The 97,619-nt window shown below is 51.6% G+C and carries 95 protein-coding genes, 1 tRNA gene and 1 pseudogene (1 of these 97 cut by a window edge); 48 read left to right on the top strand and 49 right to left on the bottom strand.

Annotation, left to right across the window (positions count from 1 at the left end):
• Positions 1–138: 138 nt before the first annotated feature.
• On the top strand, positions 139–993 hold the full coding sequence (locus tag ACFSSA_RS10735; RefSeq protein WP_386820447.1) for a carbon-nitrogen hydrolase: 855 nt from the start codon (positions 139–141) through the stop codon (positions 991–993).
• 5 nt (positions 994–998) lie between these two features.
• On the opposite strand, the gene ACFSSA_RS10730 is transcribed toward ACFSSA_RS10735, so the two are convergent.
• Both ACFSSA_RS10730 and ACFSSA_RS10725 read right to left on the bottom strand, forming a co-directional pair.
• Positions 999–2,408, bottom strand: a complete 1,410-nt coding sequence (locus ACFSSA_RS10730; protein ID WP_386820446.1) for a TonB-dependent receptor — start codon at positions 2,406–2,408, stop codon at positions 999–1,001.
• Positions 2,409–2,515: 107 nt separating this feature from the next.
• Positions 2,516–3,541, bottom strand: coding sequence for a ThuA domain-containing protein (locus tag ACFSSA_RS10725; RefSeq protein ID WP_386820445.1), 1,026 nt, complete (start codon positions 3,539–3,541; stop codon positions 2,516–2,518).
• 139 nt (positions 3,542–3,680) lie between these two features.
• On the opposite strand from ACFSSA_RS10725, the gene ACFSSA_RS10720 reads away from it, so the two are divergent.
• The 4 genes from ACFSSA_RS10720 to ACFSSA_RS10705 all read left to right on the top strand — a co-directional run bounded on the left by ACFSSA_RS10720 (position 3,681) and on the right by ACFSSA_RS10705 (position 6,854).
• The gene (locus ACFSSA_RS10720; protein ID WP_386820444.1) at positions 3,681–4,454 is read left to right on the top strand and encodes a protein-disulfide reductase DsbD domain-containing protein; all 774 of its coding nucleotides are present in this window, start codon (positions 3,681–3,683) and stop codon (positions 4,452–4,454) included.
• 91 nt (positions 4,455–4,545) lie between these two features.
• On the top strand, positions 4,546–5,598 hold the full coding sequence (locus ACFSSA_RS10715) for a peptidase M42 (RefSeq protein WP_386820443.1): 1,053 nt from the start codon (positions 4,546–4,548) through the stop codon (positions 5,596–5,598).
• A gap of 78 nt (positions 5,599–5,676) precedes the next feature.
• A complete protein-coding gene (locus tag ACFSSA_RS10710; protein ID WP_386820442.1) occupies positions 5,677–6,273 on the top strand; it encodes a redoxin domain-containing protein in 597 nt (198 codons plus the stop codon).
• Between the two features lie 137 nt (positions 6,274–6,410).
• Complete coding sequence (locus ACFSSA_RS10705) at positions 6,411–6,854, top strand: hypothetical protein (RefSeq protein WP_386820441.1); 444 nt, start codon at positions 6,411–6,413, stop codon at positions 6,852–6,854.
• Between the two features lie 8 nt (positions 6,855–6,862).
• On the opposite strand, the gene ACFSSA_RS10700 is transcribed toward ACFSSA_RS10705, so the two are convergent.
• Both ACFSSA_RS10700 and ACFSSA_RS10695 read right to left on the bottom strand, forming a co-directional pair.
• Entirely contained in the window at positions 6,863–7,693 is an 831-nt protein-coding gene (locus ACFSSA_RS10700; protein ID WP_386820440.1) for a CvfB family protein, read from the bottom strand.
• A gap of 12 nt (positions 7,694–7,705) precedes the next feature.
• Positions 7,706–9,673, bottom strand: a complete 1,968-nt coding sequence (locus ACFSSA_RS10695; RefSeq protein WP_386820439.1) for a DNA gyrase/topoisomerase IV subunit A — start codon at positions 9,671–9,673, stop codon at positions 7,706–7,708.
• Positions 9,674–9,791: 118 nt separating this feature from the next.
• Between ACFSSA_RS10695 and ACFSSA_RS10690 the strand changes: the two genes are divergently transcribed.
• On the top strand, positions 9,792–11,198 hold the full coding sequence (locus ACFSSA_RS10690) for an alkaline phosphatase (protein ID WP_386820438.1): 1,407 nt from the start codon (positions 9,792–9,794) through the stop codon (positions 11,196–11,198).
• Positions 11,199–11,273: 75 nt separating this feature from the next.
• Here ACFSSA_RS10690 and ACFSSA_RS10685 read toward each other — a convergent pair whose 3' ends face one another.
• Positions 11,274–12,179: a hypothetical protein gene (locus ACFSSA_RS10685; RefSeq protein ID WP_386820437.1), complete on the bottom strand. Its 906-nt coding sequence runs from the start codon at positions 12,177–12,179 to the stop codon at positions 11,274–11,276.
• Between the two features lie 242 nt (positions 12,180–12,421).
• Between ACFSSA_RS10685 and ACFSSA_RS10680 the strand changes: the two genes are divergently transcribed.
• The 4 genes from ACFSSA_RS10680 (at position 12,422) to ACFSSA_RS10665 (ending at position 18,631) form a co-directional block, all read left to right on the top strand.
• On the top strand, positions 12,422–14,260 hold the full coding sequence (locus tag ACFSSA_RS10680) for a phosphoenolpyruvate carboxykinase (GTP) (protein ID WP_386820436.1): 1,839 nt from the start codon (positions 12,422–12,424) through the stop codon (positions 14,258–14,260).
• 149 nt (positions 14,261–14,409) lie between these two features.
• The gene (locus ACFSSA_RS10675) at positions 14,410–16,251 is read left to right on the top strand and encodes a GreA/GreB family elongation factor (RefSeq protein ID WP_386820435.1); all 1,842 of its coding nucleotides are present in this window, start codon (positions 14,410–14,412) and stop codon (positions 16,249–16,251) included.
• A 48-nt stretch (positions 16,252–16,299) separates the two neighbouring features.
• Positions 16,300–17,598, top strand: a complete 1,299-nt coding sequence (eno, locus tag ACFSSA_RS10670) for a phosphopyruvate hydratase (RefSeq protein ID WP_386820434.1) — start codon at positions 16,300–16,302, stop codon at positions 17,596–17,598.
• 220 nt (positions 17,599–17,818) lie between these two features.
• Positions 17,819–18,631, top strand: a complete 813-nt coding sequence (locus ACFSSA_RS10665) for a PEP-CTERM sorting domain-containing protein (protein ID WP_386820433.1) — start codon at positions 17,819–17,821, stop codon at positions 18,629–18,631.
• A gap of 137 nt (positions 18,632–18,768) precedes the next feature.
• Here the strand turns inward: ACFSSA_RS10665 and ACFSSA_RS10660 are convergent, their stop codons facing one another.
• A complete protein-coding gene (locus ACFSSA_RS10660) occupies positions 18,769–19,347 on the bottom strand; it encodes a hypothetical protein (RefSeq protein WP_386820432.1) in 579 nt (192 codons plus the stop codon).
• Positions 19,348–19,465: 118 nt separating this feature from the next.
• Positions 19,466–20,191, bottom strand: a complete 726-nt coding sequence (locus ACFSSA_RS10655) for a TlyA family RNA methyltransferase (protein WP_386820431.1) — start codon at positions 20,189–20,191, stop codon at positions 19,466–19,468.
• A 166-nt stretch (positions 20,192–20,357) separates the two neighbouring features.
• Here ACFSSA_RS10655 and ACFSSA_RS10650 point away from each other — a divergent pair, with 166 nt between their 5' ends.
• The 5 genes from ACFSSA_RS10650 to nuoK are packed head-to-tail and all read left to right on the top strand — an operon-like array spanning position 20,358 to position 25,010.
• On the top strand, positions 20,358–22,115 hold the full coding sequence (locus ACFSSA_RS10650; RefSeq protein WP_386820430.1) for an NADH-quinone oxidoreductase subunit G: 1,758 nt from the start codon (positions 20,358–20,360) through the stop codon (positions 22,113–22,115).
• A 53-nt stretch (positions 22,116–22,168) separates the two neighbouring features.
• Positions 22,169–23,428, top strand: coding sequence for a complex I subunit 1/NuoH family protein (locus ACFSSA_RS10645; protein WP_386820429.1), 1,260 nt, complete (start codon positions 22,169–22,171; stop codon positions 23,426–23,428).
• A 50-nt stretch (positions 23,429–23,478) separates the two neighbouring features.
• On the top strand, positions 23,479–24,045 hold the full coding sequence (locus ACFSSA_RS10640; protein ID WP_386820428.1) for a 4Fe-4S binding protein: 567 nt from the start codon (positions 23,479–23,481) through the stop codon (positions 24,043–24,045).
• A gap of 41 nt (positions 24,046–24,086) precedes the next feature.
• Positions 24,087–24,656: an NADH-quinone oxidoreductase subunit J family protein gene (locus ACFSSA_RS10635; protein ID WP_386820427.1), complete on the top strand. Its 570-nt coding sequence runs from the start codon at positions 24,087–24,089 to the stop codon at positions 24,654–24,656.
• A gap of 36 nt (positions 24,657–24,692) precedes the next feature.
• Positions 24,693–25,010, top strand: a complete 318-nt coding sequence (gene nuoK / locus ACFSSA_RS10630) for an NADH-quinone oxidoreductase subunit NuoK (protein ID WP_386820426.1) — start codon at positions 24,693–24,695, stop codon at positions 25,008–25,010.
• Between the two features lie 95 nt (positions 25,011–25,105).
• Here the strand turns inward: nuoK and ACFSSA_RS10625 are convergent, their stop codons facing one another.
• From ACFSSA_RS10625 to ACFSSA_RS10615, 3 genes are read right to left on the bottom strand one after another with little or no spacing between them, the layout of a single operon-like run.
• Positions 25,106–26,458, bottom strand: coding sequence for a sigma-54-dependent transcriptional regulator (locus ACFSSA_RS10625; RefSeq protein ID WP_386820425.1), 1,353 nt, complete (start codon positions 26,456–26,458; stop codon positions 25,106–25,108).
• 1 nt (position 26,459) lies between these two features.
• Positions 26,460–27,533, bottom strand: a complete 1,074-nt coding sequence (locus ACFSSA_RS10620; RefSeq protein WP_386820424.1) for a hybrid sensor histidine kinase/response regulator — start codon at positions 27,531–27,533, stop codon at positions 26,460–26,462.
• Between the two features lie 42 nt (positions 27,534–27,575).
• Entirely contained in the window at positions 27,576–29,732 is a 2,157-nt protein-coding gene (locus tag ACFSSA_RS10615; RefSeq protein ID WP_386820423.1) for an ATP-binding protein, read from the bottom strand.
• A gap of 171 nt (positions 29,733–29,903) precedes the next feature.
• Between ACFSSA_RS10615 and ACFSSA_RS10610 the strand changes: the two genes are divergently transcribed.
• From ACFSSA_RS10610 to ACFSSA_RS10575, 8 genes are all read left to right on the top strand, one after another.
• Positions 29,904–30,440: a DUF892 family protein gene (locus tag ACFSSA_RS10610; protein WP_386820422.1), complete on the top strand. Its 537-nt coding sequence runs from the start codon at positions 29,904–29,906 to the stop codon at positions 30,438–30,440.
• A gap of 29 nt (positions 30,441–30,469) precedes the next feature.
• The gene (locus tag ACFSSA_RS10605) at positions 30,470–30,652 is read left to right on the top strand and encodes a CsbD family protein (RefSeq protein ID WP_386820421.1); all 183 of its coding nucleotides are present in this window, start codon (positions 30,470–30,472) and stop codon (positions 30,650–30,652) included.
• A gap of 32 nt (positions 30,653–30,684) precedes the next feature.
• Positions 30,685–30,843, top strand: coding sequence for a DUF1328 domain-containing protein (locus tag ACFSSA_RS10600; RefSeq protein WP_386820420.1), 159 nt, complete (start codon positions 30,685–30,687; stop codon positions 30,841–30,843).
• Positions 30,844–30,971: 128 nt separating this feature from the next.
• Positions 30,972–32,684 carry a single-stranded-DNA-specific exonuclease RecJ gene (gene recJ / locus ACFSSA_RS10595; protein WP_386820419.1) on the top strand — a complete coding sequence of 571 codons (1,713 nt, stop codon included), beginning with the start codon at positions 30,972–30,974 and terminating at the stop codon, positions 32,682–32,684.
• 60 nt (positions 32,685–32,744) lie between these two features.
• The gene (locus ACFSSA_RS10590) at positions 32,745–33,233 is read left to right on the top strand and encodes a Dps family protein (RefSeq protein WP_386820418.1); all 489 of its coding nucleotides are present in this window, start codon (positions 32,745–32,747) and stop codon (positions 33,231–33,233) included.
• Between the two features lie 136 nt (positions 33,234–33,369).
• Positions 33,370–34,251: a YicC/YloC family endoribonuclease gene (locus tag ACFSSA_RS10585; protein ID WP_386820417.1), complete on the top strand. Its 882-nt coding sequence runs from the start codon at positions 33,370–33,372 to the stop codon at positions 34,249–34,251.
• A gap of 2 nt (positions 34,252–34,253) precedes the next feature.
• Positions 34,254–34,949 (top strand): RadC family protein, encoded by a 696-nt coding sequence (gene radC / locus ACFSSA_RS10580; protein ID WP_386820416.1) that lies wholly within the window; start codon positions 34,254–34,256, stop codon positions 34,947–34,949.
• A 47-nt stretch (positions 34,950–34,996) separates the two neighbouring features.
• Complete coding sequence (locus ACFSSA_RS10575; RefSeq protein ID WP_386820415.1) at positions 34,997–37,432, top strand: hypothetical protein; 2,436 nt, start codon at positions 34,997–34,999, stop codon at positions 37,430–37,432.
• A gap of 11 nt (positions 37,433–37,443) precedes the next feature.
• Here ACFSSA_RS10575 and ACFSSA_RS10570 read toward each other — a convergent pair whose 3' ends face one another.
• Positions 37,444–38,046 (bottom strand): MBL fold metallo-hydrolase, encoded by a 603-nt coding sequence (locus ACFSSA_RS10570; RefSeq protein WP_386820414.1) that lies wholly within the window; start codon positions 38,044–38,046, stop codon positions 37,444–37,446.
• Positions 38,047–38,133: 87 nt separating this feature from the next.
• Here ACFSSA_RS10570 and ACFSSA_RS10565 point away from each other — a divergent pair, with 87 nt between their 5' ends.
• The 4 genes from ACFSSA_RS10565 to ACFSSA_RS10550 are packed head-to-tail and all read left to right on the top strand — an operon-like array spanning position 38,134 to position 41,592.
• Positions 38,134–38,760 (top strand): class I SAM-dependent methyltransferase, encoded by a 627-nt coding sequence (locus ACFSSA_RS10565; protein WP_386820413.1) that lies wholly within the window; start codon positions 38,134–38,136, stop codon positions 38,758–38,760.
• Positions 38,757–39,770: an NAD(P)/FAD-dependent oxidoreductase gene (locus ACFSSA_RS10560; RefSeq protein ID WP_386820412.1), complete on the top strand. Its 1,014-nt coding sequence runs from the start codon at positions 38,757–38,759 to the stop codon at positions 39,768–39,770. Before ACFSSA_RS10565 ends, ACFSSA_RS10560 begins: the two co-directional genes overlap by 4 nt.
• Before the next feature lie 37 nt (positions 39,771–39,807).
• Complete coding sequence (locus ACFSSA_RS10555; RefSeq protein ID WP_386820411.1) at positions 39,808–40,836, top strand: type III polyketide synthase; 1,029 nt, start codon at positions 39,808–39,810, stop codon at positions 40,834–40,836.
• Positions 40,837–40,848: 12 nt separating this feature from the next.
• A complete protein-coding gene (locus tag ACFSSA_RS10550) occupies positions 40,849–41,592 on the top strand; it encodes a YqjF family protein (RefSeq protein ID WP_386820410.1) in 744 nt (247 codons plus the stop codon).
• A 3-nt stretch (positions 41,593–41,595) separates the two neighbouring features.
• Here ACFSSA_RS10550 and hisH read toward each other — a convergent pair whose 3' ends face one another.
• Genes hisH through ACFSSA_RS10530 form a run of 4 tightly spaced genes read right to left on the bottom strand, consistent with a single transcriptional unit; the run spans position 41,596 to position 46,103 of the window.
• Positions 41,596–42,210 carry an imidazole glycerol phosphate synthase subunit HisH gene (gene hisH / locus ACFSSA_RS10545; protein ID WP_386820409.1) on the bottom strand — a complete coding sequence of 205 codons (615 nt, stop codon included), beginning with the start codon at positions 42,208–42,210 and terminating at the stop codon, positions 41,596–41,598.
• Positions 42,207–42,797, bottom strand: coding sequence for an imidazoleglycerol-phosphate dehydratase HisB (gene hisB, locus ACFSSA_RS10540; RefSeq protein WP_386820408.1), 591 nt, complete (start codon positions 42,795–42,797; stop codon positions 42,207–42,209). The genes hisH and hisB overlap by 4 nt, the downstream gene beginning before the upstream one ends.
• 24 nt (positions 42,798–42,821) lie before the next feature.
• Entirely contained in the window at positions 42,822–43,886 is a 1,065-nt protein-coding gene (locus ACFSSA_RS10535; RefSeq protein ID WP_386820407.1) for a PTPDL family protein, read from the bottom strand.
• A 48-nt stretch (positions 43,887–43,934) separates the two neighbouring features.
• Complete coding sequence (locus tag ACFSSA_RS10530; RefSeq protein WP_386820406.1) at positions 43,935–46,103, bottom strand: DUF255 domain-containing protein; 2,169 nt, start codon at positions 46,101–46,103, stop codon at positions 43,935–43,937.
• 125 nt (positions 46,104–46,228) lie between these two features.
• Between ACFSSA_RS10530 and ACFSSA_RS10525 the strand changes: the two genes are divergently transcribed.
• From ACFSSA_RS10525 to ACFSSA_RS10510, 4 genes are all read left to right on the top strand, one after another.
• Positions 46,229–47,023: a ParA family protein gene (locus ACFSSA_RS10525; protein ID WP_386820405.1), complete on the top strand. Its 795-nt coding sequence runs from the start codon at positions 46,229–46,231 to the stop codon at positions 47,021–47,023.
• Positions 47,023–47,682 (top strand): hypothetical protein, encoded by a 660-nt coding sequence (locus tag ACFSSA_RS10520; protein WP_386820404.1) that lies wholly within the window; start codon positions 47,023–47,025, stop codon positions 47,680–47,682. Before ACFSSA_RS10525 ends, ACFSSA_RS10520 begins: the two co-directional genes overlap by 1 nt.
• A 63-nt stretch (positions 47,683–47,745) precedes the next feature.
• Positions 47,746–48,657 carry an RluA family pseudouridine synthase gene (locus ACFSSA_RS10515; protein ID WP_386820403.1) on the top strand — a complete coding sequence of 304 codons (912 nt, stop codon included), beginning with the start codon at positions 47,746–47,748 and terminating at the stop codon, positions 48,655–48,657.
• Between the two features lie 122 nt (positions 48,658–48,779).
• Positions 48,780–49,013 (top strand): hypothetical protein, encoded by a 234-nt coding sequence (locus ACFSSA_RS10510; protein WP_386820402.1) that lies wholly within the window; start codon positions 48,780–48,782, stop codon positions 49,011–49,013.
• 3 nt (positions 49,014–49,016) lie between these two features.
• Here the strand turns inward: ACFSSA_RS10510 and murI are convergent, their stop codons facing one another.
• The 3 genes from murI to ACFSSA_RS10495 form a co-directional block, all read right to left on the bottom strand.
• The gene (murI, locus tag ACFSSA_RS10505; RefSeq protein ID WP_386820401.1) at positions 49,017–49,919 is read right to left on the bottom strand and encodes a glutamate racemase; all 903 of its coding nucleotides are present in this window, start codon (positions 49,917–49,919) and stop codon (positions 49,017–49,019) included.
• A 36-nt stretch (positions 49,920–49,955) separates the two neighbouring features.
• Positions 49,956–50,573, bottom strand: coding sequence for a LysE family translocator (locus tag ACFSSA_RS10500; RefSeq protein ID WP_386820400.1), 618 nt, complete (start codon positions 50,571–50,573; stop codon positions 49,956–49,958).
• Positions 50,574–50,743: 170 nt separating this feature from the next.
• Positions 50,744–50,829, bottom strand: a tRNA-Tyr gene (locus ACFSSA_RS10495).
• 154 nt (positions 50,830–50,983) lie between these two features.
• On the opposite strand from ACFSSA_RS10495, the gene ACFSSA_RS10490 reads away from it, so the two are divergent.
• Positions 50,984–52,834 carry a carbon starvation CstA family protein gene (locus ACFSSA_RS10490; RefSeq protein WP_386820399.1) on the top strand — a complete coding sequence of 617 codons (1,851 nt, stop codon included), beginning with the start codon at positions 50,984–50,986 and terminating at the stop codon, positions 52,832–52,834.
• 1 nt (position 52,835) lies between these two features.
• On the opposite strand, the gene ACFSSA_RS10485 is transcribed toward ACFSSA_RS10490, so the two are convergent.
• The 3 genes from ACFSSA_RS10485 to ACFSSA_RS10475 all read right to left on the bottom strand — a co-directional run bounded on the left by ACFSSA_RS10485 (position 52,836) and on the right by ACFSSA_RS10475 (position 56,845).
• Positions 52,836–54,176: a tetratricopeptide repeat protein gene (locus ACFSSA_RS10485; protein WP_386820398.1), complete on the bottom strand. Its 1,341-nt coding sequence runs from the start codon at positions 54,174–54,176 to the stop codon at positions 52,836–52,838.
• Between the two features lie 66 nt (positions 54,177–54,242).
• Complete coding sequence (locus ACFSSA_RS10480; protein WP_386820397.1) at positions 54,243–54,914, bottom strand: response regulator transcription factor; 672 nt, start codon at positions 54,912–54,914, stop codon at positions 54,243–54,245.
• On the bottom strand, positions 54,911–56,845 hold the full coding sequence (locus tag ACFSSA_RS10475) for a sensor histidine kinase (RefSeq protein WP_386820396.1): 1,935 nt from the start codon (positions 56,843–56,845) through the stop codon (positions 54,911–54,913). Before ACFSSA_RS10475 ends, ACFSSA_RS10480 begins: the two co-directional genes overlap by 4 nt.
• Before the next feature lie 523 nt (positions 56,846–57,368).
• Here ACFSSA_RS10475 and ACFSSA_RS10470 point away from each other — a divergent pair.
• Entirely contained in the window at positions 57,369–57,791 is a 423-nt protein-coding gene (locus ACFSSA_RS10470) for an RNA recognition motif domain-containing protein (protein WP_386820395.1), read from the top strand.
• Positions 57,792–57,867: 76 nt separating this feature from the next.
• Here ACFSSA_RS10470 and ACFSSA_RS10465 read toward each other — a convergent pair whose 3' ends face one another.
• Positions 57,868–58,032 carry a DUF4250 domain-containing protein gene (locus ACFSSA_RS10465; RefSeq protein WP_386820394.1) on the bottom strand — a complete coding sequence of 55 codons (165 nt, stop codon included), beginning with the start codon at positions 58,030–58,032 and terminating at the stop codon, positions 57,868–57,870.
• Positions 58,033–58,147: 115 nt separating this feature from the next.
• On the opposite strand from ACFSSA_RS10465, the gene ACFSSA_RS10460 reads away from it, so the two are divergent.
• From ACFSSA_RS10460 to ACFSSA_RS10450, 3 genes are all read left to right on the top strand, one after another.
• Positions 58,148–58,528 carry a hypothetical protein gene (locus tag ACFSSA_RS10460; RefSeq protein ID WP_386820393.1) on the top strand — a complete coding sequence of 127 codons (381 nt, stop codon included), beginning with the start codon at positions 58,148–58,150 and terminating at the stop codon, positions 58,526–58,528.
• A 79-nt stretch (positions 58,529–58,607) separates the two neighbouring features.
• On the top strand, positions 58,608–59,522 hold the full coding sequence (locus ACFSSA_RS10455) for a DUF6268 family outer membrane beta-barrel protein (protein ID WP_386820392.1): 915 nt from the start codon (positions 58,608–58,610) through the stop codon (positions 59,520–59,522).
• 138 nt (positions 59,523–59,660) lie between these two features.
• Positions 59,661–60,533, top strand: coding sequence for a cation diffusion facilitator family transporter (locus tag ACFSSA_RS10450; protein WP_386820391.1), 873 nt, complete (start codon positions 59,661–59,663; stop codon positions 60,531–60,533).
• Positions 60,534–60,573: 40 nt separating this feature from the next.
• Here the strand turns inward: ACFSSA_RS10450 and ACFSSA_RS10445 are convergent, their stop codons facing one another.
• The 3 genes from ACFSSA_RS10445 to fdhD all read right to left on the bottom strand — a co-directional run bounded on the left by ACFSSA_RS10445 (position 60,574) and on the right by fdhD (position 62,425).
• A complete protein-coding gene (locus ACFSSA_RS10445) occupies positions 60,574–60,903 on the bottom strand; it encodes a hypothetical protein (protein ID WP_386820390.1) in 330 nt (109 codons plus the stop codon).
• A gap of 4 nt (positions 60,904–60,907) precedes the next feature.
• On the bottom strand, positions 60,908–61,537 hold the full coding sequence (locus ACFSSA_RS10440) for a hypothetical protein (RefSeq protein ID WP_386820389.1): 630 nt from the start codon (positions 61,535–61,537) through the stop codon (positions 60,908–60,910).
• A gap of 114 nt (positions 61,538–61,651) precedes the next feature.
• Entirely contained in the window at positions 61,652–62,425 is a 774-nt protein-coding gene (fdhD, locus tag ACFSSA_RS10435) for a formate dehydrogenase accessory sulfurtransferase FdhD (protein WP_386820388.1), read from the bottom strand.
• An 86-nt stretch (positions 62,426–62,511) separates the two neighbouring features.
• Between fdhD and ACFSSA_RS10430 the strand changes: the two genes are divergently transcribed.
• The 7 genes from ACFSSA_RS10430 to ACFSSA_RS10400 all read left to right on the top strand — a co-directional run bounded on the left by ACFSSA_RS10430 (position 62,512) and on the right by ACFSSA_RS10400 (position 69,331).
• Positions 62,512–63,654: a redoxin domain-containing protein gene (locus ACFSSA_RS10430; RefSeq protein ID WP_386820387.1), complete on the top strand. Its 1,143-nt coding sequence runs from the start codon at positions 62,512–62,514 to the stop codon at positions 63,652–63,654.
• 125 nt (positions 63,655–63,779) lie between these two features.
• Positions 63,780–64,148 carry a zinc ribbon domain-containing protein gene (locus ACFSSA_RS10425; protein ID WP_386820386.1) on the top strand — a complete coding sequence of 123 codons (369 nt, stop codon included), beginning with the start codon at positions 63,780–63,782 and terminating at the stop codon, positions 64,146–64,148.
• 52 nt (positions 64,149–64,200) lie between these two features.
• Positions 64,201–65,616: a glycoside hydrolase family 10-like protein gene (locus ACFSSA_RS10420; RefSeq protein WP_386820385.1), complete on the top strand. Its 1,416-nt coding sequence runs from the start codon at positions 64,201–64,203 to the stop codon at positions 65,614–65,616.
• Positions 65,617–65,633: 17 nt separating this feature from the next.
• On the top strand, positions 65,634–66,326 hold the full coding sequence (locus ACFSSA_RS10415; protein ID WP_386820384.1) for a 3-keto-disaccharide hydrolase: 693 nt from the start codon (positions 65,634–65,636) through the stop codon (positions 66,324–66,326).
• Positions 66,327–66,640: 314 nt separating this feature from the next.
• A complete protein-coding gene (locus tag ACFSSA_RS10410) occupies positions 66,641–67,699 on the top strand; it encodes a ribonuclease D (protein WP_386820383.1) in 1,059 nt (352 codons plus the stop codon).
• A 109-nt stretch (positions 67,700–67,808) separates the two neighbouring features.
• A complete protein-coding gene (gene metX, locus ACFSSA_RS10405) occupies positions 67,809–68,951 on the top strand; it encodes a homoserine O-acetyltransferase MetX (RefSeq protein WP_386820382.1) in 1,143 nt (380 codons plus the stop codon).
• Complete coding sequence (locus ACFSSA_RS10400; RefSeq protein ID WP_386820381.1) at positions 68,948–69,331, top strand: hypothetical protein; 384 nt, start codon at positions 68,948–68,950, stop codon at positions 69,329–69,331. The genes metX and ACFSSA_RS10400 overlap by 4 nt, the downstream gene beginning before the upstream one ends.
• Positions 69,332–69,336: 5 nt before the next feature.
• Here ACFSSA_RS10400 and ACFSSA_RS10395 read toward each other — a convergent pair whose 3' ends face one another.
• Positions 69,337–70,725, bottom strand: coding sequence for a glycoside hydrolase family 75 protein (locus ACFSSA_RS10395; protein ID WP_386820380.1), 1,389 nt, complete (start codon positions 70,723–70,725; stop codon positions 69,337–69,339).
• 211 nt (positions 70,726–70,936) lie between these two features.
• On the opposite strand from ACFSSA_RS10395, the gene ACFSSA_RS10390 reads away from it, so the two are divergent.
• The 3 genes from ACFSSA_RS10390 to ACFSSA_RS10380 are packed head-to-tail and all read left to right on the top strand — an operon-like array spanning position 70,937 to position 74,844.
• Complete coding sequence (locus ACFSSA_RS10390; RefSeq protein WP_386820379.1) at positions 70,937–73,033, top strand: glycosyltransferase; 2,097 nt, start codon at positions 70,937–70,939, stop codon at positions 73,031–73,033.
• A gap of 11 nt (positions 73,034–73,044) precedes the next feature.
• On the top strand, positions 73,045–74,034 hold the full coding sequence (gene queA, locus ACFSSA_RS10385; protein WP_386820378.1) for a tRNA preQ1(34) S-adenosylmethionine ribosyltransferase-isomerase QueA: 990 nt from the start codon (positions 73,045–73,047) through the stop codon (positions 74,032–74,034).
• A gap of 51 nt (positions 74,035–74,085) precedes the next feature.
• Entirely contained in the window at positions 74,086–74,844 is a 759-nt protein-coding gene (locus ACFSSA_RS10380) for an exodeoxyribonuclease III (protein WP_386820377.1), read from the top strand.
• On the opposite strand, the gene ACFSSA_RS10375 is transcribed toward ACFSSA_RS10380, so the two are convergent.
• The 4 genes from ACFSSA_RS10375 to tatC are packed head-to-tail and all read right to left on the bottom strand — an operon-like array spanning position 74,831 to position 78,819.
• Positions 74,831–75,727, bottom strand: a complete 897-nt coding sequence (locus tag ACFSSA_RS10375) for a metal ABC transporter substrate-binding protein (RefSeq protein WP_386820376.1) — start codon at positions 75,725–75,727, stop codon at positions 74,831–74,833. The genes ACFSSA_RS10380 and ACFSSA_RS10375 overlap by 14 nt on opposite strands.
• A gap of 45 nt (positions 75,728–75,772) precedes the next feature.
• Positions 75,773–76,546 (bottom strand): MBL fold metallo-hydrolase, encoded by a 774-nt coding sequence (locus ACFSSA_RS10370; RefSeq protein WP_386820375.1) that lies wholly within the window; start codon positions 76,544–76,546, stop codon positions 75,773–75,775.
• A 1-nt stretch (position 76,547) separates the two neighbouring features.
• Positions 76,548–77,408 carry a hypothetical protein gene (locus tag ACFSSA_RS10365; protein WP_386820374.1) on the bottom strand — a complete coding sequence of 287 codons (861 nt, stop codon included), beginning with the start codon at positions 77,406–77,408 and terminating at the stop codon, positions 76,548–76,550.
• Positions 77,398–78,819, bottom strand: a complete 1,422-nt coding sequence (gene tatC, locus ACFSSA_RS10360; RefSeq protein ID WP_386820373.1) for a twin-arginine translocase subunit TatC — start codon at positions 78,817–78,819, stop codon at positions 77,398–77,400. The genes ACFSSA_RS10365 and tatC overlap by 11 nt, the downstream gene beginning before the upstream one ends.
• 184 nt (positions 78,820–79,003) lie before the next feature.
• Between tatC and ACFSSA_RS10355 the strand changes: the two genes are divergently transcribed.
• The gene (locus ACFSSA_RS10355) at positions 79,004–79,462 is read left to right on the top strand and encodes a hypothetical protein (RefSeq protein ID WP_386820372.1); all 459 of its coding nucleotides are present in this window, start codon (positions 79,004–79,006) and stop codon (positions 79,460–79,462) included.
• Between the two features lie 65 nt (positions 79,463–79,527).
• Here ACFSSA_RS10355 and ACFSSA_RS10350 read toward each other — a convergent pair whose 3' ends face one another.
• From ACFSSA_RS10350 to ACFSSA_RS10285, 14 genes and pseudogenes are all read right to left on the bottom strand, one after another.
• Complete coding sequence (locus ACFSSA_RS10350; RefSeq protein WP_386820371.1) at positions 79,528–79,833, bottom strand: gamma-butyrobetaine hydroxylase-like domain-containing protein; 306 nt, start codon at positions 79,831–79,833, stop codon at positions 79,528–79,530.
• A gap of 5 nt (positions 79,834–79,838) precedes the next feature.
• Entirely contained in the window at positions 79,839–80,546 is a 708-nt protein-coding gene (locus tag ACFSSA_RS10345) for a YggS family pyridoxal phosphate-dependent enzyme (RefSeq protein ID WP_386820370.1), read from the bottom strand.
• Complete coding sequence (locus ACFSSA_RS10340; protein ID WP_386820369.1) at positions 80,546–82,801, bottom strand: carboxy terminal-processing peptidase; 2,256 nt, start codon at positions 82,799–82,801, stop codon at positions 80,546–80,548. Before ACFSSA_RS10340 ends, ACFSSA_RS10345 begins: the two co-directional genes overlap by 1 nt.
• Before the next feature lie 113 nt (positions 82,802–82,914).
• Positions 82,915–83,355, bottom strand: coding sequence for a type II secretion system protein (locus ACFSSA_RS10335; protein WP_386820368.1), 441 nt, complete (start codon positions 83,353–83,355; stop codon positions 82,915–82,917).
• Between the two features lie 95 nt (positions 83,356–83,450).
• Positions 83,451–85,379 carry a hypothetical protein gene (locus ACFSSA_RS10330; RefSeq protein WP_386820367.1) on the bottom strand — a complete coding sequence of 643 codons (1,929 nt, stop codon included), beginning with the start codon at positions 85,377–85,379 and terminating at the stop codon, positions 83,451–83,453.
• 40 nt (positions 85,380–85,419) lie between these two features.
• Complete coding sequence (locus ACFSSA_RS10325; RefSeq protein WP_386820366.1) at positions 85,420–86,454, bottom strand: M23 family metallopeptidase; 1,035 nt, start codon at positions 86,452–86,454, stop codon at positions 85,420–85,422.
• Between the two features lie 5 nt (positions 86,455–86,459).
• A complete protein-coding gene (locus ACFSSA_RS10320) occupies positions 86,460–86,942 on the bottom strand; it encodes a hypothetical protein (RefSeq protein WP_386820365.1) in 483 nt (160 codons plus the stop codon).
• A 58-nt stretch (positions 86,943–87,000) separates the two neighbouring features.
• Positions 87,001–87,285 carry a helix-turn-helix transcriptional regulator gene (locus ACFSSA_RS10315; RefSeq protein WP_386820364.1) on the bottom strand — a complete coding sequence of 95 codons (285 nt, stop codon included), beginning with the start codon at positions 87,283–87,285 and terminating at the stop codon, positions 87,001–87,003.
• A gap of 180 nt (positions 87,286–87,465) precedes the next feature.
• Positions 87,466–87,750: a hypothetical protein gene (locus tag ACFSSA_RS10310; protein ID WP_386820450.1), complete on the bottom strand. Its 285-nt coding sequence runs from the start codon at positions 87,748–87,750 to the stop codon at positions 87,466–87,468.
• Positions 87,751–87,774: 24 nt separating this feature from the next.
• Positions 87,775–88,122, bottom strand: a pseudogene (locus tag ACFSSA_RS10305) (BlaI/MecI/CopY family transcriptional regulator); the annotation flags it as partial.
• Between the two features lie 147 nt (positions 88,123–88,269).
• Complete coding sequence (locus ACFSSA_RS10300) at positions 88,270–89,229, bottom strand: TlpA family protein disulfide reductase (RefSeq protein WP_386820363.1); 960 nt, start codon at positions 89,227–89,229, stop codon at positions 88,270–88,272.
• Positions 89,230–89,233: 4 nt separating this feature from the next.
• Complete coding sequence (locus ACFSSA_RS10295; protein WP_386820362.1) at positions 89,234–89,629, bottom strand: LysM peptidoglycan-binding domain-containing protein; 396 nt, start codon at positions 89,627–89,629, stop codon at positions 89,234–89,236.
• Between the two features lie 82 nt (positions 89,630–89,711).
• Positions 89,712–90,515, bottom strand: a complete 804-nt coding sequence (locus ACFSSA_RS10290; protein WP_386820361.1) for a TatD family hydrolase — start codon at positions 90,513–90,515, stop codon at positions 89,712–89,714.
• Positions 90,516–90,517: 2 nt separating this feature from the next.
• The gene (locus ACFSSA_RS10285; RefSeq protein ID WP_386820360.1) at positions 90,518–91,162 is read right to left on the bottom strand and encodes a phosphoribosylanthranilate isomerase; all 645 of its coding nucleotides are present in this window, start codon (positions 91,160–91,162) and stop codon (positions 90,518–90,520) included.
• 154 nt (positions 91,163–91,316) lie between these two features.
• Between ACFSSA_RS10285 and ACFSSA_RS10280 the strand changes: the two genes are divergently transcribed.
• Positions 91,317–92,603 carry an aminopeptidase P N-terminal domain-containing protein gene (locus ACFSSA_RS10280; RefSeq protein WP_386820359.1) on the top strand — a complete coding sequence of 429 codons (1,287 nt, stop codon included), beginning with the start codon at positions 91,317–91,319 and terminating at the stop codon, positions 92,601–92,603.
• Positions 92,604–92,613: 10 nt separating this feature from the next.
• Here the strand turns inward: ACFSSA_RS10280 and ACFSSA_RS10275 are convergent, their stop codons facing one another.
• The 5 genes in view from ACFSSA_RS10275 to ACFSSA_RS10255 are tightly spaced (at most 37 nt apart) and all read right to left on the bottom strand, a layout consistent with a single transcriptional unit that may run on beyond the window.
• The gene (locus ACFSSA_RS10275; protein ID WP_386820358.1) at positions 92,614–93,606 is read right to left on the bottom strand and encodes a Kelch repeat-containing protein; all 993 of its coding nucleotides are present in this window, start codon (positions 93,604–93,606) and stop codon (positions 92,614–92,616) included.
• On the bottom strand, positions 93,603–94,898 hold the full coding sequence (locus tag ACFSSA_RS10270; protein ID WP_386820357.1) for a four-carbon acid sugar kinase family protein: 1,296 nt from the start codon (positions 94,896–94,898) through the stop codon (positions 93,603–93,605). Before ACFSSA_RS10270 ends, ACFSSA_RS10275 begins: the two co-directional genes overlap by 4 nt.
• A 32-nt stretch (positions 94,899–94,930) precedes the next feature.
• Entirely contained in the window at positions 94,931–95,647 is a 717-nt protein-coding gene (locus ACFSSA_RS10265) for a VOC family protein (protein WP_386820356.1), read from the bottom strand.
• A gap of 9 nt (positions 95,648–95,656) precedes the next feature.
• Positions 95,657–96,670, bottom strand: coding sequence for a Gfo/Idh/MocA family protein (locus tag ACFSSA_RS10260; protein WP_386820355.1), 1,014 nt, complete (start codon positions 96,668–96,670; stop codon positions 95,657–95,659).
• Positions 96,671–96,707: 37 nt separating this feature from the next.
• Positions 96,708–97,619, bottom strand: partial view of an MFS transporter gene (locus ACFSSA_RS10255; RefSeq protein ID WP_386820354.1) — the 3' portion only. Its footprint extends 351 nt past the window's final position; only the last 912 of its 1,263 coding nucleotides appear in the window; the start codon falls outside the window, past its right edge — the gene reads right to left on this strand; the stop codon is at positions 96,708–96,710.

Below are 97,619 nucleotides of genomic sequence, written 5' to 3'. Positions count from 1 at the left end.
AAATACTCTCCACACCGCTCCGCTTCACACCCGTCACCCGCTCAATACTATAAACATAGTAGAATACTGATAATTCCGTTTGGCCGCTCTTGATTTATCGCTAAATGGATACATGATAACGGATAACTAGCTTAAATCATGCCACGCATTGCCCTCCTCCAATCAAAGACATTTCCAACCAAGGAAGAAGCTTTCGATCACCACGAAACACTGATACGTGCGGCTGCCGAAGGCGGAGCACAGATCATTGTCACCCAAGAACTCTTCCTGACCCCTTACTTCTGCACTGTTCAGGATGTAAATCGTTTCGATCTGGCGGATGTGTTACCGGGACCGGTCACCGATCGTCTTGGACGAATCGCCAGGGAACTTGGAGTCGTTCTAGTTTCTTCGCTATTCGAGCATCGCGGGCCTGGCCTTTATCATAATACTGCATCTATTCATGACGCGGACGGCAGTTTACTAGGGCTTTATCGCAAGGCCCATATCCCACAAGACCCCGGTTTTGAAGAGAAATTCTATTTCACACCCGGTGACAGCGGTTGGCCGGTTTGGGATACCGCATTCGGAAAAATCGGAGTCCTGATTTGCTGGGATCAATGGTATCCAGAAGCAGCCAGGCTCATGGCACTCGGAGGCGCTGAATTGTTGATCTACCCGACTGCAATCGGATGGCTTCCCGAAGAAAAAGAAGAGCTAGGAATTGCCCAGCATTGCGCCTGGGAATCAGTGCAACGTGGACATGCGGTAGCGAATGGTTGCTACCTGGCTGCAGTTAACCGCGCGGGAACTCATGATGGCACGGAATTTTGGGGACAATCCTTTGTTGCCAACCCATACGGAGAACTTGTGGCAAAGGCCTCTGTCGAAAACGAAGAGATCCTTTACCACGATGTGAATTTCAAAATGGTGGAAGATTTTAGGCGGATATGGCCGTTTTTCCGGGATCGACGAATTGACGCCTATGAGGGGCTGAGCACCCGTTGGCGTTGATCCGCTCAGCTGGGAGTGTAGCCAAAGAAGCAGCGTTTCTTGATCAGATCCGCGACCTCTTTCGGAACCATACTTTCCCAGCTGTTATCGCCTTCACCGATCTTGTTGAGGACATCTCTGGAGAAGATACTCAGAACATCGGGATTATGATTATCCAGATCCACGAAGCTTCCGCGATCCGCAAGATAACCATAGAGCTTCGAAAGCTCGGGAGCAACCTGCATCGAGTCCTTGGTGATCGTATTTCCCGTTTTTGCCTCCCGCAATGGATAGACGAAAAGCTTGAGGTTATGCTTAAATAGCCTTCCGAAGCTTTCCAAGATTCCGCCGGGAAGCGAGGTGTAATACTTCTCCTCGAACAATTCGATCAGCGACGGGACACCCATGACGATGCCAATCCTCTCTTTAGTCCGCCAAGACAGGTAAGCGGCGAGCCTATAGTATTCAAAGTAATCGGAAATCAGCACCGTCATCCCGCAAGCGGCCAATAAATCAGCTCTTGCGAGGAAATCCCGCCGATCGACGTCCTTCCCACCGGCGAGCAAATTTCGCATGGTGAGCTCGAAAATAGGTAGAACTTCTTTATCACGGACCGAGTCGTCTTCCTTGAATTTTTTCAAAGCACACTCCAGCATGTCAAAATTCACATGAGTCGGGGGCCGGAAACTTCCCCGTTCAACCAAGACGGCTTTCTTGTAAAGCGCCTCAGATGGCTGAAGCACCTCCCCATTTGCGCCGAACATAGCGGCACCACTTAGACCGAGCTGAACAAGCTTCAGGGCAATAAGACGATTATCGACCGCACGGAACTCAATTCCGCGGAACTCGATCATATCGATCTCCACACGCCCGGTTGTCAGTTTGTCCAATAGACTTTCCACCAGACTTTCAGGCTCGTGATGAAGGAAAAATCCACCAAAGAGCAGGTTCACCCCGACAATTCCCAGAGCCTCCTGCTGCAAGGAAGCTTCCGCATCCAGCATCCGGACGTGAATCATAATCTGGCTAGGCTCATCATGCGGGCGGGATTGGAACTTCAGCCCCATCCAGCCATGACATTCATTGCCACCTTTGAATGACCTAGCGACGACGGTATCAGCGAAAGCAAAAAAAGCGGTGCTGTCTCCACGCTGTGCACTCAATCGCTCCACATTGAGCCCGAACTCCCGGTCCAGCATCGCCTGACAGCGCGAGCGGGACACATATCGGTCACCACTACCGTAAATTGCATCGCTCACGGTCATGTCGTAGGCAGACATGCTTTTTGCGACAGTTCCCGCGGCTCCCCCAACACGGAAAAACCAGCGAACGACTTCCTGGCCGGCACCGATCTCGGCAAAAGTGCCATACCATCGGGGGTCCAAATTGATTTTAAGTGCTTTTTGGTGGGTGTCTAAATCTAATTCCTTCTGCATGATAAAGTCGCGATCGCTGGAGACTCCTAGCCGAAATCCCGCATACAAGGCATAAAAAAAGTGACGGAAGTGTGTCACCTCCGTCACTTCGAGTAGAACGACTCCGACTATTTTGCGAAATCCCCGGCCTTTTTTCCTTTCTGGAAATCACCGAAACCATACTTGCTGCCCTGGAATTCGCCGACGATATCGACATTGGCCTTCGCCGGCACTTCCATCCCAAGCCCGTCGAAAACCCCATTGACGACGAGCCTACGCAGCCCTTCATTTTGCAAATCCGTTGCAGCTCCCATTGTGGTCGTCAGCACTTTATTTGTTGTTCCAGCTTCATTCTTCACCTCGCGGGTCCAAGCGACCGGCATGGCAGGCTCATTGACCTTCTGCTTCCCGCCAGCCTTGAGTTTTTTCTCATAATCCGCGGGTTCACTGTTTGGCTCCATACTTTTAAGCACTACCCCACGGAGTAATACCGTTGCATCTTCCGGTGGGGCTGCCTCGTAAACATCGGAGTCCCCGAAAACATCAACAACACCATTCAATACCGGATTCTTCTCTTGTCCTTTCTCGACGACTCCTCTCGTTGCCTCCAACTTGTGTTTTCCCCAGTGACTAACCCAGGTTTCACCTAGGACCTTTCTACCAAATCCCCCGCTTTCGTGATTCCAGGACCATTCCGCCCATGGACTGTCTTTCGGAAAATTGAAAATATGTGTGCTGGTTCTCAGCGCGACGATCGGTATGCCACGATTCACCGTAGCATTGAACTTCTTCATCGTCTCATCGTCCCAGTTTCTGAATCGCAGCAGCATCACGAGCGCATCAGCAGAGTCCAGACTTTCACTCATCGCCAAGCTATCCGTGGCTGTAGGATCGATGGTGCCATCCTCCGAAACCGAAAAAAGAACTGTCGTATCAAATCCATGATGTTCGGTAAGGATCCTCGCCAACATCGGCATTGATTCCTCGGACCGATATTCCTCATCCCCCGCAAGAAGCACAACCTGCTTTCCTTTGCCCGGGCCTTCTCCACCGGTGAACTTCAAGATGCCATCGCCGGCTTCCATTTTTACCTCGGCTTGGGAAATACCCACAGCCATGCCAAATGCAGCTCCAATATAAAAACAATTCTTCATAAGATAATATTCATACTCGACTGTGTGATAGAATCACTCAAGAAAATTGCTCTCAGCGCATTCCAGGCAATTAATTTCCCAAGTAGTATTGCCGATTGTCGATTTGCGTTTCTCTTTAAGCTATCCAAAAGTGATCCATATGAAATCGGTCATTATCGCAGCAGCCTCATTCGTCGCCGTAGCCAGCGCAGCGGACGATTCATCCCATGCATCCGCCGTATGGATCGGCGAAAGTCAAACCATCTCCCGAGGGGAGCCACTCAGAACAGTCATCAAAATGCGAGTGGATGAAGGCTGGCACACTTATTGGAGCAATCCGGGGGAAGGTGGTCTTCCTCTTTCCATCAAAGCGGAATTGCCCGAAGGTTGGACGCTTGGGGAAATCCAATATCCTGCCCCCATCCGTTTTATGACCGGTGAACTACCCGGTTTCGGGTATGAGGGGGAAATACTTTTTCCTCTCGTCATACATCCGCCCGCAGACACGGAAGGCGAGGTTCCGGAATTTTCCGCAAGCCTGTCCTGGCTCACCTGCAATGATGAAACCTGCCTCCCCGGCAAGGCAGAACTTGCCCTCCCCGGTGAAGTGGACTCCAAGCTCGTCGCCAAAGCTTTCACCGCACTGCCCCAACCGCTGGAAGGAGCAAAGCTATCCGTGACCGAGCGGGATGAAAAAATTCTCTTCGAGCTATCCATACCCTCCGATACCGGCTTTTCTCCTGTCGACCACGAGGTATTTCCGCTCACCCGCAATGTCATCGATCCAGCCTCCAAACCGAGCTTCGAGAAGAACACCCGTGGGATCTGGAAGGCTTCCGCTCCAAAGAGTGAGTATTTTTCCGGCAAACTGGATCAGATCGTTCTAATTCTGAAATCGCCTAATCAGGGAGCTTTCCAGATTGAATCGAAATGAAACACCGCGATTCGCGGCATTTACGTAAAACAGCGCAACAGACATTTTGCTCTCACACATCGATCGCGGATTTTGCTAAGAAGCAAATCACATGTATCCCTCTCCCACAGCAGATCTCTCCGGCTTTCTAATTACGCTCAGACATTTGATTCGAGAGCCCGCTGTAGTCGGCGCGGAAGATTCATTTTTCCGCGTGCTAAGACGTGAGCTAGAGGAATTGGACATTTCAGTGGAAAGGCACAGCGGGATTCTCGTGGCACGCGGGAACAATCCGGATGGTGTAATCCTATCCGCCCATATCGATAGAAACGGCCTCGTCTGCACCGGGCCAAATGAATTCCAATATGCAGCGTTCATTGCGGCAAACCGGAGCGAGTTGACGGGTGATTCCATTTCCGAGCAAATGGTCGCCACCATAGCCGATCGCTTTACCGGGCAGCGTGTCCAAGCTCATCTGCCCTATACCGGCACTTACATAGGCCAGAGTGTTATTACCTCCGGCTACCTGTGTCCCAAGCGCTTGAACCTCATCTTCGAGGTGGAAGGGCTCGATCATCTGGAGCCGGGCACGCCGATCTCGTTCCTTGATCGTCTGAAACTCACCAATACCCATATTTCCGCCCAGCTGGACAACGTTCTGAGCGTCGCACTTATCATTTACCTCTACCGCATCGGCTTTCAGGGCACAGCGCTTTTCACCGCGCAAGAGGAAGCAGGGAGAAGCTGGCGTTATGCGCTCGAGTGGCTACGGAGAGAATCGATTACCACCCACCGCCTGTTGGTTCTGGATACCAGTCCCTACCCCACGCTCGAAGAAGCGGCCGCACAGGACCTCGTCCTCCGTAGAAAAGATGCCACATGCACTTTTGACCCCAAATTTACGGATGAAATCGCGCACCGCTGCGATGAATTGGGGATCAAATACAGCTACAAGGATGAATGGATCGAGGAAAGGAACCAACATAAGGAAAAAGCATCATCTTTGGGACGCACGGAACTTGGCCGTCTCGCCTATGCTTCGGATGGTGAAATCAACGGCACTACCTTGCAAATTCCGACCACCGGCTACCACACCGCAGAAGAAACAGCCTCCTTGTCTTCCGTTCAGGCAGCTATTGGTCTGCTTTGCACATTTATCCGATGATTTTTGTGTTTTTTGAGATAAATTCCGGCCTTCGGGACGCTCATCTCACGTCCTTGAATCAATAATCCAAAATCAATCATGAAATCCTTGATCACAGCCACATTAGTCGGAGCATTTGCTATCGCCACTTCCTTTGCCGCAGAAATTGGCAAAGCAGCACCAGCATTCACTGCTGACAACGTTAAAGGAGAGAAAGTAAGCCTTTCCGACTACAAAGATAAAGTTGTCGTTCTAGAATGGGTGAATTTTGACTGCCCGTTTGTCAAAAAGCACTACTCCAGCAAAAATATGCAAAAGCTGCAGGCAGACTACACCGGTAAGGATGTTGTCTGGCTCACGGTGAACTCTTCGGCAGAAGGAAAACAAGGTTACCTCGAGGCCTCCAAGCTTGATGAAAAAGTAAATGAGGAGGGCAGCAAGGCCACTGAAGTTCTGCTCGATACCGACGGCACCATTGGCAAGGCATATGGTGCCAAAGTGACGCCTCACATGATGATCATCGGAAAAGATGGCAAACTCGCCTACTCCGGCGCAATCGATTCCAAGCCATCGACCGACGCGGCTGATATCGACTCCGCCGAAAAGCTCTTTGCCAACGCGCTCGACTCCGTAATCAGCGGCACCGAAGTCGTGAACGCCAAGAACGAGCCATACGGCTGCGGAGTGAAATACTAAATCATCCGTATCACTCCGGGGTATGTTTTGTGCCGCTGTCCGATTGGGCAGCGGCTTTTCTTTGCGTATCTCTGAAATCTTCTTTCAATGATGCGCATTAGCCTAGGCAAATGCCCGGCAGCCGCCAGACTGTGCTCATGTTCAGCACCAAACAGCTTTCCGAAGAGCAAATCGCCACCATCAAATCCTGGGCGGCAGCCGGGGCAAGGCTTCCTGATATCCAGCTGAAAATGCACGAGGAAATGAACCTTCCCATTACCTACATGGACACCCGCTTCGTGATTTTGGATCTTGGCATTGAGCTAGCTAAAGATGACGTGGCTGTTGAAGTGCCGGATGATCTCGCGCAGGAGGAATCTCACACGGGTGGCGTGCAGGTCACGATGGACGATATGCCGCTTTCCGGGATGATCGTCAGTGGCAAAGCTGTCTTCAGCGATGGCGAACGCGCCATCTGGACGATTGATCAAAACGGTCAGCCGGGGCTTGAGCCGGAAACTGCGGCTTATGATCCAACGGAGGAAGACATCGTGGAGTTTCAGAAGCAGCTAAGAGCCCTGATTCAGTCGCTCAGAGAGTAAGCTTTCGCTCAGTTGAGCCGGATACCAGCATCTGTGAGAGTCACCAGGCGTTTTTTCAACAAAGCTCCGACAGTTTGCTTGAAGGTCCGTTTCGAAACTCCTAGCTCCGCGTAAATCTCCTCAGCCGGACTTTTATCACTGATTGCCCAGTAGCCGCCGCGTGCTACAAGCTCTCCCATGATCTGTTTTTCAAGATCATCCACACGCTCCCGACCCGGAGGATGCAAGGTTAGATCAAGCTTCCCATCTCCGCGGACGGCCGCAATGTAGCCCTTGAGTTTTTCTCCTAGAGCGAGTTCCTGGAAAACCTCGTTTGCAAAAATCAGACCCGTGTGGGCATTGTTCACGATCGCCTTATAGCCCATGGGAGTTTTGCCATAGACAATAAGATCGACTGCTTCCCCGCTTTCATAGATCGCCGGAGTAATATCTATATGGCGCGCGATTCGTGTCGTGGCCATCAGGCGGCGGCTGGATTCATCGAGAAGAATTTTCACCAAATAGCTTTTACCGGTTTCCATCCGCATTTTCTGCTCCCGGAAGGGCACGAGAAGATCTTTTGGCAAGCCCCATTCGAGGAATGCGCCCACTTCTGTCAGTGCGATACATTTGAGCTTCGCAAACTCCCCGGGCATGGCACGCGGCTGTTTCAGAGTAGCTACCAATCTATCTTCGGAATCCAGATAAATGAAGACATCAAGCGTAGTCCCCAGCAGCCATTCCTTTGGCATCTCACGTCTTGGGAGGAGGATCTCCCCTAAATTTTCAGCATCAAGAAAAAGGCCGACCGGCTTTTCCCGGAGGATAGTGAGAGAGGCTCTTTGGCCGATTTCGATCATGATTTATGGATACTACGGGGTGTAATCCTTGGGGGCGATAAGGATTTTTTCGACCGGGTGCTTGGTCACGATATTGCCTTGGCTGCCACGTCCTTTGATTCCGAATTCCGCAAAATGCAGGGGTCTCACCAGATTCCGGATCCGCAACGCGGATTTCAGATGAACGAGCAACATTTGCGCCGAGCTCTCTTCATTGGTGCTATGCCATTTGAAATATAGCACTTTGCTCCCGCGGGTTCCCTTGGTGAGATCATAGTCCTTGTCCCGGGTGATCCCTCCGACAGTGAAACGCTTCGCCATGATGTTCCCATCCTTACCATCACGGTAAATCATGGAGTAGATGATATCTTCATCCTTGCGGAAAACCGCGACTCGAAGGGGACGCGGTCCCACGAAGAATTTATCGGCTACTTTGGTCACCCTCATTTTTCCATCCGCGGTGAAAATGATAATGTCATCAAGCATCGAGCATTTCTCCAATGCTTCTTCCTTTTTCAATGAGGTCCCCGCGAAGCCGTTTTTCGCATCCAGATACAATGTCTCCGTAGCAGCGACCACCTGGGTGCGATCCACCCGCTCGAAAGATGAGATTTCCGTCATCCGCTGCCGCTCCTTGCCATACTTCTTCCCGAGGTTCTCATACCAGCGAATGGTATATCGGGTAAGATTTCGGAGGTTTTTCTCTGTCTCCGCGATGTCCTTCTCGATTCCCCGGATTTCCTCATCAGCTTTGAAGGAGTTGAATTTTGAGATCCGCTTGATCCGGATTTCTGTCAGGCGGATAAGATCTTCTTCCGTCACCTCTCGTTTGAGAAGCTTTTTGAACGGCTCCAGGCCGTCATCGATTGCTTTGAGCACAGCCTCCCAGGTTTCCGCTTCTTCGATATCCCGGTAGATGCGATTCTCGATGAAGATTTTTTCAAGAGACGAAAAATGCCATTTGTCGCCGAGCTCGTGCAGCCGGATCTCGAGCTCCATTTTCAAAAGGCCCCGCGTCAAATCCGTCGTTTGCCGCAAGATATCGCTCACTCCAAGGAAGGCGGGCTTTCCGTCCAGGATCACTCCGGAATTCGGTGAAATGCTCAGCTCGCAATCCGTAAACGCATAAAGGGCATCCCGGGAATTTTCCGGATCCACACCGCTTGGCAGATACACGAGGATATCCGCATGTGCTGCAGTGTTATCCTCAATTTTCTGGATCTTGATTTTATTTTTATCTGCCGCGCTGACAATGGAATCCATCAATCCACCGGTAGTTGTGCCAAAAGGTATCTCCGTAATACGTAAAATTCCTTTTTTCTCGATATCGATACGCGCCCGGACCCGCACCTTTCCGCCCCGGATGCCATCCCGGTATTCGCTCGCGTCCATGATACCACCGGTGGGAAAATCGGGAAGAAGCTCAAAAGGCTCATTGCGCAAATACGCAACAGCGGCGCTGACCAGCTCGTTGAAATTGTGAGGAAGGATCTTACAGGCCAAACCCACGGCAATTCCCTCCACTCCCTGAGCCAGAAGCAAGGGAAACTTCATTGGCAAAGTCATCGGCTCCTGGTTCCGTCCATCATAGGATGGCAGCCATTTGGTGGTTTTCGGGTTGAATGCCACCTCGAGGGCGAACTTTGTCAACCTCGCCTCAATATAACGAGGTGCCGCCGCGCCATCTCCCGTAAGCGTGTTGCCCCAGTTCCCCTGGGTATCGATCAATAAATCCTTCTGCCCTAGCTGGACCATCGCATCACCGATCGACTGATCCCCGTGAGGATGGTATTTCATCGTGTTTCCCACGACATTTGCCACCTTGTTGTAACGCCCGTCGTCCAATTCACGCAGAGAATGCAAAATCCGTCGTTGGACCGGCTTGAGCCCATCATGCAGGTGCGGGACGGCACGCTCGAGAATTACGTAACTCGCGTAGTCTAAAAAGTAATCGGAATACATCGCTCCAAGTGAGGCGTGCTGGTCCGGATCGTGTGTCATGGTGAAGTGTGCTAGTTTACACGGCCAGCCCGTGCAAGCCTTCCGTGCGGAGAATGTCATTTCTCGCCGTTGTTTTCCAACGGCTTGCCAGACGTGGAGCACCTGATAGCGTCGCCGCATGAGTGACTCGAGAATGGGCAGACGCGATTGGATGAAACTCGGCGGACTAGGCGGTGCGGCAGCCATGCTCGCGAGCTGCTCCCAGCAGAAAAAGACTCCGGGCGCCGCAGGCGAGGTCAACGGCATAATTTTTATGGTTGCGGACGGAATGAGCCACGGAGTTCTCACTATGGCTGAAAATTTCTCCAAAATCGTTCACCAGAGAGAAACCCGCTGGTGGCAGCTTATCGCGGACTCTTCCGCCGTCCGTGGCTTGATGGAAACAAGCTCTGCCAACTCTTTTGTGACGGATTCCGCTGCGGCATCATCCGCATGGGGCGGCGGATCGAAGGTGAACAACCGCTCGATCAACGTTCGTCCGGATGGAACAGAGGCCGAGCCAATCCTCCGCTTCCTGAAACAACGCGGGAGGCGCACCGGTCTGGTCACCACGGCGACGATCACCCATGCCACACCGGCAGGATTCGGCGCTGTAAGTGAAAAACGCGATGACGAGCACCTCATCGCCCCCCAATATGCTGGTGTTGTGGATATTTTGCTAGGTGGAGGCAGGCGTTTTTTCGATCCTGGAAAGCGCATTGATTCCCGTGACGCACGATCCGTTTTCATTAAGAATGGCTACGAGTACATCGAAGATCGCGAAACACTATTGAAAAGCAAAAGCCGTAAAGTTCTCGGACTTTTCAGCGATGGTCACCTCCCATTTGAAGTAGACAGGCTCAACGACGCGGCACTCGGGCAAACAACCCCAAGCCTTTCCGAGATGTCTGAGTTCGCCCTCAATGATTTTTTATACGGAAACGAAAAGTTCCTGCTGCAGATCGAAGGAGGAAGAGTCGACCACGGAGCACATTCCAATGACGCGGCCGGCCTGCTCTGGGATCAATTGGCTTTCGACGATGCTCTAGCCAAGGTCTTGGAAATGATCGATGGACGCGATGACATCCTCGTCGTTGTCACCAGTGATCACGGTAACGCAAACCCCGGGCTCAATGGCACCGGAAAAGAATACGGAAACTCTAATGACGCCTTCAAAGGCATCACACGCATGACTTCATCCTACGAGAGAATGCTAGGGGAATGGAACCAAGCAAAAGAGGTTTCACCCGAATTCCTTACCGATCTGGTCCAACGGAAACTCGCCTTCAAACTCAAGCCGGAGGAAGCTGCGGCACTCTTCGCAAGCCTCACTGAAAAGCCCTTCATAGAATGGAGCAACCAACTCCACAACGCACATGGGCTGCTCGGCCAGTTTGCCGGAAACCACACAGGAATCGGCTGGACAGGCACGTCACATACTTCCGATCCAACGATGATTTCGGCAATCGGTCCACAGGCGGAGCGATTTTCTGGAATCGTTCCGAACCACGAGGTGCATCGCCATTTCGTTGAGCTGCTAGGCTAAAAAAAATCCTGCCAGGGAGAACCCCCGGCAGGGACGCGAAAAAGATTTTCCTTCGTGGAAGAGCCGCCGGGGAACTTAGCGACGGCGGCGCAGCAGCAATGTCATCCCAATCATGGAAATGATCGCAACACTGGGCTCCGGAACAGTCGGGTTGTTCGGATTATCTACAAATGAGTTATCGGAAAGCCCGAAGAATTTCACATCAGCTTCACCATTGTTATCGATTCTGAACCCGTAGACCGCCTGCTCCGCGGCTGCGGAACCTTCAAAGAACTTGCCGATGCTTGCCACGGAGAAACCGAAGGCCTGGCTGGCCTGATAGCTCTCAGCCGCATAACCGGAATTCCAATCATAGGCTTGATAGGCCCCCTTTGTCGCAGGCCCGCCGAAGCGTAGGGTATTAGCACCGGCGATCACATCTCCGTTGGCATCCAGAGGAACGATTGTGAAAAAGGTATTTCCATAACGCTCGGAAACTAAAACGAAATCATTTGCCTCGAAACCTTTCGCGAAATGGAGGTCAAAGTCAGCTGTCGAGCTACCCGGAAGATTACTCACTCCATCGTAGAATGCGTAATTAAGGAGATCGGTGTCCTGCGTGACTCCTGCAAGCGATGTCGCATACGCGCTGATGTCTGAAGTCGTGGTCACAGTCCCATTATCGAACACCCCCACTCCACCGGCTTGGGAGGTCAGGTTCAGATTTGTGACAGTAGCTCCCAGTGAGTTGAAAGAATCAAGAGTCTTGGTAACACCTCCGTCGTTCACGACCACGGATTTCAGGTAAACCGAGCCATCACGGTTAACTGCCACACCAGAGGCTTCGGAGGTTTGGGAGACATCGATGCCATCGACAACGTAGTTCACGCTGTTGATCGGCACATTGTTGGTTCCAGGGAGAATATCGACAAAGTTCTGGGCACCGAGTGGATGCACAAGAACAAGCGACGACATCGCCGCAAGAAAATATTGCGTTTTCATGTGTATTGGGGGGAGTTGGGGGGAAGTCTGAATACGGAAACCCTGAAGGACCACCGCATCGACCTCCTTAGAAAAGACCCGCTTCTACCTTTTCGCAACCACTTTATGACTACGTAAAAACGTAGGTAAGGCTGTGCGTCGCAGCGATCCGGCCACCAATCTTGCTTGAGTTTGCGCATATCCTCTCTTTGGAACGCCTGATCTTGCAGCTACGAATGACTTCGGCTTAGATATAGGTAGATATGAAAATTCAAGGAACATCCTATCAGGCTTTACAATCATGGATCGAGGAGATGACCGAGCTATGCTCCCCGGAATCGGTAAGATGGTGCGATGGCTCCCAGACGGAATGGGATGAACTCACCCAGCTACTTTGTGAGCAGGGAACATTCACCCCCTTGAACCCGGAAAAACGTCCGAACTCTTTCCTCGCCCGTTCCGAGGCGTCCGATGTGGCCCGAGTCGAAGAAAAAACCTTCATTTGCACCAAACGTCCCGATGAGGCGGGCCCCACCAATAAATGGGCGGATCCCACGGAAATGAGAGAGCTTCTTCTGACGAAGTTTTCGGGCTCCATGGCCGGGCGCACCATGTATGTCATCCCCTTCTGCATGGGGCCACTCGAATCACCGCTAGCTAAGATTGGCATTCAGGTTACCGACAGCCCATACGTTGTAGTGAACACAAGAATCATGGCACATATGGGGAGTCACATTCTGAAACGCCTGGAGGATGAAACCTCGGGTGTGCTTCCGAAGAAACGCGATGGCCACGCACAATTCATCAAATGCCTCCATTCCGTGGGAGCTCCTCTGTCCCCCGGCGAAAATGATGTCCCATGGCCCTGTAATGATGAGAAATATATTACTCATTTCGTCGATACCCGGGAGATCATGTCATATGGCTCCGGTTATGGAGGTAATGCGCTTCTTGGCAAAAAATGCCTCGCGCTCCGCATCGCATCCAATATTGCCCGCGAGCACCGCTGGATGGCGGAACACATGCTCATTTTGGGCCTCCATGCTCCCGATGGCTCCACCACATACGTCACAGCCGCATTCCCCTCCGCTTGCGGAAAAACAAATCTGGCAATGCTTGTCCCCCCGAAAACCTACGCGGACAAAGGTTGGAAGACCTCGATCGTGGGCGATGACATCGCGTGGCTATGGCCGCATAATGATGGCAAACTCCATGCGATAAATCCGGAAACCGGTTTTTTCGGAGTTGCTCCGGGGACCTGCTGGGAGACGAATTCCATAGCAATGGAATCAATGCGGGAAAATACCATCTTCACAAATGTCGCACTTACGGATGACGGCGATGTCTGGTGGGAAGGCCTCACCGCAGAGCCGCCGGCACATCTCATCGACTGGACGGGAAAGGACTGGACTCCAGATTGCGGGCGTCCCGCCGCACACGCGAACTCACGCTTCACCGCTCCTGCGGCCCAATGCCCTACGATCGATCCCAACTGGCAGAGCCCGGAGGGCGTTCCCATCGATGGTGTCATCTTCGGTGGCCGCCGTGCTACTACCATGCCTCTAGTCTATCAGGCATTCAACTGGGGCCATGGAGTCTACGTGGGAGCGACGATGGGATCTGAGATGACAGCCGCAGCTGCCGGCACCATCGGTAAAGTCCGGCGCGATCCTATGGCCATGCTCCCTTTCTGCGGCTACAACATGGGAGCCTACTTCGGCCACTGGCTTGAAATGCAGCGTTATCTAACGCATCTTCCCCGCTTTTTCCACGTGAATTGGTTCCGCAAGACCGAAGATGGGAAATTCATGTGGCCCGGCTTCAGCGAGAACATCCGCGTCCTAGAATGGATCGTAAAACGTTGCCAGGGTGGAGCTGCCGGACATGAAACACAAATCGGATGGATTCCTGACTACGAGAATTTCAATATCGAAGGTCTGGAGAATTTCACCAGGGAAGACTTCGAAAAAGTGATGAGATTTGATCGGCGGGAATGGCGCACGGAGCTTGTCTCGCAAGGAGAACTTTTCATTGATCTATACGACCATTTACCAAAAGAACTCGTTTTCCAACGGGAGCTACTTGCGGCAAGGCTCGTCTGAATCCTCGGGCGCGAAAAAGTGCCCGGCCAGTGAGCGAAAAGGCTAGCGCCGCCCTCCTCGTCGTGTAGTCTAGACGTGAAAAAATCACTAAAAACCGATTTATCACCGGAAGGCTTGCGTTTCCTCATCCGAGTTTCCAAGCTGTGTCCATGCATCCTGATGTCGAGAAATTGGTAGAGGCCGGTAAAATACCAGCGCCTGTCGGAGAACGTCTTTCACAACTCGCACCCGGGAATTTCTGCCTGCACAAATCATTTGGTGCCGGGAAAGTGATTGATTGGGATTTTGCGACAAAAAAAATCGTCGTAGACTTTGAAAAATCCAGCGGACAGGAAATGGATCTCCAGTTCGCCATGCAGAAAACAGAGTGGCTTCCTCAGGACGACTTCCGCGCCGTAAAAATCGAGCAAATCGAAGAGCTCCGCAAACTCGCGAAAACGGATTCTGTAGCACTTGTCATCCACATCTTGGAAAGCCATGGCGGCTCCATCACCGGCGAAGCCATCGAAGCACTCGTGAGCGGTGCGGTCATCCCGACCAAAGAATACAAAAAATGGTGGGATGCGACCAAGAAGGCGGTCAAAGAAAGCCGAAAGGCCGTAGTGCCCACCAAGCGCACGGAAGCTATCGTCTTGCGCGATACCGATATCACCCCCGCCCAGGCTCTATTGGCAGATTTCGAAGCTTCGAAAGATATCAAAGGAATGATCAAAGCGCTGGAAGCAATCGCTGCGGACATCGGTGCCTTCGATGAAGACTCGGAAGCCCTCAAACAACTTCTCACGGATATTGATGACGGGGCGAAGAAAGCTGCCCGTGTGCAACTGGGACATGCCATGCAACTCATCGCCGCACGGGATGAAGTCATCGGCAGCAACAAAGCCCTCGAGCTGGATCCCAGCGCCGTCCGCCTCAGCGATCTCATTGCCGGTTCCGATCTCAGCCGCATTGCCGAAGAGTTGGTCGCTCTCCCTTCAACCCGCCAACGGGCGGTCTATGAAGCATTCGAAACGGCTTTTGGTCCGGAATGGATTGAAAAGATCGTTACCGTTTTTGACCAGGTCGGTGCCCGCGGAGTCACAGAAATTGCCCGTATCCTCTCCGAAAACGGGGGAATGCCAGTTCTCATGGAGCACCTCTCCTCCGCCCTCGCACGCCGGGCACTCGGCCCAGATGCATTGATCTGGGTTTGCCGCGAGCGCAAAGGGTCGGCTGAAGAAATCTTTGGTGCGGACGTGGGAGCATCCATCCTCAACCTGCTTGAAAATGACCACCTTTCGGACGGTCCGCGCAAGACGTCGCGTCTTCAGACACTCCTCAATGACGACAAGGCTCTACTTTCGGACCTCGTCAATGGTATGGATCTCAACGAAGCGAAAAACTTTGCGCGCCGGATGCTTGATTGTCCTGTCTTCGGCGACCTTGAGAAAAAGTCCCTGATGGCCCGCATCATCAAAGTTCGCCCGGAAACGGTGGAACTTGTCTCCGGACAAAACGCGGCAAAACGTGAGGAACCTCTTCTCGTCTCATGGGAATCCCTGGAGAAGAAGAAACAGGAGCTGGAAGAACTTATCCGCGTAAAAATCCCGCAAAACCTTCAGGATGTTAAAATTGCCCGCTCTTACGGCGACCTCCGCGAAAACTTTGAATACAAATCCGCCAAGGATATGGAAAAATTCCTGGCACACCGGCGTGCGGCCCTGGAGCGTGAAATCGCTCTCGCCAGAGGCACTGATTTCAAAGGAGCCGATACGCAAACTGTGAATATCGGCACCGTTGTGGTTCTCGCCGACGAGGATGGCAAAGAACAAACCATCACAGTTCTCGGCGCATGGGATTCCACTCCGGAAAGGAAGGAAGTATCCTACCTCTCGGATGTTGGCAAAGCGCTCATGGGACTGTCCGTTGGAGACGATGCCAAAGTCCGCAATGTCGAGTCCGAGCAAATGCAAACATTGACCATCAAGTCCATCTCCGCTTATCACGCCTAAGGAAACCTCTCTTAGGAAAACTTTCCAAACTTACACAAATAATACATCATGGATCTTACCACTATTGTAGAAATCCGGGGCCGCGAGGTCATCGACTCACGCGGCAACCCAACTGTTGAGGTTGACGTCCACCTTGAAGGCGGCGCGATCGGCCGTGCCGCGGTTCCATCCGGCGCATCCACCGGCGAGCATGAAGCCCACGAGCTTCGTGATGGCGACAAGTCCCGTTACCTTGGCAAAGGCGTTCTCAAAGCCGTTGAGGCAGTCAACGAAACCATCGCTCCCGAGCTACTCGGTTTCGACGCGACGGAACAAGCATCCATCGATGCGACAATGATCGAACTCGACGGCACTGCGAACAAAAAGAAACTGGGAGCAAACGCGGTTCTCGGCGTTTCCCTTGCCGTTGCCAAAGCAGCTTCCGCTCAACTCGGCACCCCACTTTACAAGTATCTTGGCGGACCAAACGCCAAAGTGCTTCCGGTTCCAATGATGAATATCATCAACGGCGGCTCCCACTCGGATGCTCCGATCGACTTCCAGGAGTTCATGATCGTCCCGATCGGTGCCCCGACTTTCCGCGAGTCTGTCCGTTATGGTGCTGAAGTATTCCACGCACTTAAGAGTGTTCTTCATGGCCGTGGACTTTCCACAGCTGTGGGCGACGAAGGTGGTTTTGCTCCCAAGCTCGACTCCGCGGAAGATGCTCTCGGCGTCATCTGCCAAGCGATCGAAAAGGCAGGCTACAAAGTGGGCGAGGATATCTCCATTGCTCTTGATGTGGCATCTTCCGAGTTCTTCAACAAGGAGAAGGGCAAATACATCTTCCACAAATCCGATAACTCGGAGAAATCAGCCGAAGAGCTCGTTGCCTTCTATGCAGATCTCCAGAAGCGCTTCCCGATCATCTCCATCGAAGACGGTTGCGACGAGAATGACTGGGATGGCTGGAAAATCCTTACCGATACCATGGGTAAAAACACCCAACTTGTCGGTGATGACCTTTTCGTAACCAACTCCAAGTTCCTACAGAAAGGCATCGATCTCGGCGTTGCAAACTCCATCCTCGTGAAAGTAAACCAGATCGGTTCCCTCACAGAAACCTTCGATGCTGTGGAACTCGCCAAGGAAAATGCCTATACGGCGGTTCTTTCCCACCGTTCCGGCGAAACCGAAGATAGCACGATTGCTGATCTGGCGGTTGCTACAAACTGCGGACAAATCAAAACCGGCTCCATGTCCCGCTCCGACAGGATTGCAAAATACAACCAGCTCCTCCGCATCGAAGAGGAGCTCGGTGAGGACGCCATCTACGGCGTCAGCAAACTCAAAGTTCTCAAGAAGTAATCGAACTTCGAGACAACGACTTCCCAAAAGGCTCCGGTTTGAAACCGGGGCCTTTTTTGTGGACTTCACCCAAGCACAACACCTTCAAACTCACTGATTCTGAGCGAACTATGGGCCAGAAAGCAAAAAGAGATCTAAAGTGAATAATTCTGAAAAATAAATGCAGGAAGGACGGAATGCATACATTTATCATGCAGCCACAATCCATGTGGTTTAAAACATGAAACCAAGAAACCTAATTCGTAGCCTTGCAGCGATTGCAACTGCCTCATCTGCACAAGCGGCAATCTACTCGACCTCATTCGATACCCCGGTTTATACGGCCGGGAAGTTGTCGGGCAAAGATGGCTGGCTTAGCCAGGACCAATGGACGGTAGATGGCATGGGAAATACCACCACGCTCAGTGGTGCCTACATCCGTGCACAGAACACCACAATTAAAAGTGCAAACACCGTTGGCACGACGGATACCGTCAAGTCGACATTTGTATTCGGCGCTAGCACAAACCTAATTACCAACGTCCCGAATGGCAACGAGCTGATGTATGTTCTGGGCCTTACAGAACAGATTACCGCACCTGCGCCAGCGCTTGCAATCTCAGGTGGGCTTGCCTACGAAGACGATAGCCTACCCAATAAAACGCTTGTTCTGCGGGGTATCGGAACTGATGTGGTGATCGGGGATGCCAATACCTTCCTATCATCTACATGGACTCTGACACTGGCTGCTACCAAGATTAGCGCGTCAGAATACTCGGTGATTCTATCGGCAACCTCTTCCGCATCCGCAGGAACCATTTACTCCACGGCGGCAACGACAGTTACTCCTGCTTCTGGTTTTGCGAGCGCGACATCTACCACCGGAGCAATGCAGGCCCTACCATCTGCAGGAACTACCGGGAGCGATGGATCGACGCTTGGCCAGGTGTCCGGAGTCACAGTGCGTGACTATTCATTTGAAACAGTTCCAGAACCAGGGAGCACTCTCATGATTGCTCTCGGAAGCCTTCTTTTCCTACGCCGCAGACGCTAGAGGAAAGGTTACTATCGTTCTACATCCACCATTCTCCGCAAAACGGGGAATGGTTTTTTTTATCCGTATATTCAGGGACATAAAAAAAGCCAACGGACGAACCGTTGGCTTTGAAACTAATTCGAATTAGCCAGGAATTAAGCAAGTGTGCCTTCTTCTTTCTCCTCGGCACCTTTTTTGCATTTGTCGCAATCTTTGCCAGCCATCAGAGTGCCTTCTTCTTTTTCAGCTTTGTGCTTTTTGCACTTTTCGCATTTCTCGCCGTCTTTGCAATCCTTGCACTTCTCACCTTTACCGCACTTGCCGCAATGAGCGAGGGCATCGGTAGTTGTGGATACAAGCACAGTGGATTCAGCCTTTTCTTTATCGCACTTGCCGCCTTTTTCGCATTTACCGGCTTCAGCTACGAGGGTGGACTCGCCTTTTTCCTTGTCGCATTTGCCGCCTTTTTCGCATTTGTCGGCTTCAGCCACGAGGGTGGACTCGCTTTTTTCCTTGTCGCACTTGCCGCCTTTTTCGCATTTGCCGGCTTCAGCTACGAGGGTGGACTCGCCTTTTTCCTTGTCGCACTTGCCGCCTTTGTCACATTTGCCGGCTTCAGCCACGAGGGTGGACTCATCTTTTTCTTTGTCGCACTTACCCTTTTCGCATTTTTCAGCGAAGACAAGCGGGCTGGTAAACATGGTGGCACAGAATGCTGTAAGTAGTAATTTCATTGGTTGGTTGGTTTTGTTTGTTGGTTCGTAGAGATCAGGGGCTCAGTATCTCAGCGGGATCCTACTACATAAATAGAGCCGCACGAGCGATTTTTATTCTGTATTATTTCAATTATTTTCAACCGATCCACGCCAGAAATTCCTGATTTCCGTCCATACCCGCAATCTGAGCGGGTATCACTCCCCGCCATTCGCGCCCGTTTTCCTCGGAGAAGGCCCGGATCTTTTCAACGGCCCGTTCTCTCAATTCTTCTTCGCGCACAATCCCGCCTTTGCCGACATCCTCGCGCCTTAGTTCGAATTGGGGCTTGATCAGGCAAACAACGGATCCGTTCGGTTCCAGCACGCTAAAAACCGCCGGAAGTACTTTGGTCAGCGAGATGAAAGACAAATCCATTACCGCCAAGCGAACCTTCTCACCCAGATCTTTCTCCTCCAATCCTCTTGCATTGAATTTTTCCCGGGAAATCACCCGTGGATCGTTCCTCAGCTTCCATACCAACTGGTTTGTTCCCACGTCAATGGCGTGAACCTTTGCAGCTCCCCGCTGTAGCAGACAGTCGGTAAAACCTCCGGTGGAAGCGCCAACATCAAGACACGTCCAACCGGAAACATCGATCCCGAAATGGATCAACGCACCTTCCAGCTTCAAGCCTCCACGGCCCACAAACCTCGGTTTTTCCTTAATTTCCACGACGGCATCTTCGCCGAAACGCTCCGCGGGTTTATCCACCACACGGCCATCCACCTTCACCTCGCCCGCCAGAACCAGCCTTTTTCCCTGCTCTCTGGAATCACACATTCCTCGTAAAACCAGCAGCGCATCCAATCGATCTTTTCTCACACAGACTTTCTAGACATCCTCGTCTCCCGTTTCAACCTCCGCCATGCTGATTTTGCGGTTCACGCACTTTGTGAAAAATTTCACAAAGCACACTTGCCGCCCAGCGATTAGATCGACATATTCCGCGCAGGCCGAATGGCTTATCATTTTTTTTCATTTTCCAGTCATGAGCGATACCCCTACGGCCTCCGCAGAACTCAAACTACCTAAAGACATTGCCGCCGAAAAAGGCATGGTGAACGTGCAAATCGATGGCAAGTGGTATCAATTCCCGCGAGGCACCCGCATGATCGAGGCATGCCGCCAAGTGAAGGTCGACGTTCCCTATTATTGCTATCATCCCAAGCTTTCCGTTCCGGGAAACTGCCGGATGTGCCTTGTGCAGATGGGTATGCCTCCACGGCCGATGCCGGGCCAAGAACCTACCTATGACGAGGATGGCTATCAACCGATCGGCTGGATGCCGCGTCCGGCGATTTCCTGCGCCAATACTGTTGCAGAAAACATGGGGATTCGCACAACCGGTGAGCTGGTCCAGAAATGCCGGGAGGGCGTGATGGAGTTCCTTCTCATCAACCACCCTCTCGACTGCCCGATTTGCGATCAAGCCGGAGAATGCCGCCTGCAGGAACAATCCGTTGGGTATGGCCGTGGCGTATCGCGCTTTGTCGACATGAAGGTGAAAAAGCCGAAAAATGTCGATATCGGTCCCCGCATTCGTCTGGATGATGAGCGCTGTATCATGTGCTCCCGCTGTATTCGGTTTATGGACGAAGTGGCCGGAGATCCGGTCCTGGGCTTCACTCAGCGAGGCACCCACACCACTTTGACGGTTCATCCAAACCGGAGGTTGGATTCCAATTATTCCCTCAATACCGCTGATATCTGCCCAGTCGGAGCCCTCACTTCCAATGACTTCCGTTTCCAAATGCGGGTTTGGTTCCTGAAGGAAACCCCGTCCATCGATGTCAATTGCGGCACAGGCACCAACATCGTCATCCACACTCGGGGCAATACCATTCATCGCATCACTCCCCGTCAGAATGATGAGGTGAACTCCGCATGGATGCCGGATTCGCATCGCCTGAATTTCCACTACATCGATAGCGATGCCCGGTTGACCGAGCCCATGATGAAAAGCAACGGTGCCCATGCCGTTACCTCATGGCCCGATGCGCTTACGGCTACCGCTGCACGTTTAAAAGGAATTCCCGCCGACCAGGTTGCCATCATTGGCTCCGGACGCATGACCAATGAGGAGCTCGTCCTACTGAAAGCGCTACGCGAAACCCTGGGCACTCCACATCTTTCACTTGTCGCCCGCAAGGGTGAGCCTGATGGTCTGCTTATCGCGGCAGATAGAAACCCGAATACGACCGGAGCAAAGCTGATTCTTGATACCATTGATCCTTATGATGCTCTCTCGTCCATTCGTTCCGGCGTCCAGGGTGGCCAAATCAAAGCATTGCTGGTATTTGGCGAAGATTTGATCACTGATGCAGGCTTCTCCGCGGCAGATCTCGCAAATCTTGATTTCCTTCTTCAGACCTCACTTCTTGCCAACCCGACCGCCAACCAGGCGGATGTCGTTCTTCCCGGGGCAGCGTTCTCTGAAAAGCGCGGGTCGATGGTTAACTTGACCGGGCGCCTCCAGCGTCTCAATCGAGCGGTAGAGCCACCATTCCAAACCAGAGACGATTGGGAAATCCTCCGGGATCTGATCTCTGAAATCTCCGGCCAGCAGGCGGAAATCCATCTCATCGAAGATGTTTTCAGACGTCTTTCTGAAAATGTCTCCGCCTTCGAAGGAATGACGCTTTCCAAGATCGGTGATCTGGGCACGGTGATCACTGAAACCAATTATAAAATTGCGCTTCTTGAAAATGAGCGCGCACGCAAGGCAGCCGGAACCATCAACGGATAGGAAATTTCCTACTTCACCCTCTGCTACCGAATCACTTTCCACTTCTTCAGAAAATGCCAGAACTAGCCATCAATCTCGCGATCATCATCACCAAGATCGTCGCTTTCACTTTCATGGTCGTCCTCCCGCTCGTGCCGCTTTCGGTATACTTCGAGCGCCGCTTTTCAGCGATTATCCAAGACCGGGTTGGCCCCAACCGGGTCGGTATCCCACTGACATTGTTCGGAGCTAAAAAGGATTTTCATCTCTTCGGGTTGGTCCAGCCGATTGCGGATGGGTTGAAGCTTTTCCTCAAAGAAGATTTCACCCCGGATCACGTGAGAAAAGCCTTCTACTGGCTGGCGCCCGCTTTAACAGTCGTCCCCGCTCTCATTACGGTCTGCGTGGTCCCATTCGGACCCGATGTCACTCTATTCGGCCGCACGGAAAAACTGGTGATTGCGGATATCGATATCGGGCCCTTGTTTGTTTTCGCGATCTCTTCTTTGACGGTGTATGGGATTACCCTCGCCGGCTGGTCATCCAACTCCAAATTCCCCTTCATTGGTGGGGTCCGCTCGACCGCGCAGATGATTTCCTACGAGATTTGCCTGGGACTCTCCATCGTTCCTGTTCTGCTTTTTTACGGAGATTTGAATCTTAACAATATTGTTCAAGCCCAGGCAGACAACGGATGGCTGTTGCTCCCCTTCTGGACGAATGGTGAACTATCGCTGCCCTCTCTTCAGACAGCTCTTTTCTGGATCCCGGCATTCATTGCCTTTGTTATCTTCACGGTCTCCATCTTTGCCGAAACTAACCGTATGCCCTTCGACCTTCCTGAGTGCGAGACCGAGCTTGTAGGTGGCTACCACACGGAGTATTCCTCCATGAAATTCGCGCTCTTTTTTATGGGTGAATACGCAGCGATGGTTATCGGCTCGGCGCTGATCATCACATTGTTCCTTGGCGGCTGGTCCGCCGGTTTCACTTTGGATAAGCATATCGCCGGGTTCTCTATCGGTGATTTCCAGATCGGTGGATTTATCCACGTTGGGATCTTCCTTACCAAACTCCTCGCCTTCATCCTATTCTTCATTCTGGTTCGCTGGACAGTTCCACGCTTCCGGTATGATCAGCTCATGAAGCTCGGTTGGGTGATCTTCTTCGAGGCAGCTCTTATCAACGTGTTTCTGGCAGCTTTGATCATCGCGGCGCCTGAACTAACTGCCACAATTCTTGTCATCGGGCTGCTCTTGCTCGCAGTGGTGACTGCGGCGGTTATCTGGGTAGCCAAAGTCTCGGAGCCAGCGGCAAAAATCCTCCGCGCTTAATCTTCTATTTCCCTCGGTTTTTCACTAACTGACCAATTTCCCTTTTCCCAATGCCTACTATCAAGCTCACCCGTCCGAAACTCGACGCCGGCGAAAAAATTTATTTCGGTGCGTTATTCAAAGGCTTTTTCCTGACGATGACCCACGCAATCAAATCGTTGCGCGGGAAATCGCCGGGTTCAAAATCCCTTAAATCCTCCGGGCTGGGTGTCACCATGCAGTTTCCGGAGCAACGCTGGGATGACCAAATGCCGGAATACTACCGCGGTGCTCCTACTCTCGTTACAGACGAACAAGGGCGCGAACGCTGCGTCTCCTGTCAGCTCTGCGAGTTTATATGCCCTCCAAAGGCGATCAAGATCACTCCTTCGGAAATTCCCGCGGATGACAAGTGGTCAAAGGTCGAAAAACGTCCCTTGGAGTTCGATATCGACATGATTCGCTGTATTTACTGCGGAATGTGCGAGGAAGTTTGTCCGGAGCAAGCAATTTTCCTGCGTAAAGACTATCTCATCACAGGCACCTCGCGTGCGGCAATGGTCCACAACAAAGAGAAACTCTACGAAATCGGCGGAACCCGGGTTGGTCTCGTCAACAAATGGAACGAACTCAAATAGACAGCCATTCTAAATCTCCCGAATTTCTAAAATCATCTTCCATGCCCTCCTATCTCTTTTGGCTATTTTCCACAATCATGCTCATCGGAGCATGTGCCGTCATCGCATTTCGCAATCCGGTTTCCAGCGCCCTTGCGATGGTCACCAGTTTTGTCGGCCTTGCAGCGTTATTCGTCGGACTGTCCGCATTCTTCGTGGGTGTCATCCAGATTCTCGTTTATTCGGGAGCGGTGATGGTCCTGTTCCTCTTCATCATTATGCTGCTGGATCTCAAAGATGAGCAAAAGCGGGCACAAAGCTACGCTCCACTGGCAGCCGGGCTAGTTTTGGTCGGTGCTTTTTTCATTCAGCTCGTCGGAGTCCTTTCACACAAGCTACCAAATCAAAAGGCACCTTCCCTCGACCAGGAAACGCTTTCCGCAGCTGCAGTCGGATACGAGCAAAGCAGCCCGAAGATCGCTGAAGCGCTCAATAGCGGACAGCTTCCCGACATCCACCTGATCGGTAACACACTCTTTACCCAATACAATCTTCCCCTGCAAATACTCGGCGTTCTTCTTCTCGTCTCGACTGTGGGAGTTGTTGTCCTTTCGAAGCGTCAAACCAACTGATTCCCTACCGGAATATTTCTTTGATATCTGAATCCTATGCCTGCTCTTAACGACTACCTTCTCGTCTCCGGCCTGCTATTCTCCATCGGCCTTGCCGGAGTGGTGCTCCGTCGAAACATTATTATCGTTTTCATGTGCCTGGAGCTCATGCTCAGCGCTGCAAACCTTTCGCTCGTCGCCTTTTCCCGTCACAACACAGTAAACGGTCTGCCTGATTACGATGGTCAGATGCTGGTCTTTTTCGTCATCACGGTGGCCGCGGCTGAAGTTGCTGTTGGCCTGGCAATCATTGTAGCGCTTTATCGCGCACGACAGACCATACATACCGACGAGCTGGTATCGCTCAAAGGATAACCGCGTTGACACCGGGATTAGCGCTCCAAGGCGTCAATAATGATTAACAAAAAGGCTGGGATGATTCATCACCCAGCCTTTTTCATGTCACAAAGTTACTTCAATCCAAGCCGTTTTCGTTTCCGATAGAGGGTGGCCTCATTGATTCCCAGAATCTCCGCAGCACGTGAAAGCGTCGAAGTCGTCTCCAGGACCTTCAGCATGTGGGACTCTTCTATTTCCTCCATTGAGAATTCCCCTCCGATCCAGGGGCCATCGCCATCCGCCGTATTGCTTACGGAGATTCCTGCGTTCATGGCAGGAAGGTCACCGGTATCAATGTTCGGGCCCTGGGCAAGGATCACTGCCCGTTCGATCGCGTTTCTCATTTCCCGCAAGTTCCCCGGCCATGGGTAACGCATCACAGCTTCCTTAGCCGAAGGAGAGAATTCTCTCACCTCTTTCCGGTATTGTTTGGCAAAAAACGTCAAATACTGTTCGGCGAAATGGAGTAGGTCCTCACGTCTGTCGCGCAGTGACGGAAGCGCCACCGAGATCACATTCAAGCGGAAATATAGATCCTCCCGGAACTCGCCGTTCTTCACTTCGTCGGCTAGATCGCGATTCGTCGCGGCAATAATCCGGACATCTGCCTTATAGGTTTTGGTATCCCCTACCCGCTCATATTCCCATTCCTGGAGTAATCTGAGAAGCTTCGGCTGGAGTTCCTTCGGGAGTTCCCCAATTTCATCGAGAAACAGGGTGCCGCCATCCGCCGCGTGGACCTTGCCCCTTGTATCACGCAGTGCGCCGGTAAACGCTCCTTTGACGTGCCCGAAGAGTTCACTTTCCAATAATTCCTTGCTGAGAGCCGGACAGTTCACGGTTACGAACGGCTTGTTCTTTCTCGTGCTACGGGCATGGATTTCCTTGGCAATCATGCTCTTCCCCGTTCCGCTTTCACCCAAGAGCAATATCGACGCCGTCGAGCCCGCTGCTCGGAAAAGGACATCCAACGCATCCCTCACCACAGGGGATTTTGATTCGTAAGTGCCCTGTGGCTGATGAGTGGCGACCTCTTCCTTGAGTTCTTCTACTTTGACCTCAAGCTGCCGATGACGCTTCACCCGCTGTAGAATCATCGCAAATTGCTCGCGGGAGAACGGTTTTTCCAGAAAATCCAATGCACCCAGCTGGGTGGCTTTAACCGCGTCCGGAATGGAGCCCATACCGGTTATCATGATAACGGAAACCTTCGGGTAGCGTTCCTTGATCTTTGCTAAAACATCCAGGCCGTTTTCACCCCGCAAATAAAGGTCAAGAAGGACCACATCGAAAGTGGATAGCTTCAGTGCCTCCATCGCCAACGTCGAATCCTCCGCGCCTTCCGCATAGTGATCGCAATCTTCTATCAACTGCACCGCCGCATCGCGGATTGCCTCATCGTCATCAATTACCAATATGTCCATCTCAGTCTGCTATTTTAAATTCTAAAAGGAATCTAGCACCCTTTTCACCGGGTTCATCATCCGCGAGACGAATCCGTCCCCCCATTGCCAATACGAGTGATTTCACAATAAACAAGCCCAAGCCTGTGCTTGGCTCTCCTCCACTGGGTCGGGCGCTCAGGCGCGAGTAGCGCTCAAACATCCTAGTTCGATCCTCGGGTGTGAATCCCGGGCCGTTATCCACGACTTCGATCAGTGCCATCCCACTATCTCCCAGGGAAGTGCTGATGCATACCTCGGATCGCATGGGGCAGAATTTAATCGCATTTTCGATCAAGTTGCCGATCACCTGGCGGCCGGCGTTTGAATCCATCAGCACTTTACCAACGCCTTCCCCCTTCGCCCGTTTGATTTTTGTTCCTTTTACCAGTGCACTGGGTTCCACCTCGGCGATGCAACTGGAAATCAACTCCTCAAGGTCCACGGGACGCACTTCGAGCGATTGTCTGCGTGCGCCCTGATTGGCCAAGAATGATTTCAGGAAGCCCATCATCCGGTCACTCGATTCCCACATATTCCGGATAAGCTTCAGTGAACGCTCGGGAAGAGCTGCGGATTCCTTACGCTCAAGAAGCAGCTTGGCGCTCATCAGAACACCGCTGAGCTGGTTTTTGAAATCGTGCGCCATCACCCGCAGTAGCTCATCTTTGTCCGCTGCCAGAAGCGCCAGATCATCACGGGTTTGTTTCAAAAGAAGATGTGTCCGCACCCGGCTTATCAGCTCCGCTTGGTTGAAAGGTTTGGAAATATAATCCACGCCCCCACTCTCGAGAGCCTCAACAACAAGACTTTTATCGTCCGCCGCAGAGAGGAAAATCACAGGAATCTCGTTCCACTTTTCGTTCTGTTTCAGCCTGCGGCAAATTTCAATTCCGTTCATGTCGGGTAAAACGACATCAAGCAGAATCAAATCAGGCACGCGGCTGGCCATCCTCTCAAAGACCTGGGTGGCGTTAAGCGCGGGCATCAGATCATAGCCATGGGGCCCGAGAACTCCTGCGATGATACGAAGATTTTCCTCGTGATCATCCACCATTAGAATTGTGTTTTTTCGATGTAATTGCTGTCCCGGCATAATTTATTCGTCTTCCTCCAAAACACTCAGTTCTTCCACCAGGCTCGGGAATCCCGCGAGCTCTGTTTCCATTCGCGTGAACGAGTAGCTTGCAGCTGCTTCATTGAGCTTCCCCGCATATTCTGCCAGAGACTGGGCATCTTCCGAGTCCGCCAAGACAGATAATTGCTGGGCAAATTCCACCACCTCGGAAACGATCATCCTTCCACGGATTTCCACCCATTCATTTTCCAGCAAGACCTGAAGCTTCTTCATCAACGAGCTGCTGACCTTGCTCACCGGATGAGGCATGCTATCCAGTTTTTCCGAGCGGACTTCCAGAAACATGGAAAGTGTCTCAAACAATTCATTCCGGGAAAATGGCTTTCTCAATGAGGTATCAAACGCACTGCTTGCAGCCATACGTTCGCTCTCTCCAGGCAAACTGCCAGCGGTGATCGCGATAATCGGGAGGTTTCCCAGATTTTCCATTTCCTTGATTCTTGCCGCTGCCGTCGGGCCGTCCATAACTGGCATCCGCAGATCCATCAGCACGACATTCGGCTTCTCGGCCTCGATTTTTTCCAAGGCTTCCTGCCCGTTCTTTGCGGTAATGACGACATGGGAGCTACCGCGGAAGATCTCGCGAATCAGCTCAAGATTTGTTTCGTGATCGTCCACAGCCAGGATGACCGCCCGCTCCAATTCATCGAAGTCTACCTCGTTAACCAGCTCGAGACTTTCCCTCGCCACGCGCGAGCTCATCGCACAATCGGGAAGGGAAATATGGAACGTGGAGCCCTCATCCAGACCGGTCTTCACACGAATTTGTCCGCCCATAAGCTCAACGAAACGCTTAACGATACTGAGCCCAAGCCCCGTTCCCTGGGTATTTGCCTTGCTCGTGCCTGAGGTTTGGAAAAAGGCCTCGAAAATGTGATCAACCTCCTCCTTCGCCATTCCTTTCCCTGTATCCTGGACCTTGATATCGATATTCCATTTATTTGAATCCGAGGTGGATCGCTCCGATGTTATCGATACCTGCACACTTCCCTCTTCGGTAAACTTCACCGCATTTCCTATGAGATTCATCAGCACCTGCCGGAGCCTTGCAGCATCAAGTAGAAGGGATTTCGGCAAATTTTCGTCATACGAAACGATCAGACGTATGCCTTTCGCCATACAGGTCTCCTGAAAAAGCCGTTCCATAAAGCCCAGAAGATCGCGTATATCCGTGGGCTCCGGGGAAAGCTTCATACGCCCGGCTTCCAGCTTCGAAAGATCCAGGATGTCATTGATGAGGACGACGAGCGCATTACCGCCTTCCAGAATGGATTTCACATAGCGCTTCGCCGCATCACCGAGTTCCTCTTGCTGGGCCAGTTGCCCGAACCCGATGATAGCATTTAGCGGAGTGCGGATCTCATGACTCATCATCGCGAGGAAGACATCTTTCTGCCGTTTGGATTCCTCCGCGCGCAGCATGCTGATGGCGTAGCGCTCAGAGCGTTTCATTTCCCTCAGGACCCGCCTTAGGAGAAATAGCGAGATGCCACCCATACCGAGAGCCAGGAGCCCCATTGCCATCGAAGTTGCCAGGCCTGCCTGGAAATCCTTTTCCGTAGTTTCTCTCCGGCTGCGGGCTTTTGCACTAAGGGAATCCATATGGTCCACGACCAGCTGCTTCACATGTGCCATGGCGACGCGATGAGCGCCTTCGGAAAACATTGTCCGTGCCTCATCATAGCCTTCCTGTTGCCGCACAAAAACGGATTTGATCGCGAGCTGGATCAGCTCTTCCGATGCTTTTCGTAGCTCCTCGATGTGGGTAATTCCTCCCTCATCCTGCTTTTCCACTTCGATCAACCGGACCCATTCTTCAGTGAACTTGTTCCGGGCTTCATCGAAAACTTCCAGGTCATTCGGGTTGCCACTAATCAGATAGCCCCTATCGCCGAGCTCGATATCCTGGAGGACGGTCAGGACTACCGAAGTCTGCGCCATCCGCTCCATGACAAGCGATTGCTGGTGAGAGCTTTCCTGGAGCCGTTCCCACGTCACACCATTGAGAACCAGGCAGCCGCACATCAGAATGGCAGCACACGCGAGTGTTAGCATGAGCCGTCTGACATCCCTCCGGCGGCCATCCCCGTCTCTATATACCTCCTTTTCTCCTTTCATGCGCGATGCCCAACTTCTCATTCATGAACTTGCATATTGCAACGAGAACTTAGCGATCATGAGCGAAAAACGACACCCATCAAACATTAAACTACTTATTTTCAGCAAGTTACGACACTGAAAAACTTAGTGGCATTCATTCAGCTAATAAAATGCCTGAACTCCACGATTATGAATACCCAAACTCCAAATCAAAAGGAATCTTTCACCCTCAGGCACCTGCTCCAAGAGCAGAGCCGGGATCTATACGATGCGGAGAAAGCCTACTCTGAATTTTTAGGCCGTATGATCCGTGTCGCGAATGACGAGCGTCTGAAGGAAGAGATGGAGCTGATTGCTACCAACGTGATGGAGAATATTTCCGATCTGGAGGAAATCTGCGCAATGCTTGAGATTTCTCCCGCAGGCATCAAATGCGAAGCCATGGCGGGTCTGTTGCGCGAGGCAAAGGAAACTACCTCCGAATATGAGTCCGGCTCCGTTTGTGACGCGGCGTTGATTGCAAATGCACAACGCATCGCCCACTACGAAATTGCCGGCTGCGGGACGGCTCATGCTTTCGCCTCGAAGCTAAATCTCGCCCAAGTGGCGTCACTTTTCTCCGATATCACCAGCCGTGCCGGTGCTGCCGACCGGGCTCTCACCAAAATCGCCAAAGGCTCATGGATGAGTGATGGCGTGAACCACTTTGCCGTATTCGGCAACTAGAACTCTCAACCTAACAACAACCGAAATATATGAACCAATTACAGATCAAAGGCGGATGGGACCAAGCCAAAGGCCGCCTCAAACAGAACTACGCTGAACTCACCGATGACGACCTCCTCTATGCAGAGGGGAAAGAAAATGAACTCATCGGAAAGCTGAAAACCAAACTCGGCAAATCAGAAGAAGAAATCAGAAAAATCATCGAAGGTTAAACACCAACAAAAACAACCAACCACCCAAAGTCATGTTACACTACGCACTTATCTTCCTGGTCGTCGCCATCATTGCAGCGATCCTCGGTTTCACCGGGATTGCTGGCACGGCAGCATGGATCGCACAAATATTATTTGTAGTATTCCTGATTCTCGCGGCGATTTCCTTCTTCACCGGACGGAAACCTTAGAGCCCGGAAATCTTAAAATCTTTTAAAAAAAATGCGCGACGCTCTGTTGCGCATTTTTCGTATCTGATCCTGGAATATTTTCCGCTCTTGTATCGAGGGCACATACAGTGCAGCTTATTCCGATACGTATGCGTGCAATGGCTTTCCGATGGATTCCGCGTGGCGAGCCCTTTTACCCGAACGGTGGGGATCGCACGAAGACCGATAATGACTTTCCCGAAATCCTCAAACATCTCATCCATCAAAGAGGAATCGCCGAGAATGAGATCGAAGCTTTTTTGAACCCGAAGCTTCGGGATTTGAAAGACCCATTCCTAATTCCGGGCATGGATGCTGCGGTTGCCCGCTTGCTTGAAGCCATTGATGAAAAGCAGAAGGTCTGCATTTACGGAGACTACGATGTTGATGGTATTTCTTCCATAACTTTGATGTGTAAAATCCTTCATGCCTATGGATTAAAACCAGAGACATTCATTCCCCGGCGCAGTCCCGAAGGCTACGGATTAAGCCTTGCCGCCATTCACAGATGTATCGAGGAAACCGGAAAGCCGGATCTGTTGGTCACTGTGGATTGCGGAACAGTCTCTGTGGGAGAAGTCGCCTATTTGAAGGCTCAAGGTGTGGATGTCGTCATTGTAGACCATCATGAGCCTAATTTGGATGTTCAGCCAGACTGTGTCGCCCTCGTCAACCCCAAGTGCGGAGATGATTTCACTTACCTATGCGCCGCAGGTGTCGTTTTCAAACTGGGACATGCGCTCATGAAAACCCGGAAGACGGAACTTGATCTGAAGGAGCTTCTTGATCTTGTCGCCGTCGCAACTATTGCGGACATCGTTCCTCTTGTCGGCGAGAACCGCCTACTTGTAAGACACGGTTTGAGGCACCTGTCCTCCACGCTCAATCCGGGCCTCCGCGCATTGCAGGAGGTGACTGGAATGAATGGCCACGTGACTTCCACGGATGTGGGGTTCCGCATCGGTCCCCGGATCAATGCGGCTGGTAGAATGGACTGTCCGGAGGATGCTTTAGAGACACTGATTACTGACTGCCGCCGCTCGGCCGGTGAGTTGGCAAAGAAGCTCGATGATTATAACCGCGAACGACAGGCCCACGAGAACCTGATCCGCAAAGAAGCCCTCGAACAACTTTCGGAAAATTTCGATCCGGCAGTGGATCCTGTCATTGTGATAGGCTCCCGCACGTGGCACCACGGCGTGGTCGGCATCGTGGCATCCCGCCTGATGCGGCAATATTACAAACCTACGTTCGTGATCGCTATCGACGACGAAGGCGTTGGCAAAGGATCCGGGCGCAGCATCGAAGGGATATCCCTGGTCGAAGCTATTCGTGCCTGCGAGGATCAGTTGCTGGCAGGCGGCGGGCACGCGATGGCCGCGGGTCTATCGATACGAGAGGAGTCTCTGGAGGGTTTTCGAAAAATGTTTGGCGAGTATGTTCTTGCCAACTCCTCGGAAGAGGATCGGAAGCCCAGATTGGTTTACGATGCTGAAATCAACTTCTCCCAGCTTTCTCTGGACTTTTTAGCCAGCTATGAGCTCTTGCATCCTTTTGGAAACAGCAATCCGCAACCCGTGTTTGTGGCGCGTGAGGTTGGGCTCAGCCGTCCTCCGTTCCACATGAAAAACAATCACCTCCGGCTGATGCTCCGCCAAGGATATCATGAGCAGGATGCGGTCTTCTTCGGGGGTGGCGAGCATGAATTGCCCAATCCTCCATGGGATATCGCATTCACGATTGACCGGAACACCTTCCGGGGGAAAACCACTCTGCAGATCATGATTCAGGATGTGGCGCCCAGCCGTCAAAGCCCTGAATAAATACGAAAAATCTAGCTTCGCCGGTTGCTATATCCGGAGGCCGTGCAAACTTGCTGAATTATGAAAACAGCCACACCTCCCGCTTCTACCTCACATGTAAAAAAGTCTGATCCTGTCGCCGAATCTCTCGCCACCTTACTGGCGGATACCTACGCCTTGATGGGTCAGGTCCATGTCGCCCACTGGAATGTTGAGGGGCCGAATTTTTATTCTCTGCACCTCGCATTCGAAGAGCAGTACAAGGAACTTTTCAAAGCCGTTGACGAACTTGCCGAGCGACTTCGTGCGCTGGGCTTTTATGCTCCGGGCGGCTTGAAAACTCTCGCCTCCATGTCCTCCATCAAGGAAGCCAAAATTGAAGAAACCCCGGCGGAAAATCACGTCGCGCATTTGATCGCCGGCCACGAAGCAGTCGTGAAAAGTGCGGAGAAAGCGAGAGAGATCGCGGGAGAACATGATGATAATGAGACGGAAGACCTCGTAATTGGACGCGTCAAAACGCACCAAAAAGCGCTTTGGATGCTCCGTTCCGTGACCAAGGCAGCGTGATTCCACCGAGAGTTTTCCGCTGGAATATTTTATTTAAAAAAGCGTCCCCATCGTTCTGGCGGGGACGCTTTTTCCATTGCTCCGGTCGCAACCACTCGGGAATCGACAACACTGCTTCCGCTCTTTTGAATCAGCCATGCAATCAATGACCGGCTTCGGCCGCGGAACCCATACCACAGATCAATGGCTGGCCAGCGTGGAAGCAGCCTCTATCAACCGGAAGCAGATGGAAATTATCGCGAATTTACCGCGATCCCTGCAATCTCTGGAAACGAGGGTTCGCCAGGCAGTTCTCCCCCATGTTTCCCGCGGACGTGTTCAGCTCAGTATACGGGTGGAAAAACCCGATGGCGAAGCCGCGACCCAAATTAGAATCAATCCCGCCTTGGCACGTTCCTTTGAATCGGCATTTTCCGATATCTCGCACATTATCGGGCGACCTTTGACCCCGACAGCGGCGGATTTTATGCGCCAGCCGGGAATGATGGAAATAGGCACGAGTGAAGAAATTGATCCAGAAAGCGCGTGGGAAGCTATTTCCCCGGCATTGGATCAAGCGGTGCGAAATCTCAATGAAATGCGCGCTTCAGAAGGAAAACACCTCCAGGAAGATTTTCTTGCCCGACTGGGCCAGCTGATGGCTTTCACCCGGACGCTTGCTGATTCGGCTCCGTTCCGACCGCTAAGACAGCGGGAAATCATGTTAAAGCGTCTCAATGACCTAAACCTTCCTTTGGAGATGGATGACGAGCGCTTGGTCAAGGAGTTGGCAATTTTCGCCGATCGGTGCGATATCTCTGAGGAGCTGACCCGTTTGCAATCTCACTTCGCAAAATTCCAAGATTACGTTCATTCGGACGAGCCTGCGGGGAGATCTCTGGACTTTTTATGCCAGGAACTATTCCGCGAGTTCAACACCATTGGCTCGAAGGCAAACGACGCAAATATTGCCCAAACCGTGGTGGAAGCTAAAACCGAACTGGAAAAGATCCGCGAACAAGTCCAGAATATCGAGTAGCTATGCCACTTTTGAACGATGCCGCCGATTCCGATCTTCCTCGTGAAAAGATCTACAAATACGGTGCGGAGGCGCTCAGCAATGCCGAGCTAATGGCGATCTTCCTAAGCTCGGGCATCGTTGGCAGAAATGTGATCGAAGTCGCGGGTGATCTCTTAAAAAAATACGGCGGCCTGCAGGAATTGGGTCGGCTCCCCGTCGCGGAGTATATGAATAACAAAGGCATTGGTCTGGCCAAGGCCTGCAAGCTAGCCGCAGCTTTCGAGCTTGGCAGTAGGCTTAAGAAGGAAACCCGCCAGGCAATTCCGTTGAACTCACCGGAGCTAATCTATGATCATTTTTCCCATCAAATGGGCAATCTGCCCCACGAAAGTGCGCTTGTAGTCACGGTAGACACCCGCTTGATGCATACCAGCACCACGACGATTTCATCCGGATCAGTGAATGAAACGAGCGCTCACCCGCGTGAAATTCTCCGGCCGGTGATCACCCGGAATGCGTATGCTTTCATCTTGATCCACAATCATCCTTCTGGAGATCCCAGCCCGAGCCGCGCCGATCACAGGATCACCCAGAATCTTCTCGAAGCGGCGAGGATCATGCAGATCCGGTTCCTTGATCACGTGATTATGGGTCGTCCAGCGGCAGGCAGAGCACCTTACTTTTCGTTTCGTTCATCAGGAACCATCTCCGACTAATCATCTTCATGCTGCATCTCCGCATAGTCCGAAATCTCAGAACCATTATGTGGCTCATTCTTGTGGCAATGATTCCATTGTCCATAGGCGGGCTTTATTGGGCGAATAAAACAGGCCTTCCCGAAGATTGGCGGAAGGCCTTGGAACAAGAAATCTCCAAGCACGGAGCTCATGTGGAAATCGGATCACTCACCTACATTCCTCTGCAGGGTTTTGTCGCCACAGATGTTAGCGTTTTCGCAGAAGCGGAACGTCTTCATGAAATTTCAAAATTGGAGCGGGTCCAGCTCGCCTTGGATTACGCGAACCTGGCCGGGGGACAGTTCCGTATACGTAAAATCCAGATGAAAAACGCAAGGCTCGCACTGCCAGTGGATCCCAAGAACCCGGCTGGCGAGTCTCTGCATTTCAGCAACATCTATGGCACGATTTTTATGCCAAGCGAGCGCTTGATCGAGGTGCGGAACGCGATCGGACAGGTGGGTGGTATTGATGTTACCCTCAGCGCCAGACTACTGGGAAAAGCACGGAAAAAAGGCGGTCCCGAAGAGGAAAAAAACGAAGGCCGGCGCCGCGAAATGATCGCAAACATCATCAATGAGATGCAGCACTGGAACTTCGATGGAGACCTGCCGCCACGGGTCCATGTGGATATCGAGGGCGAGCTCTCGGATAAGACCACATTGCGCGCCGCATTCCGGGTGGACGCTCCTTCGATCGAAAAAAAGCAATACCGCCTGAAAAATTTTACCGCCCGCGGAAAGCTGGCAAACCATCTACTCACCCTTGGCTCTTTTTCAGCGGAAGATGCCCGTGGGACCATCACTGGAAGTGCCGATTATCAGCTACTCACCCGGGACGGAAGGTTTGATATGGAATCTTCCATTGATATCCCGCGGCTCTTGAAATCATGGCTGGCCACTCCACTCAATGTCGATCTACTCAGCGGTGGAAAACAACAGTTGCGCTTTGCCGGTGATTTCAATCTATCCGATCTCAAAGCTCCGATTGTCCATCTCACGGGCCACGCCTTGTGTGAATCCATCATGTTCCGCGGGGTGGTGTTTGATTCTGTCGATACCTGGTTTTCCTGGCAAAACGGCGATCTCTTTCTCCGGGATCTTGTTCTCAACCGTCCTGACGGCAAGGCGGAGGGCAAAGTCTTGATCGAGAAGAATCTGGTGCGTCTCCAGCTGCATTCCACCCTTCCCGCGCCGCTTTACAAACCCTTTTTCACGGGACAACCGTTGGAAAAAGTGATCGGTGACTTCACAGAGAACGCCGATCCCCTGACGGAAATTTTCCTGGAAGGTTCCTTTGATGCAAACAACCGCCACTCATGGGCATACAGCGGCCATGGAGTGGTCAAAAATCTCTCGTATCGCGGAGTTCCTGTCAAACAAGCGAATTGCTCTTTCATTCTCAATCACTACGAGCTCGATTTCTATGATGGCAGCGTAACCTTTGACTACACCGATTACCCTTTGCGCAAAGCCTACAACGGACCCGCGTCCTCGACCGCATCGGTAGGGCGTATCCGCTATGACGCGAAGGATAAATCCGTAGGGGTGGAAAAAGTTGTGGGAGATATCTGGGCGGCTCCGTTGGTCAGGTTCTTCGCACCATCCATCGCAGATGATCTGGAACAGTATCGCTTCCATCAGCCACCTTCGCTAAGCGGATCCGGCAAGGTGGATGTCACCCCTGCGGGGCGCACTGATTTAACGGTAAAATTTAGCACAAAAGGACAGGCGGATTACAAATTTCTCGGGGAAGTCATCACACTCGGCGCCCCAAAAGCCACGGTAAAAATCGAAGGTGGCGACGTGCATATTTCGAATCTGGGCGCGGCGGCCTTCGGAGGAGACATCGCGGGAGACTTCCATCATGGGCCGGTATCGAAACTAAGTGGCGAGCTTAGCTGGTCCAAGCTTTCCATGCCTGCGCTTTCATCGACCTATGGCTTTGAACTAAAAGGAGGTGGAGAGGTAACAGGAAGGATCGATTTCTCAATGTTCGGCGGGGATGTTTCTACGATGGATGGGGAAGGTCTCATAGCTATGGAGAAAGCGGAGCTGTTTTCCGTGCCGGTTTTCGGGCCACTCTCGAACGTAATTTCAAAAGTAGTCGATGACAGACGGGCAGGCTTCGAGCGTGCGAAATCCGCATTCTGCACCTTTGATATCAGGAAAGGGATTTTGAGAACCCGGGACTTTCAGACGGCTACCAGCTCGGTCACCTTCGCCGGTGACGGTGCCGTCGATCTAAGCGAACAGACCATCGATTTCACAATTCGCCTCAATGCGCGCGGATTATTGGGATTGATCACGCTGCCACTGCGCCCGTTCTATGGGCTTTTCCAATTTCGCGGATCCGGACCTATCAAGAACACTACTTGGGAAAATGTTCATTTCACGTCTCCGCCGGACGAGCAGAATCAGATTCTCCTCGCACCGCCCAAAGCGAAAGTGGTGGGAGAATGATTGGTGCTACCTCAACGTAGATATCCATTGCTCACCCGTTCATGACCTATCGTCGTTTCCGGGCCGTGGCCTGAGAAAACCTTCGTTTCATCCGGCAAGGTGAGCAATTCCCGGCTGATCCCGGAGAGAAGCACCTCGAAATCCCCCCCGGGGAGGTCGCAACGTCCTACGGAACCGGCAAAAAGAGCGTCTCCGGCGAAAACGATACCTTCCGATTCCACGTAAAACGTGATGCTATCCAGCGAATGCCCGGGGACGTGCGCCACCTTCGTTTTGACTCCGAACAATTCGCGCTCTCCCTCCGGGACCAACTCATCAATCGTAAAATCGGAAACCTCCGGCAACCCCCAACTTGATCCATAGGATTCCAAGGTGAGTTCTTTTGAATACGGCGCCCAGGCGTGGATTTTCACTCCCTTTTTCTGTAATTCGGAAACGTCCTCCACGTGATCATAATGCTGGTGGGTCAGATACAAGTGATCCAGCCTGATACCCTTGGAGTCCAGCCATGCTGAAACACCTGCAGGTGCATCCACCAGAAAATTACCTCCGACTGTCTCTACCAGATAACCGTTGGTCTGGACGATGCCACCTGTGTATTTCGAAATTTTCATAACTCATTTATCTTACAAACCGCTTTCATTTGCAAACCACGACTTCCCGTCTTTCGTAATTCTTCACCGTCTCCCTTTTGTCACCTTATGCGCAAGCTAACACCCGAACTTCTGGATACCCTGCCGCACGACGATCCCGGGGCTATATGTTCCCGCCGGGATCTGGTCCGTATCAATCGCTTCATGGGGAATGATTCCTGGATACTCCGGCACCTTCCGCAGTCACCCACCTCCATCACTGAAATTGGAGCAGGAGACGGGCACTTGCTGAAAATAATCTCCCGGGAATTCCCGGAAACGCCAATAAGAGCCTACGATCTGGCACCGCGTCCGGTCGGGTTTCCCGAAAAAATCGAGTGGGTGCAAGGCGATCTGTTTAAGCAGCCGCCAGCACCCAAGGGCGGTGTATTGATCGCGAACCTTTTCCTTCACCATTTCCACCCGGAGCAACTGACCGAGCTGGGTCATTGGCTGGAGAATTTTGATACCATCCTTATCAACGAGCCCCTACGCTCAAAGCTACCATTGATGATGGGAAAGCTCGCCCACCCCTTTATCCACCCCATCACCAGGCATGATATGCATGTCAGCATCGAAGCCGGTTTTGTGCCCAATGAGCTCGCCAGCCAGCTTCATCTGGATGGAAAAGGATTTATCATTAAAGAAACTTCCACGTGGCGCGGATCAATCCGCGTGATAGCTTCCAGAGCTTGAGAAAAACGATCACGATCATTGGAGGCGGCCTCACCGGTTTGTCCTTGGCTATCGCGCTCCGGCGCAGGGAGGTCCCAGTGATCCTTCATGAAGCCGCCAGCTATCCCCGTCACCGGGTTTGTGGAGAATTCATTTCCGGTGTCAGCGCTGAGACCCTCGAAAACCTCGGAATCTCCGGGCAATTCTCAGACTGCCTGCATCACACCAGCATTGCCTGGTATTCTAAAAACGAGCTGCTTAGAAGGAACAGCCTACCGGCTCCCGCGATAGCGATTTCCCGTTATCTGCTTGATGATCGACTACAAAAACTAGCCGTTGCGCTCGGCGTAGAGCTTCATCAGAAATCCCGGCAGAGGATCGACCCTGGGAAATCCGGCGTCGTCTGGTCCGCCGGACGCAAACCCGCCCGAGGAGAATGGATCGGATTAAAAGCCCATCTCCGCGGAATCGAAAATCACTCCGCGGAGAAAGCGCATTTGGAAATGCACAGTGGCCCACAAGGCTACCTGGGAATCACTCCTGTCGAAAATGGATGGAGCAATGTCTGCGGACTTTTCCGGTTGGATAAAACCATCCCCGGAAAGCGAGAATCATTAATTCCCGCTTATCTCCGGAGAAACGGAAATACGGTTCTCGCATCCGCAATAGAAGATGCCGAGTGGAAGCCGGCATCGTTTAATGCGGTAGCTGGTTTTCAACTAGGGTTGCAAGCTCCCCTCGCCGGCCTTCTCTCATTGGGAGATTCACACGCGATCATCCCACCCTTTACCGGCAATGGAATGACGATGGCCTTCCAATCCGCGGAAATTGCCACTCCTCACCTCATTTCCTACGCAGATAGTAATAGCACCTGGGAAGAGACTTGCTCTTCTATCAACTCCGCACTTTCCGATCACTTCCGGAAGCGTCTGACAGCCTCTCGGATGATCCATCCGCTCCTGTTCCAACCCTTCTCCAAATGGCTTCTGAGACATACTCCGATACAGCCAGTTCTCGCGCTGATCCGCTAAATTCAATTTTTCCCAGCTATCTCCCATAGAAATCATCATGTATCTGTCCTCACTGGCAACGGCCAATCCCACACATTCATTCTCTCAAAGAGAAACCTGGAAATCGCTGCAATTGCACCCGGATGCCGGGGCATTGAAGGGCAGGTCATGGAACCTTCTTGAGAAGATCCTCACGAACACCAGTTCGGGGATAGAATCCCGTCAATTTTCGTCGCCGGATCTGACTTCAATCTTCCACCAAAACGCACAGGAACTGAACCGGTCCTTTGAAATCCATTCGCCCGATCTTGCCTGCTCTGCGCTTCAGGAAGCATTGCTCAAAGCCAATGTGAATGCGGATGAAATCGACGCACTCATTTTGTGCACCTGCACGGGTTATCTATGCCCTGGTCCGTCCAGTTACGTGGCGGAAAAAATCGGATTGAGGACGGATGCCTATTTGCTCGATCTTGTCGGCCTGGGCTGCGGGGCGGCGATTCCCACACTGCGCGCGGCAGAAGGATATCTCGCTGCGAATCCCTCGCACAAAGTTGCCATGATCGCCGTGGAGATCTCGTCGGCAGCCTTTTACATTGATGATGATCCAGGCGTTCTGATCTCACTGTGTCTATTTGGTGACGGCGCTGCAGCAGCGATCCTAACCGGGGAGAAAACCGATGAACATCAGTGGAAATTCCACGATTTCGATACCTGCCACATTCCGGAAAATCGTGAAAAAATTCGGTTTACCAATGCCGGAGGAAAACTGAAAAATCAACTCCACCGCTCGGTGCCGGGGTTGGCCGCAGGAGCAGTAAATTCGCTTTTTGAAAAACGCGTGTTTCATCCCCAGCAAATTCTTGCCCATTCCGGAGGACGCGATGTGATCGAAGCGATCGAAACAGCTATCCCCGGCTATCACCTCCTGGAAACGCGGGAAATTCTCCGCCGCCATGGCAATATGTCCAGCCCATCCGTTTTATTCGCCCTAGCCGAGCGTTTGGGTTCCCATCCGGAGGATAACCAGTTGTGGCTGACTGCATTCGGCGCAGGCTTTGCAGCCCATTCATGCCACATAAGCAGATAGCTCTTTTCCGTAATGCAGCTTCCCTCCCAAGAACAACGCCTGGCATCATGCTTGCGCCCCGCTGGCAGACCGGTGATGAAACAGTGCTGGGCTGGGTTGGGCTTCTTCCATTGGTCCATCGAGCCCGAGATCATTGCCGGCCGGCTTCCAAAGAACCTCTGGCTCGATACGTTCGACGGGAAGGGATGGATCGGCATCGTTCCGTTCTTCATGCAACGCATCCGCCCTGCTTTTTGTCCCCCACTGCCTTGGCTGTCCTGGTTTCACGAATTGAACGTGCGGACGTATGTCTACGATGAAAATGGACGCCCCGGTGTTTGGTTTTTCTCCCTGGATTGCAATCAACCCATTGCCGTCGAGCTCGCACGGAAGGCCTTTCATTTGCCATACGAGCATGCGAAAATGTCATCTCAGACTCACGACGGGCGAATCAATTACCACAGCCATCGCAGATCATCATCCCTACCGGGAGCGGATTTCGACTATCCCCTTGCCCAAGATCCGAGGCCTGCGGCTCCCGGCACTCTGGAGTGGTTTTTAGTAGAGCGCTATGCGCTATATTCGACAGATTCCCATGGAAGACTATTCAGTGGGCGTGTGCATCATCGGCCATATCGGATCGAGCCAATGCAGAACGCGGAATACTCTCGTATTCCTTTTCAACTAAATGGGTTTCCGTCACCTCTCGGGACACCCCAATCAATGCTCGCGGCTGCTCCGGTGGACGTCAGTGTCTTCCCGTTGAAGCCTGTGTGAAAATCAGAGTCCTAGAAAATTCTTGAGGAGGGTCAAACCAGCATCCTGACTTTTCTCCGGATGGAACTGACAGGCCAGAACCTTTCCTTTTTCCACTGACGCCGCGAATTTTTCTCCTGCATAATCCGTCTCCGCGACGGCCCACTCCGGATCCGTAACGACCGGGAAATAGGAATGAACAAAATAAAAATAAGGTTCTTCCCCGAGACCTTTCCAATATCCTTGCCCGGCATCCGGAGGGGTAGCCCCATTCCAGCCCATCTGAGGGATTTTCTTACCTTCTGCCTCAGAAAAACGACTGCAGCGTCCTTTGACGATTCCAAGCCCAGGCACCTCCGGAGCTTCATCACTACCGTCGAAAAGAATCTGATAACCCACACAAATGCCGAAGTAAGGCTTTCCCGCGGCGATCCAATCTCTGAGTGCCGAAACCAGATTCCGTTTTTGCAATTGACGTATGACATCGCCGAACTCGCCCTGTCCGGGCAAGATCACGTGAGTCACATCTGCTAATTCCTCCGGAGTGTTGATGATTTTCGGATCCACACCGATGGCATGGAGCGCGTTTGCCACACTGCGGAGATTGCCCCCGCCATAATCCACTAAACCTACGTTCACAGAGCCTCCTTGGTGCTGGGAATTCCTTTGACTCGCGCATCTTTTTCACAAGCTTCGCGCAGAGCTCGCGCCAAGCCTTTGAAAATTGCTTCGGCAATATGATGCCCATCCCGACCGTAGAGTAATTCCACGTGAATGTTGGCGCGTAGGTTACTTGCTAGCGCGCGGCAGAATTCCTCGACCAAGGTAAACGGCATGTTCGGGGCATCGGGAGTGCCAACCGGGGCGCGGAATTCCAAATGGGGACGATTGCTCAGATCCACCACGACGCGAACGAGCGTTTCATCCATTGGCAGATACACGGAACCATAGCGGCGGATTCCTTCTTTCGTGCCGAGGGCCTCCTTCATGCACTCACCAATCACGATGCCAGTGTCTTCGATGGTGTGGTGGGAATCCACCTCAATGTCTCCATCGACTCTTGCATACAGATCAAACAGGCCGTGCTTTGTGAACAAAGTCAGCATGTGGTCAAAAAACGGGATTCCCGTTTTGACATCCGAGTTTCCAGAACCATCGAGATCAATCGAGAGATCAATCTTGGTTTCCGCCGTTTTCCTACTGCGTTTGGATATTCTACCGCTCATTTTTAATTAAATTTCACTACCGGACTATTTGGCAGGCAGATTTGCACGCTCTTGAAGTTTTTCGAGATACGGAGCGGGAATCTTATAGCTTTTTGCCGCCGACAATGCGGCTTTCTTTTCCTCCTCGGTTCCGGATTCAAGCTGACCCCATACCTCGCGATACGCTTCCGCCACTGGCTTCTCCAGTTCCTTCTGATTCTTAGCCGAGCTCAATCTACGGGTTTCCGTCTCCACCTGGCGGCGGGCTTCGGTAAGGGATTCCTTATGAAATGCGTCCGGCGTGACCCAGCTTCCACGATTGGCCTTTTCCTTCTCATATCTTGCTTGGATTTTAGCCATCTGATCGTCGAGCGCACGCTGGGTATTAGCGCGGTCCTCACCGGACATCCGGTCCAATCCGGTCTTACGCTTTTCCAAACGGCTGTCCAAGCTGGCAAGGTTTGCGTCCAAGCTGGCACCATACGCTTTGAGAACCTGCTGGATTTTGGCAACCAGTTCGTCCCGATTCTCAGCGTCATTGAAAACGGAATCGTATTCGCTGAACAGGCGCAAAGCACTTAGGAAGTCCCGCCGCGCGATCGTTTCTTCGATATTCCTCTCAGCGATGCGGGCATCGAATTCGTAGGCGTTTTCAGCATATTCGTCTCCGCTGATCAATTTGTCCCCGAATTTGATTCCGCCGTTTTCCACGACGGCAAGCTCCTCTTTCAATTTCGTGAGCATCTTCTTGGCCTCATATACATTGCCGCTTTTCGGATACTCGCTCACGAAACCTTCCAGGTCCCGGATACGCTGCTGATATCCCTCCACATTGAGGAAGTCAGGGGTCGGGACATAATCCGCAAGCTTTTCAAAAGCTTTTTCGTCCGCCTTGTCCTTACTGACAAACTTCACCTCGGACTTCGGGATGATCTTCTCATCCTTGATGGTGGCGGTCACGTTCACTTCCACCACATAGTTATCTCCTTCATCCCGGAGAACCCGGCCTTCCAGCCTATCTCCGTTTTTGAGGACAATCGTGTCGGCAAACAGGATCTGCGAGCAGGAGAGGAAGGTAGCAAGGATAAATGGGCTTACAGAAATTTTCATGGGATTTTTACTTCGTTGTATTGTCACAGGTAGAAACCACCATTTTTATCAATTACGCAAGGCGCGAGAAGAAATATCCGCTGCGTTTTTTATTCTTTTAACGTTTTTCTGAGGATTTATCAGGAGAACTTCGTCCGCTTCCATTTGATCTTCCAATAAAGCCAGAGCCATATCCCTACGGACAGCTGTTAGAGAGGTGCGACTGATTGCATTCCTCATCTCATCAGAAATCTCCTCACCATAGACAATCACCGGACTGTGCTCCCGGATGATGGCTCCTCGGATAATGCCTATATATAAGTTCGGAAAAGCTGTGGATTCAGTGGGAAGGCTGCTTGCCAGACTGGCAAAAGATTCCAGCATAGGCCTCCCAAGCGCTTGCATGCGCGATTCCGCGATGGAAAGCAGTTCTTTTGTCGATTCGTTGAGAATAAGTAATTTATCAGAAATCGGCAGCTTCAAAATATCGGCTGCCGGAGGGCATTCGCGGAGATAGTCGCCAGTAGAAAAAATTTCGCCAGTGGTGGTAGCCAAATCATCGGCAAGGAGGAGGAGCTCTTCATCCAGTGTGATTCCAGCGACATCGAGGACCGCTTGCATGGCCAGCGCATAGAGATACGCCCGACCGGCGACCAAGCTTTTTTTGTGGCCTCCGGCAAAGAGCTGAAGCTCCGGCCCGATGAAAAATCTTTCCTGGACTCTGCGGAGCAATTCCACAGCTTTTTGTCTGTATTGATCATCACCTGTCGCGCGGTAAAAGGCGGCATAAACTTGGACGATGTTCAGGCTGGCCTCGCAGTTGGCATCAGTCGCATCAATGATCTTACCGGTTCGCAGTTGCCTGGCTTTCAGCAATTTATCGCGGACGATCTCCATTTCATTTGTCACAGAAGTGTCGTCCCATCCACTTTCTGCGGCCAATTCCCCGATCGTTTTCCGGAGCCCGATCGTATTTTGTCTGAAGTATTTCCGCTCGGGATCCACATCCGCCGGGATATTCCCCATTTCCTTCATCCCACTGGCGGAGACCCAAAGTCTCTGCTCTTCCGGATCAAGCAATTCGCTGATTTCGCTCATTCTCCAGAGCCAATTCTCCGAATGAATATTGCGGGCGGCACCAAGACAAAAGAGACCGTCATGCGTTTCATACTCTTTTTCCATGAAAAGCAGAGCTGCGGAGGCCTTGGCCAGAACGCGTTTATCCCCGCTAGCTTCATAAACATTCAACAATGCACAGACAGCTTGGGCTTGTGTCGCACTATTCCGGTTGAAAAATGGCAGCTCCCATCCTGTGCCACGTTTTGAGCTGAAAATTCCCCCGTCGAGAGGATCGAACATCGGGCTAACCAGGAGATCTTCAACCAACATTCCGAGCACGGATTCGGATTTCTCTCTAATATCGGAAGGTATCGAATCCGTGCTGACGACGGTTGCCAAAAGGTTTAGCACACCGGATGGGAAGTTTCTGCCAATTCCATCAAAGGATCGCGAACCAGCATCATAGAGTGAAGTAAGTTGCCGCAATGCTTTGAGTGAATCTTCCGCTGGAGCTTCACTGCACTTTTGAGATGCTACCTCCTTCTCCATCCGTTCGCGCCGGAGAGCGTGGGAGAGTCTGCTATTTTCCGTGATGTATTGCGGATCTTCGGTCCACATCTTATCGATCATGTTATGACTTCGATAAAATTTTTCGCTGAAACTTTTCGACGCATCGCCATAGGCTGGAAACCACGCCAGAGGATCCCCGTCCGGAGAAAACCACACCATCAAAGGAAAACTGATATTGATCTTTGTCTCACTGCAGAGTTCCACAGCCAGGACTGCCATTTCTCGCGTAGCGGAGACGTCTATTAGTATCGGCTGGTAATCGTTGTTGAATATTTTCACCAAATCCGGCGCGTCGTCGATATCCCTCAGAACCCAGTCATAATCAGGACATTTCGGAGAAATCAGCATGGCCAGGATCAATTTTCCTGAGGAGCGCGCTTCATCCAAAGAGGCTTTTGTCCATGGCTGCCAAAAAACCGGAGAGGTCCCAGCTTGTCGATAAACATCTCCCGGGAGATTTACCATCCGGTTCGTGCGGAAATCCATACCCAGCTTCCCGGCCGCCTCCTTCCGGACTCCGTCTCCGGCTTTCTCTTTCCTCCCATCACATCCCACAATCGACGTGAGCGCCATCGCAATCAGGCCGAAATACACCTTGCTTCCAATCATTCAGATAACCTCCCTTAACACTGACTTCTTATCGAGGAAAATCCAGCTGCTGCCAAGATGGAAGAAAAGACTTCCGAAATGGAGTGGCACAGCTAACCTCCGCCAACAAATCTTTTCTCTCAAGCGTGATCAGCATCGCAATCTCCAGCCAAAAAGGCGGTGTGGGTAAAACCACACTCTCCATCAACCTTGCCCACGCGTTCGCTCGCGCGGGCTATAACACCCTGCTCGTAGATGCGGATCCCCAGGGCTCGGTAGGCCTGTCCCTCACGCGCCAATCCAGATTGCTCTCCGGCTTCTATGATTTTCTCGCAGATCCCGGTATTCCAATGGACCGTCTTGTCGTCCCCACCCGTCTGGAAACCTTTTCATTGGTGGCTGCCGGTCAGGCAAGTGACTACGAAGCCGGGAATGGCTCTTCAGGCTCCCACCTCGCCCGTGTCCGCGCGTTTCTCAGAAATGTGGCAGCCCGCCGATTCGATGTCTGTCTGATTGATACCGCCGCCGGGCTGTTTGGGGTTACCAACGACATCATCGCATCCGCTGACGCATTGATCATCCCTCAGCAAGCAGAACCTCTGGGCATTCGTTCGGTTCCCAAGCTCCTGGAAGGACTGAACCGACTTCGGATCATCAATCCGCGGCTCAATGTCCTGGGAGTATGCCTCACAATGCTCCAGCAGAATTTGGCGGAAAGCACGGAGGCTGCAAATGCATTGCGCCAGTTGCTCCCCGCGGAAATGCTCTTCAATACCCCGATCTTGCGCGATGAAGTCTACGTCCGCGCCAGCGCAAAAGGCTTACCCGTCGGTATTCTGGAAGAAGGAAAAGGAGCAGAAATCATTTTCGATTCCCTACGCGCCGAAATCCAGGCCAAGCTCAAGAAATCCAGGCAAAACTCATCGTTTCAATCACACTGATGGACCCGATCAATCCATGGCTTGACCCCTCAGAAGTCCGGCATTTGGCGGAGCAGCTCCTACGCCCTGTAGCTCCTGCCAGGCTGACGGCGGCGGATCCCGGCTTCGATGCCGACTTCATTGGTTTTATCAAACCGGAAGCCGCAGTGGCTCGGGACCAGGAAAGCCCGCCCTCGCTACGGGATACAGAGGTTGAAGAGGAGAAGTCCGAAGCTGAGGCTTCGCCGCCCGCCAGTGCGCCACCCGCCTCTGATCGCACGGAATCAAGCCAGGAGAAATCACCCCAGCCTGGAGCACCGGCACCTTTACCGGCTGCGCCATCACAATCCCGCTTCCTGGAACGCATCCGAATTTTCCGCGATTGGCTGGCAAAAAACTTTTCCGCCCGAGATATCTTCATTCTGGATCGGGACGGCAAAGTCATTTTTGATGAAAGTGGTCACGGCCGCCTTCACTTTATGGCGCGGAATCTCGCGCTTGCTTCCCGCGGTTCAGGGAACATCCATGTAAAAATCGGTCCGGCGTCCATTCTGGAAGTCATTCCCTGCGAGACCCCCTACGGCAGAATCGTTCTGGGCAGCCTCGTCCCGGAATCCCTACCGCCCAGCCACGTGCAAACAATCACGGAAGTTCTGCTTCAGACCGCATCTCCAACCTAAAAAATCCTTCCGTCCCATAGGCTCATATATTTCATCTGATCTTCGAGCCTCGTTCCCTCCAACATGCATATCCACGTTTCCGAAAAGCACGACCGGCTCGATGCTTTCCTAGCTTCCCACCTCTCGGAACTATCACGCTCCCGCATCCAGACATTAATCCGGGAGCAATACATCCTCCTCAATGAAAAGCCCGCAAAACCGCGGGACACTATTAAAGCAGGAGATCAGATTTCCATCGCAATCCCCGAGGCGGTTCCTGCCCAGGCACAGCCGCAGGATATTCCGCTGAATATTATCTATGAGGATGAACACATTCTGGTATTGAACAAAGACCATGGTGTCGTGGTCCATCCCGCTCCCGGCAATCCCGATGGGACCCTTGTCAACGCCCTACTCCATCACTGCAAAGGGCAACTCTCCAGAATCGGCGGCGTCGAGCGCCCAGGGATCGTTCACCGCCTTGATAAGGATACCTCAGGTTGCCTCGTCGTCGCCAAGACAGATCCCGCACACCAGGGCCTCGTGACACAATTTTCCGAGCGGTCCACCATGGAAAAACTCTACCTCGCAGTCACCCATGGCTTACCAAAACCGGAGAAAGACACCATTTTCACCCATATTGGCCGCCATCCGGTCAACCGACAAAAGATGGCAGTGGTAAATCCTCCGGGAGGAAAAACCGCAATCACGGACTACGAAATTCTATACAAGGACATCGCTACTCAAACCGCCTTGGTTCTTTGCCATCTGCATACTGGCCGCACCCACCAGATCCGTGTCCACCTTCATCACAAAGGCACATCAATTCTCGGCGATCCTATCTACGGAAAAAAACATTCGCTTCCGACTCCACGCCTTCTGCTCCATGCGTGGAAACTCTCCTTCGATCATCCGGTCTCAGCGGAAAAAATGAGTTTCATGTCTCCCCCGCCAATCGATTTCCAGCCATGGCTCGAGAACGCCTCGATATCCTGAAAATCTTTCCGCAAAATTTTCAAAAGAAATCTCTATCTAACACCATCTGAATCAACTTATTATCAGTCGCTTACAAAAAAGAACCCATTTCTGATTGGAAGCTTCTCCCCCTTTGTTGAATCATGAAAGCTCCCCTGCTCTCTCCAGTCATTTTGGCATGTTTGCTAAATTTGGGTGGCCATGCTTTTGCTGAAAAGCAAAATTGCCCGATCATCCTTCCCGAACCAGACGAGCTGGCGCCCGCGAAAATTGCGGAGCCCCGGATCGATCCGGATATCTTCACAAACATCCCGGAGCCCTCTGCCGCTTTACTTGGCACGCTCGGTGCATTTTTACTACTGCGCCGCAGAAAATAGAGATCATCCGGATATCGGAATCTCTCCCAAAACCGCTCTACGCACTCTGCCGGGTGCACGGCTCAAGAATCGACGGGCCAGGTCCTCAAACTGTTCGGATAGGTCCGTCAGATAGATTTCCAAGTCACCTTCTTCATTTCTCTCACTGAGCAACTCCATATCGATCAGCATCTTCTGCAGGTGCTCCGCACACGTCGTCGCAGAATCCACCAACCTCACCTCTGTCGGCAGGATCTCCTTCAAAACGGGCACAAGCAACGGGTAATGGGTGCATGCCAGCATCAACGTATCAATCCCTTTTGCCATCAAAGGCTCCAGGTATTTTGACAAAATTTCTTTCGTCACAGATTCTGTAATCCATCCTTCTTCAATCAGTGGTACAAGCAAGGGAGTTGCCACACCATGAATCATCAAGCCGGTTTTCCTCGTAGCCAGTGCATGTTGATAGGCATGGGAGCCAATCGTGCCCCGTGTGGCAATAATTCCCACCCTCTCGGCTTCCCCATCCGCCAATGCAGCTTCCACACCAGGCTCTATAACGCCCAGAATAGGAACACGATACTTCTGCTGAAGCATCGGCAAGGCGTGCGCCGTTGCGGTGTTACAGGCCACCACAATCGCCTTCACCCCTTTTCCAAGTAGAAAGCCTACATCTTCATCGGAGAATTGCCGGATCGTCTCGGGACTTTTTGAGCCGTATGGTAACCGGGCAGTATCGCCCAAGTAGATTACGTTCTCTCTGGGCAATAGATCCTGCACGGCCCGAACGACCGTTAGACCACCCACTCCAGAATCAAAAAATCCCAACGCTGCTTCCTTCACGCCGCAGATTCTTTCGATCCAGCCGCTTTCATCAATCACCAAAACCAGCGAAAATACGGCTTTCAGGATTCGTCTTTCGACCACTTCTTTTCGGAAACCCTAGTATCCCCACGCAAGTAGCTATACTTTTGCAATTAGATACACGCCTGTCCCCACCATGATGGTTCCGGAGGCGATACGCGAATACTTTTGGGCTCTTCTATTTTGGAACCGGGAAACGATCCGACTTGCAGCAAATGCATAGAACATCTTCACACCACCCACAGTCAGAATCGTTACCGAAAATATCCAAAATATTGCGGTTCCCGTAAGCTGATTCATATCGACAAATATCGGGAAAAGACTGGCGTAAAATAAAATCGCCTTCGCATCTCCCAGGGTCAAAAACAGTCCGGCTAGGAAGCTTGTGAGTAATCTCGGTCCGGCGGAATCCTCTCGTTTCAATACAATCTTTCCTTTCGTAAGTAGCAGCCCGGCCCCGAGCCAAATCAGATAGAATCCGCCAATGTATCGGATAATGGCAAAGAATGCTCCCATGGTTTCAGCCAATACGTTCATTCCGAGCATGGCCAAAGCTACGAAGACAAGATCCCCCAGAACAATACCGAAGGCTACGGCGGCACCATTTCCCACTCCCAAAGAGGCCGACCTTGTAATGACCAGAGCAACACTAGCGCTCGGTAAAGCCGCTAGAGCCAGCATCACCACAGCCAACGTGATTATCGCAAGAAAAGTCATATTTCAATCCGACTGAATCGCTTTCGAAGCCTCTCGTTTTTTTGGAAGACATCAAGAGATCTTTCGAAAAGGGAAATTCTTTGCTCGTGATATCATGAGCAAAAAAAAGCGCTGTAACCAACCTATTGAAGATTACAGCGCTTTCCGGTCGATTAAGACCATCAAAATGATGGTGGGCAGGGCTGGATTCGAACCAGCGTACACTTTCGTGAGCAGATTTACAGTCTGCCGCCTTTAACCACTCGACCACCTACCCGGTGCCGCTTGTGCGGGCCGAGATTCTTGTCTGAGAGATCAATTTTTGGCAAGTAAAAAACGACAAAAAGCTGAATTAAAATTTGCAGGCCTCCTGCGGCGCAAACGAGAATATGCTTCTCATAACTGCGTCAGTCAGTTTTTCTCTTCGTCTCATGCAAACCCTATTGATCGCAATTGGCTCATTCGTCGCCTACTTGATCGCTTACCATACCTACGGGCGCTGGCTCTCGACGAAACTCTTCAAGCTGGATTCAAAAGCGATTGTGCCCTCTGTATCGGAAAACGACGGGACAGATTTTGTTCCCACGCCAAAATCGGTGGTTTTCGGACACCACTTCACATCGATAGCAGGCACAGGACCGATAGTCGGACCAGCCTTGGCGGTAATGTGGGGCTGGCTGCCAGCTTTACTGTGGGTAATTTTCGGCTCAATTTTCATAGGTGCGGTTCATGATTTGGGATCACTGGTGGTTTCCTTACGGAACAAAGGTCAAACCGTTGGAGATATAGCCGGCCGTGTGGTTCATCCGCGTGCACGTTTGCTTTTTCTAGCGATCCTCTTTTTAGCTCTGACGATGGTTCTGGCGATCTTCGGACTGGTGATCGCTAGGGTATTCACTGCATTTCCCTCGTCCATTTTCCCATGCCTTTTTCAAATCCCTTTGGCAATGGTCATTGGAGCCTTTCTTCACAAGAAGGGAGCAAAGTTACTCATTCCATCGCTCATTTCCTTAACTCTGATGTATCTCAGTGTTTTCTACGGAGACACGGGGTTTCTCCATTCCGTAAACTTGTGGTTCAGCCAATGGCCGCTGATTGGCTGGGTGATATTCCTTTTATTATATTCCTATGCTGCTTCCGTAATGCCTGTCTGGCTCCTACTGCAGCCTCGTGACTTCATCAATTCCCTGCAATTGCTCACTGCACTAGGATTGCTGGTGGCCGGCTTGGTGGTGGCGGCATTGGTCGGGGTGCCAATTCCGGATGGCCGCGCCCAGCTGGAGATCGTCGCTCCCGTGGTGGACACCGGCCATCTGTCATCGCTTCCTATGATGTTCCCGTTTCTGTTCATCACCATCGCCTGCGGAGCTATATCGGGTTTTCACTGTCTCGTCTCCTCGGGAACGACTTCCAAACAGCTGTCGTGTGAAACCGACGCCCAGAGTGTTGGCTACGGGTCCATGCTCGCCGAAGGTTTTCTTGCCGTAATCGTAATTCTTGCCTGTGTGGCGGGGATCGGACTAGGAGTAAAAAGTCCGGATGGAGAGACTTTAACGGGCTTGGCAGCTTGGAACTCACGCTACGCAACTTGGGCGGCTGCGGAAAAAGGTGCTCTTGGCGCCTTTGTTCAGGGTGGATCGAACTTTATTACCTCCTTGGGAATTTCCGCTGGAGCGGCCACAGCATTGGTCGGAGTTTTAGTCGCTTCCTTCGCTGCCACCACAATGGATACGGCGTGCCGTCTCCAGCGTTATGTCATCCAGGAAGTCGCCGCTACTTTAGTAAAACACAAACCGGAAACGGCTCCCCACCCGCATGTCGGATTAACCCTGAATCCGCTGACGTGGCTTTCCAACCGTCATGGCGCGACACTTTTCGCCATCTTTGTCGCGTTTATTTTGGCGATTGCACCGCGAAAAGGGATTCCCTGGACATGGAGCACTGCCGGAGAAGGAGGCCTGATCCTCTGGCCCCTATTCGGAGCGATCAATCAACTATTGGGAGGGCTCGCATTCATTGTAATCCTGTTCTGGATGCGAAGAAGAAATATGCGCCTCTGGTTCGTGGCTGTTCCCGCAATCTTTATGCTAATACTTCCTGCCTGGGCATTAAGCTATCAGCTTTTCTTCCAAGCTTTGGGCAAAACACAATCGTGGATAGGCGAAGGAGATTGGTTTCTTGGTGGGTTTGGAATCATCACGCTTCTCATCGAGATCTGGATGATTGTCGAAGCCGTCCGCGTATGGCCAAAAGTGCGGGGTGAGCTAGAACGCCAGATTTAGTCTAGTCTTTTTCCAAAGCCGTAGCTCGTTTGATCAATGCCCGGGCTGCGGCTTCGTTCCGCCCCTCGGTCAGCCAGATCTCGGCTAAAGCGCGCAATGCCCCGGCCGTTTCCTTACGTGCGGATTTAGGAAATGTGCGGATCGCTTCTTTCAACTTTTCCTCTGCCTGCCGTGTCTCTCCCATTTCCATCAAGCGTTTGGCAGCTTCCAACACATATACGGGATCGGACTGATCGATATCGCCGGCAAGAGCCTCGACCTGCCGAAAAAGACGATCCGCATCAGCTTTCGTCTCCGGATCGTTCAAGGTTGCAATGGCCAGTTTCGTCAACAAGCGGATGTCCTTTTCGTGATCAAATACCGCCTTCTCAAGCAAGAGTCGCGCAGAGCGGTAATCACTACCCTCGATAAATTCCTCGGATAGTTCCAAGAACTCCTCCGGACTTCCCCCGCGGAGCTTCAGCAACTCCGCCGAATGATATCTGCTTAAATCCAGCTCATTTTGTTGCCTGAAGTGCTTTGCCAAGACCTGGTGTGCCAGGGTTTTCTTGGGATGAACGGACAATACCCCGTTCAGGACTTCTACTGCTTCTCGATCGTTTCCTGCTTCCAACAACAAAATCCCCAATCTTATTTTGAGATCCAGCGATGAGGGAACCGAAGCGACATGCTTCTGTAGGACAGAGATTGCCAAATCGAGTCGTCCAATGCTCCTGAAATGATCACTTGCCGCACGCGCAACCTCCGCCCACTCGGGATTGGAATCGAGTGCTTTTTCAAAGCATTTATTGATCCGATCAGCGGCACGAGCATCACGGCTATCATAAAGGCTTTTCGTCGTGGTTATATAGAACCGGGTAGCTTCAGGGCTTTCTGTGTTCAACTGCTCCAGAAGAATTCTGGCCTCATCATCATTCTCATGTTCCCGGGCCAGACGAACGAGCCTTTCCAACACAACATAGTCACCTGGCAGTTTCTTCAGCAACTTCGTGTAGACTTCCTTTTGAAGGGTCGTGTCGGCGCTCTCGCCCCGGCTAATACCACCGAGGAAATCACCGTATTCCATCTGAATGGCATAATCCTCCGGAAAAGCATTGATCATTTCCCGATAGATTTTTTTGGCGGCTATCTTATCGCCACTCGAAAGATGTCGCTGAATTTCGATTCTGGCGAGGGGCAGTGAGGTCGGCTCCTGACGATAGGCCTCATGGAGATGCTCTGAGGCTTTCTCCTGGTTCCCCCTATGTTTTTCCAAAGCTCCCAGCGTGAAGCTCAGCAGACTATCCGCAGCCAATGGAGTGGTGAGGGCAGCTCCCAGGACTATCAGGAACTCATATCGCATCCGGACTCCAGGTCTGTATGTATTGCCACCGATCAATCCAACCGCATATCGCATAGCTGCATTTCACTAAACGATCCCTTGCCTGAGCGCTTTGGACACAGCCTCAGTCTGTGAACGGACATGTAACTTCCGGTAAACGGATCGCAGGTGCATATCCACCGTGTGAGCCGAGATGGAAAGCTCATCGGCAATCTCCTTTTTCGTGAAACCTTTTACCAATGATTTCAAAACCTCTTCTTCCCGCGCGGTCAGCGGCTCAAACTCTTCAACCGGACCGTGTTTTGAAAAGCCTGTAAGAATCATCGTAGCGATGGCACTGCTCAAAGCAGCAGCACCGTGGATCACCTCCTGGATGCCATGGATAATCTCATCAGGATCCGCCGTTTTCAAAAGATACCCGGAAGCTCCATTGCAGATAGCCCGGTAAACACGTTCCCGGTCATCAAACGAAGATAAAATGAGCACCTTGAGATCTGGTAGCTCCTTACGGACTTTCACCAAGACTTCCAAGCCATCCATACGGGGGAGCCCCAGATCCAGAAGCAAAACATCCGGGCAATCTGTCGTATAACGCAGCTTTTCAAAAAACTCGTCAGGTGAAGAAAAATGATAGGAACACTCCATATTCTCCTCACCATCGATGAGTCTTCGCAGCTGTTTTGCAAAGATCTGATGATCTTCCAATATCCAGATTTTCGATAAAACCGGCTTGTCTGGTAGAGTTGATTCCGTAGTCATTTTATAGCTGGGGCTGCGATCAACAGCGATCTTTTCACAGTTAATAGTATTCTGGTGCCAATGTCGCGCTCCGATTTCACATCTAATTGTCCTTCCAGGACTCTTGCACGCTCATCTAGCTTTGCAATCAACTTGGGGATATCCTTCTGGTTCTCTTGCAAGGTCGGTAGCCCCCGGCCATTGTCAATGATTTCCATCGCAAGCTTATCGCCAATATCCCAGAGCTTGATAGATACCTCGCTGGCTTTCGAGTGTTTCAAAATGTTATGAATCGCTTCTTTGTAGAATAGAAAGAGATGTCGTTTAGCGTCCAAGGAAAGCTTAGCAGTCGTCTTGGATGACTCACAATCAATGGTGTAATTTACTTCCCGCAAAAGTCTCGTCGCCGTCTCCCGCATGCGGGCTACCAAATCGCCAATGGAGTCCTGCTGTCGTTCCAACAGCCACACAATATCGCGCATGGCCAATGAGCTCTCCCTAGCGATTGACTCCACTTCATCAAGATCTTCCCCCACTTCTTCCGGTCCGTGTAGCCGGACAAGGTCTTTTTTGGCAGTCCGCGCAATCAACGAGATGCTTCCCAGGTTACTGCCGATGTCATCGTGCAAATCCGATGCGATTCTTTTACGGAGCTGATCCATCTGGTTCCGGGAAATCAAACGCCGTCTTTCCACGATGAAAACCGGGATCAAAAAAGTAAGGCCTAACATCATCGCAGAGCCCCAGGTGGCATTCAGTTCACTTTCCGATGCCATCTGGGTGCGCATTGGATCCAACGCTTGGATCTCGCGTTCCACCCGCCATCGATCATGAAGTTGATTCAACCAGATACCCACGGGCAGTATTTGCCGGGCACTAGCATACCCGTTGGTTAACGAACCGATAGTCGACTGAACTCCACCCGCATCCCGGATCACGGGTTTTGACTCTGAAATATTTTGCTGATCGGACCAAATCTCTATCTCAGCAAGACCGTAAAGGAATTTATCGCCAAGATTTCTGGGCCTTTTCCCCAAGATCCGGAGCTCTCTGGCATTCCGGCCATTCAGCGGAAAAATCAGAGGGGTCGGCTGGTTGCTCTCCGGCACGGGATTTTCCCATTGTGCAACGGTTTCGAAATCGTCTCCTTCCCCGGAACGAATCTGGATTTCCATCTTTTCCGGGAGGAGTTCCGCCTCCAGCACTTCCCTCACTTCCAAGGGATAGAGGATAACCGTATCCAGATCACAGGTTTCGCCAAGATCCACAGTCCACGAAATTTCACCTTCCTGAGAACCCGTTGTGATCAGATCCCCCTTTTCGCTCTCTTTCGCCCACTCGCCGCCCTCCCAGACTCCTAATGGCATCCGGCCATCGGTAATCGCGTCCGGATACCAGATATTTTCGACATTCAGAGCGCCTACCACAGATACTTTTTTGCCGAAGGAGACAGGGTAACCATTTGAAATGACTACTATTTCCGATAGTCCGAAAATTTCGCTTTTACCTCGCGGGTGCCCCTGATTCACCGTTAACCGGACATAGCGGGCCATGGCTTCCTGACCATTGAACTTGATCGGCTTACCTCCCGTTTCAGGAAAATATCGATCCATTGAGCTATAAAGAACCCGATGCTCCGAAAAGTCTTCCACCTCGGAAAACTCGATCGTGAAGCACTTCGGAAGAATACTTTTTAGCTTTTCGGAATTTGAAAGCAACGGAACCAAGAACAGCGATTCGATTGGATATGACTTTCCCAGATCGATCGTCAGCATCGGATCCGGGTCATCTGGAGCAAGTTTGGCACCTCTGGCTCCAAGCGCACTTTTCATGTCGTGCTTTTCGTGAACCGCCAAAGTCATCAACTGCTGATTCAAAAAGTCTACCCGCTCTTCAACCTTGACCAGACGCGGATTCAACAAACGTGCCACACGCCCGATCGGATTGGGCATGGCAGATTCGGCATGTAAATCCGAAGCAGACGACACACCTAGACAAATCCCTACTGCCAGTGCAGCGAGACCTGATCGATTGTCGGCTCTTAACACGCCCATCATAGATGGCGCTAGAATGCCAAAGACCCTAGAACTATCAAGTTGATTTAACTATTTTTTCAAAAACATTCATGTCACTTGGTTCCATCCATTCTACCACTATAAAAATGAGAGCTTATCATGCCTCCCGACACGGATAGGAAGTCGATTGAGAGGACTCACCCAATCATTCTGATCCGGTATTTTGGTCGTCTCAGATGTCAGGCTTGTGCGCAATTGATCCGGGATATCTTCCTACAATCCTATAACTTTATGTATGTTTCATCATTAACGAAATTTTATTCTTGCTAAACGACACGTTCTTGAGCCTGATACTGGTTCGATCGAATTAAGAAATGATTTGCTCGCTCTTTGTTTGATCTGTGACGCCAGGATCGGAGGAATTGTTTTAAGAAAATTTGGCGTCGATAGAATAGATATAATGGACATTTACGTGGGCAACCTGCCCTACTCCGCCACAGAAGAAGAAGTTGGCGATCTCTTCGCAGAATACGGCCCAGTCGAACGGGTCAAAATCATCACCGATCGTGATACCGGCCAATCAAAAGGATTCGCATTCGTAACACTCGGTGATCAAAGCCAATTAAATGCTGCGATCGAAGCGCTCAACGAGTTTGATTTCCAAGGTCGTGCACTTCGCGTAAATGCCTCGGAGCCACGTGAAGCACGTCCTAGCGGCGGCGGTGGATACGGCGGCGGCGGTGGTGGCGGCAACCGCGGTGGATACGGCGGCGGTGGTGGTGGTGGCGGCAACCGCGGTGGCGGTGGCGGCGGCTACAAAGGTGGTGGTAACCGTGGTGGCGGCGGCGGTGGCCGTGGCGGCCGCGATAACGATCGCTGGTAATACTGCCGCTGGAATACTTTCAGCACATTTTCTACGCCCAGTTCTTCCTCGGAGGATCTGGGCGTTTTTTTGTCAGTTAGCGGAACTGTTTCTGCTCTGACCGGTAATGGTAGCCAGCGGTTTCCAATTTTTTAATCAACTCCATCTGATCAATGTCATAGGTTTTCGCAAAATCCTCCAACGATTCCGAATGGTTTCTCAGTTCCGTGTTTACCAGCCCCACCAGGAGATGGGGATCCATCCGATTCCAGTTTGAAAAATTCATACCGGACTTTGAACAAAGCTTCCCTACCCGGACAAGTGCCATTGCGTGATTTTCGATTGGCCATTGGGCATTGATGCGGAATGATAGGCTTATGATCAGAATGAAAAAATACGCGCTCTTGATGATTTCCTTCTTCAGCCTGGCTTCCTGTGCTGGGACATTTCCTGCAGTGGGCGTTCTAGCACCCCGGGATCTCGCAGGATATGAAATGGACGCTAGCGGCCTGAAGGGCTCCTACCATTACCGATTCTTCCCGGATGGCACCTATCGTAGTGAACAGGAACTTCCCTCAGGAGAGAAAAAAACGGCTGCACCCGGCACCTGGTCATGGAAGCGCAGCTCTACATCGGATGCGACTCTGGTTCTCGACGACAAATTGGAAATCACCTTGGAGTTCACAACACGAAATCATGCAAATGCCACCATTCCCGATAGTGATCGTCTATACCCGGTCGAGTTTACAGCTCCTTGATTGCGCCTCATCTGTAAATATTTCATCTAATTTACTTCCATTTTCTTGATTACAGAAAATTGCGTCGTATTACTGTTGGATGCCTTCGAAAATCATCCCGCTTGCAATTGGTTCCAGCCTCCTAGTTTCCTCAATCACATGGGGACAATATGCCGACTCCCGGCCTGAGTTGGATCAATTCAACCTACCCGAATTTGACGTTGCCCAGCTTTCCTACCTCAAAACCGGAGGTATGGATATTGATGGGACAAATGGTGACCTGGAGGTAAGCGAGCTTTACCTGCGGAGTCTGTTGTCTAGCCCGGTGGAGATTTTTGATGGGCTGACATTCATTCCGATGTTCACCTATTCCCTGACATCCCTGGATTTTTCCAATACTCCAGGTTTTCCGATTCAGGATGAGGACCTCCATTCAATCGCACTGCATGGCTTCCTTTATAAGGAATTTCAAAACAGCAAATGGTTTGGCTTGGGATGGGGCAGATCAGAATTTGCTTCCGATTTCCAGGATGTCAGCGGCGACGCTCTTACCTTTGACGTAGCTGCCGGTGTCGGTTACCGCTTTAGCGATACCTTCAGCCTTTCATTTGGAGTTGTCGCCACCGATCTGAACGGCGACGAGTCCATCTACCCTGGCTTGAATTTTGACTGGGTCGTCTCCGACTGTTTACAGGTCGGTCTTTATGGACCGGATTTTCTTGCCACCTATAAAGTGAACGAAGCATGGAATCTCAGCCTGCGGGCTTCCACGATGGGCGGAAGCTGGAATGTCGATGATCAGTTTGGCAATTCCCGCACAATCGATTTAGACTCCTACAATGTAGGCCTCTACACCGAACACAATCTTGCAGGTGAGTTATGGCTAAGTGCAGGCGTCGGCTTCACGTTCGCGAACGAAATTGAAATTCGCGATAACGATGGAGGCTCCGGCTTCAGCAGGGATACCGATGGTGCACCGTTCGCTGAAATTGCCTTGGGATTGCGTAAATGGTGAGTTTTTAATTGGCTCACGAGCACCAAACTTCCTACCGCTAACGGCCCCTCTAACCAAGGGTGCCGTTTTTGTTTTTCCACTTAATTCCCCAATCTCCATATTTCAACTGTGGCAGAGTATTTACAACAAAAGAGGGTGATGAATCTTTCCCTGGGTGTTGCAGTTCTCCTGCTTGTAGGAAAAGCAACTGCCGCATTCTTAACGGGCTCTTCGGTAATTTATTCTGACGCGGCTGAATCTGTAGTTCACATCTTTGCAGTATCCTTCGCGGCATGGGCGCTTCGTCTCTCCCACAAGCCCGCGGATGAAACCCACCACTTTGGACACGACAAAATATCTTTTATTTCCGCCGGGTTTGAAGGCTCGATGATTTCCGCAGCAGCCGTGCTGATTATCTATGAGGCGATAAAGCAATTCTTTTTTGGCGTAGAACTGGCAAATCTCGGTTTCGGGCTAGTAATCACGGGCATCGCGGCGGGAGTGAATTTGCTACTCGGTCTCTCCCTAGTCCGGGTGGGTAAGAGAACCAACTCTTCCTTACTCTCAGCCAATGGGATGCATGTTCTCACCGATGTCTGGTCCAGCGTCGCAGTCATCCTGGCATTATTGTTGATCAAAGCCACCCAGTGGCCATGGTGGGATCCTATTTTCGCGATCATGGCAGCTCTCAATATCCTTCGGATGGGCCTGAAACTTATCCGTGCCAGTCTTGGAGGGCTTCTTGACGAAGCGGATCCAAGGGTCGAGCAACAAGTGCGTGATTTATTGGATGAAGAGATGACCGCCCGTGACCTCGCCTACCACAACTTCCGCCACAGACATTCCGGTCGTTGCCATTGGATCGAGTTCCATCTGGTTTTTCCCAATGATATGACTGTGGACAGAGCGCACGATGAGGCTACGGAAATCGAAGCGAACGTAGCTAGCCTGATAGAGCCCCACGGTAGAGTCATCACCCATCTGGAGCCCCGCTCTGCGGAACGCCGGATTGAGGACTGGGAAAAGCCTTAATTCTGGCGATTCCCGATTGCGATTCTTGGAGGATCGGTCTTCAAGAAATCATGATCTTGTAGGCCCACATCAGCATCAGGAGCGTGGCTGCGAGCAAAAGAATCATCATTGCCAAGCTATGACGTTGGGTCCGTAACACGTTTTCTATCTGTCCACGACTCACATTTTCTTCGAACTGTTTGAGCTGCTGGCGCTCCCGGATTTCCGCCATCGGAGGCATCGTCGCCTCCCTATCTTTTTTTTCGCGAGCCAACTGGGCTGGCAGCTTCACATACTGCTTGTGCGCCTCGGCAAGCTTTTGCTCGCGCGCTCTCAGTTCGAGCAGCTCGAGGTCTTCTTCAAATAAGTTTCCCTGCTTAAGTTTGGCCATGATATTATTTGATTAGATAGGCAATCAAAGCCAAGCCACCCAATACGACGACGGGTAGGTTGAACGCGAGGCCATTCATCAGCTGACTCTTGAATTCGGATTCTCCACTAATCGCCTTGGCGCGTCGGCGTCCGCCCTTCGATGCACGCCCGAAAATTGCTCCCGCACGCGTATTTTCAAAATATGCGGCAGCTTGATCATACTCATCGGCGGCGAGGTCAGTAACGATCATCGCCTTATCGAGTTTTTCGTGAAGATTGTCACGGGTCCATTTCTCTGGATCGTGTTTCTGGATTTTATCAAGATGCTCGGCAAAACAACTACGGCATTGCTCCAGGTGACTGGTCTCCTCACGCATCTCGTAAAGCTCGCGATCAATCAGCGTGAGCGATGTCGAAAGCTTTTCCGTTAATTCCACCTGCTGGGCAAGAAACGCCCGTTTACGGCTCGTCAACTCTTCCAGTTCACGCTTTTTGCGCTCCAGTTCCTCGCGCTCCTGCTGGATACGCTCCAGCTCCAGCTGGGCGCTTTTGATCTTGTCGTCATAGTCATCCTGACGTCCCCCTCGTCTGGACATTTCCATTTGATTGGAACGGACATTGATCGGGTGGGTATATTCGGTAGGTGCAGGCATAACAGAAAAGAAAGTCTTTCGCTTTTCCTAATCAATTCCTTAAAATTTTACCAGATAAATATTCTCTAATACTTGAATATTCAGCTCTCGGTTTTTGAAATTATTACGATAATTTTAGGAATAGCGGTTGAAAGTGGGAGGCCGGAGGAAACCGATCAGCGTTTGACCGGAAGATTTTGAAAAATCCACGGCCAGCGAGCTGGGTGCGGATATGGCGGCCACACACGAGATCCTGGCTGCCAATGATTTTTGCATAATTTCGAAAGATACTCTCCCGGAAACCAATAGCCATTGTCCAGACATGTCCAGTCCCCTGCCTAATGCGGCTCCTATCACCTTGTCTACAGCGTTGTGCCGCCCGATATCCTCTTTCAAAACTGTGATTTCCCCGTCCATATTGAACAGCCCGGCGGCATGCACACCTCCAGTCCGCTCGAAATTGCTTTGCTGATTCCTCATTTTTGATGGAGCTGCCAAAAGCACGTCTGTAGAGGGCATCAACGAATGGGTCAGTTCCGGAAACTCTTGAAAAACGGCTTCCATCGTGGCCTTACCACAGATCCCGCAAGACGAGCCTGCGAACATATTCCGCGACAGCCTCCCGAGATCAACTCTCACGTCATCTTCCAGAAAAATTAGCATCCGGTTCTCTTCGCTCCGGATCTTCCTGATCTGCGAGAGATGATTCAAAATCCCCTCCGTGATGAGGAAGCCTTTAACAAGTTCCTCATCCTGCCCCGGGGTGCGCATTAGAACGGCAATCGGATGACCATCCAGGCGAATTTCCAGCGGCTCCTCTCTTACCATCAGGTCCGTGCAAGCTGTCCAGCGGCTACCACAGAAACGCTCGATCTCTACCTCCCTGGTCCCCGTTTTCGCTAAATCCATCCCAGACACTGGCCCATCCGGGATTCCGCGTGAAACACATTTTACCTCTTGCACTATGTCCCCGGCACCTGTGGTATTCTTGCCATATGAAAAAAATCCTTTTCTCCATATTCTCACTGCTGTGCGGCATCGCAGTATCCCAGGAGATACCCAAGGTTCTGCCAATCGGCTCAGATCTCCCTTCATTTTCCCTGAAGGGTATTGATGGTAAAAGCCATACCGAAAACGATTATTCGAGTGCGGATATACTGTGCCTGGTTTTCACCTGCAATCATTGCCCGGACGCGGTAGCCGCAGCCGCGCGTATGGAAGAAATCCATCAGGAGTATAAAGCAAAGAACGTCGCTATCGTAGCGGTGAATTCGAACAATCCGGCAAGCCTCCGGCCTGACGAGCTCGGATACTCGCCCTATAATGATTCCTTCAAGGAAATGAAACCATTTGCCGCATCATATAGCTGGACCTTTCCCTATCTCTACGATGGTGACGAACAAAAGCTAGCTACCGCTTGTGGAGCCCAGTCCACGCCGCATGTATTCGTTTTCGATAGCGAACGGAAGCTACGTTACACCGGGCGGATGGATGATGCGGGGCGCTCTTCCGAGCCTGTTAAAAAATCATATTTGCGGGACGCTTTTGAGGCAATTCTCGCCGGCAAGGAAATTCAGGAACCGGTAACCCGCTCATTCGGATGCTCCACAAAATGGCTTTTCAAAGAAGACACGGTGGCAAAGGACCAGAAAGAATGGGAGCAAAAGCCTGTCAGTCTGGACGAAATGGATGAGGCGCTCGCCAAGCGCATCCGCGAAAACAAATCCGGCAATGTCCGTATGATCAATTTTTGGTCCACGACCTGCGGCCCGTGCGTCGCCGAATTTCCCGCATTGGTGGAAACTTATCGCCGTTTTCAAAACCGGAATGTGGATTTCATATCAATCTCCATGGATCCAGCGGAAGACAAGGCAAAGGTCCTGAATTTTCTCGAATCCCGCCACGCCGCTATCTCCGAAAGGACAAAACCATCTCTGAAAGCCGAAGAACGCACCTCCAACAATTATATCTGGACTGGGGGGAATCCCGACAACCTTGCCGAAGCAATATTTCCTGAATGGACGGGAGCTTTGCCACTGACAATTATTATCTCGGCAGAAGGAGAAGTCCTCTGGAGCAACAATTCGGAAATTGATGTCCTGGAGCTCCGCAAAGAATTACTCAAAGGTTTGGAATGAACGCTTGTCGGGAAGTTCCGCCTCGCAATCCCGTGACAAATGCTTACTTACTCCGAATCACCCGACCGGAATTCAGCTATTTCCGATTTTTCTAAGAGATAGGAAGTGGCGATCATAGCAATGTCATGAAAAAATGTCCATTTTGTGCTGAAGAGATTCAGGAAGAAGCGATCAAGTGTAAACACTGTTTGGAATTTCTGGACCGGCCAAGTCCTCTGGCGGCTCATCACGTCGACAGCACTCCCCCTACCCTTCCCCCGGGGCAGCTTCTGCCCTGGTATTTTCGCACTGCCTTTATTGTCATCGTTCTCCTGAGTCTTCCTCCCCTTGCACTCCCGCTCATCATCTGGCATCCGAAGCTTGAGCTAAAATGGAAAATTGCCGCTTCAGTTGGGATTTTATTGGCAACATGGCTGGCCTGGATTGTGACGGTCAGCACGTTACGTATGTTGAACGAAATGGTCGAACAACTCAGCACCACCATGCAGCTGTAATCGGTTTTTCATCTGGCTGGCGCTCCCGTCATCTCTCCTTTTATTTTTCTTTATGATTCAATGGCTATCACTGCTCTGCTTCCTTGCACTACAATCTATCCATGCCCAGAACTACGCGCCGGCATCAGAAAAACCGCCGCAGATTACACGGGAATTCCGCGCGGCCTGGGTCACTTCCATTTATAATATCGACTGGCCTTCGGCCACCGGCCTCAGCGTCGCGCAGCAGCAGGCGGAAGCCCGTGCAATTCTAGATAAGCTCGTCTCGCTGAAAATGAACGCTGTCGTTCTACAAGTGAGACCGCATGCGGATGCCCTTTACGCTTCGAGCCTGGAGCCCTGGTCTCCTTGGCTGACCGGAACCATGGGAAAATCACCGGGCTATGATCCCCTTGCCTACTGGATTCAGCAAGCACATGCCAGAGGCATCGAAGTCCATGCGTGGTTCAATCCATTTCGTGCGCTTTCGAACACATCACAATCCGCGAGCGGCACTCACATCAGCAGAACGAAGCCTCATATAATCAAAAAATTTGGCACGATTCTCTGGGCGGATCCCGCCCATCCGGATACCCGCTCCCAAGCTCTCAAGGTCATCCTCGATGTGGTCCGCCGCTATGATATCGATGGCGTCCATCTTGATGATTACTTTTATCCGTATCCATCGGGCGGTTTGACGTTCAACGATGGGAAAAGTCCATCCCAGCGGCGCGCAATCGTGGACTCCTTTGTCAGCCAGCTCTACTCTTCCGTGAAAAGAGAGAAGTCATGGGTGCGGGTGGGAATAAGTCCCTTTGGCATCTGGCGTCCCGGCGTGCCCTCCGGTATCGAAGCAGGCGTCGACTCCTATGAAGATCTGGCGGCAGATTCGCGAAAATGGCTACAGAAAGGATGGGTGGACTATCTCGCACCGCAGCTCTACTGGCGGATCTCTCCCCGTAAACAGTCCTATTCCGCACTTCTGGAATGGTGGCGCTCTCAGGGAAGCCGGCCCGTCTGGCCAGGTATAGCCACGACCAGAATTCAATCATCGGAGGACCCCGGGCGCCCGGCTTCAGAGATCATCAATCAGATCAATCTCTCCCGAAAGATCGGTAGAAACTGGGTGGGGCACATCCATTGGAGCGTCAAAGGCCTAATGAAAAACCAGGGCGGCATCACCTCGCAGATCGGCCAGGTGTACACCCAGCCAGTCGCTGTCCCGCCCATGCCTTGGCTGAGCCGATCCCAGCCCGCTCCGCCGAATGCCGGAGCCACTGTCCGGGATAACAAAACTCATATTCAGTGGGACGCTGGAAAAGCAGCGAAAACCGCCATCCAGGCAAGATACGGCAATACCTGGCGCACTGTGGCGATTGTTCCCTCGGGAATGAAAGCCATTTCCATTCCACGCGCAGATGCCATCGCTCTTTCCTCTCTGGACAGATTTGGAACCGCCTCTACGCCCAAAGTTCTCGGCCTTCGCTAACCAGCTAAAACTTACCCATGAAATACCTACTTCTTATCGCACTGATTCTTCCCGCCTTCGGAGCCGAACCCAACGTCATTTCCGAAAAAGAAAAAGCAGAAGGTTGGCAGCTCCTCTTCAACGGAAAAGACCTGAAGAACTGGCAGCTTTTCAACTCGGATAAAGGTCCTGGTCCCGGATGGATTATCGAGGACGGCATACTTACCAAGCAGAAGGGAAAATTCGGTGGCTCCATCGTTACCTCGGAAAAATTTGAAAACTATATTCTCGAGTGGGAGTGGAAAATTTCGCCTAAAGGTAATAACGGAGTGAAATATTTAGTGGATGACAAGCGTCCAGGCGCTCCGGGGCCTGAGTATCAGATGCTCGATGACTCCAACCATCCCGAAAAACGTAAGGGGGAAAAGCGTCTGACCGCAGCTCTATACGATATCCGTCCGGCAGCGGCTGATAAAAAACTCAAGCCAGCAGGCGAATGGAACACCTCCAAAATCGTCGTCAAAGGCAAGCGGGTGGAACATTGGTTGAACGGGGAACTCGCCCTGGATTACGAATTGGGAAGCCCTGAACTGCTCGCAGAGATTCAGAACAGCAAGTTCAAGAATGCGGCTGGCTTTGGTGAGAAAACCACAGGCCGTATCATGCTTACCGATCACGGGGACACCTGTAGTTACAGAAATATCAAATTGCTCCCCATTCAGCCCGAGTAGAACCACCGGTTTGAGATTTTTACACAAAAGTTTGAACATTCACCCTTACCACGGGTCTTACACCATGAAGACCGTGCGAAAGCCGTGTTTTCATGTAAGGGTGAACAGCAGTTGTCAGCCTCAAAATGCCTTATTGGTGTGTTGAAGTTGTTCAGCTTGGCCGTCGGGGTGGGTGCCCCGGCGGCCTTTTTTGTCTAAAATGAAGAAATCTGTTAGATGATCCTTTTGATAGAATCCTTCTGATAAAAGATAATTACATTGTCAGTCCTTTACTATTCTCGTTCGATACTACTTCGTCTTCTAACCAAACGTTCATGATCAGCACCAGCCAACAGCTCCAACAGTTCCTGGATAACTGCACAAAAATTGACGGGCAAAAAATATGCGCAATTGATACGGAAGCTGATAGCCTACATCGTTACAAGGAATCGCTCTGTCTCATTCAATTTACAGCTGGTGGCGAATGTGTGCTCATCGACCCTCTCGCCATAGAAGATCTCTCTCCGCTGGATCATTACCTGATGGATGCAACCGTATGGATGCATGGAGCGGATTACGATATGACGATGCTCAAACGCGAGTTTGAGCGGCTTCCAAAAACGGTCTACGACACCCAGATCGGCGCTCGTCTGCTAGGCGTAAAGAAATTCGGTCTGGGTAACTTAGTCGAACACTACTTCGACATCGTATTGTCAAAATCTTCCCAGAAGGCGGATTGGGGCAAGCGTCCGCTTTCCGAAAAGATGATTGATTACGCGCTGAATGACGTGCGTTACCTTCTCGAAATGGGCGATATGATTGTTGCCGGTCTCAAGGAAAAGGGTCGCTATGATTGGTTTACGGAAAGCTGCGAAACCGCTCAGAGCAAAGTCGCCGAGCGAGATGACGCGAAGGATGAGCAATGGAGAATTTCGGGTTCCGGGAAGCTCGATTCCTACGGACTTGCTTTTCTCCGTGGACTTTGGAACTGGCGGGACAAAGAAGCCGAAGCATGGGATCGCCCATCATTTATGGTCGCGCCGAACCGTCAACTCATCGAATGGAGCATCGCACTCTCAGAAGGGCGTCGAGTCGATCTGCCCAACCATTTCCGCAGTGATCGAGTCAAACGATACAAGGAAATGTTGGCCACCATCGAGGCTATGCCCAAAGAGGAGTGGCCGGCCCGTCCTGTCATTAAGCGGCGTAAGCGCGACCGCGAATTTGACGAAAAGGTCGATAGCTTGATCTCCACACGCAATAAAACCGCCGAGGACCTCGACATCGATGGTTCCTTGATCGCGTCCCGGGCAGTCATCGAAATGATTGCGGCAAATGAGGCGTCTCCTGAAGATTTATTGATGAACTGGCAGCGACAACTTTTGAATCTCTGAGAAGTTTCTCGCTTAACATTCCCATACGCGGGAAGGCTTTTTCCCGCAAATTCGGTTCTCCGTAATTTCCGTATTGGATGTTACCGGCTACCTGACAGAAGCTCCACGCATGCCAGCTGAAACCAGCACCAAATTTTTTGAACATCCGGAGGTCTTCGAGCTTCGTGACGGATCGACGCTTCCTTCACTCACTTTAGCATATGAAACCTGGGGGACGCTCAACGGGGATGGCTCCAATGCCATCCTATTGCTCCATGCGCTCTCTGGCTCTCATCATGCCGCCGGGATCAATACCGGGATTCCCGGCATAGGAGAATTGTGGCAGCCCGAGCTTCATCAGGGCTGGTGGGAAGACATGATCGGCCCCGGTAAGGCCCTGGATACGGACAATTACTACATTATCTGCCCGAATTATCTTGGCGGGTGTTACGGCTCTACCGGACCGGCGTCCATTAATCCGGAGACAGGAAAGCGATGGGGCTCCTCTTTTCCTGCTGTTTCCGCCGCCGATCAGGTAAACGCTTTTGCACTGCTTCTGGACTCCTTTTCCATCGAAAAGCTTCATGCGGTGGTCGGCTCATCCGTAGGCGGCCTGATCGCGCTAACGTTTGCCACACGATTGCCGGAGCGTGTTAAAAACGTGGTCAACATCGCGGCCGGGTTCAAAACGACCGTTCTGAATCGTCTGATCCTTTTTGAGCAAATTCTGGCCATCGAGAATGACCCTAATTTCAATGCCGGAGACTTCTACGACAAACAACCCCCGCTTTACGGGTTGGCTCTCGCCCGGATGATTTCCCATAAAACCTTCGTCCACTTGGACTCCATTGAAAAACGGGCACGTCAGGATGTGATCCAGGCGGATGATGTTCTCGCCTGGTATCGCGTCAGAGATCAGTTCCAAAGCTATATGCTGCATCAGGGGAAAAAGTTTGTCCGCCGCTTTGATGCCAATACCTATCTTCGTATTATTGACCTTTGGTCACGCTTCGATGGCCTTTTCGAAGGTGATGCGGAAAGCCCCGAAGAACTCTTCGGAAGATGCCGGGAAGCGGGCCAGAACTGGTTGGTATTTTCCATTGATTCCGATTTCTGCTTCTACCCGGAAGAGCAGGCGGAAATTGTCCGCTATCTGGAGCAATCCCGCGTCGAATCGATGCACATCACTGTGCATTCGGACAAGGGTCATGATTCATTCCTTCTGGAGCCAGATCTCTATACCCCGCATATTTCCTGGTTATTACGCTCATGATCCGCATCTACATTTTTCTTTCGGCCGCAGTCATACTCGCAATAGGTTTTATGGGACATACGCAGTTGGGCAAAGATGCGGGAATGGCTTTTCTACTGGGTTCCCTTACTTTGGGAGGCGGGCTGATGATTTGCGGAGTATTCACAATCAAGATGCTCTGGCACGGAATCATCGGCGCGGGAGTTCTTGCGCTTCTGGGTTTAGGCCGCGGGATTTTGAATTTTCCTGATGCCGCCAAATATATTGTAGGCCAGAGGGACCGGGGGACCGCCCCTGTCCTCGAGCTAGCGGTCACGCTGACTTGCGCGTTTCTTCTAGTCCGAATTCTTGGTGCCCGGAATAGGGAGCGCACCCGCAAAATGCTCGAAAACAACGAGTGAACACACTACTCGGCCTCCTCCCGCTTTACGGCAGGCTTGACTTCCACCGGGCTTACCAGCTCCGGCTTCGGAAATAAATCGGTCCATTGGTGTAACTGGTATCCACTCCCCAAACCGCCGATTTCTCCGAGCAGTTCATGGCATTTCTGCCTCCATTTCTCGTAATCCGGCGGGCCGTTCCGGCTTTCCCGACTGCCGGGAAATACCACATAGCTTACTTTAAGATCGGAGACCGGTCTGCTGTAGGGAGAGGCTTTAGAATTGAGCTCCTTTGCCATCCGCAATGAGGCTTCGCCCACTTTGAAAGTCGGCCCCCCATCACCCACGATGCAAGGATAGATCTTCTCCTGGTAAATCACCACCGCATAGTCGCCTACCTTGGGTGCGAAGAGATCGCCACGGGCGGTGAGCAGGTTTACGGGAATCACGATGAACGGATCATATTCAGCAATCAAATAACTACGTGCCTTTAGATCGGAAATCCCCCGCTTCAGCATGGTGATTCTATCTTGCAGCCATTTCCGACGTTCCGCGGTAGTCGTTTTGAGAGCTATTTCCTGATTCGCGTTCTCGATCCGGCGCTCCCACCCAGCGATCATCGGGTTGGGCTTTGAAGTTCTTTTCGTCCACCCATAGCTTGTAAATGGTTGATAGTAAGTGGAATTCACAATCGACTCCGGCATAACAGCCAGCCTGTCGCCATCCGATCCATCAGAGACGACGTCCATCTCCGCCTGCATGAAGAAAACTTTTCTGCCTCCTTCGGCCTGGAGATTGAGAATCGTTTCACAATCAAACACATTATGCTTGGTTAGTAATTCATTAAGCGCATTGGCATCTCGCTTGATTCGCTGGCTCTTGTTTTCATACAAGGTATTGAACCACGGCGAAACCTTTCCTTTATCCAGCAAAGCCGGAAGCCCCGGTAGTATCTCCGCAATTTTGGGATTACTTTTTTCCAGCTCTGCAAGTGTGCTGGCAGGCGAAGGCAATTTCAGCCTCAGCTCATAACTTGCCACATAACTATCGGAATCGATTCGTTCTTCGGATGCGATACCACCTTTCTCGAAGGTGATCTCGGTCTTAAAGGGTATGCCACTCCTGAGCTGTCTTACGTCGATAACCGTGCCCAAGGGCAACTGTGTCTCCGGGAGCGGTTCTGTCGGAGTTTCATCCGGTGTCATCTGCTTGCGCTTCGCCTCCGCCTCCCTCAGTGCGCTGAGCTCCATCTCTAGTTTCTCTTCCATTTCCGCACGAAGGCGCTGCTCCACTTGCAGTTCGAGTGTTTCTTCATTCGCTACAGCCTGGGTTTTCTTCTCGGATAGCATTTCTTTTACATTGCGACTGATCTTTCCCGGAATGGTCGTGAAAAATGAGCCAATCAAAGCAATCACGAGGATGAGAAAACCGATCCCAAACCATGGGAACTGTTTGCCCGTTCTGCTCCGCCGAAAATTTTTTTCCTCCATGGGAAAAAGACTAAACGATATTCAAATTAGATTTCAATCGAACTTGCGCTGAAAAGCATCATTTGACCCAGCATCATTCATCACGCTTTTGGCGTTTCGTATAGGCATTTTCCATCCAGCATCCTAGTCTCCCCGCGTGCCTCACTTTGAACCACTTAACCGCCTTGAGACCGACGGGAAATTTTTCCGCTACGGAGATCAACGTCTGTGGTTGAGATGCGTCACCTACGGCCCGTTTCCCCCTGGCAAAACACCGGATAGCGCTGTGGAATTTGAAAAGATCTCACAGGCGGGATTCAATGCCATCCGGACATTTTCTCTACCGGGGCCTGAGTTTTTAGATGCCGCGCAGACTGCGGGGCTACTGGTTTTTGCGGGTCTATCCTGGCGCCATTACGAGGATTTCGGCGCACGGCCCCGTTTGCTCTCATCGGCAAAAATACAGCTTACGGAATGGCTTGGAGACCACGCTTCACACCCTGCTCTTACCGGCGTCTATGTCGGCAATGAAATACCTGCGGAGCTGGCCCGGTGGATCGGTCCCGACCGCGTCAGGCGGGTAATCGAAAGCCTGATCTCGCTCGGAAAAAGGATTTCTCCCCATCTGCTATTTGCCTACGCCAATTATCCATCCACCGAATATCTTGAGCCGGGAAATGCTGATTTTTCCGCCTTCAATATTTATTTGGAAGACCGTGCGCCATTTACCGATTATCTGAGGAGATTACAAAATATTGCCGGTGATCGACCTCTGGTTATTTCCGAGTTTGGTTTGGACACCGCCAGAAATTCCCAGCAACGGCAGGCAGAGGTTTTCACCTGGGCGCTGGAAACTTCGTATTTGGAAGAAACCGCCGGATTCACCGTCTATTCCTGGAGCGATCTCTGGCAAAACAACGGACGGGAGGTTCTGGACTGGGATTTCGGGCTTGTAGATAGGGCGGGTGTTCCAAAACAAGCGCTTTCCGTCTGTCAGAGCTTCGAGCCACCATCCATTTCCAAGCCAAGTAATTCCTACTCGATCATTGTCTGCACTCGAAATGGCGCGGAACGCATTTCGGGGTGCCTCCTGGCCATCAGAAATCTTGTCGGCGGCCCTTATGAAACGCTGGTCATCAACGATGGATCAACAGATGATACGGCAACAATCGTATCTGAAAAATTTCCCGGGGTCCGGCTTCTCAATCTTCCACCATCGGGACTGAGTGCGGCCCGCAATGTGGGTGCGGCTGCGGCGAATGGTAATATTCTCGCTTTTACAGATGATGATTGTGAACCGGATAGGGAATGGATTGTCCGCTTGGACCGGGCGTTCAAAAATCCGGAAATTGATGCCGCAGGAGGACCCAATCTACCTCCTGTCCCACGCACGGTTAGCGAGGCTGTCATCTGCTCCGCTCCCGGGGCTCCGAGCCATGTTTTGCTTAGCGATACCCGCGCGGAACATCTCCCCGGCTGCAATATTTCCGTGCGACGTGAAGCCTTCGAGGAAATCGGTGGTTTCGATCCGGTTTTCAAAACCGCTGGCGACGATGTCGATTTCTGCTGGCGCCTGCGTGATGCGGGATTTCAGTTAGGGTTTGTTCCGGGTGCCTTTGTGTGGCACTGGCGGAGACCATCGATACAGGCCTTCCTCAGACAACAGAAAGGTTACGGCATTGCAGAAAGACTTTTGATCAAAAAACACCCTGAGCGTTTTTCAGCTACTGGTGAGGCACGCTGGGACGGTTTTATTTATGGAGGAGGGCCAGTTCGCGCGGAGCGGGATTCTATTATTTATCATGGGAGTATGGGACAAGCCGGCTATCAATCCATCGTGAACCGAATGCTCCCGCTCCGGCCGATTGCACCCAAGTTCAGGTCACCGCGTTCTGAAGCACTTTTGAAATTGGTGAATTTCCTCCAACCTCTCCTGCGCCGCTGGTCGCGGAACCGTCAGTTGAGATTCATCCTACCGCATCGCCACGACAGGAATTCGCCGGAGGTGTTCCACGAATTCCATATCGCGATCAATAAGCGCCACTTCAGCCGTGATTCTATTTTGGAAGATCTGCTGCGGAGTGGCTGGAATGCCGCCGGCCCAACGGAAACATGGGATCTGAAAAAAGATGGAGACAAATTGCTCCTGGCTACAGAGATTCTTGATCACGAACATATCAATCTCCTCTTCCGGATCGCTGGCAACCACACCAATCTCGAATCACAGCTCCGGGAGCAGATTTCCGGAAACTAAATTTCTCCACCGTGTCATTACTTACCAAAGATTACGATTTTCACCTTCCAGAGGAGCTCATAGCTTCTCGCCCGCTTGCGCATCGTGCGGCGTCACGGATGCTTGTTGTCCATCGGGAAACCGGTCTCATCGAGCACCGGATGTTCACCGATTTTGAAAGCTTTCTGAGAAAAGACGATCTATTGGTGCTGAACAATACAAGAGTTATACCGGCACGACTCTTCTCGGATGACAGCCGCGTGGAGTTGCTCTGTCTTGAGCAACTTTCACCGACTCTCTGGCGCTGCCTCACCAAACCGGGGAAAAGGATGAAACGTGGCAAGACAGTGATCGTCGGCGGGATTACTGGGACCGTAGTGGATGTCTTGGAAAATGGCGATCGCTTGATCGAGTGGGAAGAAATTCTAGACCTACATGAGCATGGTCACCTTGCCCTTCCTCACTACATGGGCCGGGATGACGAAGAGTTTGATAAAGAGCGCTACCAAACCGTCTTCGCAAAAGAGGAAGGAGCCATCGCCGCCCCAACAGCCGGCTTGCACTTCACCTCGGAAATGCTCGAGCGGATCAAACACGATTTTCTGACGTTGCACGTGGGCGTCGGAACCTTCCGCCCGGTTTCCGTGGAGAATATCGGAGAGCATGAGATGCATTCCGAGAAATATTCTGTCTCCAGAAGCTCAGCTAAAAATATCAACAGGGCTGGGCGCGTCATCGCCGTTGGCACCACGGTCACCCGGGTTCTGGAATCCCTGGCGGGAGAAACATCAAGAATCGCTTTGGAAAGCGATCAATCTGGGGCGACCAATATCTTTTTACATCCCCCATATCGGTTTCGCGCGGTCGATGCCCTACTGACGAATTTTCATTTGCCACAATCTACTTTGATCATGTTGGTCAGCGCCTTTGCCGGAAGAGAGCTCGTGCTGGAAGCTTACCGTCAAGCTGTGGCTGAAAAGTATCGTTTCTATTCCTATGGCGATTGTATGCTTCTCATTTGAGCATTTCATCCGCACCTCACATGCACTTTCCTCCCTTAAAAAGATTACTTTATGAAAATTATTTCCTGGAATGTTAATGGCATCCGCGCCGCACTGAAAAAAGGAATGGCTGAGTTCGTTGCCGAAGAAAATCCGGATATTCTTTGTCTTCAGGAAACCAAAGCCCGCGAAGAACAGGTGGAGCTTCCCCTTGAGTTCGGAGCCTATAAGGCATTTTGGAATTCGGCGGAAAAACCCGGTTATTCAGGCACGGCGATCTTTAGCAAGGAAGCGCCGATCGACTGCATCTATGGCTTGGGCATTGAAGAGCACGACAGAGAAGGCCGCGTCATCACACTCGAATACGAGGACTTTTTCCTCGTGAATGTATACACAGTAAACGCCCAGGACGGCCTCAGACGGCTGCCCTATCGCCTGCAGTGGGACACAGTTTTCAGGCTTCATCTGAATGAGCTGGCGCAGAAAAAGCCGGTTATTTTCTGCGGGGATTTGAATGTGGCCCACAATGAAATTGATCTCGCCCGCCCGGAGGCGAATCGTAAAAGCGCTGGCTTCTCGGATGAGGAGCGGGCCAGCTTCAGCGAATTACTTGGCAGCGGCTTCATCGATACCTTTCGCCATATTTACCCGGACAAGACCGAAGCCTACTCGTGGTGGTCCTACCGGGGTGGAGCACGCCAGCGGAATGTTGGATGGAGAATCGATTATTTCGGCATTTCACCGACTCTCCAGGATCGGCTGGTAGATGCCGCGATCCTGCCCCATGTGCTTGGCTCGGACCACTGTCCCGTCAGCATCACTTTACGCTAAGCCCTTTGACGATCGTTTCGACATTGTGCTTCATCATTTTCTCATAGCTTGGCATACCGCGCCCGTCTGCCACCAGTTCACCACCCAGACGTATTCCAGTATCTTTGGTCAGGCTTAGTAACATTTTTGGATTCGATTCCTTTTCAGGAAAAATTGCCACGACCCGATCCGCCTTTAGAGTAGCAATCAGTTCCGCCAGTTTCACCGCATCTGGCATTTGCTCGCGGTTTAGCCCCTGGACGGAATAGGATTTAAAATCATACGCAACGCAAAAATACTGAAACGCATCATGAGCGGTTGCCAGCTTCCGCTGATCTCTCGGAATACGTATCAGCTCCCTTCTTACCCACTTCTCCAAGGCATCGAGATTTTTGCGGTAGGCTGCGGCGTTCTCCTCATAGACTGATTTATTTTCCGGTCTGGCTTCGGCAAGCTCTTTGCTCACAATGGTTACAGCCCGCCGAAACAAATCCACCGAGTGCCACCAATGGGGATCCACTTCATGCGCGTGATGATGCTCATGCTCATCGTGCTCCTCGGCATGATCGCAGCTACCTTCCAGTGCTGGAAGCGTGCTGCCGACCTCAACGATTTTGGATTTCCCATCCAAAATCGCTTCCAACTTCGGCAAATAATTTTCTAGTCCCATCCCGGATGCAAAGAAGATCTCAGCCCCTTCCGCATCTGCCAAATCTCCTGCCTGGGGCTCGAAACTATGCGGATCTCCGTTGGAGCCAATCAGATCAATAACTTCCACCTTCTCGCCTCCCACCTGCCTCAGCAAATCTCCGATCAACGGATGTAACGATACCACTCTAAGCTCTGCTCCGAGCACCGTGGAATAGATCGCAATCAAGAAACAAATGGAGAGTGCAATTTTCATGGGGCGAATATGGACAGCCCGGCCAGCTAACGCAAGTATTTTGCACTAACTAAATCCTATCCGGAACGGGTTGGAGCGCATTTCACTTTCTACTGTGGATGCAGGACCGTGCCCAGGCAACATAACGCATCCCGGCTGCGCTTGTGCCAGAACCTGACGCAGCGTTTCCAAAGCCAACTCGTAAGTCCGTTTTGAGCCACATCTTCCAATGGAACCGGCAAAAATCGCATCTCCCGAAATCAATAACTGCTTCTTCAATCCACTGAGAAAATAGCCTACGGCTGGTTCACAATGCCCCGACAAATTCACGGATTCGACCTTGATGTCCCCGAACTCGAACACTTCGCCGGCCAGAGCTTCCTTTTCCGAAATGATTCTAACCCCACGATCCCGGAGCGCTTTCACCCCGCCTGTATGATCGGGATGCGCATGGGTGATGAAAACCGCGGATGGGATTCTATCTCCCAATGTGTCTACAATATCATTCTCTCCCAAGCCAGTATCGAAAAGCAACCGGACTCCGTCTTTTTCAATTTCCCACGCGTTAACGGTCCATTGCCGGAAAGGCAGCTCCAATCTCCTAATTCCAGCAATATCCGATTGTTCCGGCACGTATTTTGCCAGATTGATTACCGCAACGGCATCGAGTTCCAAATACGGAGCAATTTGATACACACACGACTCTTCCAAATCACCGTGCAATAGCCCTTCTATTTCACACGGGGATATTCCAGCCTTTCGGGCAAGCTCCGTTGGATCCAGCTCCAGACCAGCCATTGCCTTGGCGATAACATCGGAAAACTCGTCTTCAAGATCCATTTCAGCCGCCTTGTTCGTCTCTCTGCCTTTTCTTTCTCAACCGATGTCCCAAGAGTAATATCAAACTCACAAAAAACAGGAATACAGTCGCGGCTACCCCGAGAAAGGTTAAAACCTTCCGGCTTCCGGCATCGACTTGTTCATTGGTGATCGTGTCTTCAGGTATTTTGCCGGATACCTTTTCGAACCGGACATAGCCATCTCCGAGACTAACGTTTGTCAGTTTGGCCATCGTAGTTCCTAGCCCTTCACTGCCGATGTATTTCTCAGCGATCCGATAGGGTGACATCTGCTCCAGAAACTCACGCGGCACCGTCGCTTTTTCGGTCTCGATATTCTTCACGAGAAGAACCACTTCATTGTTCAACAGCCCCGGCGTGGCGACTAAAGTTCCATTCAAGTAGCGTGGATCGGATGTCATCAGCCCGCCTTCCCCGTCTTTAGCCAGACGTGGCTTTCCATTGAGCTGAAAGGAAATCAAAAATCGAATATCCTCCGGCGTGATCTCTTCCACATGAAACATGCCCCGCAGATCCTTGAACGAATCGTAAGCGGCGATGGCAAGGTTCATCTCCTCCACATTTAGATCAAGAACCGCGGATTTATCATCATTCACATCCAGGCGGAAGCGCTCGATTTTTTCCGCGAGCCTGTTCAACTCCGCCTCCCGGTCTTCCACAACAACCACTTCAATCGCATTGGGTCTTTCCTCGGTAAACTTCGCAATCTCACCGAATTGCCGGAACAGAATCACGACTGAAAAACCGATAAGAAATAACATCACCAACAAAGCGGTAATGAGAATCGCGCAACCGGCGAATGGTGATTTCTGGCTCACCTCCTGAGACTCTTTATTTTCCATCTTCGTCGTTTTTCGGTTTCGGCTTTGTTTCATCATCCATCATCCGGATATGCTCTTCTTCACTCATTTCATCAAGCGCATCTCCAGTGATCGCATCGTCAGGATGAGCCCAATCTTCCGCAGCTTCCATATCGTGATGGTCATGATGATAATCATCGTGCCAGCCATCATCTCCATGCTCCACGAAATCTTCGTGAAGTCCGGAATGAGGCTCCACCGGATAGTCATGATGTTCATCGTCCTGCGATCTCGCTTCATTGGTAATGAGCCATTCCTGCCGCCGCTTCTTTAGCTCCTCCTCTTCACGGGCCTCTTCTTCGCGAGCTTTCTTACGGTCAAACCACGCCAGCCAAATACAAATTTCATAAAGCAACAGCATCGGCAGTGCCATGAGGTTGAGCGTCATGATATCTGGAGTCGGCGTGATAACAGCGGCAGCCACATAGATCGCCACAATCGCATAGGTCCGGGTCTTTGACATCGTCTCGTAACTGAGAAGCCCTAGCTTGACGAGCACCATCACGACAACCGGAAGCTCGAATGAGAGCCCGAACAGCAAAGTAAACTGCGTCGCGAACGTAATGTATTCTCCGATACGCCAGTCATTGGAAACGCCCAAATCACCGCTCCATTCGTAGAAAAAGAGCAAGGCTCTGGGGAGAACGAAGAAATATGAAAACAGAACCCCCACCAAAAAGAGGCCGAACCCGATCAACATTGCAGGCCAAAGCACCTTTTTCTCCTCTTCATGAAGCCCTGGAAGGACGAACTGAAGCAGGAACATGAGAAGCAATGGGAACGCGAGAACGATACCCGCGAAGAATGCCAGTTTCATGGAAAGCATGAAAGTTTCGGTCGGCTTGAGTGCCGACATCATCCGAATATTTGACCCGGAATTCGGCGTCACATCGGGACCGGAATCCAACAACGCCAAGAGCTGGTTTGTCATTTTTTCGCCCATCTCCAGGTTCTTGATGAAGTCTTCCCGAGTTTCTTCCGGAAGAGCCATCGTCGCCCTCAGGAGACTGACGCTCCGCGCATGGAATTCCATATCCGGCTCTCCCAGTGCTTTGAAAAATTTCGCACGCTGGACTTCATCCAAGGCTGCCGCGGTTTGCTCCAGATCTTTCGCCTCATTCCAGTCTTCAACGGTCGGCACCACGATGTTCTCGAACTTGCTTTCGCTCGGCATCGTTTCCTGCTGTTTCACCAGAAGGACTTTCTCCGCCGGAGCCCGTAGGATATTCATCAGCTGCTTCTGGAAGGCAAAGCAGACAATCATCGAAATCACTAATGTGATCACTACCCTAGTAATCATCACCCTCAAGTCCTCGAGATGCTCCAAAAAGGGCTTCTCGTGATCCGGATGGGCTTTTTCCCTTAGCTCAAAGACTTTCTTTAAAAGATACATGTGGTGCGCGGAGGATTGAAATGCCGTAACCGGCTATCCGCAAGGGAAGACTGACGACCATTCGAGGGTAATATACAAATATCGTTAAACAGGTTGCTTTGATTCGTTCCTTCCATAAACCTAGCCATCCAATTGGGCCGCATCACAGGCGGTCAAATTATACCAACAAGACAATACTTACATCATGAAAGCAAGAATCCTATCAACAGCCATCGCCCTCCCTCTCGTAATCGCTCTCGCATCCTGCGATACCAGCGAATCTGTCAAAGAAGAGATGTCCACCGGTGCGGACAAAGTCGCCGAGGGCGTTAAGGAGATGGCAGATTCAGCAGCGGAAGCTACCAAAGAAGCGGCGTCCGATGCCAAGGAAGCTACCAAAGAAGCAGCGGAAGCAACCGGCGAGGCAATGGAGAAAGCCAAAGACGCAACCATCGATGCAGGCAAAGAAATGAAGGAAAACATCACCGGGGCAGCTAATGATGCGAAAAATGCCACCGAAGATGCTGCTACCGACGCCCAGAAAAGCGGTGAAAAGGCGATGGAAGATGCGAAAGAAAAAGCAGCCAAAGCCACTGAAGATGCTGCAAATGCAGTTCAGAATGCGGCTGACGAAGTAAAAGCAGAAGCTCAGGATGCCGAATAAGGGCAACTGATAGCTTCAGCTACTTTTCCAAGCTCCGGTTCCAATTGAATGGGACCGGAGTTTTTTTATTCCTGTAAGTCGTTGAGCTTTTGCAGATAGGCCATACTAAAAATTCCCGTCCCGTGTCCATCGCCCCAGAACAATTGTAACCCGTAACCTCCCACCTTTTCGAAACGCTTCAGTTCAAAAGCACCTGGTCCGTGCTCGACCACAGGGCGCAGAACCCGACCCATCGCATCAGGCTCGCCCTGGCATTGTGCACAGGGACAGGCTCTTCGCAGCATGGGTAAGGAAAAATACATCTCGCTGCCATCCTCGTAACTCAGAGCAAGTTCATCACCGATTTTACAAACATTTTCCAATTGCTTCATGGCGTTTATCCTAATTCTCCGGAAATTTTATAATCCCGCATTCCAAAAATAGCGGATCCGACACGCACATGCGTTGCGCCTTCTTCGATTGCGATCTCGAAATCTCCGCTCATCCCCATGCTAAGATCAGGCAGACCGATCGAATGTTTTGCCACGATTTCATCTCTCAATTCCCTCAGTTTGCGGAACCAAACCCGTGATTGCCCAGCTTCCTCCACAGCCGGAGGGATGGTCATCAAACCCACGATTTTCAAGTGTTTAAGGAATCGTAGTTCTTCAATCGATCGATCCAAGTCCTCTGGAGCGAAGCCTCCTTTGGTAACCTCTCCTGCGATATTCACCTGGAGAAACGCCTTCGGAGCCACTCCTAGATCTCCGGCTACTCCATCGGTATATTTCGCCAATTTGAGTGAATCCACGGCATGGATACTCCCGAAGAGAGGGAGTATTTTTCTGACCTTGTTACTCTGAACTCTACCTATGAAATGCCAGTCCAAGCCTTCGGGGAGCAATCCGATCTTTGGTGCAGCTTCCTGAAGCCGACTTTCGCCGAAACATTTTTGTCCGGCTTTGAAAGCCTGGAGAACCGCATCAGCTGGAAACGTCTTGGAAACAGCAATCAGCTTTACGGAATCAGGATGCCGACCAGCCGCGATGGCGGCGCGTCGGATCCGCTCCTGGATTTCATCAAGTTGCTCAGAAATGCAGCTCATTATCGGACACCACCGTCACTTTTCAGTAATCCCGCCATCTTGGCATTATCGGTGAGATCCACCAGATCACGAATCACATTGAGAGCCTCGCGCTTCTCAGGGTTCAGCCCGGAAGGCCATTTCGGAGTATCGTCCAGACTTGCGGTCTCATCCACAGCACGGCGCATATAGTCGCCATTCTCTTTGGATGGATCATATGACTGGAGGTCTGCTCCCTTTTCCAGATCATCGAGAGTGATGCGATAGAAGGTGAACAACTTCGCGTCTTCCTCGGCAATTTGTTTGAAACGCTCGCGACGCTCCGCATTGCGTTGTTTCTTTTGCACGTCGGACTCGGCCAATTCGCTTTCTCTCATCGCTTTGTTCAGCGAGACCTTGTTTTCTTTCAGGCGCTCTTTGGCCTTTAGAATATCCTCAATGACATATTTGAAATCCTGGGATGCATTTACACGCTCCTCGCTGAGCTCCTTCAACCGGGGAATAAAGAGCGCCTGCGCGTCCTGAGGACGGAAATCAGAGGCCGGGCGGATACGATCGTGCGGAAGTGCATTGTCCAGATAAGCTTCACCTACATCCAATGCATCCGTGATACTCGGGAGAACTATACTGGGGACCACACCATCCATCTGGGTGGAAGAACCGGAAGGACGGTAAAACTTCTGGATCGTCACTTTCAGAAAACCTGCTTTGTCGCGCACTGCGAACAGTGGCAACATCCGCCCAATATCCATCGGCTGCTGGACGGTCCCTTTCCCGAAAGTGGAGGAATCTCCAACAATCACCGCGCGGTTGTAATCCTGAAGGGCACCGGCAAGAATTTCGCTTGCTGACGCAGAGCTCTTGTCTGTCATCACGACCATAGGCCCGGTATAAATCGGCTTGGTATGGTCAGAATCCTTCACCTGAACCTGTCCCAAGGTATTCTTCACCTGGACTACTGGCCCTGGCTGGACGAAGAAGCCTGTCATCCGACGGACTTCTTCCAGAGATCCACCGCCATTATTGCGAAGATCGAAAATCAAGCCGTCCATTTTTTCTTCCATCAACCGGATGAGGATGCGCTCCACATCCACCGAGCATCGCGTAAGACCTTCGTCGAAATCGGCATAGAAGGACGGCAACGTAATAACGCCGATCCTTCTCGTTTCGCCGTCATCATTTTTCATCTCAATGAGTTCGCCACTAGCCTGCTCGTCTTTGAGTTCCACTTTGTCACGCTCGATCACGATGATCTTTGTTTCCCCGGGGGCACCGCCTGCCGGTTCCACTTTCAAGGCAACGGAAGTTCCTTCCTTGCCCCTGATCAAATCGACGACCTTGTCGATTTTCATGAACATGATATCTGTGGTATCGTCAGAAGATTCGGTGTTTAGTGAGTTTACCGCTACGACCCGGTCGTTGAGTTTAAGGCTACCCTCTTTGTCCGCAGGACCGCCTACTACAATGCCTTTGATGATGGTTGCCCCATCTTCCTCGGCCTGGAGAAGCGCACCGATACCGACAAGCTCGTTTTTCATCCCGTCTTTGAAACGATTCATTTCACGGAAACTCATGTAGTCGGTATGCGGATCGTAGGAACGCGCCACGGCGCTCAAGAAGAAGTTTGCCACATCCTCGTCGTCCACATCTTCCACACTTGAAAGCAGTCGTTTGTAGCGCAGCGACACCTTCTCACGCGGGTCGAGATCGTCCGCACCGGGATCCGGTTTTCCCTGTTCCTCTGCCATGCGTGTAAGCATTTCCCGGCGCAAGGTCTCGGCCAATACAGCCTCCTTGATCTGGCGGGCCCAGACCAATTTTGCCTCAGCTTCATTTCTCGGCCAGTTGGCGTCTTTCCGAGACATCATGACGGTCTCGTCAGTGGTGAAATCGAAATCGGCAGCCAGCATTTCCTCAGCTTGCTTCACCCTTTCCTCTACCCGGACTCTGAAAACGTCGTAGATTTCCGTTGCGACATCGATACTTTTTCCCTGCAGAAGCAGAGTGTGCAGCCTGTCCCCATATTTGGCACTGAATCCATCGACATCCTGCTGGGTGAAATACAGTTTCTGAAAATCGAGATCCTTCAAATAGTCATCGAAAAATTTTCTGCTCAGATCTGCATTGTAAGGCAGCCGGGCAAAATGACTATTCTGTAACATGATCGCCATCTGGCGTCCCACTTCATTGAAATCTGCCTGTTGGGCACACGCCGGGTTAGAAAATGCGATGAGACTGATGGCGAGAGTCGCTTTGCGTAGCCAAGGGTTAATCATGATAGTATAGCGTCAGTAGGGATAAATTCTTTCCAAAAAAGATGGCATGGATGCATGGTATGTCGATTCAGAAAACCCTGATACCGTGTTCCTCCGGTCCTCACGGCAGTTTTTCACCATTTGTCGGTTCCCGCCGGGATATGGCCGGAATTGGCCAAAGAACACTTCAAATATACCTCTCCTGCGGGCGGCACCGTATCTTGACCGAATGTTTCGCCATAGCTGTAGGCGCCTGCTCCGGGGCATTGGGGAGGTTCCGCAACCAATCTACCCTCTCCGATGAATCTCATTTGAAGCCCGGGAATTCGTTCACCAGGCTTGAAGCCATTCTTCGCGGCAAAGTCCCGAAGCCCTTTCTGAACGTTCTGGATATTTTGTATGCACTGGGTCGTATCGGCACTCCTCTTCCATGCCTTCGCTCCCATGAAGATGACGGAAATCACTGAAAGCATCACGAAGATGACTACAATGACCTCTGGAAAAGACATGCCTGTTCCCCCATGGGCCATGCGGTTGCTTTTGGAAGATGAACCGAGCAGGAATTCGATTTTCATGAGGATGCGGGGGGAAAAACCAATAAGCTATAGAATTTTGAGCCCAATATCTCAAGGAAATTAAATTTTCAAGATCTCCAGATATCTCATCCTGGTTAATCTGGCTTTCCGGAGACCTCCTTTTGGAAAAGCTCAAACAATACCCGGAGCTCGTCTATTTTTTCCTGCGGAGCGAAATTCTCAAGCTGCCTGAAGGAAGCATTATTCAAAAAGTTCCGGGTCCGGCTATCGTCCGCCAACAAATCAATCTCAGGTAAAATTCTCGGGCCCGAAGGAGTAATAACTACCGGGATGAACGCATGGCTAACCTTATCATCGGAAATCTTCTTCAATGAAGCCGCCACCCAGGAATTCGAACGGTAGATATTCTCTATCGAGAATTGAGCTTCCGATGAGCTATCCAATTCGTAGCTGAGGTTTCTCAATGTCTTCATGGGTATTGCGTCGATTTCGCCCAACCAGGCGGAGCAGGCCAGCGCAGCCATCAAATCGACCTCGTCGAGTGCCGCAACCCATCGTTCCACAATCGCCCTTACCTGCGAGTCATTGGCCAGGTTGTCGAAGTCCAGAGTGTCGAGACGCTGGCTGGGTTTGAGTAGGATTTCCCGCCACTTGATACGCCACTGCTCTTCATGGCTCCGCATCCATTTCGAGAGGAGCTCCCGGGATCTTTTCTCATCTTTGCCAACAGGTCCCGTAGCCCAAACCCATCCCTCTGCGGTTTTCTTGAAATACAGGGTTTTTCTCTCAAACTGATCCGCCTGTTTTATTGAGAACCATTGATAGACAGCTATCGCCAGATTGCCTTCCTGTTGAAATCCAAGCTCTACCGGAACCCGCAGTGTCCCCGGTTGATTCAGCGACCACCAAATTTCCGCAGCTTCCGCAGCAGCGTAACGCGCATCCTTGGGTGCTCCGCTGAAATCAACGCTCCGGAGAACCTGCTCCAAGCCTCCGCCTTTCAATCCTGAAATAACTGCCCGGCACGCCTCCTGCGCAGATGAGGATGCCAGAAGACCACTTCGCTCTCTTAGCTTACTGGTAAAACGATCCAGTAAATCCACATCCAACTGATCATCATAAATCAATTCTTCCTCATCGTTATTCAACAATGATCGGGGCAGCTCCATGACCCACTGCCCTGCAGCATTTTTAGAAAAATCAAAATGCAGGAGGACTATTTTTCCCATGGTTCCCCGCGCTCCGGCTTTTGCAGGGTCCAGACAAGCAACTGAAACCAGCCCACTTTCACCTCCGCGACGTGCATGGACTATCACTCGGACGACTTCTTCCGAAACCAATAAGCGCCACGGACTGTCCCGGGATACGTCGCTATTCGCCACTACTTCCGTAGCCTGCAGTCTCGCTGCCCAATCTTCCGGCAAAGGATCCGATAAACCTCCCAGATAACCGAGAATCGCCCCTTGGTCTCCCTTCAAACACGCATCGAGAAATTTCTCGGTGAGCTGCTCAAGGTCGTCGTTTTCCAGATCGTTTCCCCGTATGCTCTTTTCAATTTGTTTCCTTGTCCGCTGGGAAAAATCGGCAAGTAACTTTTCCAGGCTCGCCACCCGCTCTTTCATCATCCAGGATTCAAGGCTTTCAAGCCTCCGCCTCAGAGATACCGTGTAGGCGGGAACCGCGTTTTCGTAGGATGCCAGCACTGGCGCAGGAAGCCATCGCTCTCCCGATTTGATGAGAGCTACTGGAAAAACCTGCAAGTGGGAGGAATCGAAGCCTCCAGTTTTCCGCACGATCGCCGCCGCGAAATCGGCGTCTTCCCTGATCTCACCCACTTCCAGTGAGCCCTTTGCCAGGTCTTTGCGAAGCTGCTCAAGTCTCTTTCCAATGGATTTTAGTTTCGTTTGCGAAGTGTGTGCCTGAAGCGCGGTATCGGTGCCCGGGGACAGATCGACCTCTCCGGATTTAACCTTTTCCAGAAACTCCAGGGCAGCAGTCCCAGGATCGTTTGCAAGAGCCGGGAAGATTAATGCGATGTAGACCAGCCAGAAAATGCTTTTCACCGGACAAAATATGCATGCACTACTAGCTTTATGGAAGCGCTCATTGCCGCGGCATCGGGAAATCATCCATCACCAAAGCGACGAGTAATTTTCCGTTTCTCGACAAACTCGCCGTATTTCCGGTTCCTGTTACCAAGCCCCGCGTGAGGAAACTTTGATTGATATCGGAAGGGCGCAGATGGCTGACCACCGGACCGGATACCGGCCGGATACTGGGCGTGAACGATATCACGTGACCGGTGGCGGCAAAACCGATCTCCCACGAGACGGCACCAGGCACCTCGCTGCGTTTCATCCATGGGTAACGCTGCAAGAACTCCGGCTCAGCATCTCCTGCCGGCACAGTCACCTTGAACTGCATTGGGCGGCTTAACACAAAATCGCTGAATCGAATATTCGGATTCTCCTGATGAGCCAGGAAAAACGCGGCAACGTCCACTCCGGCGATATTCATTCCATTGTAGTTACCGTGATAATTACGGCTCCCGAAATTTTGCTGATGCCAGCCCTCGTAATGCGTGCTCATCACAAAACCGAGCTCCAGATGAACATGAGCCCGTGTCCGGTCCAAGCCGACACCTGTGTAGCCCATCCGTCCAAGCACCGAGCCGGATTTCACGGGATCGCCCGGTTGCACCGTGGTCTCCGCCAAGTGGGCGTATAATGAGTAAACTTTGGATTGCTCCCATTCGTGCTCCACCACGACATACTTTCCGTAATTGCTTCGTCCCGCCACAGTGCTGGTATGAACAACAATTCCCTCGGAGATGCTCATTACGAGATCGAGCGGGTTACCCGCTTTATCGCGTTTGATCGGGGCAATATCCACACCTTCGTGGAAACGGGTCATGACCACCTTATCATCGACCCTGACAGGAGAACGGACGAAACCAAATGAACCACCTTCCCAGGGTTTGGAAATTTCCCCTTCGAAGTTCCTGTCTACATACATGTAAAATCGTTCCGGCTCACCCGTAAACAAGTGGTGATTTTCCGTCGGAAGCCTGAGATCACTCTGGGCAAATCCTGCAACGCACAGGCAGATTGAATGAAATAATACTAAAATCTTTGTCATAAAATTTAACCCCGCTTCTTCTTCTCACCGATTCTTGGGATAGTCTTATCGATCTCGCGGATTTCCTCCAACGTCAGGCCCTTCCAGATAACCACCGCGCCATCATTGATTGGCTCATCCACCAAAACGCCATCGACAATTCGTCCGAAAGCCTGACATACAAACCATTTGCCCTGGCTAATTGAGGTCACTGCCGCCAAACGCCTCGCGGCACTATTCTTCAACTGGAAAATAACCCCGTAAGAAGCCTGGTCCTCCGCCGGGAAAGGGGTGAAGGCAACCAGATCCTTCGATGAAACCTCAGGGATGCGCCGGAAGAAACGCTGCCTACCCATCACCTCGTATGGAAAAATCATCTTCGGGTTATCAGTGGCCTCCGTCTCGATATGGAACGAGATATTCGCGTTTTTCTTCTCTCCGCCAGCCAAAGCAAAGGTAGCGGTAAAGAACACCGCAAGCAGCACCATCCATTTTGTCCCGAATTTCATACCCGGATCAAACCACACAATATTTTCCAAGAAAGCAAAATCCCCGGCAATCTACAGATCAATCCACGTCCAAAACCGCAAGGATTTCTCCAATTCTATGCTCCTTCTCCAATGGATGACGGAGTTCTTTATCCGTCTTCAAGGTATAGATATTGCGGCGGCCATTTCTTTCCCTCGTCAGATAGCCGGCTTCTTCCAGATCTGAAACGATTCTTTGAACCGCTCTTTCTGTGATTCCCACCGCGAGTGCCACCTCTCTTAGCGGTTGATCCGCATTTTTCGAAAGGCAGATCAGAACATGTCCGTGGTTGCTAAAAAATGTCCATTGATGCGGTGTTGCCATTGCCAAAGCTGAAAGCGGTCCGCACAAAGATCAATCGCGAAGTTTTGGCCAAAAGCCGTGAAAAACATGTCTTCTACGAGACATCCTGCCGGCACCGCTTCCACGGTTGCGGTTCGCAAAAAAAACGCCCGGTCTTTCCTTGCATTGGGAAAAACCGGGAGCTCGTGAGTTCGGATGAGATTACTTGGTTTTCTTCTTAGCTGCTTTTTTTGTAGGCTTTTTGGGTGCTTTTTTTGCCGGAGCTTTCGCTGCTTTTTTCGCTACAGCTTTCTTCGTAACTGCCTTTTTAACGGTCTTCTTAACCGCCTTTTTAGCAGCTTTCTTAGCCACGGTCTTTTTCACCGCTTTTTTGGCTACTGCCTTTTTAGCAGTTGCCTTCTTCGCGGTTTTCTTGGTTGGCGTGGTCGCAGTCTTCTTAGCGGCAGTTTTTTTTGCGGCTTTCTTAACAGTTTTTTTTGCAGCCATGGTTTTATGTCGTTTGAGTTCGCTTTCGATTTCTGATTTCTCTTCCGGCGTTAGAGAGCCGGTGGAGATTAATGCGAGAACAGCCTCACCGAGGCGCCCTCCGAAAGCGTTTGTGACAAATTCCCCGACCGCTTGCCGGATGATGATTTCTTTCGCGTGGGCAGGCTCATAAGTATGGGCGCGGCCGGAACGAATACGCTTTACGAGATTTTTTTTCTCAAGGCTCTGCATTACCGAAAGCACCGTCGTATACGCACGCTGCTTACCGTCTGGCAGAGATTGATGCACTGTGTTTACCGTAGATGGTCCTTGGTGCCATAATACGGACAGAGCCTGAAGTTCTAGATTTGATGGATGTGACGGCTTAGCCATAATATAAATATCTCCGGTATTTCATACGAGATCACTAGTATTAGAGCTTCCCGTCAAGCGGAAACACAAAAATAATCAAGCAAAAGTTAAGAATACTTTTGCCCAGAAGCGCCCAATGGGCGGATTTCACCGGATAACCGGTGCGGATTATTGTTCCTCACGCATCTCGGGGCGCTCGACGCGGGGATCGAGCCGCTCCAATGAACGCCAGAATTCGTCATCGGTAGGATGTCCATTGAACAACACTTTTCCTTCCGCAGAGATCAGCACTACGGCAGGCACGCTCTGGACGCGCAGTTTGTTGCTGATCGGTGATTTCTTAGTATCGACAATCCAGACGCCGGGGACCCTTTTCTCGGTGCCCTTGAGCATTTTCAAAGCGTCTAGCGTTACCTTCTCGGAAGTCTCGGGCAATACGGAGGCAACACTGATCCCGCGCGAAAGCAAATGATCCGCGGTGATGAAAAAATCTGGAAGTGTTGCCTCGCATTCGCGGCTCCACGGCGACCAGAAATGCAGCAGTAGCCCCTTGTTATCTCCGAGTACGTTACCGAGCGTAACCTGCTTCCCGGAAAGTATATCGGTGTAATTTTTTCCGAAATCAACTCTCACGGCACGCATGGCATCCATCAGCCGCATACGATCAATGTGAGGTGCAAAGGCCGCCCCCTGACGGGGACTCAGCCAAAAGGCTTCCGTGATATGTTGCTTGAAGGCATCTTTATCGCCCTTCTGCATCGAGGCGATTGCCTGCACGTATTCCGTCACCGCCAGCCAATCATCGACACTTCCGAAGATCTCGGAATCAGCGAGTTTGAAATTATCCTTTTGCTTTAGGAACTGAGGAAGCAGCGCAGCGATTTCCTTATCTTCGGCACGGTCGACGTGAAACAGAAATCTGGCCTCGAGGATTACCTGTTCCGGAGTGCCAAGCTCCCGTGCCGAGACAATTGCTTTCTCCAAGGCTTCCAGGGATTCACGCTCGGAAAGCAGCTGCTCTACCGCATCCTCGCGTGGTGACAATGGAGATTCCGGCGGTGGCTCCAGTTGTGCGAAGAGCAATGGAAAGCCCAGGGAAATCCCGGCGAGAACCTTGAGAAATGCCATTCGGTTAACTTGCTGGAATTTGCAATTTGGCACCAAGCACCGCGGTATCGCGGGTGAGTCCGTTGGCGCGTTTGATCGCATCGATCGTCACACCATATTTCCGGCTGATGCTCCAAAGGGAATCCCCGCGAACCACTGTGTGGACTTTTGGCTGGGCTGCGGGAGCGGAATAACTTGGGGAAGGGCTGGACTGACTCGGTGCCGGCGTGGTGTCCTCGTAGACAGCAGGCGCATCGTAGGCGGGATTCACATCACTTTGATAGGGAGAGCCGGATGCATCTCCGTAATCGGGGGCAGCATAAGGGTTGGAGACATCATAATCTTCGCCACCGCCATTGTTTGCACAGGATGCGAGGAAAGCAGAGGCAGCTGCCATTGGAAGGAGTAAAGTGAATTTCATAAAATATGAGAAATGGGTTGGTTGGATGACTTCAGTCAGTGGATAGATAACGATTACCAGTGGGAGGATTATTCAAGATGAATCATTTTTCCCATCGAAAAAAGTTTTCTACCACAAGTTCTGTATGGGCAGCAAGTTCTTCAAGAGTTTCACCCCGGCACTCTGCGACTACCTTCGCCACATGCATTGCCAGCGCCGGTTCGTTGCGTTTGCCACGCAGCGGCTCGGGAGCGAGATAAGGCGAATCCGTTTCCAGCATGAAGCTTCCAACCGGACATTTCCCCAGCGTCGTTCTCAAATCGTGGGATTTTTTGAAAGTGGAAACTCCGCCGAAAGACAACACGCCCCCTTCATCAATCACCTTTTGCGCCAGCTCCCACCCGGAGATGAAGCAATGAAATACCGCGCGGACTCGATCCGAGTAATCGCGATAAATCGCAAGCGCGTCATCGAATGACTGGCTCCCTTCCTTATCCCTTGTGTGGATCACCACATTCAATCCGGATTGACTCGCAAGCTCGAAATGGAGCCTAAGGAATTCCTGCTGCCTTTTCCGGAATTCCATTTCTTCCCAACCGTCCGGCGCCGGATGAAAGTAATCGAGGCCCGTCTCTCCAATCGCACACACGCGCTGATCTCCCACGTAGGGCGCGAGGCGGTCGGTCGCGTCATCTGGCGCATTGTGCACATCACAAGGATGGATCCCGAGCGCGACCCGGACCCGCCTATCCTTCGCTATTTCCAAATTTCTTTCCACATCCTCAAGCGAGGTAGCGAGAGAAACCATTCTGTGGATCCCTATCTCATCCGCACGTTGGATGATTGCTGGAATTTCGTCTTCCTCATAGCGATGGGAGGCCAGGTGACAGTGTGAATCGGTGAACATAATCATTTTCTGCAAGCAGCCAATAGTGCCGCCACTTTTTCAAAATCTTTGATGCCGGGTGAGATTTCCGCACCGGATGCCACATCAAGGGCAGCCGGTGCCACCTGCCGAACCGCTTCCGCGGCATTTTCAGCCGTAATTCCTCCGGCGAGGATTAAGACCTTTTCCGGGAAGTCCATTTGAAAACGCTTTGCCAAACGCCAATCAAAGGTAACCCCGGTCCCGCCAAAAACTTGCGGTGCATGAGCATCGAGCAGGATGGCATCGGAATCGTGCCGTCCGGCAAGAGATAAATCGCTCTCATCCTTCACACCCACGGCTTTTATGACTGGAATTCCCGCTTTCACAAAGTTCGCAGTAATTTCAGGTGCTTCATCGCCATGAAGCTGGACGACATCAATCAGGCCCTCACCAAACAGCCGATATGGAAGATCGCCCCTTTCGTTGACGAAGACCCCCACACGGAGGATTTTTTCAGCGAGGTCCAGAGACCAAACTGCTTTTTCAGGGTCCAGGTAGCGTTTTGATTTCGGCCAAAAATTAAAACCAACGGCATCCACCCCCATGTCCACCAATCTCAAGGCGTCAGCTTCCCGCGTCACACCACAAACTTTCAAAGACGTTCTGCCAGGATCAAAAAAACTCATATTAACTTTCCCCCCCACAAGCTCTCCACAGCATGCCTTGCATTGCAAGCCGGTAACCATGGCTAAAATGCCGAACTCGCTTTCACACTCCATTCCCGAGCGGCAAATAACAGCCAATTCTCGACAAAGGGCGGCTATGGGAGAGACTCCCGGCATGCGCACAAAACTCCCTTCCGCATCACTTTTCACCAAGCACCGCGAGAACCTTACCACGATGCTTGAGCCAGCCAGTCTTGCTATCATTCATTCGAATGATGTCTATCCGAGCAATGCCGATGCGACATTGCCCTTCAAGCAAAGCAACGATCTCTTCTACCTAACCGGAATCGCCCAGGAGGAAACTGTATTACTCGTATTTCCCGAGGCCCATGACCCCGCCGATAGGGAAATTCTCTTCGTCCGTGAGACCAATGAGTTCATAGCCGTCTGGGAAGGCGCTAAACTGACAAAAGAACAAGCCACCGGGCGGACCGGAATTAGCCGTGTGGAATGGGTATCGAACTTCGATAATATTTTCAATCGGCTCGCCCCTCAGGCGGAAAATATCTATCTTACGACCAATGAACATCCTCGCGCGGACGTCACCGTCGAGTCTCGAAACGCGCGTTTTATCAAAGAATGCCAGGGGCGCTTTCCTCTCCATAATTACAAGCGCCTCGCCCCCCTGCTGCACAAGCTGCGCGTAATCAAAAGCGCGGAAGAGATCGAGTTTACCAAAGAAGCATGCCGTATCACGGAAGCCGGTTTCCGGAGAGTTCTGCCATTTGTAAAACCGGGCCTTGGAGAATGGGAAGTCGAAGCGGAATTCATTCATGAATTCATCAAATCCGGATCTCGCGGCTTCGCTTACACACCGATCATTGCGGGAGGAAAAAATGCGTGCGTGCTTCACTACATCACAAACGACCAAAAACTCGTGGCAGGTGATTTGCTCCTGATGGATGTCGCCGCAGAATATGGTGGCTGGAATGCGGACATGACACGGACCATCCCTGTCTCCGGAAAATTTTCGCCACGCCAACGCGAAGTCTATGAGGCGGTTCTACGTATCATGAAATTTGCAAATTCCATACTTCGGCCGGGAATTTTCATTGCAGATTTCCAGGCAAGCATCCTTTCCGAAATGGAGAAAGAGCTTATCGCACTAGGCTTGTTTACTGAAGAACAAGCAGCGGCTCAACCCGCGACCAAACCTCTCGTAAGGAAATATTTCATGCATGGCACCTCCCATCATCTGGGCTTGGACGTTCACGACGTCTCACCATCCCACGGACCCGTCGCCGCCGGCATGGTTTTTACAATTGAGCCAGGCATCTATATCCCCGGGGAAAACATCGGTATCCGTTTGGAAAACAACTACCTTATTGGAGAGACAGAAAACACGGATCTGATGGCAAGCATACCTCTTGATCCGGATGAGATTGAAGCGTTGATGTCCTGAGGCTCCCGCTTCATTTCTTCTCAACCGGCATGGATAAGACTTCCGTGCTGTTGATCTCTTTCCCGCCGCCCCGGACCGCACATCCGGCGGCGGTGTAAAGCATCCCGTCTACCATGGCCAATCCAGTGCCATGGCGGCCGGTGACCAACGATGGCCAGCTTTCCCATTTTCCCGAAGCAGGATCCAGAGCTTCCACTTCATCATGTGCTTTCTCACGCATGCTTTCTCCTCCGGCAATCACTGCGCGATCGGCCAGGGAAATCGTCATCGTCCCCGCGCGCGGTGTGGGGATAGGGTCGATTGCGGTGCTCCAAGTCTGGGCCTTAATATCAAAAATATCTGCTTCCGGGATTACCAGATCAAAGACTTGTTTCGTTTCCTGAGAGGTGGTTCTCCCGCCTGCGGCGATGATTTTCCCGTCAACGAGAGCCGCGCCAAAGTGATCTCTCGGGCGCGGAGCATCCGGCAGTATTTTCCATTCTTTTCTGACCGGATCGTAACTATCCAGCCACGAGACATATCCGCCGATATGACCGTTGCGTATACCGCAAACCAAATAAATTTTCCCTTCGTGTAATACGACTCCGTTGCTCCCGCGCCGTCTGCCTTCCGGTATCTCAGGCCCTACCGACCATTCATTTTCCCGGGGATCGAAAATGTAAATATTCGCCACCGGTTTCTCTCCCGGATAGGGACCAGTCAGGGCCCCGACGATCCAGATTTTACCATCGTAACTTATCGCCTGGAAATGGTGTAACTCGATCGGAGATTTCGCCATCGATCTCCACGTTTTGGTTTTTGGATCAAATTCATCCACGGGATTGATCCGTCTCCCGCCCAGAAGGTAACACTTCCCTTCGTGGGATAGGAAGGTAGCCTCATGCCGTGCTGTGGGATGCGTGGAAAGAGCCAGCTCCCGCCATTCCTCCGTTGTTTCCCTGGCATGGGAGATAGCTGACTTGCAGGCAAAAACAGTGATAAGAAAAAAAGTAATTCGTTTCATTTGATTGAGAGATTTTCAGCAAGTCTTACGAGAGCATCTTCAGAGCCCACGTTCCCGGGAAAGACCACATAGAGCAGCCCTGGAAAAAGCGAATCCTCCCCGATCTCCCAGACCGGCACACCGGGTAATATTTGCCCGACAACGATTGCCCGTTTCACCCGTAGGGCCTTAGTGGCAAGATCGCTGGAGGTGATGCCTCCTTTCGCAACCAAATAGCGGGGGCGCACGTTTAGTCCTCCGACAAGTTCCACCAGTGCGCTGGAGACCTTTCCGGCAATCTCCAAAGACGATTCACCATCCAGACCGTCTATTCTTTTCCTACTTGTGAAAAGGACAGCATCGCGCCCCGCTCCAAGGGTGGCAGCCATTCTGGCACCCGCAGCATCGATCTCCGCAGCGCGCTTATCTTCGTTCAGCAGGGAAGCAACATTGAGCTCGATTGGCTCCATGATTTCCCCGGAGATCAGCCTTTCAAGCTGCACCGTGCTTTTTGGCACATGGGAGCCAACAACGATCAAACCACCTATTCCGGACGACGGACCCAACTTCGCCGGATCTAGTAGTTCGCCGGTAGCTTGTCCCAAATAGGCAGCGACAAACTCCGCCGCTGTGCGAAACAAGAAGCGCCGTCCCGCCTTTTCCGCGAGTTTCAGCCCTGCGGCAAAAGCCTGTAGATCGGACGGCAAGGTAGCATTCACAATACAATGGCATCCTTCCGGCAACTCCACCACAGCATCCCGCACAAATCCGACTCCGGATCGGAGCACTTCGAGCGAAAGGGAAAAAACCTCCGATGTGGCAATCCGGCCGTGCGATTTTTCCACAATATAGTCTTTGAGATTGGACGAGCTAAAACCAAATGTCGGATCTTTTGCAAATGGTGTCTCCCCAACCGGGATGAGTCTTTCGCCTTCCCGGACATAATGGACATCCTCTTGCGTGATTCTTCCACCGGCTTCAAAAAACGGGATAAGAAAAGTCGCATCAAATGGCCCCAGCTCCGCAGAGAGAACATCTGTCTCCAGCGGAAAATGACCGCGCAACGTGGAATCTCCCCGGGAAACCAAGGTGAATTTTCGTCCTGCCGCCGCCACGGAAAGATTTCTTGCGATGGTTTGATTGAGATCGATCGCAGCCTTTTCCGTCAGTGCACGACTGTTTGTCAGAATAAAAAATGCTTCACCATCCCGATCAATTTCTGACTTGAGAGCATCCACCGTCCACTCGGTAAGAACGGGCAAACCGCGCGTTGTTTGCGTGCCCGTGGGATCGTCATCTAATATAATGAGCATGGTTTCTTGAGAGAAAAATTCATTTCGCAGCTTCACGCACCAGTGTATTCCATCAGCACGTTACCCGTGTGTTTCTTTTCGAGGAAAACCGCTCTTTTGCCTCCGGTTCCCTGATGGGATTTCGCTGCTGTCGGCAGTGGTGAAGCGGTCATCACGGTATCAATATCTTCGACTCGGAAGCAAAGGTGATGCAAGCCCGCCCCTCCGTTATCGGCCAGCCAGGCATACAATGGATGCCCCTCCAGCAAAGGCTCAACAAGCTGCAGGTGAGTATTGCCCAGATCCAAATGCGTCAGCCGCACCGAGCCCTCATTTACCACCTCGGAACAAACCACTGGAAAGCCCATTCTATCCCGCCAAAGCTGCAAGGCTTCCTCGGTAGAAGCCACGGCAATAGCCAAATGGTCCAGCCCACGATAGCCGGGAATCGAAGACGTTTCCTGTAGCTGTTCCAGTAGATTCTTCGCTTCCTCGAGCAGCCGCGAGGTCGAGTCCGTGGGTAGAACTTCCGTTTGTTCAGCATACTTCAGCCAGCCCATCGCTTCACGTAGATCCTGGCAGCATTGCTCCCGGCATCCGGAAAATTCCTTATCCCCGGAATGATCAAAATGCATCATTTGGGATGTGCCGCACTGGAGCAATGCTTCGGCTACACGATCCCCGATCCTCCCCTCCGGGATCGTGTTGATCACCTTACCGAGATCGACGTAAAATCTCCACAGTCCTTCTGAAATCATCTTCCTGTCCATAACGCCCAATTAAATTTTCTTCCGGGTTTCAGCATTTTGATAAACTTCTTCCTGCACCTGCATCGTCTTCAAATACTCATTCCCGCTCGTTTCAAAATCGTTCCCATCCAGCAATCTGTCGATAAAATGACGCTGGCACGCATACACGCAGTCTCCTGCGAAGCCGTGTGCGGAAGGCTGGTAGCTGATCACATTCGCCTCTTCACCCAACCGCTGTAAAATGAGACGGCCATCCAGCCCGAGCCGGATGCTTCCTTCGGTCCCTTCAAGCAACATCTCTCCAAAGGTATAGCGCGCATTCACTCCGTGAGGAGGCTCATTGTAGCGGTTCGCGTCCCATTGGGAGATACAGCCATTCTCATGCTCTAGGATCATTAACCCACAATCCTCGCCCTTGATAACGGGATTCAATCGACGCAACCAGGCCGACGCCCCCGTTACTTCACCAGCCAAATAACGGAAGGTATCGATGAAATGCACGCCGGTCTCGTAAATCAGAAGTTTCGGGTAATCTCTGAAATACGGCTGTCGTGGTATGTAGGCTTGATCCCCCCACCCATCGCCCATCCTCGAACGCATGTAAATCGAGTGAAGCCTTCCTATGGAACCTGCTTCCAGCTGACATTTTATCTCGCGATACCATGGCTGAAACCGAAAATTTTCATGGACCATAAAGCGAACGTTTTCGGTGGAACTGACGATCTCTTTGGCAATATCCAAGGTCGTCCCAAGTGGTTTCTGACAGATGATATCGATCCCCAGCCCGGCCGCGAATCTACAAATCTCCAGATGAGTCGGCGGTGGCGTGATGATATCCACAAAATCCGGTTGTTCCTGCTCCAGCATCTCCCGCCAATCTGTATAACTACGTTGAATCCCGTATTGATCTTTGATCGACTGGGAGCGTTCGGCATCACGATTGGAAAATGCCACGATCTCTACTTCCGGAATCCGCTGCCATGCCTCGTATTGAAAATGGCTGAAGTAGCCCGCGCCGATGCACACTCCTTTGAGAACTTTCATAAATGATAGAAATTAATTTTTTGATAAAATCGGGAGGCTACGGACGAAAGCTCCTGGCATCGAACCCCTCGTCCGGCCGGATCATAAACCAAAAGATGACAGCAGCCGCGTTCAACGATGCGGCGATGAAGAAAAAGGGCGTCGTGCTGCCGAACCATGCCAATAAATACGGGAACGCCAGACTCGTAGCGAAAGAGCCCAGATTTCCGGCCATATTCATGGTTCCGGAAACCGCGCCGGAGGATTTCCCCCCGATATCCACACAGCAGGACCAAGAGGAGGCCAGCGTCATATCGGCACCAAACACTGCGATGGTCAGGCAAATAACTGCGGGAAATGCCGTGGCCATCTGAAGACTCAGTAGCAAGCCGGCTGTCGCTAGAACAAATCCAACGATCGCTGGAATCCTCCGCGATATGGTTACTCCCTTACTCTGATATAACCGATCGACCAACCATCCGGAAAACCAATTGCCAGCGGCACCGCCCAATAGCGGCAATGCGGCCAACAATGCCGTGTCGGCGGCTGCCAAGCCGTAGGTGTCTTTCACGTATTTGAACAGCCACGAAAGACAAAAAAAGAACGTGAAATTGCTGCAAAAATATTGAGCCATCAAAAGAATCACATTCCGGTCGGATACTAACTGACCGAAACCGACTTCCGGAGCATCGGCGGATCTGTTGATTTTCTGGCGATGCTCGATTATGTAATCCCGCTCTTTTCCGCTGATATTCTTTGCCTCCTCCGGAGTATCGCGGAAAAGCAGAAACCAAACGATGGCAAATATCACACCGATTCCCCCGAGAATGTGGAAAGATCCTTTCCAGCCTGCCGCCTCAATCAACCAGACCATCAGAGGTAATGCGGCAGCACCGCCAAGCCGGGAGGCGGAAAAATTGATTCCAGTGACAAGCCCACGCTCTTTTACGGGAAACCAATTCAATGTCGC

The organism is Luteolibacter algae, assembly GCF_042683045.1.
GTDB lineage: Bacteria > Verrucomicrobiota > Verrucomicrobiia > Verrucomicrobiales > Akkermansiaceae > Luteolibacter > Luteolibacter algae.
This window is presented reverse-complemented; position numbering and strand designations above follow the sequence as displayed.

Bases quoted from the DNA above. Each gene is read 5' to 3' on its own strand.
- ACFSSA_RS10690 (WP_386820438.1), top strand. From the start codon at position 9,792: ATGAGTGACTCGAGAATGGGCAGACGCGATTGGATGAAACTCGGCGGA.
- ACFSSA_RS10680 (WP_386820436.1), top strand. From the start codon at position 12,422: ATGAAAATTCAAGGAACATCCTATCAGGCTTTACAATCATGGATCGAG.
- ACFSSA_RS10620 (WP_386820424.1), bottom strand. From the start codon at position 27,533: ATGGTGGATGATCACGAGGAAAATCTTCGTATCATCGCAGGAGTTCTC.
- ACFSSA_RS10290 (WP_386820361.1), bottom strand. From the start codon at position 90,515: ATGTTCACCGATTCACACTGTCACCTGGCCTCCCATCGCTATGAGGAA.
- recJ (WP_386820419.1), top strand. From the start codon at position 30,972: ATGCGTGCAATGGCTTTCCGATGGATTCCGCGTGGCGAGCCCTTTTAC.
- ACFSSA_RS10465 (WP_386820394.1), bottom strand. From the start codon at position 58,032: ATGGATCCCCATCTCCTGGTGGGGCTGGTAAACACGGAACTGAGAAAC.
- ACFSSA_RS10370 (WP_386820375.1), bottom strand. From the start codon at position 76,546: ATGGATCTTGAAGACGAGTTTTCCGATGTTATCGCCAAGGCAATGGCT.
- ACFSSA_RS10695 (WP_386820439.1), bottom strand. From the start codon at position 9,673: ATGACACACGATCCGGACCAGCACGCCTCACTTGGAGCGATGTATTCC.
- ACFSSA_RS10310 (WP_386820450.1), bottom strand. From the start codon at position 87,750: ATGGCTGCAAAAAAAACTGTTAAGAAAGCCGCAAAAAAAACTGCCGCT.
- ACFSSA_RS10635 (WP_386820427.1), top strand. From the start codon at position 24,087: ATGCCCTCCTATCTCTTTTGGCTATTTTCCACAATCATGCTCATCGGA.
- metX (WP_386820382.1), top strand. From the start codon at position 67,809: ATGCCAGCTGAAACCAGCACCAAATTTTTTGAACATCCGGAGGTCTTC.
- ACFSSA_RS10530 (WP_386820406.1), bottom strand. From the start codon at position 46,103: ATGATTGGAAGCAAGGTGTATTTCGGCCTGATTGCGATGGCGCTCACG.
- ACFSSA_RS10480 (WP_386820397.1), bottom strand. From the start codon at position 54,914: ATGACTACGGAATCAACTCTACCAGACAAGCCGGTTTTATCGAAAATC.
- ACFSSA_RS10345 (WP_386820370.1), bottom strand. From the start codon at position 80,546: ATGAGCTGCATTTCTGAGCAACTTGATGAAATCCAGGAGCGGATCCGA.
- ACFSSA_RS10260 (WP_386820355.1), bottom strand. From the start codon at position 96,670: ATGAAAGTTCTCAAAGGAGTGTGCATCGGCGCGGGCTACTTCAGCCAT.
- ACFSSA_RS10375 (WP_386820376.1), bottom strand. From the start codon at position 75,727: ATGAAAATTGCACTCTCCATTTGTTTCTTGATTGCGATCTATTCCACG.
- ACFSSA_RS10570 (WP_386820414.1), bottom strand. From the start codon at position 38,046: ATGAAAATTTCGAAATACACAGGTGGCATCGTCCAGACCAACGGTTAT.
- ACFSSA_RS10380 (WP_386820377.1), top strand. From the start codon at position 74,086: ATGAAAATTATTTCCTGGAATGTTAATGGCATCCGCGCCGCACTGAAA.
- ACFSSA_RS10325 (WP_386820366.1), bottom strand. From the start codon at position 86,454: ATGACAAAGATTTTAGTATTATTTCATTCAATCTGCCTGTGCGTTGCA.
- hisB (WP_386820408.1), bottom strand. From the start codon at position 42,797: ATGAGCGGTAGAATATCCAAACGCAGTAGGAAAACGGCGGAAACCAAG.
- ACFSSA_RS10555 (WP_386820411.1), top strand. From the start codon at position 39,808: ATGTATCTGTCCTCACTGGCAACGGCCAATCCCACACATTCATTCTCT.
- ACFSSA_RS10275 (WP_386820358.1), bottom strand. From the start codon at position 93,606: ATGAAACGAATTACTTTTTTTCTTATCACTGTTTTTGCCTGCAAGTCA.
- ACFSSA_RS10650 (WP_386820430.1), top strand. From the start codon at position 20,358: ATGAGCGATACCCCTACGGCCTCCGCAGAACTCAAACTACCTAAAGAC.
- ACFSSA_RS10460 (WP_386820393.1), top strand. From the start codon at position 58,148: ATGATCAGAATGAAAAAATACGCGCTCTTGATGATTTCCTTCTTCAGC.
- eno (WP_386820434.1), top strand. From the start codon at position 16,300: ATGGATCTTACCACTATTGTAGAAATCCGGGGCCGCGAGGTCATCGAC.
- ACFSSA_RS10450 (WP_386820391.1), top strand. From the start codon at position 59,661: ATGAATCTTTCCCTGGGTGTTGCAGTTCTCCTGCTTGTAGGAAAAGCA.
- ACFSSA_RS10340 (WP_386820369.1), bottom strand. From the start codon at position 82,801: ATGATTAACCCTTGGCTACGCAAAGCGACTCTCGCCATCAGTCTCATC.
- ACFSSA_RS10280 (WP_386820359.1), top strand. From the start codon at position 91,317: ATGCGCACAAAACTCCCTTCCGCATCACTTTTCACCAAGCACCGCGAG.
- ACFSSA_RS10725 (WP_386820445.1), bottom strand. From the start codon at position 3,541: ATGAAGAATTGTTTTTATATTGGAGCTGCATTTGGCATGGCTGTGGGT.
- ACFSSA_RS10510 (WP_386820402.1), top strand. From the start codon at position 48,780: ATGAAAGCTCCCCTGCTCTCTCCAGTCATTTTGGCATGTTTGCTAAAT.
- ACFSSA_RS10320 (WP_386820365.1), bottom strand. From the start codon at position 86,942: ATGAAATTCGGGACAAAATGGATGGTGCTGCTTGCGGTGTTCTTTACC.
- ACFSSA_RS10730 (WP_386820446.1), bottom strand. From the start codon at position 2,408: ATGCAGAAGGAATTAGATTTAGACACCCACCAAAAAGCACTTAAAATC.
- nuoK (WP_386820426.1), top strand. From the start codon at position 24,693: ATGCCTGCTCTTAACGACTACCTTCTCGTCTCCGGCCTGCTATTCTCC.
- ACFSSA_RS10575 (WP_386820415.1), top strand. From the start codon at position 34,997: ATGTGGCTCATTCTTGTGGCAATGATTCCATTGTCCATAGGCGGGCTT.
- ACFSSA_RS10335 (WP_386820368.1), bottom strand. From the start codon at position 83,355: ATGAAAATCGAATTCCTGCTCGGTTCATCTTCCAAAAGCAACCGCATG.
- ACFSSA_RS10415 (WP_386820384.1), top strand. From the start codon at position 65,634: ATGAAATACCTACTTCTTATCGCACTGATTCTTCCCGCCTTCGGAGCC.
- ACFSSA_RS10475 (WP_386820396.1), bottom strand. From the start codon at position 56,845: ATGCCCAATCCGATCGGGCGTGTGGCACGTTTGTTGAATCCGCGTCTG.
- ACFSSA_RS10420 (WP_386820385.1), top strand. From the start codon at position 64,201: ATGATTCAATGGCTATCACTGCTCTGCTTCCTTGCACTACAATCTATC.
- ACFSSA_RS10285 (WP_386820360.1), bottom strand. From the start codon at position 91,162: ATGAGTTTTTTTGATCCTGGCAGAACGTCTTTGAAAGTTTGTGGTGTG.
- ACFSSA_RS10685 (WP_386820437.1), bottom strand. From the start codon at position 12,179: ATGAAAACGCAATATTTTCTTGCGGCGATGTCGTCGCTTGTTCTTGTG.
- ACFSSA_RS10430 (WP_386820387.1), top strand. From the start codon at position 62,512: ATGAAAAAAATCCTTTTCTCCATATTCTCACTGCTGTGCGGCATCGCA.
- ACFSSA_RS10410 (WP_386820383.1), top strand. From the start codon at position 66,641: ATGATCAGCACCAGCCAACAGCTCCAACAGTTCCTGGATAACTGCACA.
- ACFSSA_RS10355 (WP_386820372.1), top strand. From the start codon at position 79,004: ATGAAAGCAAGAATCCTATCAACAGCCATCGCCCTCCCTCTCGTAATC.
- ACFSSA_RS10455 (WP_386820392.1), top strand. From the start codon at position 58,608: ATGCCTTCGAAAATCATCCCGCTTGCAATTGGTTCCAGCCTCCTAGTT.
- ACFSSA_RS10720 (WP_386820444.1), top strand. From the start codon at position 3,681: ATGAAATCGGTCATTATCGCAGCAGCCTCATTCGTCGCCGTAGCCAGC.
- ACFSSA_RS10315 (WP_386820364.1), bottom strand. From the start codon at position 87,285: ATGGCAACACCGCATCAATGGACATTTTTTAGCAACCACGGACATGTT.
- ACFSSA_RS10715 (WP_386820443.1), top strand. From the start codon at position 4,546: ATGTATCCCTCTCCCACAGCAGATCTCTCCGGCTTTCTAATTACGCTC.
- ACFSSA_RS10425 (WP_386820386.1), top strand. From the start codon at position 63,780: ATGAAAAAATGTCCATTTTGTGCTGAAGAGATTCAGGAAGAAGCGATC.
- ACFSSA_RS10470 (WP_386820395.1), top strand. From the start codon at position 57,369: ATGGACATTTACGTGGGCAACCTGCCCTACTCCGCCACAGAAGAAGAA.
- ACFSSA_RS10705 (WP_386820441.1), top strand. From the start codon at position 6,411: ATGTTCAGCACCAAACAGCTTTCCGAAGAGCAAATCGCCACCATCAAA.
- ACFSSA_RS10535 (WP_386820407.1), bottom strand. From the start codon at position 43,886: ATGAAAATTTCTGTAAGCCCATTTATCCTTGCTACCTTCCTCTCCTGC.
- ACFSSA_RS10295 (WP_386820362.1), bottom strand. From the start codon at position 89,629: ATGAAATTCACTTTACTCCTTCCAATGGCAGCTGCCTCTGCTTTCCTC.
- ACFSSA_RS10565 (WP_386820413.1), top strand. From the start codon at position 38,134: ATGCGCAAGCTAACACCCGAACTTCTGGATACCCTGCCGCACGACGAT.
- ACFSSA_RS10700 (WP_386820440.1), bottom strand. From the start codon at position 7,693: ATGATCGAAATCGGCCAAAGAGCCTCTCTCACTATCCTCCGGGAAAAG.
- ACFSSA_RS10365 (WP_386820374.1), bottom strand. From the start codon at position 77,408: ATGGAAAATAAAGAGTCTCAGGAGGTGAGCCAGAAATCACCATTCGCC.
- ACFSSA_RS10590 (WP_386820418.1), top strand. From the start codon at position 32,745: ATGAAAACAGCCACACCTCCCGCTTCTACCTCACATGTAAAAAAGTCT.
- ACFSSA_RS10265 (WP_386820356.1), bottom strand. From the start codon at position 95,647: ATGGACAGGAAGATGATTTCAGAAGGACTGTGGAGATTTTACGTCGAT.
- ACFSSA_RS10445 (WP_386820390.1), bottom strand. From the start codon at position 60,903: ATGGCCAAACTTAAGCAGGGAAACTTATTTGAAGAAGACCTCGAGCTG.
- ACFSSA_RS10605 (WP_386820421.1), top strand. From the start codon at position 30,470: ATGAACCAATTACAGATCAAAGGCGGATGGGACCAAGCCAAAGGCCGC.
- ACFSSA_RS10610 (WP_386820422.1), top strand. From the start codon at position 29,904: ATGAATACCCAAACTCCAAATCAAAAGGAATCTTTCACCCTCAGGCAC.
- ACFSSA_RS10660 (WP_386820432.1), bottom strand. From the start codon at position 19,347: ATGAAATTACTACTTACAGCATTCTGTGCCACCATGTTTACCAGCCCG.
- radC (WP_386820416.1), top strand. From the start codon at position 34,254: ATGCCACTTTTGAACGATGCCGCCGATTCCGATCTTCCTCGTGAAAAG.
- ACFSSA_RS10625 (WP_386820425.1), bottom strand. From the start codon at position 26,458: ATGGACATATTGGTAATTGATGACGATGAGGCAATCCGCGATGCGGCG.
- ACFSSA_RS10615 (WP_386820423.1), bottom strand. From the start codon at position 29,732: ATGAAAGGAGAAAAGGAGGTATATAGAGACGGGGATGGCCGCCGGAGG.
- ACFSSA_RS10585 (WP_386820417.1), top strand. From the start codon at position 33,370: ATGCAATCAATGACCGGCTTCGGCCGCGGAACCCATACCACAGATCAA.
- ACFSSA_RS10490 (WP_386820399.1), top strand. From the start codon at position 50,984: ATGCAAACCCTATTGATCGCAATTGGCTCATTCGTCGCCTACTTGATC.
- ACFSSA_RS10300 (WP_386820363.1), bottom strand. From the start codon at position 89,229: ATGGCATTTCTCAAGGTTCTCGCCGGGATTTCCCTGGGCTTTCCATTG.
- ACFSSA_RS10500 (WP_386820400.1), bottom strand. From the start codon at position 50,573: ATGACTTTTCTTGCGATAATCACGTTGGCTGTGGTGATGCTGGCTCTA.
- ACFSSA_RS10665 (WP_386820433.1), top strand. From the start codon at position 17,819: ATGAAACCAAGAAACCTAATTCGTAGCCTTGCAGCGATTGCAACTGCC.
- ACFSSA_RS10735 (WP_386820447.1), top strand. From the start codon at position 139: ATGCCACGCATTGCCCTCCTCCAATCAAAGACATTTCCAACCAAGGAA.
- ACFSSA_RS10710 (WP_386820442.1), top strand. From the start codon at position 5,677: ATGAAATCCTTGATCACAGCCACATTAGTCGGAGCATTTGCTATCGCC.
- ACFSSA_RS10640 (WP_386820428.1), top strand. From the start codon at position 23,479: ATGCCTACTATCAAGCTCACCCGTCCGAAACTCGACGCCGGCGAAAAA.
- ACFSSA_RS10645 (WP_386820429.1), top strand. From the start codon at position 22,169: ATGCCAGAACTAGCCATCAATCTCGCGATCATCATCACCAAGATCGTC.
- ACFSSA_RS10515 (WP_386820403.1), top strand. From the start codon at position 47,746: ATGCATATCCACGTTTCCGAAAAGCACGACCGGCTCGATGCTTTCCTA.
- ACFSSA_RS10550 (WP_386820410.1), top strand. From the start codon at position 40,849: ATGCAGCTTCCCTCCCAAGAACAACGCCTGGCATCATGCTTGCGCCCC.
- ACFSSA_RS10600 (WP_386820420.1), top strand. From the start codon at position 30,685: ATGTTACACTACGCACTTATCTTCCTGGTCGTCGCCATCATTGCAGCG.
- ACFSSA_RS10520 (WP_386820404.1), top strand. From the start codon at position 47,023: ATGGACCCGATCAATCCATGGCTTGACCCCTCAGAAGTCCGGCATTTG.
- fdhD (WP_386820388.1), bottom strand. From the start codon at position 62,425: ATGGATTTAGCGAAAACGGGGACCAGGGAGGTAGAGATCGAGCGTTTC.
- ACFSSA_RS10350 (WP_386820371.1), bottom strand. From the start codon at position 79,833: ATGAAGCAATTGGAAAATGTTTGTAAAATCGGTGATGAACTTGCTCTG.
- ACFSSA_RS10485 (WP_386820398.1), bottom strand. From the start codon at position 54,176: ATGCGATATGAGTTCCTGATAGTCCTGGGAGCTGCCCTCACCACTCCA.
- ACFSSA_RS10270 (WP_386820357.1), bottom strand. From the start codon at position 94,898: ATGCTCATTATATTAGATGACGATCCCACGGGCACGCAAACAACGCGC.
- ACFSSA_RS10440 (WP_386820389.1), bottom strand. From the start codon at position 61,537: ATGCCTGCACCTACCGAATATACCCACCCGATCAATGTCCGTTCCAAT.
- ACFSSA_RS10400 (WP_386820381.1), top strand. From the start codon at position 68,948: ATGATCCGCATCTACATTTTTCTTTCGGCCGCAGTCATACTCGCAATA.
- ACFSSA_RS10675 (WP_386820435.1), top strand. From the start codon at position 14,410: ATGCATCCTGATGTCGAGAAATTGGTAGAGGCCGGTAAAATACCAGCG.
- tatC (WP_386820373.1), bottom strand. From the start codon at position 78,819: ATGTATCTTTTAAAGAAAGTCTTTGAGCTAAGGGAAAAAGCCCATCCG.